Annotated in this window: 77 protein-coding genes, 3 tRNA genes and 7 pseudogenes (1 of these 87 running past the window's edge); 39 read left to right on the top strand and 48 right to left on the bottom strand. The window is 72.1% G+C overall.

Annotated features, from left to right (window positions below; all coding sequences use genetic code 11):
* A pseudogene (gene rpsA, locus N4G66_RS45960) lies at window positions 1–219 on the top strand (30S ribosomal protein S1); the annotation flags it as partial.
* Between the two features lie 510 nt (window positions 220–729).
* On the opposite strand, the gene N4G66_RS23420 reads toward rpsA, so the two are convergent.
* The 3 genes from N4G66_RS23420 to N4G66_RS23430 all read right to left on the bottom strand — a co-directional run bounded on the left by N4G66_RS23420 (window position 730) and on the right by N4G66_RS23430 (window position 7232).
* Complete coding sequence (locus N4G66_RS23420) at window positions 730–2703, bottom strand: discoidin domain-containing protein (RefSeq protein WP_261706135.1); 1974 nt, start codon at window positions 2701–2703, stop codon at window positions 730–732.
* 70 nt (window positions 2704–2773) lie between these two features.
* A complete protein-coding gene (locus N4G66_RS23425) occupies window positions 2774–6334 on the bottom strand; it encodes a choice-of-anchor D domain-containing protein (RefSeq protein ID WP_261706136.1) in 3561 nt (1186 codons plus the stop codon).
* Between the two features lie 295 nt (window positions 6335–6629).
* A complete protein-coding gene (locus tag N4G66_RS23430) occupies window positions 6630–7232 on the bottom strand; it encodes a carbohydrate-binding protein (RefSeq protein ID WP_261706137.1) in 603 nt (200 codons plus the stop codon).
* Between the two features lie 201 nt (window positions 7233–7433).
* Here N4G66_RS23430 and N4G66_RS23435 point away from each other — a divergent pair, with 201 nt between their 5' ends.
* Window positions 7434–7751, top strand: coding sequence for a hypothetical protein (locus N4G66_RS23435; protein ID WP_261706138.1), 318 nt, complete (start codon window positions 7434–7436; stop codon window positions 7749–7751).
* Window positions 7752–7906: 155 nt separating this feature from the next.
* On the opposite strand, the gene N4G66_RS23445 is transcribed toward N4G66_RS23435, so the two are convergent.
* Window positions 7907–8962: a hypothetical protein gene (locus tag N4G66_RS23445; protein WP_261706139.1), complete on the bottom strand. Its 1056-nt coding sequence runs from the start codon at window positions 8960–8962 to the stop codon at window positions 7907–7909.
* A 353-nt stretch (window positions 8963–9315) separates the two neighbouring features.
* On the opposite strand from N4G66_RS23445, the gene N4G66_RS23450 reads away from it, so the two are divergent.
* Window positions 9316–12534 (top strand): alpha-L-rhamnosidase, encoded by a 3219-nt coding sequence (locus tag N4G66_RS23450; RefSeq protein ID WP_261706140.1) that lies wholly within the window; start codon window positions 9316–9318, stop codon window positions 12532–12534.
* A gap of 129 nt (window positions 12535–12663) precedes the next feature.
* Here N4G66_RS23450 and N4G66_RS23455 read toward each other — a convergent pair whose 3' ends face one another.
* Entirely contained in the window at window positions 12664–14565 is a 1902-nt protein-coding gene (locus N4G66_RS23455) for an ABC transporter ATP-binding protein (RefSeq protein ID WP_261706233.1), read from the bottom strand.
* A gap of 240 nt (window positions 14566–14805) precedes the next feature.
* On the opposite strand from N4G66_RS23455, the gene N4G66_RS23460 reads away from it, so the two are divergent.
* From N4G66_RS23460 to N4G66_RS23470, 3 genes are all read left to right on the top strand, one after another.
* The gene (locus tag N4G66_RS23460; RefSeq protein WP_261706234.1) at window positions 14806–15780 is read left to right on the top strand and encodes a lysylphosphatidylglycerol synthase transmembrane domain-containing protein; all 975 of its coding nucleotides are present in this window, start codon (window positions 14806–14808) and stop codon (window positions 15778–15780) included.
* A 312-nt stretch (window positions 15781–16092) separates the two neighbouring features.
* A complete protein-coding gene (locus tag N4G66_RS23465; RefSeq protein WP_261706141.1) occupies window positions 16093–16857 on the top strand; it encodes a crotonase/enoyl-CoA hydratase family protein in 765 nt (254 codons plus the stop codon).
* A 298-nt stretch (window positions 16858–17155) separates the two neighbouring features.
* Window positions 17156–18241, top strand: coding sequence for a mechanosensitive ion channel family protein (locus N4G66_RS23470; RefSeq protein WP_261706142.1), 1086 nt, complete (start codon window positions 17156–17158; stop codon window positions 18239–18241).
* Window positions 18242–18365: 124 nt separating this feature from the next.
* Here N4G66_RS23470 and N4G66_RS23475 read toward each other — a convergent pair whose 3' ends face one another.
* A complete protein-coding gene (locus N4G66_RS23475) occupies window positions 18366–19919 on the bottom strand; it encodes a M1 family metallopeptidase (protein ID WP_261706143.1) in 1554 nt (517 codons plus the stop codon).
* Between the two features lie 312 nt (window positions 19920–20231).
* On the opposite strand from N4G66_RS23475, the gene N4G66_RS23480 reads away from it, so the two are divergent.
* The 3 genes from N4G66_RS23480 to N4G66_RS23490 all read left to right on the top strand — a co-directional run bounded on the left by N4G66_RS23480 (window position 20232) and on the right by N4G66_RS23490 (window position 24868).
* Complete coding sequence (locus tag N4G66_RS23480; RefSeq protein ID WP_261706144.1) at window positions 20232–22451, top strand: NADP-dependent isocitrate dehydrogenase; 2220 nt, start codon at window positions 20232–20234, stop codon at window positions 22449–22451.
* A 180-nt stretch (window positions 22452–22631) separates the two neighbouring features.
* Window positions 22632–23690 (top strand): right-handed parallel beta-helix repeat-containing protein, encoded by a 1059-nt coding sequence (locus tag N4G66_RS23485; protein ID WP_261706145.1) that lies wholly within the window; start codon window positions 22632–22634, stop codon window positions 23688–23690.
* A 149-nt stretch (window positions 23691–23839) separates the two neighbouring features.
* Window positions 23840–24868 (top strand): acetylserotonin O-methyltransferase, encoded by a 1029-nt coding sequence (locus N4G66_RS23490; protein WP_261706146.1) that lies wholly within the window; start codon window positions 23840–23842, stop codon window positions 24866–24868.
* Between the two features lie 85 nt (window positions 24869–24953).
* Here the strand turns inward: N4G66_RS23490 and N4G66_RS23495 are convergent, their stop codons facing one another.
* The 7 genes from N4G66_RS23495 to N4G66_RS23525 all read right to left on the bottom strand — a co-directional run bounded on the left by N4G66_RS23495 (window position 24954) and on the right by N4G66_RS23525 (window position 30269).
* Complete coding sequence (locus tag N4G66_RS23495; RefSeq protein WP_261706147.1) at window positions 24954–25286, bottom strand: TcmI family type II polyketide cyclase; 333 nt, start codon at window positions 25284–25286, stop codon at window positions 24954–24956.
* A 30-nt stretch (window positions 25287–25316) separates the two neighbouring features.
* Window positions 25317–25796: an SRPBCC family protein gene (locus tag N4G66_RS23500; protein ID WP_261706148.1), complete on the bottom strand. Its 480-nt coding sequence runs from the start codon at window positions 25794–25796 to the stop codon at window positions 25317–25319.
* A gap of 1 nt (window position 25797) precedes the next feature.
* A complete protein-coding gene (locus N4G66_RS23505) occupies window positions 25798–26058 on the bottom strand; it encodes an acyl carrier protein (RefSeq protein ID WP_261706149.1) in 261 nt (86 codons plus the stop codon).
* 29 nt (window positions 26059–26087) lie between these two features.
* Window positions 26088–27335, bottom strand: coding sequence for a ketosynthase chain-length factor (locus tag N4G66_RS23510; RefSeq protein WP_261706150.1), 1248 nt, complete (start codon window positions 27333–27335; stop codon window positions 26088–26090).
* Window positions 27332–28600 (bottom strand): beta-ketoacyl-[acyl-carrier-protein] synthase family protein, encoded by a 1269-nt coding sequence (locus N4G66_RS23515; RefSeq protein ID WP_261706151.1) that lies wholly within the window; start codon window positions 28598–28600, stop codon window positions 27332–27334. The genes N4G66_RS23510 and N4G66_RS23515 overlap by 4 nt, the downstream gene beginning before the upstream one ends.
* Entirely contained in the window at window positions 28597–29076 is a 480-nt protein-coding gene (locus tag N4G66_RS23520) for a cupin domain-containing protein (RefSeq protein ID WP_261706152.1), read from the bottom strand. Before N4G66_RS23520 ends, N4G66_RS23515 begins: the two co-directional genes overlap by 4 nt.
* 68 nt (window positions 29077–29144) lie before the next feature.
* Window positions 29145–30269 carry a SchA/CurD-like domain-containing protein gene (locus N4G66_RS23525; protein WP_261706153.1) on the bottom strand — a complete coding sequence of 375 codons (1125 nt, stop codon included), beginning with the start codon at window positions 30267–30269 and terminating at the stop codon, window positions 29145–29147.
* 243 nt (window positions 30270–30512) lie between these two features.
* Here N4G66_RS23525 and N4G66_RS23530 point away from each other — a divergent pair, with 243 nt between their 5' ends.
* Window positions 30513–32189 carry an FAD-dependent oxidoreductase gene (locus N4G66_RS23530; protein ID WP_261706154.1) on the top strand — a complete coding sequence of 559 codons (1677 nt, stop codon included), beginning with the start codon at window positions 30513–30515 and terminating at the stop codon, window positions 32187–32189.
* A 450-nt stretch (window positions 32190–32639) separates the two neighbouring features.
* On the opposite strand, the pseudogene N4G66_RS23535 reads toward N4G66_RS23530, so the two are convergent.
* Window positions 32640–33041: pseudogene (locus N4G66_RS23535) on the bottom strand (transposase); the annotation flags it as partial.
* 825 nt (window positions 33042–33866) lie between these two features.
* On the opposite strand from N4G66_RS23535, the gene N4G66_RS23540 reads away from it, so the two are divergent.
* Window positions 33867–41123, top strand: coding sequence for a type I polyketide synthase (locus N4G66_RS23540; protein WP_261706155.1), 7257 nt, complete (start codon window positions 33867–33869; stop codon window positions 41121–41123).
* A gap of 140 nt (window positions 41124–41263) precedes the next feature.
* Window positions 41264–45889 (top strand): beta-ketoacyl synthase N-terminal-like domain-containing protein, encoded by a 4626-nt coding sequence (locus tag N4G66_RS23545; protein ID WP_391858870.1) that lies wholly within the window; start codon window positions 41264–41266, stop codon window positions 45887–45889.
* 30 nt (window positions 45890–45919) lie between these two features.
* Here the strand turns inward: N4G66_RS23545 and N4G66_RS23550 are convergent, their stop codons facing one another.
* Window positions 45920–47110, bottom strand: a complete 1191-nt coding sequence (locus N4G66_RS23550; protein WP_261706157.1) for an RNA-guided endonuclease InsQ/TnpB family protein — start codon at window positions 47108–47110, stop codon at window positions 45920–45922.
* A gap of 156 nt (window positions 47111–47266) precedes the next feature.
* Between N4G66_RS23550 and N4G66_RS23555 the strand changes: the two genes are divergently transcribed.
* From N4G66_RS23555 to N4G66_RS23575, 5 genes and pseudogenes are all read left to right on the top strand, one after another.
* Complete coding sequence (locus tag N4G66_RS23555) at window positions 47267–47602, top strand: acyl carrier protein (protein ID WP_261706158.1); 336 nt, start codon at window positions 47267–47269, stop codon at window positions 47600–47602.
* 3 nt (window positions 47603–47605) lie between these two features.
* Window positions 47606–48427 (top strand): alpha/beta fold hydrolase, encoded by an 822-nt coding sequence (locus N4G66_RS23560; protein WP_261706159.1) that lies wholly within the window; start codon window positions 47606–47608, stop codon window positions 48425–48427.
* Complete coding sequence (locus N4G66_RS23565; protein WP_261706160.1) at window positions 48424–49698, top strand: glycosyltransferase; 1275 nt, start codon at window positions 48424–48426, stop codon at window positions 49696–49698. The genes N4G66_RS23560 and N4G66_RS23565 overlap by 4 nt, the downstream gene beginning before the upstream one ends.
* On the top strand, window positions 49695–50891 hold the full coding sequence (locus N4G66_RS23570; protein WP_261706161.1) for a class I SAM-dependent methyltransferase: 1197 nt from the start codon (window positions 49695–49697) through the stop codon (window positions 50889–50891). Before N4G66_RS23565 ends, N4G66_RS23570 begins: the two co-directional genes overlap by 4 nt.
* Before the next feature lie 77 nt (window positions 50892–50968).
* A pseudogene (locus tag N4G66_RS23575) lies at window positions 50969–51561 on the top strand (tyrosine-type recombinase/integrase); the annotation flags it as partial.
* A gap of 99 nt (window positions 51562–51660) precedes the next feature.
* Here N4G66_RS23575 and N4G66_RS23580 read toward each other — a convergent pair.
* Window positions 51661–51734, bottom strand: a tRNA-Pro gene (locus tag N4G66_RS23580).
* Between the two features lie 171 nt (window positions 51735–51905).
* A complete protein-coding gene (locus N4G66_RS23585; protein ID WP_261706163.1) occupies window positions 51906–52829 on the bottom strand; it encodes a LysR family transcriptional regulator in 924 nt (307 codons plus the stop codon).
* A gap of 71 nt (window positions 52830–52900) precedes the next feature.
* Here N4G66_RS23585 and N4G66_RS23590 point away from each other — a divergent pair, with 71 nt between their 5' ends.
* Window positions 52901–53797 (top strand): SDR family NAD(P)-dependent oxidoreductase, encoded by an 897-nt coding sequence (locus tag N4G66_RS23590; RefSeq protein ID WP_261706164.1) that lies wholly within the window; start codon window positions 52901–52903, stop codon window positions 53795–53797.
* Between the two features lie 58 nt (window positions 53798–53855).
* On the opposite strand, the gene N4G66_RS23595 is transcribed toward N4G66_RS23590, so the two are convergent.
* From N4G66_RS23595 to N4G66_RS23610, 4 genes are all read right to left on the bottom strand, one after another.
* A complete protein-coding gene (locus tag N4G66_RS23595; protein WP_261706165.1) occupies window positions 53856–54623 on the bottom strand; it encodes an NPP1 family protein in 768 nt (255 codons plus the stop codon).
* Between the two features lie 367 nt (window positions 54624–54990).
* Window positions 54991–56073, bottom strand: a complete 1083-nt coding sequence (locus N4G66_RS23600) for a maleylacetate reductase (RefSeq protein ID WP_261706166.1) — start codon at window positions 56071–56073, stop codon at window positions 54991–54993.
* A complete protein-coding gene (locus tag N4G66_RS23605) occupies window positions 56070–56933 on the bottom strand; it encodes an intradiol ring-cleavage dioxygenase (RefSeq protein WP_261706167.1) in 864 nt (287 codons plus the stop codon). The genes N4G66_RS23600 and N4G66_RS23605 overlap by 4 nt, the downstream gene beginning before the upstream one ends.
* A 147-nt stretch (window positions 56934–57080) precedes the next feature.
* Window positions 57081–57425 carry a CHAT domain-containing protein gene (locus tag N4G66_RS23610; RefSeq protein ID WP_261706168.1) on the bottom strand — a complete coding sequence of 115 codons (345 nt, stop codon included), beginning with the start codon at window positions 57423–57425 and terminating at the stop codon, window positions 57081–57083.
* Between the two features lie 107 nt (window positions 57426–57532).
* On the opposite strand from N4G66_RS23610, the gene N4G66_RS23615 reads away from it, so the two are divergent.
* Window positions 57533–57655 carry a hypothetical protein gene (locus tag N4G66_RS23615; RefSeq protein WP_261706169.1) on the top strand — a complete coding sequence of 41 codons (123 nt, stop codon included), beginning with the start codon at window positions 57533–57535 and terminating at the stop codon, window positions 57653–57655.
* A 224-nt stretch (window positions 57656–57879) separates the two neighbouring features.
* Here N4G66_RS23615 and N4G66_RS23620 read toward each other — a convergent pair whose 3' ends face one another.
* Together N4G66_RS23620 and N4G66_RS23625 are read right to left on the bottom strand one after the other, a co-directional pair.
* Window positions 57880–60207 (bottom strand): molybdopterin-dependent oxidoreductase, encoded by a 2328-nt coding sequence (locus N4G66_RS23620; protein WP_261706170.1) that lies wholly within the window; start codon window positions 60205–60207, stop codon window positions 57880–57882.
* Between the two features lie 233 nt (window positions 60208–60440).
* Window positions 60441–61446 (bottom strand): annotated as a pseudogene (locus N4G66_RS23625) (SDR family oxidoreductase).
* 160 nt (window positions 61447–61606) lie between these two features.
* Between N4G66_RS23625 and N4G66_RS23630 the strand changes: the two are divergent.
* A pseudogene (locus tag N4G66_RS23630) lies at window positions 61607–62492 on the top strand (helix-turn-helix transcriptional regulator).
* Window positions 62493–62575: 83 nt separating this feature from the next.
* Here N4G66_RS23630 and N4G66_RS23635 read toward each other — a convergent pair.
* Complete coding sequence (locus N4G66_RS23635) at window positions 62576–62935, bottom strand: excisionase (RefSeq protein ID WP_261706171.1); 360 nt, start codon at window positions 62933–62935, stop codon at window positions 62576–62578.
* Between the two features lie 68 nt (window positions 62936–63003).
* Here N4G66_RS23635 and N4G66_RS23640 point away from each other — a divergent pair, with 68 nt between their 5' ends.
* A complete protein-coding gene (locus tag N4G66_RS23640; protein ID WP_261706172.1) occupies window positions 63004–63975 on the top strand; it encodes a Clp protease N-terminal domain-containing protein in 972 nt (323 codons plus the stop codon).
* Window positions 63976–64389: 414 nt separating this feature from the next.
* Window positions 64390–64926, top strand: a complete 537-nt coding sequence (locus N4G66_RS23645) for an NUDIX hydrolase family protein (protein ID WP_261706173.1) — start codon at window positions 64390–64392, stop codon at window positions 64924–64926.
* A 144-nt stretch (window positions 64927–65070) separates the two neighbouring features.
* Here N4G66_RS23645 and N4G66_RS23650 read toward each other — a convergent pair whose 3' ends face one another.
* Together N4G66_RS23650 and N4G66_RS23655 are read right to left on the bottom strand one after the other, a co-directional pair.
* Entirely contained in the window at window positions 65071–65289 is a 219-nt protein-coding gene (locus N4G66_RS23650) for a hypothetical protein (RefSeq protein ID WP_261706174.1), read from the bottom strand.
* 305 nt (window positions 65290–65594) lie between these two features.
* On the bottom strand, window positions 65595–66413 hold the full coding sequence (locus tag N4G66_RS23655; RefSeq protein WP_261706175.1) for a helix-turn-helix transcriptional regulator: 819 nt from the start codon (window positions 66411–66413) through the stop codon (window positions 65595–65597).
* 450 nt (window positions 66414–66863) lie between these two features.
* Here N4G66_RS23655 and N4G66_RS23660 point away from each other — a divergent pair, with 450 nt between their 5' ends.
* Window positions 66864–69833: a helix-turn-helix transcriptional regulator gene (locus tag N4G66_RS23660; protein ID WP_261706176.1), complete on the top strand. Its 2970-nt coding sequence runs from the start codon at window positions 66864–66866 to the stop codon at window positions 69831–69833.
* Window positions 69834–69842: 9 nt separating this feature from the next.
* On the opposite strand, the gene N4G66_RS23665 is transcribed toward N4G66_RS23660, so the two are convergent.
* Genes N4G66_RS23665 through N4G66_RS23700 form a run of 8 tightly spaced genes read right to left on the bottom strand, consistent with a single transcriptional unit; the run spans window position 69843 to window position 80855 of the window.
* Complete coding sequence (locus tag N4G66_RS23665; protein WP_261706177.1) at window positions 69843–71357, bottom strand: hypothetical protein; 1515 nt, start codon at window positions 71355–71357, stop codon at window positions 69843–69845.
* A complete protein-coding gene (locus N4G66_RS23670; RefSeq protein WP_261706178.1) occupies window positions 71354–73051 on the bottom strand; it encodes a hypothetical protein in 1698 nt (565 codons plus the stop codon). Before N4G66_RS23670 ends, N4G66_RS23665 begins: the two co-directional genes overlap by 4 nt.
* Window positions 73048–75351 carry a lantibiotic dehydratase family protein gene (locus N4G66_RS23675; protein WP_261706179.1) on the bottom strand — a complete coding sequence of 768 codons (2304 nt, stop codon included), beginning with the start codon at window positions 75349–75351 and terminating at the stop codon, window positions 73048–73050. Before N4G66_RS23675 ends, N4G66_RS23670 begins: the two co-directional genes overlap by 4 nt.
* Complete coding sequence (locus N4G66_RS23680) at window positions 75348–76427, bottom strand: LLM class flavin-dependent oxidoreductase (RefSeq protein WP_261706180.1); 1080 nt, start codon at window positions 76425–76427, stop codon at window positions 75348–75350. Before N4G66_RS23680 ends, N4G66_RS23675 begins: the two co-directional genes overlap by 4 nt.
* Window positions 76428–76448: 21 nt before the next feature.
* Complete coding sequence (locus N4G66_RS23685; RefSeq protein WP_261706181.1) at window positions 76449–77762, bottom strand: M16 family metallopeptidase; 1314 nt, start codon at window positions 77760–77762, stop codon at window positions 76449–76451.
* Window positions 77759–79060: a M16 family metallopeptidase gene (locus N4G66_RS23690; RefSeq protein ID WP_261706182.1), complete on the bottom strand. Its 1302-nt coding sequence runs from the start codon at window positions 79058–79060 to the stop codon at window positions 77759–77761. Before N4G66_RS23690 ends, N4G66_RS23685 begins: the two co-directional genes overlap by 4 nt.
* Window positions 79057–79815, bottom strand: coding sequence for an ABC transporter permease (locus tag N4G66_RS23695; protein WP_261706183.1), 759 nt, complete (start codon window positions 79813–79815; stop codon window positions 79057–79059). The genes N4G66_RS23690 and N4G66_RS23695 overlap by 4 nt, the downstream gene beginning before the upstream one ends.
* Entirely contained in the window at window positions 79812–80855 is a 1044-nt protein-coding gene (locus tag N4G66_RS23700; RefSeq protein WP_261706184.1) for an ATP-binding cassette domain-containing protein, read from the bottom strand. Before N4G66_RS23700 ends, N4G66_RS23695 begins: the two co-directional genes overlap by 4 nt.
* Before the next feature lie 382 nt (window positions 80856–81237).
* Here N4G66_RS23700 and N4G66_RS23705 point away from each other — a divergent pair, with 382 nt between their 5' ends.
* The 9 genes from N4G66_RS23705 to N4G66_RS23745 all read left to right on the top strand — a co-directional run bounded on the left by N4G66_RS23705 (window position 81238) and on the right by N4G66_RS23745 (window position 93102).
* On the top strand, window positions 81238–81441 hold the full coding sequence (locus N4G66_RS23705) for a hypothetical protein (RefSeq protein ID WP_261706185.1): 204 nt from the start codon (window positions 81238–81240) through the stop codon (window positions 81439–81441).
* Between the two features lie 136 nt (window positions 81442–81577).
* On the top strand, window positions 81578–82630 hold the full coding sequence (locus N4G66_RS23710) for a hypothetical protein (RefSeq protein WP_261706186.1): 1053 nt from the start codon (window positions 81578–81580) through the stop codon (window positions 82628–82630).
* The gene (locus N4G66_RS23715) at window positions 82627–85206 is read left to right on the top strand and encodes a lantibiotic dehydratase family protein (RefSeq protein ID WP_261706187.1); all 2580 of its coding nucleotides are present in this window, start codon (window positions 82627–82629) and stop codon (window positions 85204–85206) included. Before N4G66_RS23710 ends, N4G66_RS23715 begins: the two co-directional genes overlap by 4 nt.
* Window positions 85203–86936, top strand: coding sequence for a hypothetical protein (locus N4G66_RS23720; protein ID WP_261706188.1), 1734 nt, complete (start codon window positions 85203–85205; stop codon window positions 86934–86936). The genes N4G66_RS23715 and N4G66_RS23720 overlap by 4 nt, the downstream gene beginning before the upstream one ends.
* Window positions 86933–88900: a YcaO-like family protein gene (locus N4G66_RS23725; RefSeq protein WP_261706189.1), complete on the top strand. Its 1968-nt coding sequence runs from the start codon at window positions 86933–86935 to the stop codon at window positions 88898–88900. The genes N4G66_RS23720 and N4G66_RS23725 overlap by 4 nt, the downstream gene beginning before the upstream one ends.
* Entirely contained in the window at window positions 88897–90441 is a 1545-nt protein-coding gene (locus N4G66_RS23730; protein ID WP_261706190.1) for a hypothetical protein, read from the top strand. Before N4G66_RS23725 ends, N4G66_RS23730 begins: the two co-directional genes overlap by 4 nt.
* Window positions 90438–91388 carry a thiopeptide-type bacteriocin biosynthesis protein gene (locus N4G66_RS23735; RefSeq protein WP_261706191.1) on the top strand — a complete coding sequence of 317 codons (951 nt, stop codon included), beginning with the start codon at window positions 90438–90440 and terminating at the stop codon, window positions 91386–91388. The genes N4G66_RS23730 and N4G66_RS23735 overlap by 4 nt, the downstream gene beginning before the upstream one ends.
* A gap of 26 nt (window positions 91389–91414) precedes the next feature.
* On the top strand, window positions 91415–92329 hold the full coding sequence (locus N4G66_RS23740; RefSeq protein WP_261706192.1) for an ABC transporter ATP-binding protein: 915 nt from the start codon (window positions 91415–91417) through the stop codon (window positions 92327–92329).
* The gene (locus N4G66_RS23745; RefSeq protein WP_261706193.1) at window positions 92326–93102 is read left to right on the top strand and encodes an ABC transporter permease; all 777 of its coding nucleotides are present in this window, start codon (window positions 92326–92328) and stop codon (window positions 93100–93102) included. The genes N4G66_RS23740 and N4G66_RS23745 overlap by 4 nt, the downstream gene beginning before the upstream one ends.
* A gap of 255 nt (window positions 93103–93357) precedes the next feature.
* Here the strand turns inward: N4G66_RS23745 and N4G66_RS23750 are convergent, their stop codons facing one another.
* Window positions 93358–93804 carry a MarR family winged helix-turn-helix transcriptional regulator gene (locus N4G66_RS23750; protein WP_261706194.1) on the bottom strand — a complete coding sequence of 149 codons (447 nt, stop codon included), beginning with the start codon at window positions 93802–93804 and terminating at the stop codon, window positions 93358–93360.
* Between the two features lie 114 nt (window positions 93805–93918).
* On the opposite strand from N4G66_RS23750, the gene N4G66_RS23755 reads away from it, so the two are divergent.
* Window positions 93919–94848, top strand: coding sequence for an alpha/beta hydrolase (locus tag N4G66_RS23755; RefSeq protein WP_261706195.1), 930 nt, complete (start codon window positions 93919–93921; stop codon window positions 94846–94848).
* A gap of 477 nt (window positions 94849–95325) precedes the next feature.
* On the opposite strand, the gene N4G66_RS23760 is transcribed toward N4G66_RS23755, so the two are convergent.
* Window positions 95326–95399: transfer RNA gene (locus N4G66_RS23760), tRNA-Pro, on the bottom strand.
* Window positions 95400–95500: 101 nt separating this feature from the next.
* Here N4G66_RS23760 and N4G66_RS23765 point away from each other — a divergent pair.
* The 3 genes and pseudogenes from N4G66_RS23765 (at window position 95501) to N4G66_RS23775 (ending at window position 99168) form a co-directional block, all read left to right on the top strand.
* Window positions 95501–96025, top strand: coding sequence for a DUF309 domain-containing protein (locus tag N4G66_RS23765; RefSeq protein ID WP_261706196.1), 525 nt, complete (start codon window positions 95501–95503; stop codon window positions 96023–96025).
* Window positions 96026–96176: 151 nt separating this feature from the next.
* Window positions 96177–96947 carry a precorrin-6A synthase (deacetylating) gene (gene cobF / locus N4G66_RS23770; RefSeq protein WP_261706197.1) on the top strand — a complete coding sequence of 257 codons (771 nt, stop codon included), beginning with the start codon at window positions 96177–96179 and terminating at the stop codon, window positions 96945–96947.
* A gap of 100 nt (window positions 96948–97047) precedes the next feature.
* Window positions 97048–99168 (top strand): annotated as a pseudogene (locus N4G66_RS23775) (MDR family MFS transporter).
* Window positions 99169–99270: 102 nt separating this feature from the next.
* Here the strand turns inward: N4G66_RS23775 and N4G66_RS23780 are convergent.
* The 3 genes from N4G66_RS23780 to N4G66_RS23790 all read right to left on the bottom strand — a co-directional run bounded on the left by N4G66_RS23780 (window position 99271) and on the right by N4G66_RS23790 (window position 102408).
* The gene (locus tag N4G66_RS23780) at window positions 99271–100035 is read right to left on the bottom strand and encodes a cobalt-precorrin-6A reductase (protein WP_261706198.1); all 765 of its coding nucleotides are present in this window, start codon (window positions 100033–100035) and stop codon (window positions 99271–99273) included.
* Between the two features lie 121 nt (window positions 100036–100156).
* Complete coding sequence (locus N4G66_RS23785; RefSeq protein WP_261706199.1) at window positions 100157–100933, bottom strand: sulfite exporter TauE/SafE family protein; 777 nt, start codon at window positions 100931–100933, stop codon at window positions 100157–100159.
* 287 nt (window positions 100934–101220) lie between these two features.
* Window positions 101221–102408 carry a thiolase family protein gene (locus N4G66_RS23790; protein WP_261706200.1) on the bottom strand — a complete coding sequence of 396 codons (1188 nt, stop codon included), beginning with the start codon at window positions 102406–102408 and terminating at the stop codon, window positions 101221–101223.
* Window positions 102409–102802: 394 nt separating this feature from the next.
* On the opposite strand from N4G66_RS23790, the gene N4G66_RS23795 reads away from it, so the two are divergent.
* From N4G66_RS23795 to N4G66_RS23805, 3 genes are all read left to right on the top strand, one after another.
* The gene (locus N4G66_RS23795) at window positions 102803–103615 is read left to right on the top strand and encodes an SAM-dependent methyltransferase (RefSeq protein WP_261706201.1); all 813 of its coding nucleotides are present in this window, start codon (window positions 102803–102805) and stop codon (window positions 103613–103615) included.
* Between the two features lie 190 nt (window positions 103616–103805).
* Window positions 103806–104564, top strand: coding sequence for a CBS domain-containing protein (locus N4G66_RS23800; protein ID WP_261706202.1), 759 nt, complete (start codon window positions 103806–103808; stop codon window positions 104562–104564).
* Window positions 104565–104867: 303 nt separating this feature from the next.
* Window positions 104868–106601 (top strand): GAF domain-containing sensor histidine kinase, encoded by a 1734-nt coding sequence (locus N4G66_RS23805; protein WP_261706203.1) that lies wholly within the window; start codon window positions 104868–104870, stop codon window positions 106599–106601.
* Window positions 106602–106786: 185 nt separating this feature from the next.
* Here N4G66_RS23805 and N4G66_RS23810 read toward each other — a convergent pair whose 3' ends face one another.
* From N4G66_RS23810 to tdh, 9 genes and pseudogenes are all read right to left on the bottom strand, one after another.
* Window positions 106787–108613: an ABC transporter ATP-binding protein gene (locus N4G66_RS23810; RefSeq protein ID WP_261706204.1), complete on the bottom strand. Its 1827-nt coding sequence runs from the start codon at window positions 108611–108613 to the stop codon at window positions 106787–106789.
* Between the two features lie 272 nt (window positions 108614–108885).
* Window positions 108886–108959: transfer RNA gene (locus N4G66_RS23815), tRNA-Pro, on the bottom strand.
* Between the two features lie 428 nt (window positions 108960–109387).
* On the bottom strand, window positions 109388–110992 hold the full coding sequence (locus tag N4G66_RS23820) for an MFS transporter (RefSeq protein ID WP_261706205.1): 1605 nt from the start codon (window positions 110990–110992) through the stop codon (window positions 109388–109390).
* 146 nt (window positions 110993–111138) lie between these two features.
* On the bottom strand, window positions 111139–111498 hold the full coding sequence (locus N4G66_RS23825) for an MmcQ/YjbR family DNA-binding protein (protein ID WP_261706206.1): 360 nt from the start codon (window positions 111496–111498) through the stop codon (window positions 111139–111141).
* A gap of 124 nt (window positions 111499–111622) precedes the next feature.
* Window positions 111623–112156 (bottom strand): GNAT family N-acetyltransferase, encoded by a 534-nt coding sequence (locus N4G66_RS23830; protein WP_261706235.1) that lies wholly within the window; start codon window positions 112154–112156, stop codon window positions 111623–111625.
* Window positions 112156–112347 (bottom strand): annotated as a pseudogene (locus tag N4G66_RS23835) (cupin domain-containing protein); the annotation flags it as partial. The pseudogene N4G66_RS23835 and the gene N4G66_RS23830, both read right to left, overlap by 1 nt.
* An 84-nt stretch (window positions 112348–112431) precedes the next feature.
* Complete coding sequence (locus N4G66_RS23840; protein WP_261706207.1) at window positions 112432–113337, bottom strand: LysR family transcriptional regulator; 906 nt, start codon at window positions 113335–113337, stop codon at window positions 112432–112434.
* A 79-nt stretch (window positions 113338–113416) separates the two neighbouring features.
* A complete protein-coding gene (locus N4G66_RS23845; protein ID WP_261706208.1) occupies window positions 113417–114610 on the bottom strand; it encodes a glycine C-acetyltransferase in 1194 nt (397 codons plus the stop codon).
* A gap of 19 nt (window positions 114611–114629) precedes the next feature.
* Window positions 114630–115343: the 3' portion of an L-threonine 3-dehydrogenase gene (tdh, locus tag N4G66_RS23850; protein WP_261706209.1), read on the bottom strand. Its footprint extends 315 nt past the window's final position; 714 of the gene's 1029 nt are visible here — the last part of the coding sequence; the start codon falls outside the window, past its right edge — the gene reads right to left on this strand; its stop codon occupies window positions 114630–114632.

Here is a 115343-nt window from a genome sequence, read left to right on the forward strand (position 1 = left end):
ATTCCGAGTTCGACCCCACCTTGTACGGCATGACCGCGTCGTACGACGACCAGGGCAACTACATCTACCCCGAGGGCTTCGACCCGGATGCCGGCGAATGGCTGCCGGGCTTCGAGTCCCAGCGTGAGGTGTGGGAGACGCAGTACGCCGAGGCGCAGCAGCGCTTCGAGCGGCACAAGGCTCAGGTCATCAAGTCCCGCAAGGCCGACGCCGCGACGGAACTGGACGAGGCGGACGTCGCCGCCTCGGACGAGGACGACGGCCCCACGACTCCGGGCGTGACCGGCGGCCCGTACGACTACCAGATCTTCGACAACTCCGGCGCGCTGGCCACGGACGAGGCGCTCGCCGCGCTGCGCGAGAGGCCGGCGGGTGGCCAGAACTGAGGCGCCGGCGCTGAGACTCGGTCCGTGGACCGAGGGGCCGCACCGTTCGAGGTGCGGCCCCCCGGCGTCCTGCAGCCAGGCCACCCGGCCGGGGCGTGGCGAATGCACCGACCGGGCGAAGGGCGACAATCCGGCCCGCGCGAAAGGCCGCTCGGGCTTCGGCGCCTGTCCGACCTCGCGGACATGAGCCGGTAGGCGTCTTGTGGGTCAGTGCGGGACAATCGTGTCGCTTCGCGCAGCGTGACAACAGCGACCGCGTGGACTCCGCACTGCCGCCGCCGCCGCTCGCGCACCCTGCGGCCGACGTGCGGGCCGCGACCGTAAGGTCGAGGCCCTTTGTTCATCAGACGCCGAAGACCTGGAAATCCGAGACCTGCCCGGCCGGCCAGCCGTTGTTGGCGGTGAAGGTGAGGCGTACGTAGCGGGTGGTGACGGTGGAGGGGACCGTGAGGGTCGCGGTGTTGCCGGTTGCCGGGTCGAAGGTGTAGCCCGCCGGGGCGAGAAGCTGGGCGAAGGTGCCGCCGTCCGTGCTGCCCTGGACGGAAAAGGTCTGGGTACGGGTGGCCCAGGCGGTCGCCGGGGGAAGGTGGAGGACGATCCGTCTGACGCCGGTCGTCGCGCCCAGATCGACCTGGACCCACTGCGGGAAGGCGTTGTTGGCGGACTCCCAGTAGGTGTTGGTGTCGCCGTCGGTCGTGTTGCCCGAGGCGTAGGTCTGGGTGTGGCTGCTCTCCGAGGTGGGGCGGTGGAGGGCGAGGTCGGTGGTACTGGAAGGAGGGTCGGTGGTGACGGTGACCTGGTTGGAGGGCCCCGACACGTTTCCCGCCGCGTCGAGGGCGACGACGTCGAAGGTGTACGCGGTGGACGCGGCGAGTCCGGTGACGGTGAACGAGGTGGCGCCGGTGGTGCCGACCTGGGTGCTGGTCGTTCCGGACACCCGCAGGACGCGGTAGCCGGTCACGCCGACGTTGTCGGTCGACGTGTTCCAGGCCAGCGAGACGGCGTCGCTGGTGTGCCCGGTGACGGTCAGGCCGCCCGGCGCAGCGGGCGGTGTGGTGTCGCCGCCGGTGGGGACGACCGGCTGGGTGGGGCGGGTGGCGGTCAGCGCGATCTGGCCCTTGAGCATGCGGCCGCCGTCGCCGGTCAGGCGCAGGTAGTAGTCGGCGGAGCAGGCCGTGCCGTCCTCGTCGAGGGCGAGGAACCCGGAGTCGGTGGGCACCCATGCCTGTGTCTCGGCGGTCTTGGCGATCTGGTTACCCTCGTTGTACTCGTCGAACATCGAGATGTAGATGCCCTGCACCCCGGCCCGCACCATGTTGTAGAACTGCCGCCACATGAAGTCGCCGTGCGCGCGTTGCCGGCCGGAGACGTCGCCGGGCAGCACGCAGGGCTGGTAGTCGATGCCGTTGGCGTTGCAGTCGGCCTGGTCGCCGAGGGTGTAGGTGTTGTAGGCGTTGTCGGCTTCCGTCACGTTGCCGATGGCGCCGACCATCCACGGCGAGATCATGTTGAAGGCGTGGTAGACGCCCAGGAAGCCGGGCTGCGAGCCCCCGGTCCCCGTCCGCCATTCGCGCGGGACGCCACCGATGACGTAACACCCCTGGCCCTTGAACCAGTTGACGACGTCGAGGCAGGCGTCGGCGGTGAAGGGGTGGTTGGGGTCGTTGAAGCCGAAGCCCCAGATACAGACGACCGGCTTGCCGTTCTGCTTCGCGTACGCCGAGGACGCGGTGTGTGCGGACATCTTGTTCGTCCAGTCCGTCTTGATCTCGGACTGCATGTTCGTCCAGTTGGAGACGTCGTACATGATGTAGAACTTCCGGCCGTACGACTCGGCGGCGCTGCGCACCTTGGTCGCCATGGCGTCGCGGGTGGGGCCCTCGCCGCCGGTGGGGTTGAAGCGTTGCAGGGCGGCGGTGTCGATGTTGTTCTGCTGCATCCACAGGAAGTGGGTGTTCACCGTCTGCTGGTCGTACGAGGAGAACAGCGTGGCCGGCCGGCCGTTGCCGAGGCTCGCGTACGAGGTCTGGTACGTCTTGGTGAAGTCACGTACGTCGGGCCAGCATTTGATGTTGGTGTTGGTCGGGGACGGCGATCGGCCCCAGTCCTGGCTCCAGTGCCACCAGCCGTTGATGGGCGCGCCGTCGCCGACGCAGGCGAACCAGCCCTGGTAGCCGACGCTGATCTTGCCGACGACGTCGCCCGGCTGGCCGGCCGCCGACACGGTCGGGGCGAGTACGGTCTCGGCGGCACCCACCGTTCCCACCGCGGTGGCCGTGATCGCGGCCCGTAAGAAGACTCTGCGTGTGACACCCATCTGGACTCCTTCCGGTGGTCGGTGCCGCCGAGCGCGCCTGCGCTCGGCGGCACCGTCAAGGCAGGTCGGGTCAGGTGTTCCAGACCTGGAACTCGGAGAGCTGACCGGCCGGCCAGCCGTTGTTCGCCGTGATGTTCACCCGGACGTATCGCTGGGTGGTCGCGGTGAACGTGATGGTGACCGTGTTGTTGGTGGCGGGGTCGAAGGTGTAGGTGGCCGACGACTTGATGCTGGAGAAGGAGGAGCCGTCGGTGCTGCCCGACAGGGACAGCGTCTGGTTGCGGGCCCCCCAGCCGGCCGGGAGCTGGAGGACGACGCGGCCGGCGCTCTGCGCGGAGCCGAGGTCGACCTGGACCCACTGTGGGAAAGCGTTGTTGGCGCTCTCCCAGTAGGAGCCCTGGTTGCCGTCCGTCACGTTCGAGGACGCGTACACGTCGGTGTGGCTGGACTCGGTGGTGGCCGCGCCGGCTGCCAGGTTCCTGCTCACCGTGCCGGCGCCGGTGCCGGTCAGCGCGACCGTGGTCGTGCCGTTCGACGCGTTGCTGGCGATGCTGAGATCACCGGTGCGGGTGCCGGACGCGGTGGGCCTGAAGATGACGTTCACCGTGCAGGAGGTGTTCGCCGCGATCGACGTTCCGCAGTTGTCGGTCTGCGAGAAGTCTCCCGTGACGGTGATGCCGGAAACGGTCGCGGCGGCGGTTCCGATGTTGGTCACCGTGACCGTCTGCGCACTGCTGGCGGTGTTGAGCGCCTGGGTGGGATACGACAGGGACGTCGGGCTGGTCGACAAGGTCGCGTTCGAGGAGCCGCCGTCGCTGGGGAACACCTCGAAGTCCGACAACTGGGCGGCGTTCCACCCTGTGTTGGCGGTGATGTTCACCCGCACGTATCTCGCCGTGGCGGCGCTGAACGTGATGGTCACCGTGTTGCTGTTGGCGTTCGGGTCGAAGGTGTACCCGGCCGATGCCTTGATCGTGGAGAAGTTCGAACCGTCCGTGGATCCCTGCACCGACAGCGTCTGCGTGCGAGCCGACCACGCCATCGCCGGCGGGAGCTTGAGCACGACCTTGCCGACGCCGTAGTTCTGGCCGAGGTCGACCTGGGCCCATTGCGGGAACGAACCGTTCGTGCCCTCCCAGTACGTCGACGCGTCCGGGTCGGTGAGGTTCGAGGCGACGTACGGACTGTTGCCCGAACTCGCCGTCGCCGGCCGCCCGACGGCGACATTGGTGGTGCTGTCGATGCCGCTGCCGGTCAGGGAGACGACGGTCGGGCTGTTGTTGGCGTTGCTGGTGACGGTCAGCCTGCCGGTACGGGATCCGCCCGCGGTGGGCTTGAACCCGACGTTCACCGTGCAGGACGCCCCGACCGCGAGGGTGGAGCAGTTGTTGGTCTGACTGAAGTCACCGGTCGCCGCGACGGCCGAGACGGTCGCCGACGCGGTGCCCGAGTTCGTCACCTTCACCGCTTGCGCGGTGGCCGACGAGCCGACCACCGTGGCATCGAAGGTCAGGCTCGCCGGGTCGGTGTTCAGGACCGGGCCGGGCGCGGTGCCGGTCCCGGAGAGGCTGACGGTGTTGGTGATCCCGCCCGCGTTGACCGTCAGAGATCCGCTACGAGTGCCGGTCGCCGTCGGCGCGAACTTCACACTGACGGTGCACGAGCCGTTCGCCGCGATCGACGAGCCGCACGTGTTGGTCTGGGAGTAGTCGCCGCTGGTGGAGATGGACGAGACGGACGCGGCGGTGTCGGTCGGGTTGGAGACCGTCACGGTCTGTCCGTCGCTCGTCGAACCGGTCGGGACCGAACCGAAGTTCAGCGCGCCGGGGGTGGCCGTCACGCCTTCGGACGGGTAGGGCGGGTAGACCGGCGCCGGCCAACCGCCGCAGTACGGCGTGCCGCTGATGCCGGAGTTGCCGCCGCCGTCGGTGACGACGAAGTTGCCGCCCGAGCAGTTGTACACCGGGGACGAGTAACCGACGCCGGTCGCCGTGACATTGGTGAACTTCGCCGCGCCGCCGGTCTGCTCCTGCAGGGCGAAGGTTCCGGTGCCGGCGATGGTCACGTTGTTGAGGTTGACACCGCTGATGGTGCCCTCGACCCACTGGACGGCCTCGTACGGACTCTGCTGGATCAGCGCGTTGGTCACGTTGACCGGGCCGGTGATCGCGCCCTGGCTGCCGTCGAACCACAGGGCGCCGACGCCGAACTGCCAGTTCGGGTCGAGGCTGCCGGCCCGGATCATGGTGTTGTCGGAGATCGTGGTGGTGCCGACCGGCGTCGAGGTGAAGCGCTGCCCCACGTGGATGCCGCCGCCCTGGGCGAGGCCGGTGTCCACCACCCGGTTGCCGCTGACGGTGTTGTCGTGGCCGCCGTAGATCGCGATGGCGTTGGCGAGGATCTGCAGCGACACGGTGTTGTTGGAGATCGTGTCGTTGGCGTCGGCACCGATACCGGAGTCCGCCCAGGTGGCGATGCCGTCGTCACCGGTGTTGCGGATGTCGCTGTTGGTCACCTTCGAGTTGGTGACGGCGCCGTGGAAGTTGATGCCGTCCGCGGTGGTGTCGCGGATGCGCATGCCGCTGAACGTCAGCCCGTCCATCGGCCCGTCCATCCAGGCGCCGACCTTCATGTGGTCGATCCACAGGTTGGAGACGGTCGAGTTGCTCATCGCGCCGCCGATGCCGTTGACCTGGGCGCTGTCGTCGCGCTCCTGCACATTGCCGAAGATCGCGAAGTTCTGGAGGTGCACGCCGGTGCTGGCCGAGGGTGCGGAGCTGCCGTAGAAGCCGGGGGCCGTACCGGTGACGGTCGAGTACCACATGCCGGCGCCGGCGATCGTGACGTTGTTGACGCTGATGTGGCCGGGGATGTTGTAGGTGCCCGGCGGGATCCACACGGTGCCGCCGGGGCCGGCCGCGCCGATCGCGGCGTTGAACGCGCTGGTCGCGTCGCTCACACCGGTGGAGTCGGCGCCCTTGCTGGTCACCGACACCGCCCCCGAGGGTGCGGTCAGGGCGGCGCCGACCTGCTCGAAGTCGGCGAAGTCGACCGTGTACGAGGAGGCGGTGTCCCCCGAATCGACCTGCAGCTTGAAGGTCGTTCCCGCCGGATAGGTGGTGGAGAACAGGCGGTGGGCCTCGTCGAAGAAGTGGTGCGGGTTGCTGCCCGGCGTGTTGGTGAAGGGGTAGCTGCCGTAGTACCAGCTGTAGGCGTTCGTCAGGGTGAAGTCGGGCTGCTTGACGCCGTTGATGTACAGAGACAGCGCGGCGGTGTAGACCGAGCCGCCCGAGGTGTCGGGGATGCTGTACCGGAAGTTGATCGAGTTGGTCGCCACCGGCGTGGTGAACGTGACGTACTTGCCGGTGCCCTGGAGCGTCGTCGCCTTGCGGTACGACGCCTCGTCGGCCAACTGGCCCTGGGTGTAACTCGGGCCTATGGGTGTGCCGTTGGTGGCGGAATTCTCGGCCTGCACCTCGACGTACGGCAGGCTCGCGCCGCTGCCGCCAGTGGCAGCGGTCGCCGCCCAAGCAGGTGGGACGGCCAGAGCGAAGACGCCGAGGGCGGCCAGCATCGCGGCGCTGACCGCCCAGACGAGGGCTCGTCTCAGATCTCGGATGGAATGGAACACGTGACACTCCTTTCATCACGAAATGCCGGAACTGTGCCGCTAACACCGCCAGAGAGGGAAGAGCGGGGCTCAAAGGGAGACGGGAGACAGGGGGGAAGACAGGGGGGTGCTGACGACGCGAGGGGGACCGTAATATCCTCGACATAGACACGCAAGAACTAGACAGAACATTGCAACAATAAAAATTTGACCCGCAAGATCTAATGTCACACCTTGAAGCCGCGTCCAGCACCGGATCCCGCACATGGCGGTGCCACCGGACGGGGTGTCCGGTGGCACCGTGGGGGGGGCGGGGTCAGGAGGTCCAGATCTGGAACTCGGACACCTGGCCCGCGGGCCAGCCGCTGTCGGCGGTGATGGTGACGCGGAAGTAGCGCCGGCTGCCGGTGGGGAAGGTGAGCGTGACGGTGTCCTTGGTGCTCGGGTCGAAGGTGTGGGCGGCCGAGGACTTCAGGGTGGTGAAGGTGGTGCCGTCGGTGCTGCCGCCGAGGGGCAGGGTCTGGGTGCGGGCGCCCCAGGTGGCGGGCAGTTTCAGGACCACGCGGGAGGCGCTCCGGGCCGAGCCCAGGTCGACCCAGGTCTGCCAGTCGCCCGTGGCGGGCAGGTCGACGGCCCCGGCGAGATCGGTGCCGGAGGCGTCCGGCAGGTGCGGCACACCCGCCACCGCGACGCGGAGGTCGAGGGTGTACGTGCCGGCCGCGGCGACGTCCACGGTGCAGCGGAACCACTGTCCGCCGCTGGTCCAGCCCACGTTGTGACCGCCGCCGGTGTCCGAGGTGTTGTCCAGGTCCACGCCGTCGGCGCGGTAGTAGTTGGCGTTGCCGTTGACGGAGGTGACGTTGTAGGCCACTCCCTGGCCGCCGGTGTCGCAGCCCTCCGCCTGCACCGTGCCGCGCATGCCAGTGCAAGTTTCTTACTGAAGTCCGCAAATATCCGATGGAACCGGCCCTGCTCCACCGCCTCCCGAAGGACAGGCTCCGGCACCTCCTGCCACCGGCACGCCCCGACAGGCTCTTGTGGTCGCACTTCGCGGTCATCGAGCTTTCAGCGAGGTGTATCCGGATCCTCGGCACCACCGCACCCGACCGCGGAATGGCTCGTGCAGCTCGGGCGCCAGCTGGAACCCACGCTGGCGTTCGCCCGCCGCCTGGCCGGGCCGGGCAAGGAGATCTGGGTCCGCTTCGTCCTGGTCCCGGGCCTGACCGACGCCACGGAGAACGTGGCGGGGGTCGCCTCGTTCGCGGCGTCCCTGGGCAACGTCACCCGCGTCGACGTCCTGCCCTTCCACAAACTCGGCGCCGCCAAGTGGGAGGAACCGGGTAAGGAGTTCACCCTCGCCGAGACCCCCGTCCCGACCGCCGCCCAGGTCGCCAAGGCCCGCTCCGTGTTCACCGCGCGCGGCCTGAAGGCGGTGTGAATTCAGGGAGACACACCTCCGCCCATACGGTCTTGCCAGGGGCAGCCGGGCGCGGGGTGACTCCCCAGTCGTCGGCCAGGGCGTCGACGAGGAGCAGTCCGCGATCGGTTCCGGGGCGCGAAGAGGCAGTGCGGGGCCTTCGATCCACCTCCCCCTCAGTGAGACGCGACCACTCGGAGCTCCAGCTCGTGTCTCGCCTCACTCCGCAGGGTCGCCTCCAGGTGGTACAACTCCGTGACGAGCCGGTCCTCGTGGCCGAGTACGCGGCCGGCCAGGCCGATCAGCGAGTCGTCCTCATCAGGGGAAGACCACTCGAACAGAAGGTCGCAAAGGGCGTCACTGCTCTCGTCCGGATCCGGCGCCGCACGCAGGCCGACCCATCTGCGGTCCGCCCAATGGCCCAGAAGGGCGGTGAACGTCTCGACGCAGTGCCGTTTGTCGTCGGTGCCCTCATCGGAATTCAATCGCGCGACCAACTCGGCGTAGAGCTCCGGCATACCGAGCCCCAGCACGCGTGCGCCCGCGTACGCCCAGCGGTCCGATCCCGTCCCGCCGCCGTATGCCTGCCAGCGCGGATTCCACAACAGCCGGGTGAAATCGGCGCGTGCGGCATCACCATGAGCGGCGATGCCCAGGATCAGTCCGCCGTTGCAGTCCGTGGACGCATCCCCCTCGCCCCACTCGACGAGCCTTCCCAACCATGACGGGTCACCGGTCTTCGTGGCGAGGATCGGCAAGAACTCAGGGAACAGGTTGGAGCCGACGTGCCGTTCGAGGGCCTCCGCGATCTCGGTCCGCAGGCCTTGACACGACAGGTGCAGCAAGCCCAGGCACGCGTCCATGGCCTCGTGGTGATCGTAGTCGGGACGCTCTACGTGCTCCCACAACATCCGCTCGGCCGATTCGCATCCCAGGTAGCCGACAGCGTGCAGTACACCGGTCGGCACGCCGTCGCGCAGCCTGCCCGCCTCGACGCTCGCTTCCAGCAGTCGTTCGGCCACACCGATGTCTCCATGCCGGACGAATATCGGAACCAGCCTCTCGCGCGCTGCGGGATCGTCGAGGAACACCGGGAGAAGCGCCTCCGCGTCGGATCGGGACCCGTACCGCAGCACGACGTCCACGACCATCGACTCCCACCGCCAAGTCACCGTCTTCGGATCACTGACGTACCTGTCGAGCAACTGCCGCGTCGCCCACGAAATCACCACCCTGATTACCATCCCTGCCTAGACAACGCCGTTCATCATGGCCGAGGGCCCGGCTCAAGGCCACGGAGATTCGGCACACCTCCCCGGCTCCTCGCTGCCGGGCGTGGGCCTGGGTGGTCATGACTGCGGCCGTCAGGCGCGCGGCAGCCTGCTGGGAACCGTCCTGGGATCCCTCCGCCGATGAATTGAAACCGTTCAATCGACAGGCGACGGAACCAGCCACATCCCCGCGATAACACGGATCAACAGCGCCGAATCCCGGAAATTACCTGCACACTCATTGACCCCCACCTCTCACGCCCCTACCTTCACCGCTGTGAATCGATTCACAACTCCTAGGTGAGGGGCCGCAGTTGATCAGCAGGAGGAACATTCTCGCGGGCGCGGCGGGCGCCGTTGCCGCGACGGCCGCCGGAGCGGGACCGGCCGTGGCCGCGCCCACGTCCGCGTCGGCGTCCGCGTCGGCCGGGCCGCGTGCACAGCGCGGGGCTCCGCGCATCACCGCTCCGACCGTCGAGTACGTGCAGCATCCCTTGGGTCTCGACGCACAACACCCCCGGCTGAGCTGGCCGATGGTCTCGGACAAGCCCGGAACGCTCCAGAGCGCCTACCGGATCCGCGTCGCCTCCAGCGCCGCGGGCCTGTCCCGTCCGGACGTCTGGGACAGCGGGAAAGTGGCGTCCGACCAGTCCGTCCTCGTCCCGTACACCGGCCCTCGACTCGCCCCACGGACGCGCTACTTCTGGTCCGTTCAGGTCTGGGACACCGACGGCGCGGCCTCCGGCTGGAGCGCGCCGTCCTGGTGGGAGACCGGACTCATGGACGCGCGGTGGTCGGCGGACTGGGTCTCCGCTCCTGCCGTCCTCACGGACGCGCCCTCCCTCGAAGGCAGCTCCTGGATCTGGTTCCCCGAAGGGGATCCGGCGAGCAGCGCTCCGGCGGCCACGCGATGGTTCCGGCGGGTCGTCGACCTCCCCGACGGTGTCACGGCGGCGAAAATCGCCATCAGCGCTGACAACGTTTTCTCCCTCTCCGTGAACGGCGCCGAAGCGGCCCGGACCGACCTGGCGACGGACAACGAGGATTGGCGCCATCCGGCCGTCGTCGACGTCCTCGGACGGCTGCGCCCCGGCCGGAACGTCCTCGCGGTCGCGGCGACCAACGCGACGGTGGGACCCGCCGGCCTGGTCGCCGTCCTCACCCTGAGCACGGCGTCCGGCGAGCAGCGGATCGTCACCGACGCCTCCTGGAGGACGACGGACGCGGAGCCCCCGGGCGACTGGCGCGGGGACGGCTTCGACGACAGCGGCTGGTCGGCGGCGAAGCCGGCCGCCGCATGGGGGTCGGGCCCCTGGGGCAGGGTCGTCCCGGCGTCGTTCGCCGCCAACCAGCTGCGGCACGAGTTCACGCTTCCCCGCAAGAAGGTGGCCCGCGCCCGCCTGTACGCCACGGCTCTCGGCCTGTACGAGGCGCACCTCAACGGCCGCCGGGTGGGCCGCGACCAGCTCGCCCCCGGCTGGACCGACTACCGCGAACGCGTCCAGTACCAGACGTACGACGTCACCTCGCTGCTGCGGCCCGGCGCCAACGCCATCGGCGCCTATGTGGCGCCGGGCTGGTACGCGGGCAACGTCGGCATGTTCGGGCCCCACCAGTACGGTGAACGCCCCGCGCTGCTGGCGCAGTTGGACATCGACTACGCCGACGGGACGAGCGAACGCGTCACCTCGGGCACGGACTGGCTGGCCGCGGCCGGGCCGATCGTCGCCGCCGACCTGCTGGGCGGCGAGACGTACGACGCGCGCATGGAGACCCCCGGCTGGACCTCACCCGGTTTCGACGACCGGACCTGGCTCGCGGTGCGTGCCGCGGGCGATGGAGCGCCCCCTCAGATCGTCGCGCAGGTCGACGGCCCGGTGCGCGTGGCGGGTGAAAGGCCGGCCGAGAAGGTGACCGAACCCGCGCCGGGCGTCTTCGTCTTCGACCTGGGCCAGAACATGGTCGGCTCGGTGCGGCTGCGCGTCTCGGGCGACGCCGGGACGACCGTGCGGCTGCGTCACGCCGAGGTCCTCAACCCGGACGGCACCCTCTACACCGCGAATCTGCGCTCGGCCGCGGCGACCGACACGTACACCCTCAGGGGTGGCGATGAGGAGACGTACGAACCGCGCTTCACCTTCCACGGATTCCGCTACGTCGAACTCACCGGGTTCCCCGGCACTCCCTCCGCGCGGGCCGTGACCGGCCGCGTCATGCATACGTCGGCGCCCTTCACCCTTGAGTTCGAGACCGACGTCCCGATGCTCAACCAGCTGCACAGCAACATCACTTGGGGGCAGCGCGGCAACTTCCTCTCCGTCCCGACGGACACCCCCGCGCGCGACGAGCGGCTGGGCTGGACCGGCGACATCAACGTCTTCGCGCCCACGGCCGCCTACACGATGGAGTCGGCCCGCTTCCTCGCCAAGTGGCTCGTGGACCTGCGTGACGGACAGACCGCTGAGGGCGCTTTCACGGACGTGGCGCCCATGGTCGGGACGGTCGGCAACGGCGTCGCCGGCTGGGGCGACGCGGGGGTCACGGTCCCCTGGTCGCTGTACCAGGCCTACGGGGACCGGCAGGTCCTGGCCGATGCCTGGTCGTCCGTCCAGGCCTGGCTGGCCTATCTGGAGCGCCACAGCGACGGTCTGCTGCGGCCTGCGGGCGGATACGGGGACTGGCTGAACGTCTCGGACGAGACACCGAAGGACGTCGTCGCCACCGCGTACTTCGCGCACAGCGCCGACCTCGCGGCCCGGATGGCCACGGCGCTCGGCAAGGATCCCGCCCCCTACGCCGGTCTCTTCGAACGCATCCGAGAGGCGTTCCGGGACGCCTATGTCGGCGCCGACGGGAAAGTGAAGGGCGACACACAGACGGCGTACGTTCTGGCCCTGTCGATGAACCTGCTGCCGGACGCCCTGCGCACGGCGGCGGCCGGCCGTCTCGTCGACCTGATCCGCGCGAAGGACTGGCACCTGTCGACGGGCTTCCTCGGCACGCCCCGGCTGCTGCCCGTCCTCACCGACACCGGGCACACCGACGTCGCCTACCGGCTGCTCCAGCAGCGCTCCTTCCCGAGCTGGGGCTACCAGATCGACAAGGGCTCCACCACGATGTGGGAACGCTGGGACTCCATCCGGCCCGACGGCAGCTTCCAGACCCCGGACATGAACTCCTTCAACCACTACGCGTACGGCTCGGTGGGCGAGTGGATGTACGCCAACATCGCCGGCATCTCGCCGGGCCGGCCCGGTTACCGGGAGATCGTCGTGCGTCCCAGGCCGGGCGGCGACGTCACCTCCGCGCGCGCCACGTTCACCTCCGTGTACGGACCGGTCTCCACGCAGTGGCACCTGCGCTCCGGCGGCTTCGACCTCAGCTGCGCCGTGCCCGCCAACACCACGGCCGAAGTGTGGATCCCCGCGACCGGACCGGACGCGGTCTCCCACACCCGCGCGACCTTCCTGCGTACGGAGGACGGCTGCGCGGTGTACCGGGTCGGCTCCGGCAGCCACCGGTTCACCGCCTGACCGAAGGCCCGAAGGGGAACCAGGACCGAATGTCCCGAAGGGAACATGAGCGGACGCCCGCCGGTGTACGGCGGGCGTCCGCGTGGTCGCCCCGGCCTCCATCTGTGCGGCTACGGCGCCGGCCGGTGCCTACGGCGCCGCGTCCACCGTGACCGGGATCTCCGCCGCGCCCTCCCGTCCGGTCCTGAACTGCGTCCGGTACAGCTCCGCGTAGCGCCCGTCCGCCGCCAGCAGATCCTCATGGGTGCCCCGCTCGACGATCCGGCCCGCCTCGACGACGAGGATCAGGTCGGCGGCCCGAACGGTCGACAGCCGGTGCGCGATCACGACGGCGGTGCGGCCCTCCAGCGCCTCGGTGAGCGCCTCCTGGACGGCCGCCTCCGAGGTGTTGTCGAGGTGGGCGGTGGCCTCGTCGAGGATGACGACCCGCTGGCGGGCGAGCAGCAGCCGGGCGATGGTCATGCGCTGGCGCTCGCCGCCGGAGAGCCGGTAGCCGCGCTCGCCGACCACGGTGTCGAGGCCGTCGGGCAGGGAGAGTACGAGCGCGTCGAGGCGGGCGCGGCGCAGCACGTCCCACAGTTCGTCCTCGGTCGCGCCGGGCCGGGCGAGGAGCAGGTTCTCGCGGACCGATTCATGGAAGAGGTGCCCGTCCTGCGTGACCATGCCGAGGGTCGCGCGCATCGAGTCGGCGCTGAGCTCGCGGACATCGACCCCGCCGATGCGCACCGCGCCCCCGTCGGTGTCGTACAGGCGCGGCAGCAGTTGGGCGATGGTCGACTTGCCGGCGCCGGAGGAGCCGACGAGCGCGACGGTCTGGCCGGGTTCGGCGCGGAAGGAGATGCCGTGCAGGACCTCGGCGCCGCCCCGGGTGTCGAGGGCGGCGACCTCCTCCAGGGAGGCGAGGGAGACCTTGTCGGCGGAGGGGTAGGCGAAGCGGACGTCGTCGAACTCGACGGCGGCGGGCCCGTCCGGGACCGAGCGGGCGTCCGGCTTCTCCTCGATGAGCGGCTTCAGGTCGAGCACCTCGAAGACGCGCTCGAAGCTGACCAGGGCGCTCATCACCTCGACACGCGCCCCGGCGAGCGAGGTGAGCGGCGCGTACAGGCGGGTGAGCAGCAGCGCCAGTGAGACGACGGCGCCCGGTTGCAGCGTGCCCTCCAGTGCGAACCAGCCGCCGAGCCCGTAGACGAGGGCGAGCGCCAGGGCCGAAACCAGAGTCAGGGCGGTGATGAAGGCGGACTGCGCCATCGCCGTACGCACCCCGATGTCCCGCACCCGCGACGCGCGCGCCGCGAACTCGGCGGACTCCTGCCCGGGCCGCCCGAAGAGCTTCACGAGGGTGGCGCCGGGCGCGGAGAACCGCTCGGTCATCCGGGTGCCCATGGAGGCGTTGAGGTCGGCCGCCTCGCGCTGGAGCTTGGCCATCCGGCTGCCCATCCGCCGGGCAGGGAGCACGAACACCGGGAGCAGGGCCAGCGCGAGCAGGGTGATCTGCCAGGACAGGGTGAGCATCACGACCAGGGTGAGCAGCAGCGTCACGACGTTGCTGACCACTCCGGACAGGGTGTTGCTGAAGGCGCGCTGGGCGCCGATGACGTCGTTGTTGAGTCGGCTGACGAGCGCGCCCGTACGTGTACGTGTGAAGAACGCGACCGGCATGCGCTGCACATGATCGAAGACAGCCGTCCGCAGATCGAGGATGAGTCCCTCGCCGAGCGTCGACGAAAGCCAGCGGCCGAGTATCCCCAGCGCCGCCTCGGCGAGCGCGATGACGGCGATGAGCACGGCAAGACGGATGACGGTGCTCTCGTTCCCGTGGGTCACGATGGCGTCCACGACGCGCCCCGCGAGCACCGGCGTCGCGACGGCCAGCAGCGCGGTCAGCACACTGAGGAGGACGAACTGCGCGATACGACGGCGGTGCGGGCGGGCGAAGGCGGCGATGCGGCGAAGCGTCGCAGGGTCGAAGGGACGACGCTCCTGTTGGGCGTTCATGACACTGTGGAGCTGTGTCCAGGCTGTGGTCTCCATGCTCATGAGAGAGACAGTAGGACCTCAAGCTTTGTTGAGGTCAACAGATCCGGGCGGGAGCACCCCCGCGGGCGGTCCCTCGTCACCACCGGGGGCACCACCGCGGTCGACATCGAGGTGAACACCGGGGTCAACACCGCGCCCCCGGGCGCCACCCCTCCCGCGGCTTGCCCGGCGTGTCAGCCGCCGTCTCCGCGCCCGCAACCTCACGTTGGTGCGGTGTGGAAAACCTCTCCCGATGTGACAGCCGTACGACTTCCCCGGCCCCCCCGCCGCCTCGCCCTACGGCCTGCCGCCCGGCCGGTCCTGTGTCTCCTCCCGCTCGCGCTGGTCCTGGTGGTCGCCGTGCGCCACCGGTCCGTGCTCATCGAGGGCTTCGGCCATCTGAAGTCGGCCGAGTGGCCCTGGCTCGTGGCCGCGGCCACCGCTACCTGCCTGACCTGGGTCGCCGCGGCCGTGACCCGCCAGGGCGCGGTCGTGCAACGGCTGCCGGCGCGCCGGCTGCTCGCCACGCAGTTCGCCGCGGGCGCGGCGAACCATCTGCTGCCGACGGGGCTCGGCGCCGGAGCGGTCAACCTGCGGTTCATGACGGTGTGCGGAGTGCCGCTGGCCCGCTCGTCGGCCGCGCTCGCGCTGTATCTGCTCGCCGAGTCGGTCGCCCGGCTGACCCTGCTCTCCGGCCTGCTGATCGCGTTCCCCGGAGCACTCCAGCTCGGCGGTCTGCTTCCGGAAGGGGCGGTGGGACCGCTGCTGCTGCTCGGCATCGGCGCGGTCCTGTGCGCCGCGGTGGCCGTGCTCGCTCTCGTACGACGGCTGCGCGCGGCCGTCTTCTCCTTCCTGCGCACCGCGTTCGGCGAGGCCCGCTCGGTGCACACCCGTCCGTCCCGGGCCCTGGCCCTGTGGGGCGGCTCGCTCGCCTTCCCGCTGCTCCAGGCGGCCGGACTGGCCGCGGTGGGGCGGGCACTGGGTCTCCCGGTGTCGCCCACGCACATGATGATCGCCTATCTGGCGGCGACGGTCGCGGTCGCGATGGTGCCGACGCCCGGCGGACTCGGTTCGGTGGAGGCGGCGCTGATCGTGGCGCTGGTCGCCGCGGGCGGCCCGGTGGCCGTGGCGACCGCGGTGGTACTTGCGTACCGGATCATCACGGTCTGGCTACCGCTCCTCCCGGGGGCGCTGACGCTGGGCGCGCTGGTCCGCTGGAAGGTGATCTGAGCCGAGGGTGATCCCAGCGGCCGTCCGAGCCGCCGCCCGGCCGTTCCCGGGCCTGCGGGCTGCTCGCCCCCGGGATCCGGGTGTCCGAGGCCGAGCCCATCGGCTCCCGGTCGCACGGTCTGCTCAGTCCGGGACCCGGACGTCAGAGGCTGGGCCCATCGGCTCCGGGCCGCGCGGCGGGTCAGCCCCGGGACCCGGAGGCAGGGGGCCAAGCCCTTCCGCCCCAGGCCGTGCGTTCCGTCGCATGCTGTGATACCGAGGAGTAACCACGGCGTGCGGTGTGGCGCGCCGGCCGGAGAAAGGGACAGCGCGATGCCGGTCCGGATCGAACGTCAGGGTCACGTCACCACCGTCGTCCTCTCCAGGCCCACGGCCCGCAACGCGGTGGACGGGCCGACCGCCGCCGAACTCGCGGACGCCTTCCGGAAGTTCGAGGCCGACGAGACGGCGCGCGTCGCCGTGCTCTGGGGCGAGGGCGGCACCTTCTGCGCGGGTGCGGACCTCAAGGCCATCGGCACCGAGCGCGGCAACGAGGTCACCGAGGACGGTGACGGCCCGATGGGTCCCACCCGGCTGCGCCTGACCAAGCCGGTGATCGCGGCGGTCGCGGGACACGCCGTGGCCGGTGGCCTGGAGCTGGCGCTCTGGTGCGATCTGCGGGTCGCCGAGGAGGACGCCGTCTTCGGGGTGTTCTGCCGCCGGTGGGGGGTGCCGCTGATCGACGGGGGCACGGTACGGCTCCCCCGGCTCATCGGGACGAGCCGCGCGATGGACATGATCCTCACTGGTCGTCCGGTCACCGCCGCGGAGGCGTACGGAATGGGGCTCGCGAACCGTGTCGTCCCGGTGGGCCGGGCCCGCGCCGAGGCCGAGCGGCTGGCCGCCGAGATCGCCGACTTCCCGCAGTCCTGTCTGCGCAGCGACCGTGCCTCGGTCCTCGACCAGGAGGGCCTGATCGAGAAGGAGGCCATGCGCGCCGAACTCCGTTACGGCATGGGCGTGCTGGACGAGAGCATGGAGGGCGCGGCCCGCTTCGCCTCCGGCGCGGGGCGGCACGGTTCGTTCGGCGGGCTCTGACACCGGGCCGCTGCCGGCAAGGGCGTGGCGGTGACGCCGGAACCCACGCGATGGCCACCCGCACCTGCACCCCGTCGGCAACGGCAGTTGGCCCGGGCAGGCCGTCAAGAGGGGCCGCACGCAAGGTTGGTGATGGAGGGGCACGCGGATGCGGCAGGATGAGCGGTCCCCCGGACGATGACGAACAAACGTCCGGGCATGATCGTGCGTTCCCGGATTCGAGCAGGTGGCAAGTGACGACACAGCACATTCGGCCCGCGGGCCCTCACCCCGGTCCCGGCTTCCGAGGAGGTCATCGATGAAGCGCTCCGTCACCGTGGACGACCTGATGATCGCCGGAATAGCCGTGGCAGCCGGGCTGCTGGCGGCGTTCCTGCTGCGGATGCTGCTGCGCTGGCTGGGCAAGCACGCCGAGCGCACCCGCTGGAGCGGCGACGACATCATGGTGGACGCGCTGCGCACCGTGGTGCCGTGGTCGGCCGTCGCCGGGGGCATCGCCGCGGCGGCCGCGGTGCTTCCGCTGACCGCACCGATCGGCCGTACCGTCAACCGGTCACTGACCGTTCTGCTCATCCTGGTCACGACGGTCACCGCGGCCCGGCTGATCACCGGCCTGGTGCGGTCGGTGACCCAGTCCCGTTCGGGCGTCGCCGGTTCGGCGACCATCTTCGTCAACATCACCCGCGTCGTGGTGCTGGCGATCGGCTTCCTGATCGTCCTGCAGACCCTCGGGATCTCGATCGCGCCCCTGCTGACGGCCTTGGGTGTGGGCGGTCTGGCCGTCGCCCTCGCCCTCCAGGACACCCTCGCCAACCTCTTCGCGGGCGTGCACATCCTCGCGTCGAAGACGATCCAGCCGGGCGACTACATCCAGCTGAGCAGCGGCGAGGAGGGCTACGTCGTCGACATCAACTGGCGCAACACCACCGTCCGTCAGCTGTCCAACAACCTGGTCATCATCCCCAACGCCCAGCTCTCGGGCACCAACATGACCAACTTCACCCGGCCCGAGCAGCGGATGACGCTCACCGTGCAGGTCGGCGTCGGCTACGACAGCGACCTGGACCACGTCGAGCGGGTCACCAACGAGGTCGTCGCCCAGGTGATGACCGGGATCGACGGCGCCGTCCCGGAACACGAACCCGCGGTGCGTTTCCACACCTTCGGCGACTCCCGCATCGGTCTCACCGTGATCCTCGGCGTGGGCGAGTTCAGCGACCAGTACCGGATCAAGCACGAGTTCATCAAGCGCCTGCACAAGCGCTACCGGGACGAGGGCATCCGGATCCCGTCGCCCGCCCGGACGGTCGCGCTCCAGCCCGGCGGCGCGGGGTTCCTGGAGACCGCCGTACCCCATCAGCGTGAGGCCGCGAAGCGGCCCTGAGGACGGGCCCCGAGAGCGGGTCCTGAGAACGGGGCCTGAGAACGGGCGGGGGGCCGGGCGGAACACTCCGCCCGGCCCCCCGCCGGTCACCCCCGCCGGATTGCCCCGCCGGTCGCCGGTGCGATCAGAGCGTGGCGGTCGAGTCCGGGTAGTGGCCGGGCACGCGGTTGCGCGGTGCGACCAGGCTCGACACCACCGGGGTGACCGTCCAGTCCGGGTGGTTGGGCATGCGCGGGGTCTTCGTCCCGTACAGCCAGTCGTTCAGGAAGCCGGACTGGTCCTGCCCCGAGATCTCGGAGGCGACCGCGATGTAGTCGGCGGTGGTCGCCGCGGAGTTGCGGTAGCGCTCCAGGAAGGTGCGCTCGATGCGGTTGAAGGCGTCCTCGCCCAGGGCCTCGCGCAGCGCGTAGAGGACCAGGACACCGCCCAGGTAGCGCTGGTTGTCGAAGAGGTTGGCCTCGTTCGGCGCGGCGACGGGCCCGGAGTCGTTGCGCCACTGGTCGCCCCTGGCGTACGTGTCCTTCATCCGGGCTTCCATGGTCGTCATGCCGAGCGAGTCGGCCCAGCCGCGCTCGTAGCGGTACAGCAGCCCGTAGAAGTCCGCGTGGCCCTCGTTGAGCCACAGATCGGCCCAGTTGGCCGGGCTGACGCTGTTGCCGAACCAGGAGTGGACCAGCTCGTGCATCATGTGCGAGCCGATCTTCTTCTCCTCCTGGAGCAGGAAGTTCGGCTTGTAGAGCGTCAGGGTCTGGGTCTCCAGGCCCGTGAAGTCGAAGGCGTTCCCGTCGTCCGAGTTGCAGGGCAGCAGCCCGTACGTCTCGAACGGGTAGGCACCGAGGCGCTGCTCCAGCCAGTCGAGAAGGCCGGGGGTGAGCGCGAGCGCCGGCTCCAGCGCGGCGGCGCGCGCCGCCGGGACGACGTCACGCAGCCCCAGCCCGTTCGGCCCCTGCCGCTCCTTGACGACGTAGTCGCCGACCGTGATCTGCACCAGCTCGGTGGCCATCGGGGAACCCGAGCGGTACGTGTACGCGGTCCGGTCGCCGTCCAGGCTCTCCGTGCAGACCAGCGTGCCGTTCGCGACACCGCGCAACGCGCTCGGCACGGTGATGCGGAAGCTGAAGTCCGCCTTGTCCACCGGGTGGTCGTTGCACGGGAAGACCGTGTGCGCGGAATTCGGCTGAGGACATATCGCGAAGCCGTCGGGGGTGGGAACCCAGGCGGTGTGCGCGAGGGCCTTGGCCGGGTCGGCGCCGTACTCGACACAGACCGCGACGGCGCGGGACTTCGGCAGGGTCCGCACCGGGGTGACCCGCAGCTTCTCGTCCGCCTGCTCGAAGCCGGCCACGACACCGCCGACCCGCACCGCGCGCACGTCCAGGCCGAGCGCGTCGAGCGAGAAGCGGGAGAGGTCCTGGGTCGCCCTGATCATCAGGGTCGCCTTGGCGTCGACCAGCCGGGTCGTGGCGTCGTACGCGAAGTCGAGGTGGTAGGCCTCGACGCGGTAGCCGTCGTTGCCGAGGGCCGGGAAGACGGAATCACCGAGGGTCTCCGCGCCCGGGGTCCCCTCGTCCGGCCTTAAGGCCAGGGGCCGCGCCGAGGCCGTGGGTGCGGCGACGAGCGCGGCGGCCGTGCCGAGCAGCGCGGCCGCGGGGGCCGTCACTCTGGTGCGATATCTCATGGTTCGCTTTCGTTCGGGCGACGGGAAGCCAGGAGGCCCGCCGCAAGATCAAGTGGGTGATCACCTGGAATACGCACGGGCGGGGCACGCGGTTGCCTCGATTCGGCGATCCCGCGTTCACTCCGGCCCGCGTTTTCACTTCCGCCCGGCCCGGCGCCCTGCGGGCGGTGTCCGCTCGGGCCCGCCCCGCCCGACGCGGAAGGCGGTTTGCCGCGCCCCCGGCCCGACCCGGGACGGACCGCTGTCGAGCCGGGGCCGCTCACGAGATATCTTGATGTCGAGCAATGTTGCAGACGTGGAGCGGAGCACCCGGTGACTGACTCGACCATCATTTACACGCACACTGACGAGGCCCCGGCCCTGGCGACGTATTCGTTCCTGCCGGTGGTCCAGGCGTACGCCTCGCAGGCGGGTGTCACTGTGGAGACCCGTGACATCTCGCTGGCCGGGCGCATCATCGCCCTCTTCCCGGAGTTCCTCCAGGAGGACCAGCGCATCGCGGACGCCCTGTCCGAGCTCGGAGAGCTGGCCAAGACGCCCGGCGCGAACATCATCAAGCTGCCGAACGTCTCGGCCTCGATCCCCCAGCTGAAGGCGGCGGTCGCCGAGCTGCAGGCGCAGGGCTACGCGCTGCCGGACTACCCGGACGACCCGAAGTCGGACGAGGAGCGCGACATCCGCGCCCGTTACGACAAGGTCAAGGGCAGCGCCGTGAACCCGGTGCTGCGCGAGGGCAACTCCGACCGCCGCGCCCCCGCGTCGGTCAAGAACTACGCCAAGACCCACCCGCACCGCATGGGCAAGTGGACGTCCGACTCGAAGACGAACGTCGCCACCATGGGCGTCGACGACTTCCGGTCCACCGAGAAGTCCGCGGTGATCTCCGAGGCCGGCGCGCTGCGGATCGAGCTGGTCGGCGACGACGGCTCCACCACCGTGCTGCGCGAGTCCGTACCCGTCCTCGCGGACGAGGTCGTGGACGCGTCCGTCCTGCACGTCGCTCCGCTGCGCGAGTTCCTCACCGAGCAGATCGCCCGTGCCAAGGCCGAGGACGTGCTGTTCTCGGTGCACCTCAAGGCCACGATGATGAAGGTCTCCGACCCGATCGTCTTCGGTCACGTGGTGCGCGCCTTCTTCCCGAAGACGTTCGCGGCGCACGGCGCGACGCTCGCCGCCGCCGGTCTGACCCCGAACGACGGTCTCGGCGGCATCTACAAGGGCCTGGAGGCCCTGCCCGAGGGTGCCGAGATCAAGGCGTCCTTCGACGCCGAGCTCGCCGAGGGCCCGGCCCTCGCGATGGTCGACTCCGACAAGGGCATCACCAACCTGCACGTGCCGTCCGACGTCATCGTCGACGCCTCGATGCCGGCCATGATCCGCACCTCCGGCCACATGTGGGGCCCGGACGGCCAGGAGGCCGACACCCTCGCGGTCCTGCCGGACAGCAGCTACTCCGGCGTGTACCAGGTCGTCCTCGACGACTGCCGCGCCAACGGCGCCTTCGACCCGTCGACGATGGGCACCGTCCCGAACGTCGGTCTGATGGCGCAGAAGGCCGAGGAGTACGGCAGCCACGACAAGACCTTCGAGATCGCGACCACCGGCACGGTCCGCCTGGTCGACCAGGCCGGCAACGTCGTCCTGGAGCAGTCCGTCTCCGCCGGCGACATCTTCCGCGCCTGCCAGACCAAGGACGCGCCGATCCGGGACTGGGTGAAGCTGGCCGTCACCCGCGCCCGCGCCACCGGCGAGCCGACCGTGTTCTGGCTGGACGAGGAGCGCGCGCACGACGCCGTGCTCATCGAGAAGATCAAGCGGTACCTGCCGGAGCACGACACCGAGGGCCTGGACATCCGCGTCCTGTCCCCGGTCGAGGCGACCAAGCTGTCCGTGGAGCGCATCCGCCGCGGCGAGAACACCATCTCGGTCACCGGCAACGTGCTGCGCGACTACCTGACCGACCTGTTCCCGATCCTGGAGCTGGGCACCAGCGCCAAGATGCTGTCGATCGTCCCGCTGATGGCGGGCGGCGGCCTCTTCGAGACCGGCGCCGGCGGCTCCGCCCCGAAGCACGTGCAGCAGCTGGTCAAGGAGAACTACCTGCGCTGGGACAGCCTCGGTGAGTTCCTCGCGCTGGCCTCCAGCTTCGAGCACCTCGCGACCACCACGGGCAACGCGCGTGCCCAGGTGCTCGCCGACACCCTCGACCGCGCGACGGCGACCTTCCTCAACGAGGACAAGTCGCCGACCCGTCGCGTCGGCGGCATCGACAACCGCGGCAGCCACTTCTTCCTGTCCCTGTACTGGGCCAACGAGCTGGCGCGGCAGACCGACGACGCGGACCTCGCCAAGGCGTTCGCCCAGCTCGCCGAGACGCTCACCGCGCAGGAGCGGACGATCGTCGACGAGCTGAACGCGGTCCAGGGCGACCCGGCCGACATCGGCGGCTACTACCAGCCCGACCCGGCCAAGGCCGCGACGGTCATGCGTCCGTCCGCCACCTGGAACGAGGCGCTGGCGATCCTCGCCTGACCCACGCATCACCCACGCACCACCCCCGCGGACACAGTTCTCCGCGCACGCCGCCCCGGCCGGATCCTCCGGCCGGGGCGGCGTCGTCGTGAGGGCCTCCCGGCGCGTCACGGTGACAGCTGCGGCCCACCTGGGGGATCACCGGTGGCGGGCCGGAACACCCGTTCATAACTTCGGCCTATGACCAAACAACAGATGGCCTACCTCGCGTGCACCGCGGTGGTCGTGGCCTCGGGCGTGGGCGCAGCCCTGCCGACCGACCACCCGTCAGTGCACCTGGTACGCCCGGGTGAATCCATCCAGAAGGCCGTGAACTCGGCGCGGGCGGGCGACACCGTGGTCGTCGCCCCCGGCACTTATCACGAGAGCGTCACCATCACGGTGGCGAACCTGACCCTGCGGGGCGCGAGCGCCCGTGCCACCGTCATCGTGCCGGGTACGGCCACCACCGACGCGTGCGCCAAGGCGGGCAACGGCATTTGTGTGACCGGGACGGACAAGAGTCCCGTCCGCGGCGTCACCGTCGCCTCACTGACCCTCAGGGGCTTCTCCAAACAGGGTCTGTGGGCGTCGGGGACCGACGGGCTGACGGTCCGCGGGGTGACCGCAGAGAAGAACGGCCAGTGGGGCCTCGCCGAGGAGCGGTCCGTTCGCACGAAGTTCGTCCGCAACGTCGCGAAGGACAACGGCGACGCCGGTGTGTTCCTTTCCAACACGGTCGCCACCGAGGAGGGAGCCCGCGACACCCAGGGAACGGTGGTCGCCCACAACCAATTGAGCGGCAACCGGATCGGCATCACGGTGCGGCGGCTGCGGAACCTGACCGTCGCCCGCAACGAGGCCACCGGCAACTGCACCGCGGTGTTCATCGTGGGTGACGAGAACAAGCCCCGGGTCGGGGACCTGTCCGTGCGCCGGAACTACATCCACGCCAACAACAAGTCCTGCCCCAAGACCGCCCGCCTGCCTGCCCTCCAGGGCTCGGGGATCGTCCTCACCGGTGCGGAGGACGTGCGCGTGACGCACAACAGGGTCGAGGACAACGTGGGCACGTCCCCGCTGTCGGGCGGCATCGTGCTGTTCAAGAGCTTCGTGGGCGCGCTCAGCGAGCGCAACGTGGTGCGCGACAACGTGGTCCTGCGCAACGGCCCGTCCGATCTCGCCAACCGCGACACCGGCAAGGGCAACACGTTCCCGGGCAACACCTGCAAGGTCTCCGAGCCCGCCGGCATGTGCTGAGGTCCCGGCCCGCCCACAGACCCGGGTCCGCGCCCCCGTACAACCCGGTCCTCCCCCCGTACAGCGCGGTCCTCTCCCGTACAGCCCGGTCCGTCCCCCATTCGGACCGGTCCGGGCTGTACGGCACGACTTCAGAAACGAGGCATTGAATGACGACTGTCGATCAGAGTCCCCCGCCGTCCATGCGGCTGAGGGAACTCGTCTTCGGGGCGGCCTGCGCCGCCGCCGTGAGGGCCGCGGCCCGCCTGGGTGTGGCGGACGCCCTGGACGACACGCCCATGAGCGCCGACGACCTGGCGGCGGCGGTGAAGACCCAGCCGAAGACCCTGCGCCGGCTGCTGCGCGCCCTGTCCAGCCAGGGTGTCTTCGTGGAGCGCCCCGACGGCACGTTCGCGCACACGGAGATGTCCCGGCTGCTGCGCGAGGACGACCCGCACAGCCTGCGGTACATCGCCCTGTGGTGCACCGAGCCCTGGACGTGGAACGTCTGGCCGAAGCTCGACGAGGCGGTCCGCTCCGGCCGCAACGTCTTCGAGGACGTGTACGACAAGGAGTTCTTCGAGTACCTCAACGAAGACGCCCCCGAGTCCGCGCACGTCTTCAACCGGGCCATGACGACGTCCAGTTCGCAGTCGGCGCGGGACGTCGCGGACCTGCTCGACCTGCGGGGCGTGAAGACGGTCGCCGACATCGGTGGCGGTCAGGGACAGGTCGTGGCCAGTCTTCTGGAGAAGCACCCCGGCATGCACGGCACGCTGCTCGACCTGCCGGGCGTGGTGGAGAACGCCGATCCGCGGCTGCGGAGCGGCGGGGCGCTGGCCGACCGGGTACGGATCGTGGCCGGGGACTGCCGTGAGGACATCCCGGTCCAGGCGGACGTGTACATCATCAAGAACATCCTGGAGTGGGACGACGAGAGCACCCGCAGGGCGCTCGCGAACGTCCGCAAGGCCGCACGGCCCGGTGCCCGGGTCGTCGTCATCGAGAACCTCGTGGACGACACCCCGTCGATGAGGTTCACGACGGCCATGGACCTGCTGCTGCTCCTCAACGTCGGCGGTGCCAAGCACACCCGGCAGAGCATGGTCGACCGGCTCACGGCCGCGGGCCTGGTCATCGGCGAGATCCGCTCGGTGAACGCCTATCTGCACGCCTTCGAGTGCACCGTCCCCGGCTGATCGGGAGGCGTCCGGACACAACCCGAGGCCGCCGGCTCCGCGACGAAGCGGAGCCGGCGGCCTCGGGTTGTGTCCGGACGGCCGCTCAGCCGGCGGCGTCCCGCTCCCAGCGGTAGAAGCAGTGCGCCATGGCGTCCTTGGGGCTCCGCCATGTCTGCGGGTCGTACGCGCTGACGTACGCCGACAGTTCCTCGCTGACGCTCCGGAACTCGGGGTGTCCGGCGATCTTCGCGATGGCCGGTGCCGGGTCCCGCTCGGATTCGATGAGGTGCAGATACACGTCACCGAACTGGAAGAGACTGCGCCGGTCGACCCCGATGAGGTGCGGGAGTTCACCCCGGTCGGAGGCGGCGAACACGTCGGAGATCGCCGGCGCCGAGTCGGGCGCCATGCGGGCGACGATCAGGGCGTGGTGCATCGGATGTCCTTCCTGTGCCGGTGGCGGTGGTCAGCGGGGCATGGCGGCGGGGCTGCGGCGTTCCCGGGCGGCCTGCTCGATCCGGTCGCGGATGAGGGCCATCTGCGTGACGGAGTTGCGGTTGATGTTGTCCGTCATCCAGGCGTCGTCGACCGGGGCGTCGGGCTTCATCGCGAAGTCCTGCACCCAGCGCATGTGGGTGCCGACCGGTGTCTCCTCGTACTCCCACCGGATGTTCATGTGCGCGAACGGTCCCGTCTCGACACGGCGCGCCCGGACGGTCCGCCCCGCCCGGTCGACGGTTCTCTGGGAGACCCAGCTCCACACCTTGCCGTTCTCGTCCGGGTGCATGGTGAGGCGGAAGGTCGTCGTGTCGCCGTCCCGGGAGAGGACTTCGAGGGACTCGTACTCGCTGAAGAGCCGCGGCCAGTTCTCGATGTCGTTGGTGATGTCCCACACGAGGTCGAGCGGGGCGTCGATGACGATGCTGTTCTCGGTGTGTCCAGCCACTTCAGGCTCCAGCCTTGAGGGTGTCGTTGACGAGATCGAGGAACTCACGGGGCGTCTTGCAGCGCTCCGCGTCGGGCGGCAGTGGCCGGCTGTACCGGTTCTCCAGTTCGCCGACGATGCCGAGCAGGGCGAGCGAGTCGAGTCCGAGGGTGCCGAACGGCGCGTCCAGGGACTGGGCGAGTTCCTTGGGGTCGACGGTTATCCCGGCCGCCTTCTTCATCAGCGCGGCCAGTTCGTCGACGGTGACTTCGGTGGTGATCATGCGGGTGTTCTCCTCACGTGCGGCCCGGACTACCGGGCGAGGTCGCCGCCGCGGCGCACGACCAGGGCCGCGTTGGAACCCATGAGCCCCCTGCTGAGGATCAGGGCCGTGCGCAGTTCGGCGGGGCGGGCGTTCGACGTCACGACATCGAGGTCGTGGCAGATGTCGAACACGTTGGGGGTGGGGGGGATCTGGCCGTGCTCCATCGCGAGCACCGCGGCCGCGGTGTCCAGCAGGGGTGCCCCGCAGTAGGCCCGTCCGATTCCCGTCTTGGGTGCCGTGACGGGTACCCGGGTTCCGTGCGCCCCGAGGGCGTCGGCGATGGCCAGGGCCTCGGCGCGGTCCGCCGCCGGGACGCCCAGGGCGTCGGCGAAGACGACGTCGATCTCCTCCGGGGCGCAGTCCGCCTCGGCGAGGGCGCCCCGGATCGCGTGCGCGAGCCCCTCCCGGGACCGCTCCCACTGCGAGGCGCCGGTGAAGGTGGCCGCGTGTCCGGCCACGACGGCCCGGACGGCCGCGCCCCGGTCGCGCGCACGCCGCTCGTCCTCGACGACGAGCATGGCGCCGCCTTCCGCGGGTACGAAGCCGCAGGCTCCCTTGGTGAAGGGGCGGTAGGCGCGGTCGGGGTCCTCGACGGTACTGAGCTCGGGGTAGGCGAGCTGGCAGACCATCGAGTACGGGGCCAGGGGCGCCTCCGCGGCGCCGACGACCATCGCGGCGGTGCCGCGCCGTACACCTCTGGCGGCGTGCGCGATGGCGTCCAGTCCCCCGGCCTCGTCGCTCGCGACGACTCCGCACGGCCCCTTGAAGCCGCCGCGGATGGAGATCTGGCCGGTGCTGGCGGCGTAGAACCAGGCGATGGACTGGTACGGGCCGACGAACCGGGAACCCTGGCCCCACAGTTTCTGCAGTTCCCGCTGGCCGAACTCGCCGCCGCCCGATCCGGCGGCGGTGACCACGCCGATGTCGTACGCCTCCTCGGGGTCGACCGCTCCGAGGCCCGCGTCGTCGAGGGCGAGAACGGTCGCGGCCATCGCGAAATGACTGAACCGGTCGGTCTGGACGAGGAACCGCTCCTCGATGAGGTCCGCGGCGTCGAAGGCCCGGACCTCACCGGCGACGCGCAGCGGCAGGTGCTCGCAGCCCTCGCGGGTGATCCGGTCCAGAACGCCGAGGCCTTCCCTGACGGATTTCCAGTAGGCGTCGGCGCGCAATCCGTTGGGCGCGATCACACCGATACCGGTGACTACCGCGCGCCGGGGGCGCTGAGTGCTCATCGTGTCCTCCCACCCGGCCCGGTCAGGAGCACCGCGGACTGGAATCCGCCGAACCCGCTGCCCACGGAGAGCACATTCCTGAGCTTCCGGGGGCGTGCGGTGCGCGGCACGTAGTCCAGGTCGCATTCGGGGTCGGGGGTTTCGTAGTTCGCCGTGGGGGGCACCGCCTGGTGCTTCAGGGCGAGGACGCAGGCGACGACCTCTATCGCGCCGATCGCGCCCAGCGAGTGGCCCACCATGGATTTGATGGAGCTCATGGGCGTCTTGTAGGCGTGCTCGCCCAGGGACTGCTTGACCGCGGCGGTCTCGTGCCGGTCGTTCTGCCGGGTGCCCGAGCCGTGCGCGTTGACGTAGTCGATCAGTGTGGGGTCGAGCCGGGCCTGGTCGAGCGTGCCGTCGATGGCCCGGGACATCTCCAGGCCCTCGCTGGTCAGACCGGTCATGTGATAGGCGTTGCCGTAGGTGGCGTAGCCGCCGATCTCGCAGTAGATGTGCGCGCCGCGGGCCCGGGCGTGCTCGTACTCCTCCAGGACCAGCACGGCCGCGCCCTCGCCCATGACGAAGCCGTTGCGGTTGGCGTCGAAGGGCCGGGAGGCGTGCTCGGGATCGTCGTTGTTGGGCGACGTGGCCTTGATGGCGTCGAAGCAGGCCATCGTGATCGGGGATATCGGCGAGTCGGACGCCCCGGTGATGCAGACGTCGGCCCGGCCCTCCTCGATGGTGTGGAAGGCGTATCCGACCGCGTCGAGTCCGGAGGTGCAGCCGGTGGAGACGGTCTGCACCGGTCCCTGCGCCCCGAACTGCGCGGCGACGACCGAGGCGAGCGTGCTGGGCGAGAACGCCAGGTGCAGCTGCGGATCGGCCGTGCGGTGGTCCACGTCCCACCGCCTGCCGCCTTCGCTGACCAGGACGTAGTCGTGCTCCAGGCGGGTGGTGCCGCCGACGGCGCTGCCCAGGCAGACTCCGACGCGCCAGGGGTTCTCCTGACCGACGTCGAATCCTGAGTCACGGACGGCTTCCCCGGCGGCGACCACCGCGAACTGTATGTAGCGGTCGGCGTGGCGGCTCAGTTCCGGGTCGAGTCCGTGCTCGAGCGGGTCGAAGTCGCATTCGGCGGCTATGCGCGAGCGCAGGCCCTCCGGATCGAACAGCGTGATGCCACGGGTCGCGGTGCGGCCTGCCGCGAGGAGGTCCCAGAACGCCTTCGCCCCGGTTCCGCCCGGAGCGACCACACCGATACCGGTGACGGCCACCCGCCGGGTCACTGTATGGCCCCACTTCGCTCGGACTGCTGTCCGTGGTCCGGCGCGGTCAGGTCCGGGCCCCCGATGACGACCTCTTGGCCGGGCGCGGCGTCGGTGTCTTCCGTGTCGACGTGGCCGAGGCTCGGACGCGGGGCGAGCGGGCCCAGGTGGAAGACCATGCGGGCCTCCTCGTCGCCGACGTTGCGGAAGCGGTGCCGCATGTCGATCGGGATCAACAGGCCCTGGTCGGGCCGGAGCGCGAACGCCTCACCGTCCAGGTCCACTTCGAGGGCACCGCTGACCACGTACACGAACTCCTCGGAGTACGGGTGGTAGTGCTCTCCGATGCGCTCTCCGGGCTGGATGATGGCCAGGCCCATGAAGCCGCTGGTGGACCCCGCCGTGGCGGGCGTGAGCAGGGCCCGGATGTCTCCTCCGCGCCTGCGGTTGGGTTCCGTCTCGCTCAGGTCCACGATGCGTGGATGGTGCTTGATCATGCTTGATACCTCCGGGTGTGGCGAGGACGTCGGGTGGGACGTCCGGGGACGCGGGCTGCGGCGGTCCGTCAGGAGCCCGCCGAGCTTCGGTCGGTGATCGGCAGCATGTCGGCGTGCGACAGGAGGCGGTTGATGTTGCGTTCCGTCCCCAGGGAGCCTTCGACGCCGATCGCGGCACCGTCGAGGAGGCGCTCCAGCTCCGCGGCCTTCTTGGCGCCCTTGAGGCCGAGGGAGGCGACGGGGTCGACGTCGAGCTCGCCGACGATGTCGATGAGCCGCACCACGATGTCGTCGCGCTGGAACACGGTGCTGCTGTACACCGGGCTGTCCTTGTCGGCGGCCGCGGCCTGGTCCTGGTGGGCGAGCAGCCGGGCCAGTTCCATTCCGCAGCCTTGCCGGGCCGGGTAGTACAGCGCGTGCCGGCGCAGCTTCGCGGGTTCCTTGCGGCCGGAGACCACGTGGTGCACCGCCGGGAGCGCCGCACGGGTGAAGAAGACCCGCGCCGAGTCGGCGTCGCTCAGGTCCCGGTCCTGCTCCAGATAGGGGTTGATGGCCTCCTCGACCGCCCTCACCTCCGGCTGGCGCGATACGTGGCGCAGTGCCGCGAGGAGGTCGCCCTCCACCTCCACGGCCCGCACGACGCGGTTGCCGTGCATGAACAGCGAGGTGCGGCGCAGCCGGGTCTTGTCGTCGACCTGGGCCTGCGGCGACTGGTACCCGGCCAGGATCTCCGCGACCTTCGACTCGGATCCGGGTTTGACGGTGAAGGTGAGGGCGTGGCGCGCCACACCGTCGCCGACGCGGGCCTCGACCTGCCGGGCCGTCCTGGCCGACTCCGGGGTGAGCGGCTCGGTGGGGCTGGTCTCGCGGAGGATGCTGTAGCGCATCGACCGGGTGTCCCGGACGCAGCTGTGCATCGGCCTGACGGTTTCGACGTGCTCCTCGCTGTTCACCCAGGCGAGGAAGGGCGGGGCGCTCTCCCACTCGCTGGTGATGAGCCACTGCGAGGGGTTCTCGATCGACTGGCAGAGCTGGTCACTGAGGTGACCGGGGACCGAGGCGACCTGGTTGCGCATGAGTTCGTACGCGTCGAGGAACTGCTGCTGAGCGCCTTCGTACAGGTCGAGCAGCAGGATCACCCGAAGCCTTGAGCCGTCGAACGCCGACTGCGAGATACGTCCCGAGACTGTCATTGCGGCACACCTCTCCTCTTCGTCACGGAAGTCGGGAACGACCGCGGTGTCCGAAACGCCGGGGCCGCCATGAACTGATCGTTGACGCGAGGCGGGAACTCCGCGAGTCCCACGGGTCGGACGAGTGAACCGCGCGCCATCCGGGTGCCCCTGCCGTGCGAACCGGTCCGCAAAGGGCATGGAATCTCCATCCCCATTCCTCACTCACGCCGCCGGCGTCGCCGGCGACGCTGGAGGCAGTCAATGAACCGATTCGAAGACGCCGGAGACATCGGTCACCACACGCCCGTCCTGATCGTCGGCGGCTCTCTGGTGGGCCTGTCCACCTCGCTGTTCCTGGGACGCCTCGGAGTGCCGCACATCCTGGTCGAGCGCCACGCGGGTACCTCGATCCACCCGCGCGGACGTGGCAACAATGTGCGCACCATGGAGATCTTCCGGGTCGCCGGGGTGCAGCGGCGCATCGAGGAGGCCGCCTCGGTCCTCGCGGACAACCACGGCATCCTCCAGACGCCGACCCTGGTGGGCGACGCCGGGGAGTGGCTGTTCAAGGAGATCGACCCCGGCGGCGGCCTGGCCCGCTTCAGCCCGGGCGCGTGGTGCCTGTGCAGCCAGAACGACCTCGAGCCGGTGCTGCTGGAGAGCGCCCGGGAGCTGGGTGCGGACCTGCGGTTCTCCACGGAGCTGATGTCGTTCGAGCAGGACTCCGAAGGAGTGACGGCGAAGGTCAAGAGCCGGGAGACCGGCGAGCACACCACGATCCGCGCGGACTACCTCGTCGCGGCGGACGGTCCGCGCAGCCCCGTCCGCGACACGCTCCGCATCGGGCGGACGGGTCCGGGCGACCTGTTCCACAACGTGAGCCTCACGTTCACCTCCCGCGGCCTCGCGGACGTCGTCGGTGACCGGAGGTTCATCGTCTGCTATCTGACCGATCCGGAGGCCGACGGGGCTCTGCTGCCCGTGGACAACAAGGAGCACTGGGTCTTCCACGCGCCCTGGCACCCCGAACACGGGGAAACCCTGGAGGAGTTCACCGACGAGCGCTGCGTGGAGCACATCCGGCGGGCCATCGGTGTGCCGGATCTCGATGTGGAGATCACCGGCCGGGCGGCGTGGCACGCGGCCGAGCGGGTCGCCGAACGGTACGCGCAGGGACGGGTGTTCCTGGCCGGCGACTCGGCCCACGAGATGTCCCCCACGGGGGCGTTCGGCTCCAACACCGGTATCCAGGACGCGCACAACCTCGCCTGGAAGCTGTCCGCGGTGCTGGGCGGCTGGGCCGGCCCGGGCCTGCTGAAGTCGTACGACGCCGAGCGCCGACCGGTGGCGGAGGCGACGAGCGCACGCGCCTCGTCGCGTTCGGTCGAGCACAGCCACCCGGGGTACACCCCGGAGCCCGGAGCCGGTGGCCGGGGCGGGCAGGGAGGCCCCGGCGGCAGGAAGGGCGGGATCCTCAACGTGGCGCTCGCCTACCGCTACCCGAGGGGCGCGGTCCTCGGCGCCGATCCGGCCGCTCCGGTCGTGCCCGAGGGCGTGCGGCTGACGGGCGAACCGGGAAGCCGGGCGCCGCACCTGTGGCTGACCCGCGCCGGTGCCCGGATCTCCAGCCTCGATCTGTACGAGCGTTCCATGGTGCTGCTGAGCTCGGCGGACGGCGCCGGTGCGTGGCACGCGGCGGCGAAGGACACGGCCCGGCAGCTGTCCGTCCCGCTCGACTCGTACCGGATCGGCGGCGGACCCGAGGCGGACCTGGTCCCCGCGGGCGACACGGACTGGGCGGAGGTCCACGGTGTCTCCGCGGACGGTGCGGTGCTGGTCCGCCCCGACGGCTTCGTCGCCTGGCGGTCCGAGGGGTCGTCCAAGGACCCCCGGACGGCACTGCGGAAGGCCCTGGTCGCCCTCCTGGACCAGGCCTGACCTGCCATTTCCGGCCGGTCCCGGGACATCGCCCGGCCGCACGGCCGACCGCTGTCCCCGGAGGGACACATGAAACAGCCGGAGGCCGTATCGGAATTCCGATACGGCCTCCGGCCACGACTTCAACAGTCGGGACGACAGGATTTGAACCTGCGACCCCTTGACCCCCAGGAGTACGGGTTACCCCTTTTATCCATACATGCAACACGAAGTCGGAGTGCATGACGTGCGTTGATGTGCGCGCCGTTCAAGTGCGCGGACACCGTGCGGTCCCCAACTGGTCCCCACAGCGCAGGCGCCAAGGCGGCGACGTGGACGTCCCGGGGCCTCCGCCCGGCCGGAAGGCCGGCACATCAGGGAGCGTCGCGGCATGGGACCTTGCCGGCCTTGCGCATAAAAGAGCGTTTTGTCCCGGCAGGGTTGTTTGGTTCGAGGTTCAGGTGTCGCGCCGGCATCGATGCCCTGGCTGATCGCGGGGACGTTCGCGGAGGTCTTCACACTCTGCGCGTCCAGCACGCAGGCGGTTGGCTCGCCGTCGCGGCCTTCGGCTTCCCGGACCAGGCGACACAGAAGGCCGTTGAGTTGGTCGAAGACGCCTTCCTTCTGCCAGGCGGCGAAGTAGCCGTAGACCGTCTCCCACGGCGGGAAGTCGTGAGGCAGGTAACGCCAGGCAATGCCGGTGCGGTCGACGTAGGGGATGGCGTCCATGAGGCGGCGCAGGTCATGCTCAGGCGGGCGACCGATGTCGAGACCCTTGCCTCTGCGCTCGGCCCGCCTGGTGGTGAGCGTGGGCCCGATCAGTTCCCAGCGTGCATCGGAGAGGTCGCCGGGATACGGGCGATGTCGCGTCATGTTCCGGTAGTACCGTCGAGCAGGCCGCCTCCCCAGTGCGCAAACGAGGTCAACCGGGGGCGCGCTGGAATCAGACAGGAGCGAACGCAACGAAACGGGTCGCCGAACGACGACACGAATCCCTTGCCCGCGTCAGGCACGTCTGCCCCGAGAGCCCCATACCGACTCGGTCTGCGAATCGACGCCAAACAACCTCGGCGGAACAAAACGCTCCTTTAGGGCGAGGGGCTGCTTGTCGAGTTCCCTGGAGTCGATCAGGCGGGCGGCACAGCGCGTGAGCGGCGAGGCCCGCGGAAACACCCGGCAGCCGGTGCGCGCCGCCAGGCCGGGACCCCGCCGTACGCCCGACCTCCGCGCGTACGGCGTCCGCAAGAGGCCGTGCGACACCCGTACGACGCTCGCGAAACCCTGCACGCATCCTTCCCGGCCACTTCAAGATCGACACATGGAATTTCCTGTGTCCGCCGCCCGAAGGGAAAGTGCGCCCGGATTCGGACATGCCGCACCAGAGAAAGTTCCTCATTCACCTATTGGCGTTTCGATGATGTGCGAGGGGAGTGAACGAGACCCCACCATCAAGGAATTGATCCGAATCCCGGCACCTCTTCCGGCGTCCACGGTTGACCGAATCAATGCGCCCGCACACCGTCCCACTGGTTCAACATTGACCAGCCAGTAACAACAGGGCTACCTTTCAACGCGTTTCGAGCAGGCTCAATAGACCGATGTTCCCGGGTTTCCGCAGGTCCCGCTGGAATCCGACGCGCCGCCATCGTTGTCGTACCGCATCCCCCACCATGCAGTCTCAGCTTGATTCGGAGAATCATGACGTCTGCTGTGCGTTCCGAGGACATGATCATCGGCATCACCCCGTTCGGCGAACCCGACGCCCGGCTCGCCGCGGCGGTGTGCCGGGCCGGCGGGCTCGGCGTTCTCGACCTGGGCGACGGGGACCGAAGATCCCGTGACGCGCTGGAACGCCTGCACCGCCTGGCACCGGGCCCGTTCGGGGTGCGGATCGGCGCCCGCTGCCGGCTGGACCCCGCCGACCTCGTGCCGGGGACCGGTGACGCCGGTCGGCCGGACACGGTGGTCCTCGCGGTCGACGCGCCCTGGCAGGCCGGCCACCTGACCGCCGACCACCGTGTGCTGGTCGAGGTCACGGACCTCGACGGGGCGCGAGACGCGGTGCTCGCCGGGGCGTACGGGCTGATCGCCCGCGGCAGCGAATGCGGCGGCCGGGTCGGGGAGTTGAGCACCTTCGTCCTGCTCCAGCGGCTGCTCGCCGCGCCCGACGTGCCGCTCCCGGTCTGGGCCTGTGGCGGAATCGGCCCCCGGACGGCGGCGGCAGCGATGGCCGGCGGGGCGGCCGGGGTGGTGCTGGACAGCCAGCTCGCGCTGCTGGCCGAGTCCTCCCTGCCGGAGGCGGCCGCGGCGCAACTGCGGCCCCTGGACGGTTCGGAGACCACGGTGCTGGCGGGTCACCGGGTGCTGCTCCGGCGGGGCCCGGACGCGCCGCGCATCGCCGGGACCGACCCGGAGACGGTGGCGGCGGCACTGGGCGCACAGGATCCGCGTACCCAGTTGCTGCCGGTGGGTCAGGACGGCTTCCTCGCCGCCCGGTTCGCGCGGCGCTGGGGGGATGTGCGTCGGACGGTGCGCGCTCTGACGGACGCGGTGCGCGACGTCGTACGCGACGACACGGCCGCCGGAGCACTGGGCACGGGCTCCCCGATGAGCCGGGCACTCGGCACCCGGCTGCCCGTCGCGCAGGGACCGATGACCCGGGTCAGCGACCGCGCCGAGTTCGCGGCGGCGGTCGCCGAGGACGGCGCGCTGCCGTTTCTCGCGCTGGCGCTGGCGGACGGCGCGCGCACCCGGGCGATGCTGACCGAGACCCGGGCCGCCATGGCCGGGCGGCCCTGGGGCGTCGGCGTGCTCGGCTTCGCGCCGGAGGAGGTGCGTGCCGCCCAGTTGGAGGCGGTACGGGAGCTGCGGCCGACGCACGCCGTCATCGCGGGCGGGCGGCCTTCCCAGGCACAGGCGCTGGAGCGGGACGGGATCCGCACCTTCCTGCACGTGCCCTCGCCGGGGCTGTTACGGCAGTTCCTGGAGGCCGGGGCCCGCCGGTTCGTGTTCGAGGGTTCCGAGTGCGGCGGGCACGTCGGTCCGCGCGGCAGTTTCCCGCTCTGGGAGGCGCAACTCGCGGTCCTGGAGGACTTCCTGGACGACGCGGCCGACAAGAGCGGCAAGGGCGGCAAGGGCGGCAAGGGCGGCAAGGGCGGCAAGGGCGGCAACGAGGATGCGGGCGACGGGTACGGCGGGAACACGGCGGAGGCGCTGGAGGTGTTCTTCGCGGGCGGTGTCCACGACGAGCGCTCGGCGGCGATGGTCGCCGCGCTCGCGGCCCCGCTGACCTCGCACGGGGCCGCCGTCGGGGTCCTCATGGGCACCGCGTACCTGTTCACCGAGGAGGCGGTCGCGCGCGGCGCGATCCAGCCGCTCTTCCAGCGCCAGGTGCGGGCCGCCGAGCGGACCACGCTCCTGGAGACCGCCCCCGGCCACGCCACCCGCTGCCTGCCGAGCTCGTTCACCGAGGGGTACCGCGAGCACGAGGGTCGGCTGCGGTCCGCGGGCGTGGCCGACCGGCGGATCTGGGAGGAACTGGAGCAGCTCAACATCGGGCGGCTGCGCCTCGCGAGCAAGGGCGTGGAACGGGACGGCGGCGGGGCGCTCAGGCCGGTCGGCGAGGCGCGCCAGCTCACCGACGGCATGTTCATGGCCGGGGAGGTGGCCGTGCTGCGCTCGGCCACCACCACCGTCGCGGCGCTGCACGAGTCGGTGACCTCCGGGGCCGCCGGCTTCCTCACGCGGCGGGCGGTGGGGCTGCGCGACCGGCTGGGCGAGCGGCCGGGCGGGGCCGGGACCCGGGAACCTGTGGTGCCCCCTCCGTTGGACATCGCGGTCGTCGGGATGGCCTGTATGTTCCCGCAGGCGCCCGACCTTCCCGCCTTCTGGGCGAACGTCGTCGGCGGCCGGGACGCGGTCGGTGAGGTCCCGCCCGAGCGCTGGGACCCGGCCGTGCACTACGGGCGGGGCGACGACGGGGCCGCCCCCTCCGGCGGTGCCGTCCCCTCCAAGTGGGGCGGCTTCCTGCCCCGTATCCCCTTCGACCCGCTGCGCTACGGCATCCCGCCGACGTCGCTCGGCAGCATCGAGCCGGTCCAGTTATTGTCCCTGGAGGCCGCCCGGCGCGCCCTGGACGACGCCGGATACGGCGACGGGGGACGGGAGTTCGACCGTTCCCGGACCTCGGTGGTGTTCGGTGCGGAGGCGGGCAGCGACCTGTCCAACGCGGCCACGCTGCGCGCCGTGCTCCCGTCGTACCACGGGCGCGTCCCCGAGGGCCTCGACGGCCAGTTGCCCCGGCTGACCGAGGACTCCTTCCCCGGCATGCTCGCCAATGTGATCTCCGGCCGGATCGCCAACCGGCTGGACCTCGGCGGCGCCAACTTCACCGTCGACGCCGCCTGCGCCTCCTCCCTGGCCGCGGTGGACGTCGCGTGCAAGGAACTCGTCGGCGGCACCAGCGATGTGGTGCTGTGCGGTGGCGCCGACCTGCACAACGGCATCAACGACTACGTCCTGTTCTCCTCGGTGCACGCGCTCTCCCCCACCGGGCGCTCCCGCTCCTTCGACGGCTCGGCGGACGGCATCGCGCTCGGCGAGGGCGTCGCCTGCGTCGTCCTGAAGCGGCTCGCGGACGCCGAGCGGGACGGCGACCGGATCTACGGCGTGATCAAGGGCCTCGGCAGTTCCAGCGACGGCCGCTCCCTGGGCCTGACCGCGCCCCGCCCCGAGGGGCAGCGCTCGGCGCTGGAGCGGGCCTACCGCAACGCGGGGGTGTCACCGGCCGCCGTCGGTCTCGTCGAGGCGCACGGAACCGGGACCGTGGTCGGCGACCGGACCGAACTGACCGTCCTGGGCGAGGTGTTCGGCAAGGCCGGGGCCAAGCCGGGGAGCTGTGTGCTCGGTTCGGTCAAGTCGCAGATCGGGCACACCAAGTGTGCCGCCGGGCTGGCCGGGTTGATCAAGGCGACCCTGGCGCTGTACACCGGCGTCCGGCCGCCCACCTTGCATCTGGAGCACCCCAACGCCGCCTGGGACGAGGAGAGCAGCCCGTTCGCCTTCCACGCCCGGGCCCGGCCCTGGGCGGCTCCTGCCCCGCAACGGCTCGCCGGTGTCAGCGCGTTCGGCTTCGGCGGCACCAACTTCCATGTGGTGCTCGGCGCGTACGCGGACGGCGCGGCACCGGCGCAGGCGCTGGACGAATGGCCCGCCGAACTGTTCGTGTTCCGGGGCCGGGACACGGCGGCGGCACACCGGGCCGTCGAGGAGTTACTCGGGGCCGCCGAGGCCGACGGTCGGCCGTGGCGGCTGCGCGACCTGGCGCTGAGCGCGGCCCGCCGGGCCGATGTCTGTCCGGATCCGGCGCGGGTGGCGGTCGTGGCCGCGCATGTGGACGAACTGACCGGGCGGCTGCGGCAGGCGCTGGCCGGGGAGCACGATCCGGCGCACGGCGTCCATCTCGCCCAGGGCCCGGCCGAGGGCAAGGTCGCCTTCCTCTTTCCCGGTCAGGGCAGCCAGCGCCCCGGAATGCTCGCCGACCTGTTCGTCGCCTTCCCCGAGCTGCGCCACTACCTCGAACTCGGCGCCGACCACGCCGGCCGGCTGTACCCGCCCGCCGCCTTCGACGACGGCGCACGCGACCGGCAGCGGGCGGCGCTCACCGACACCCGGGCCGCACAGCCCGCGCTCGGCATCACCGGACTCGCCGCCCACGCCCTGCTCACCACGGCCGGGGTGCGGCCCGACATGGCCGCCGGGCACAGTTACGGCGAACTGGTCGCCCTGAGCGCGGCGGGCGCCCTGAGCCCCGAGACGCTGCTCGCGCTCAGCTCCGAACGGGCGGCGGCCATCCTCGCGGCCGCCGGGGCGGACCGCGGAGCGGACCCGGGGACCATGGCCGCGGTCACGGCCGGCGCGGCGGAGGTCGTGGGGGCCCTCCGAGCTGTGGAGGCCCCGGCCGCCGTGGTCGTCGCCAACCGCAACGCGCCCCGCCAGACGGTGATATCCGGCCCGTCCGACGACGTCACGGACGCCGTGCGTCTGCTCCGCGAGGCCGGGTACGACGCCCGGCGCATCCCCGTGGCCTGCGCCTTCCACAGCCCTCTGGTGGCCGGTGCGGGCGCCCGGTTCGCCGAGGCGCTCGCGGCCCGTCCGGTGCGCGCGCCGGAGTTCCCGGTGTGGGCCAACCGCACCGCGACGCCGTACGCCGCCGACCCGGACGCGGTACGAGCCGAGCTCGCCGCGCAGATCGGCGCCCCGGTCGGGTTCGTCGAGCAGATCGAGGCGATGTACGAGGCGGGCGCGCGGATCTTCGTCGAGGCCGGCCCCGGATCCGTGCTGACCGGGCTGGTCGGACAGATCCTCGGCGACCGGCCGCACCGGACGGCCGCCTGTGAGCCGCGCCCGGACAGCGGCCTGCGCGGCTGGCTGGACGCCCTGGCCCGACTGGCCGTCGCCGGGCTGCCGGTGCGCACCGGCTGGCTGCTGCGGGGCCGCGACGCCGTCGACGCGGTGCGCACGCCGGTGCCGAAGCGGCCCGGCTGGACGGTCGACGGACAGTTGGTACGCACCGCCGCCGGAGACCTCCTTCCCGGTGCGCTCGCACCGGCCCGACGAGTCGTGGAGACGACTGTGCCGACGAACCCCCCGCACGCGGTCCCGTCCGACCAGGACGGCCGCCACGGCAGCAACGGCAGCAACGGCATGTACTACCAGGACCGCCAAGACGCCCAGGACGCGCTGATCACCGAATTCCTGCGCACCAGCCGCGAGATGGTCGCCGCCCAGCGTGACGTGCTGATGACCTACCTCGGAGCGGTGGCCGGGGAACGGACGGCCGCGCCACCCGCGCCCGTCGCCCCGCCGTCACCGCGGGACGCGACGGCCGCCGCGCCCCAGGCGGAGCCGACGATGTCACCACTATTCCGGGCCACGGGGCCGTCGGCCGACCAGGCACCCGCCACCGGGTCGGCATCGGTTCGGGACGTCGACGTCCAGCAGGTGGTCCTGGAGATCATCAGCGAGCGGACCGGCTATCCCCTCGACATGATCGAGCCCGATCTCGACCTGGAGGCCGACCTCAGCATCGACTCCATCAAGCGGGCCGAGATAGCCGGTGAACTGGCCCGGCGCCTCGGCGCCGGGGACGGCGCCGACCTCACCGGTCTCGACGACGCCGAGTTGGAGGATCTCGCGAAGGCACGGACGGCCGCCGCGGTGACCGACTGGCTGACCGCGCGGCTCTCCGGCCCCGCCGAGCCGACCACGCTTCCCGCCGAGGACGCCGGGACGATCCCGGCGGCCGACACGGCCGAGGCCTCTGCGGCTACCGAGCCGGCTGAGGCGTTCGAGGTGTTCGAGGCATCGGAGGCGTCCGGGACGGTCGAGACCGTGCGCGCGGCGAACAGCGAAGCTGTGAACGGCCAAGCGGTGAACGGCGATGCGGTGAACGCCGCGACGGTGGGCGGCGAGGCGCCCAAGCGGTACCTGCTGCGGTCGGTGCCCCTCGGGCAGGAGGGCGGCGCCGCGGATCCGGCGGCCGTACTGTCCGGGACGCGGTGGGCCGTCCTCGGCGACGCCCCCGAGATCGGCGCCCGGCTCGCCTCGTACGGCGCCGACGTCGTCGTACGCGACCGGGAGCATCTGCTCACCCGGGAGGACGGCCGGATGGACGGGGTCCTTTACCTCGTCACGGGTGGCGCGCCGGTGCTTCCGGACGCGTTCCCCGTCCTGAAGGCCGCCCTCGCCCTGGGACCGCACCGGCTGCTGGCCCTGCGGGCCGTGGGCGGGGACACGCCGGACACGGCGGCCGCGGGGCTGCGCGGCTTCTTCCGCACCGTGGCACGCGAGTACCCGTCGACGGTCGCGCGGACGGTGGAGGTGGTGACCACGTCGGCCGTCGCGGACACGCTGACCGCCGCGGATGCACTGCTGCTCGCGGACGCGCTGGTCGACGAGCTGTGCGCGCCCGGCCTCGCCCCGGTCGTCCTGCGCCGGCCGGAGGGCCGGTTCGGCCTGGAGCTCGTCGAGTCACCGCTGGGGATCCTCGGCGGCACCGGCGCGGGCCCGGCCGGTGCCGGTGCGGCCGAAGCCGCCGCGCTCGGCCTGGACCGGGACGCGGTGGTCCTGCTGGCCGGCGGGGCACGCGGCATCACCGCGCAGTGCGCCGCGGCCATCGCCGCCGCCGGCCGGTGCCGGCTCGAACTGCTCGGCAGGACGCCCGCGCCGGACGGCCCGGAGGACCCGGACACGGCCGCCGCCCGCACCCCGGCCGAACTGCGCACGGCGCTCGCCGCCCGCGGCGGGACGAGACCGGCGGCGATCAACCAGGCCGCCGAACTCCTCCTCTCCCAGCGGGAGATCACCACGACGCTGACGGAGCTCAGGGCGCTCGGAAGCGAAGTCCGCTACCGCTGCGTCGACTTCCGGGAGCCGGAGGCGGTGCTCCAGGCGGTGAAGGACATCCACGCCGAGCACGGCCGCCTCGACGGTGTCGTCTACGCGGCCGGGGTGATCGAGGACCGGATCATCGCCGAGAAGACCCCCGAGTCCTTCCAGCGGGTCTACGGCACGAAGGCGACCGGCGCCGACGCCCTGCTCACCGCGCTGGAGGAACTGCCCGACGGACCGGCGTTCAGTGTGCTGTTCGGCAGCATCTCCGGCGTCCTCGGCAACCGGGGCCAGGCGGACTACGCGGCGGCCAACGACGCGCTCCAGACCCTCGGCTCGGCCTGGGCCGCCCGCACCGGGCACCGGGCACTGACCGTGCACTGGGGACCCTGGGCGCCCGCCGCCCGGCACGGCGGCATGGTCGGGCCGGAGCTGGCCCGCGCCTACGGCCGCCGGGGCATCGGCCTGATCGACCCCGAGGAAGGCACCGCGGCCCTGCTGCGTGAACTCGCCTGGGGCGACCCGTCGACCACGGCCGTCGTCTACACCGCTTCGGGCTGGTGAGGGGTTCGGTGACGGATCCCGCGGCGGGTCCGGTGACACACCGGGCGAAAGTCTCCGGGACGGGCCAGGAGCGGGATCGGACGGCGGGTGCGGCGGAAGAGCCGGTGACGCGGCGGCAGGTTCCGGTCGCCATCGTCGGCATGGCGGTGCTGATGCCGGGGGCCCGGGATCTGGAGGCGTACTGGCAGAACCTGCGGGACGGCGTGGACGCGATCGGAGAGGTGCCGCAGGGGCGTTGGGACGCCGGGTACTACCGCCCCGGCACCGCGTCCGCGCCGGCCGTCGCCGACCAGGTGTACTGCCGCAGGGGCGGGTTCGTGGACGCACTGGCCGAGGTGGAGGTGACCCGGTTCGGGATCATGCCGAACTCGGTGGCCGGTACCGAGCCCGACCAGCTCATCGCGCTGCACGTGGCCGCCGCGGCCCTCGCGGACGCGGGCGGCCCGGACCGGCTTCCCGACCGGCGGCGCGTCGGTGTCGTTCTCGGCCGGGGCGGCTACCTCACCCCGGGCCTGGTCCGGCTCGACCAGCGGGTGCGCACGGCCGGGCAACTGGTGCGCACCCTGGGCGAGCTGTTACCGGAGTTGACGGACAGTCAACTACAGCGCGTGCGAACGGCGTTCACCGACCGGCTCGGCCCCGACAGCCCCGAGTCGGCGATCGGCCTGGTGCCCAACCTGGCCGCCTCCCGGGTGGCCAACCGGCTCGACCTGCGCGGCCCCGCCTACACCGTGGACGCCGCCTGCGCCTCGTCACTGGTCGCGGTCGACCAGGCGGTGGGCGAACTCTCCTCGGAGCGCTGCGACCTGATGCTCGCCGGAGGCGTCCACCACTGCCACGACATCACCCTGTGGAGCGTCTTCTCCCAACTGCGCGCCCTCTCCCCCAGCGAGCGCATCCGCCCGTTCCACCGGGACGCCGACGGCCTCCTCGTCGGCGAGGGCACCGGGGTCGTCGTACTGAAGCGGCTGGCCGACGCCCGGCGCGACGGCGACCGGATCTACGCGGTGATCCGGGGCACCGGGGTGGCGAGCGACGGCCGGGCCGCCGGCCTGGTCAACCCCGATCCCGGCGGTCAGGCGAGTGCCGTGCGGCAGGCATGGCTCGCCGCCGGACTCGACCCGGCCGCGCCCGGCTCGGTCGGCCTGCTGGAGGCACACGGCACCGCGACCCCGGCCGGCGACGCGGCCGAACTGGCCACGCTCGGCGCGGTGTTCGGCCCGGCCGGAAGATCCGGCGGAGAGCGCGCGGTGATCGGCTCGGTGAAGTCGATGATCGGGCACACCATGCCCGCCGCCGGGGTGGCCGGACTGGTCAAGGCCGCCCTCGCGGTGCACCACGCGACGCTGCTGCCGACCCTGCACTGCGACGACCCGCATCCGGCGCTGGCCGCGACCCGCTTCCGTACGCTGGAGAAGGCCGTCCCCTGGGAGGTCTCGCCCGGTCACCCGGTGCGCCGGGCCGCCGTGAACGCCTTCGGTTTCGGCGGGATCAACGCGCACGTGGTGCTGGAGGAGGCACCGGCGCCCGTCACGACGGCGCCCGCTCCGGCAACCGGGCGCCCGGCCGTGCGGGTCGCCGAGCCCGAGCGGGTCCTGCTGCTCGCCGCGGACGGTCCGGAACCGCTCGCCGCCCTGCTGGACACCGACGACGCCGCGGTACGCGCCGCCGGACTCGACCCCGCGCTTCCCCATCCGGCCGCGGGCCGGGCCCGGCTCGGCATCGTCGACCCGACCGCGAAACGGCTGGCCCTGGCCCGCCGGGCGGTCGGCCGGGGCCGCGCCTGGCACGGCCGGGGCGACGTCTGGTTCCGGCCCGGCCCCCTGCTCGGTCCCGGACACGGCAAGCTCGTCTTCGTCTTCCCCGGTCTGGAGAGCGAGTTCTCCGCGCGCGTCGACGACGTGGCCGCGCACTTCGGACTGCCCCGGGCGACGCCCGGGGGCGACCCCGTCGGCGACGTGGGCCGGCACGGCCTCGGCGTGGTGGCCGTCGGACGCCTTCTCGACGCGGCGCTGCGTCGCCTGGGTGTCGTGCCGGACGCGGTCGCCGGGCACAGCGTCGGCGAGTGGACCGCGATGACGGTGGCCGGGCTGTACTCCGGGGACGAGGTCGACGCCTTCATGGCGGGCTTCGATCCGGACACGGTGACGGTGCCGGGTCTCGCGTTCGGTGCCGTCGGCGCGCCCGCGGAGCGTGTACTGGCCGCCCTGGAACAGGAGTTCACGGGCGCCGGCCTGGTGCTCTCCCACGACAACGCGCCGAGCCAGTCGATGGTGTGCGGGCCGGACGGCGCGGTCGAGGACTTCGTCCGGTCGTTCCGGGCCCGCGGTGTGCTCGGCCAGGTGCTGCCGTTCCGGTCCGGCTTCCACACACCGATGCTGGCGCCCTACCTCGGGCCGATCAGACAGGCGGCGCAGCGGTTCCGGCTGCATCCGGCGACCGTCCCGGTGTGGTCGGGGACGACCGCGGCGCCGTTCCCCGAACGGGAGGCGGAGGTACGCGATCTGTTCGTCCGGCACCTGCTGGAACCCGTGCGCTTCCGGCAGTTGACCGAGGCCCTGTACGCGGCGGGGCACCGGGCCTTCGTCCAGGTGGGCCCCGGGCAGCTCGGGTCGCTCGTGGGCGACACCCTCGGCGACCGCGACCATCTGACCGTGGCCGCCAACTCCCCCCGCCGCACCGGCCTCGCCCAGTTGCGCCGGGTGGCGGCCGCGCTGTGGACGGCGGGGGCGGCCGTCGCCCCCGCCCTGCCCACCGGGCCCCGTACGGACACCACTTCAGGAGCCGGATCCGGATCCGGCGACGGCGGCGCGCTGTCGGCGCGGCCCCCCGTACGACTCGACCTGGACGGCGCTCTGATCTCACTCGACGGCCCGGAACTGGCGAACCTGCGCGCCGAGTTGAGGGCGGCCGCCCCAGCACCTGGCGCCGCCGCCCCGTACGCGCCGGGTGCGCTGCGTGGGCTCACCGACCGGTTCCCCGGCGCCGCCGAACTGGACGCCCTGCTGCGGGACACCGCGGACACGGCGGCAGCGCTCATCACCGCGCGGCCCGCCCGCCGGCCGGCCGCCACGCCCCCTCCCCCCGTTCCCGTGCCTGTCTCCGTCCCCGTGCCGGCTTCCAGACCCGTCGCCGAGACACAGGCGGCGGTCGGCGACGCGGTGACGGGCACCCTCGTACGAACCTCCGTCGTCCGCGTCTCTCCGGAGACCATGCCGTACCTGCTCGACCACTGCTTCTTCCCCCAGCGGGCCGGCTGGCCGGACGTGGCCGACCGCTGGCCGGTCGTCCCGGCGACCACGATCGTGCACCACCTGATGGACGCGGCCCGGTGGGCGGCGCCGGGCAAGGTGCCGGTCGCCGTGCACGGCGCCCGGTTCGAGGAGTGGCTGACGGCCACCCCCGCCGTCGACGTACAGGTCGCGGCGGAGCCCGTGGCACCGGACCGCCTGGCCGTGTCCTTCGGTCCCCGGGCCCGCGCCACCGTCGAACTCGCCACCGGCTACCCGGCCCCGCCGCCCGCCCGTTGGCGGACCGACCCCGCGAGCGAACGCGCGCCCCTCCACACCGCGGCGCAACTGTACGGCGAGCGCTGGATGTTCCACGGCCCGGCGTTCCAGGGAGTCACCGAACTCACCGCGCTCGGCGAGCGGCACATCCGCGGGATCATCACCACCCCGGCGGCGCCCGGCGCCCTGCTGGACAACGTCGGCCAGATCCTCGGCTACTGGATCATGGCGACCCGCTCCGAGCGGACGGTCGTGTTCCCGGTCGGGATGCGGGAGATGCGCTTCCACGGCCCGCACCCTGCCCCGGGGACGAAGGTGGCGTGTCTGGTGCGGATCACCTCGCTCACCGACACCGTGCTGGAGGCCGACGTACAGCTCTCGGTGGCGGGCGCGGTGTGGGCGGAGTTGCGCGGCTGGCAGGACCGCCGGTTCGACAACGATCCGCACACCCGCCCGGTGGAGCGCTTCCCCGGGCGCAACACCCTGTCCGAGGCCCGTCCGGGCGGCTGGTCACTGGTGCACGAACGGTGGCCGGATCTGGCGTCGCGCGACCTGATCATGCGCAACTCGCTGGGCGGACAGGAGCGTCCGGAGTACGCCGGGCACGCGCCGCGCGGCCGGCGGCAGTGGTTGCTGGGCCGGATCGCGGTCAAGGACGCCGTACGGCAATGGCTGTGGGACCACGGCGAGGGCCCGGTGTTTCCCGCGGAGCTGCGGGTGCGCAACGACAGCATGGGCCGCCCGTACGTCACCGGGGTGCACGGCCGGGAACTGCCCCCGCTGGACATCTCCCTCGCCCACCGCGCCGAGGCGGGCGTGGCGATCGTACGGCCGCACGTGCCCGCTCCCGGTCCTGGCATCGACATCGAGGAGGTCACGGCCCGCGACCCGCAGGCGATGGCGACGGCGCTCGGCGCGGACGAACAGCGGCTGCTGCGCACGCTGTGCGCCACCGGTGGCGGTACCGGCACCGGTACCGAGGCGCTGTGGTTCACCCGGTTCTGGGCCGCCAAGGAGGCGGTCGCCAAGGCGGAGGGCACCGGCTTCGGCGGCCGGCCGCGCGACTTCGCCGTGCTGGAGGCGGCACCGGCCGGGGACGAGCTGATCGTCTCGGGGCGCCTGGAACGCGCCTACGCGGTGCGGTGCGCGCCCGCCGACAACCCGCCCGGACTGACCGAACGGGCCTATGTCGTGGCCTGGACCACGGGACCGATCGGACCGACGGGACACCCCCACGAGGAGGAGTACGCCCCTTGACTTCCTCCCCCTCCTGAAGGAGGGGGATTCCTACGGCTCGCGCCGTGGGGTTTCCTGCTTCGTCGCCGACTGCCCGCCCGGAGTGCTCCGTTGAGGTCTTACACCGGCTCCACAGGCTGTCACCGCCAGTCCGGCGGCCAGCAGGTTCTTCGCCGCGTTCACGTCCCGGTCATGGCTCGCACCGCAGTCACACGTCCAGGTACGGACATGCAACGGCATCCGCTCCCGGAGGGCGCCGCAGGCGGAGCACAGCTTGGAGGAGGGGAACCACCGGTCGACGGCGATCACCTCACGTCCGTACCACTGGGCTTTGTACTCCAGCAGGCTCCGGAAGTCCGCCCATGCCGCGTCCGAGACGGCTCGGGCCAGGCTCCGGTTCCTGACCAGGTTGCGGACACTCAGGTCCTCGATCACGAGCGTTTGGTTCTCACGCACGAGACGAGTGGTCAGCTTGTGCAAGGTGTCACGGCGACGGTCGGCGATCCGGGCATGGATCCTGGCGACCTTGCGGCGGGCCTTGGCCCGGTTCGCCGAGCCTTTCTCCTTCTTCGCCAGTCGGCGCTGTGCCTTGGCGAGGGCCACGCGGTCGCGGCGCTCGTGCCTCGGATTGCTGATCTTCTCGCCGGTCGACAAGGTCAGCAGGTGGTTCAGGCCGACGTCGATACCGACGGCCGTGTCCATGGCGGACAGGGGCTGCACGGACAGGTCGTCGCACAGCATCGAGACGAACCAGCGCCCAGCCGGATCCTGGGAGACGGTCACCGTCGACGGGCTCACGCCCTCCGGAAGGGGCCGGGACCACACGATCGCCAGGGGCTCGCGCATCTTCGCGAGCGTCAGCCGGCCGTCCCGGAAACGGAACGCACTGGTGGTGTACTCGGCGGACTTGCGCGACTTCTTCCGGGACTTGAACCTCGGATACTTCGCCCGCTTGCCGAAGAAGTTGGCGAACGCCACCTGCAGGTGCCGCAGCGCCTGCTGCAACGGAACCGACGACACCTCGTTCAGGTAGGCCAGTTCCTCGGTCTTCTTCCAGACCGTCAGCATCGCCGAGGTCTGGTTGTAGTTCACCCGCTCCTGCCGCGCCCACGCCTCCGTACGGGCCGCGAGTGCCAGGTTGTAGACCTTGCGCACGCTTCCGAACGTGCGCGACAGCTCGGCTGCCTGCGCATCGGTGGGACGGAAGCGGTACTTGAACGCCCGCTTCACACGAGTAGCCACGACCCACAAGCTAGCGCCACTGGTGGTGAGGCATCAAACCTGCCGGTCAGGGCACAGGGATCCGTCCTGGCGGCGAATCCCGGCCTACTGCCCTGCTCCGCAGGGGTCTCGTTTCCTCCCCCGGCTGAAGCCGGGGGTATCCACGAAAGGACTCTGATGAAAGCCACCCCCCACCCCGCGGACGCCACCCCCCGCCCCGCCGACGCGGACCTGGTCCTCGCCGACATCGCCGGACTGCTCGCCCGGCTCCTGGAGGACGAGTACGGCCTCGACGACGTCGAGATCGGCATGGCGACCACGTTCAACCGCGATCTGGAGCTGGAGAGCATCGACCTGGTGACGCTGTCGGGGCTGCTGGAGGAGCGGTACGGCGGACGGGTCAACTTCGCCGAGTTCCTGGCCGGGATGGAGTTCGACGAGATCATCGGGCTCACCGTGGGGCAGCTCGTCGCCTACGTCGTGACCAGCCTGAAGGCGGCGGAGGCGAGCTGACGCATGGCGATGGTCGACACCGGTGGACTCCGGTTGCACGTACAGCGGATCGGCCCCCGGGACGGCCGGGCGGCCACCGCGACCGCGGTACTGGTCCACGGTCTGCTCACCGACAGCCTGGCCAGCTACTACTTCACCGTGGCGCCCGCCTTCGCGGCGGCCGGCCTCGACGTCGTCATGTACGACCTGCGGGGCCACGGCCGCAGCGAACGCCCGTCCGACGGCTACACTCTGGACCACAACATCGACGACCTCCGGGCGCTGCTGGACCGGCTGGCGGTGACCGGACCGGTGCACCTGGTCGGCAACTCCTACGGCGGGACGATCGCCTTCGGCTTCGCGGCCCGCCACCCGGAGCGTGTGGCCAGCGTGTCCCTGATCGAGTCCGAACCGGCCACCGCCGCCTGGGCGTCGAAGCTCGGCGGCATCCTCGACCGGGTGGTGGCCCAACTGGCGCACAACGAGCCCGAAGCCCTCGCGTGGATCACGGCGAACCGTGGCCACAACACGGCCCGGCTGGCCCGGGGCGCGGCCCGGCTCGCCCGGGACACCACTCTCGGACAGGACATCCCGGCCAGCGGCGTCCTGACGAACGATCAGATCGCCGCGATGCGCCGTCCCGTGCTCGGCGTGTACGGGGGTGACTCCGACCTCGCCGAACTCGCGCCCTGGTTGGGGTCGTTGCTGCCGGACTGCCGGACGGTGGTGATACCGGGACACGAGCACTCGGTTCTGGTGGAGGCGGCCGGGACCGTGGGCGGTCACATCCTGGCGCTGATCCAGGGGACTTCGGCGGCCCGGAGCGTGGGGGCCGAGGCCCGGTGAGCGGATTCCTGTTCGTGGTACCGCCATTGGTCGGGCACATCAACCCGGCCGTCGGGGTCGCCGACCTGCTGCTCGCGCGCGGGCACCGGGTGGCGTGGGCCTGCGCCGACCCCGGTCTCGTGGGACGCCTCGCGGGTGACCGGGCCCCGGTGTTTCCGTGCGCCGGGCCGGTACCGGGGGTGGGCGAGGCGCGGCGGCCTCCCGGCCTGCGGGGGCCGGAGGCGCTGAAGTTCCTGTGGGAGTGGTATCTGCTGCCGCTGGCCGAGGCCATGGCGCCGGGGGTGCGGGCGGCGGTCGGGACGTTCCGTCCGGACGTGGTCGTCGCCGACCAGCAGGCGTTCTCGGGTGGACTGGTCGCCGAGCGGGCGGGGCTGCCGTGGGCCACCTCGGCGACCACCTCGGCCGAGTTCGCCGACCCGCTGGCCGGGCTGCCGAGGGTCGCGGAGTGGCTGGCGGAGCGCCTGGCGGGCCTGCGCGGGTCCGTCGGGGATCCGGCGGGCGACACCGATCCGCGGTTCTCGCCGCATCTGGTGCTGGCGTTCAGCACGGTGGAGCTGGCCGGTCCGCCGGCCGCCGCGCGGGGCGGCCCGATCCGCTGGGTCGGCCCCTCGATCACGGCCAGACCGGCCGCGGCCGGCTTCCCCTGGGACTGGCTCGACCCCGGTCGGGCCACGGTGCTGGTGACCCTCGGCACCGCGAACGCGGACGCCGGCGGGCGCTTCCTCGCCGTCTGCCGGGAAGCCCTGCGCGCACGGGCCGACCGGGTGCAGGGGGTTGTCGTCGACCCGGGGAACACCCTGGGCGCGGACGCCGTCTCGTCACGGGGCGACATCCCGTCCCCGGACGGCACCGGTGCTCCGTACGGCACCAGGGCTCCGTACGGCGCTCAGCCCTCGCCCGACCACGACAAGGACCTGCTGGTCCTGCCCGCTGTACCCCAACTCGCCCTCCTCGAAAGGGTCGACGCCGTGGTCTGCCATGCCGGTCACAACACCGTGTGCGAGGCGCTGTGGCACGGGGTTCCGCTCGTGGTGGCGCCCATCCGCGACGACCAGCCGGTGGTGGCCGGGCAGGTGGTGGACGCGGGGGCGGGCGTCCGGGTCAGGTTCGGCCGGGTGACCGCCGCCAAGCTGGGCGCCGCGCTCGACGCCGTGCTGCACGAACCCGGGCACCGCGCGGCCGCCGAGCGGATCGGTACGGCGTTCCGCGCCGCCGGCGGTGCAACGGCGGCGGCTGACAGCCTCGAACAACTCGCCTGGGAGTACCGATGAGTGAGCAGACGGATCGACCGACCGGGCAAGCCGCCGAGCAGCCGCCCTGGCAGGACGCTGGCGAACCGGCGGGACAGGACCCCAGGGAACCCCCCGAGCAGCCGGCCGGGCAGGACGTCGAGGAACCGGTCAGGGAGCCCAGCCGTGCCGAGCGGGTGGCCGGGCTGCGCCCCGGCTACCTGGCCGATCTGGCCGAGGGCGCGGGCCGCTTCTTCGAGCCGCCGCGCACCACCTGCCCCTGGTGCGGCTCCGGTCGGCTGACCACCCGTCTGCGCACGACCGACCTGCTCCAGCACAAGCCGGGCCGGTTCGTCCTCGACCGGTGCGACGCCTGCGGGCACGTCTTCCAGAACCCCCGGCTGAGCGAGGCCGGGCTGGAGTTCTACTACCGCGACTTCTACGACGGGCTCGGCGAGAAGAGACTCGGCGACACCTTCGGCGGCCGCGCCGGGATGTACCGCGACCGTGCCGAGTCGATGCTGCCGTACGACTCCGTCCCGAAGACCTGGCTCGACGTCGGCACCGGGCACGGCCACTTCTGCGCGACCGCCCGCGAGGTGCTGCCCGGCACGGCGTTCGACGGTCTCGACTTCACGGACGGCGTCGAACTCGCCGCCCGCGAGGGCCGGGTGGAGCACGGCTACCGCGGCGCCTTCCCCGACCTGGCACCGGAACTCGCCGCCCGCTACGACGTGGTGAGCATGTTCCACTACCTGGAGCACAGCACCGACCCCGACCGTGAGCTGAGGGCCGCGTGGCAGGCGGTGCGGCCCGGCGGCCATCTGCTCATCGAGGTCCCGGACCCCGAGAGCCGCTACGCCCGGCTGTTGGGCCGCTGGTGGCTGCCCTGGCTCCAGCCGCAGCACCTGCACTTCGTGCCGGTCGCCAATCTGCGCCACCGACTGGCGGAGCTGGGGTTCACGGTGGTGGCGCAGCAGCATGCCGAGGCGCACGATCCGGTGGACCTGCTCGCGGCCGTCTGGCTGGCGCTGGACCACGCCGCTCCGCGCGAGGACGCGCCCTGGCTGCCGAGGCCGCCGGGCGCGCTGCGGCGGGCCGGGCGTACGGCCCTGCTGGTCGCGGGGATCCCGGCCCTGGTCCTGGCCACGCTGCTGGACCGGTTCGCGGTCCGCCCGCTCGCGCACCGGCTCGGCGTGTCCAACGCCTACCGCCTGGTGGCCCGCCGGGACTGACCCGTGCACGGCTCCGAAAGCCGTGGGCGGACAGGCGGGAGGGTCGGTCATCACGCGCCCGGAGCCCGGCGTGGACCCGCTGTTCCCACGACCGGTACCGCGGCTGGGGCGACGTGGTCATCTTCGCCGCGTGCACCGCCGCACGGATCGGCGAGGTCTCAGGCTGCCGCGTCGGAGACATCGACACCACCCAGTGGATCCGGACCGTGCGGCGTCAGACCACACCCGCGCCCGGCGGGCTGACCGACAAGGGCTCCAAGGGCAAGCGGGCCCGCAAAGTCCCCATCGTCGAGGAGATCCGCCCCCTCGTCGCCCAGCGCATCCTGTCCGCCGGCCCCAATTCCGACGCCCGCCTGTTCACCGGCCCACGCGGCGGACGCATCTCCACCGCCGTCCTGCGCGACGCCACACACTGGGACGACGTGGTCGCCGAGCTCGGCTACGAGCACCTGCGCCGCCATGACCTCCGGCACACCGGACCGACCTGGTTCGCCGACGCCGGAGTCCAAGTACACGTCCTCCGCAGGATCGCCGGCCACGGGCCACTGACCACCGCCACCTGCACCCGGACATGCACAAGATCACGGCCGCCGGACCAGCGCTCTCCGTACACCTCAGCGTGCTGCGCGCACCGCGCTCGCTGCCGAGCCCGATCGTCCTGACCCGCTGACCTCGGTCAAGCACGCCGGTCCCCAACCGGTCCCCAAAAATGATCAAGGGCCGGTTTCGGATAACTCCGAAACCGGCCCCGACCTGCGACTGTCTCCAGTCGGGACGACAGGATTTGAACCTGCGACCCCTTGACCCCCAGTCAAGTGCGCTACCAAGCTGCGCCACGTCCCGATGCGTCTCACTCGCGGTGCCCCGCGTGTTCACGCATCCGAACCCTACCGCACGTCGGTGGATGACCGCGCACGCATTGTCATCGTCCCAGCGCAGGCGGGGTCGCCGTACGCGGGCGGGCTCGCCGTACGGGCGGAAGGGTTCGCCGTACGAGGCGGGAAGGGGGCGCCGTCAGGCTGGTTCGTCCAAGTCGGCCGCGGCCGACCGGAGTGCGTCGGCCAGCCGGGCGGCCGGTTCCGGCAAGGGGTGCGGAAGGCGGGCGAGGACGAGCCGGCGCCGCTCCTCGGGACCGCCCTTCACCGACAGGATCCGTACGCCGGCCGGCGCGGCGGGGGCCAGCGAGGCGGGAACGGTGGTCAGACCGCAGCCCGCGGCCACCAGATGCAGTTTGGCCAGCCAGTCACGGGCGGTGTGGGCGATCACAGGACGCTCGTCCAGTCCCGGCCAGACGCCCATCAGCCGCTCGTCGCCGACGGACGAACCGGCGATCCAGCGCTGTCCCCGCAGGTCGGCGACGTCGACGGAGTCAGCGGCGGCGAGCGGATGGGTCACCGGCACCGCGAGCCGCAGACTGCGTTCGGCGAGCGTCCGCACGGTCAGCGGGGGCGACTCGCCGTCCAAGGGCCGGAACGGCGGCGCCGAGGCGAGCAGGGCCAGGTCCAGGGTGCCGGCCCGCAGCGCGCGGACCAGCGCGGGGGTACTGCCCTCGCGGGTGCTGACGGTGATCGACGGGTGGCTGCGGCGCAGTGCGGCGACGGCGCGGGGCAGCAGGACGGCGCCCGCGCTGGCGAACCAGCCGAGGCGGACGGTCCCGGCCTCGGCGGGCAGCCCGGCGAGTTCCCGTGCCGTCGCGTCGATCTCGTCGAGAACCGTCACGGCCCGGCGCAGTACGACGTGTCCGGCCGCGGTCAGCCGCACGCCGTCCCTGCGCCGCTCCAACAGCGGTGCCCGTGCGGCCCGTTCGAGCGAGGCGATCTGCCGGGACACGGCGGACTGGGTGTAGCCGAGCGCCCCGGCCGCCGCGGTGAGCGTGCCCCGCTCGGCCACCTCACGGAAGACCCGCAGGGCGACCAGTGAGACGTCGGTGAAGTCCATGACGATTACGCATACCAGACCTGAGCAGGTTTCGTTGGACGCATGGCCGAGGTGTTCCTAGCGTGGTGGGCATGACCAACTCACGCATCGCTCTTGTCACCGGAGCCAATCAGGGGCTCGGCTTCGCGCTCGCCGAAGGGCTCGCCGCCCGGATGGGCCGCGGTGACCTGGTCCTGCTCACCGGGCGCGACGCCCACCGGGTCGCCGACGCCGCCGCGCGGGTCAACGCGTCCGCGGCCACCGTGAGCCGGGTCGAGGGCCGCGTCCTCGACGTCACCGACGCGCGGGCTGTTGGGGAGCTGGCGGCCGAACTCGGTACGCGCCACGGCGGGGTGGACATCGTGGTGTCCAACGCGAGCGCCATGCTGACGCCTGAGCGGTCGCAGTCCGAGCAGGCCGACGCCTTCATCGATGTCGCCAACGGGGGCGCGCACGCGGTGCTGCGCTCCTTCGGCCCCGTACTGCGCCCCGGTGGGCGGCTGATCGTCGTGGCCAGTTCGCTGGGCACGCTGGGCCATCTCGACGCCCGGCTGCATCCGCTCTTCGACGGCGCGTCGCTCGACGAGGTGGAGGCGGCGGTCGAGTCCTGGCGGGCCGCCGTGCACGCGGGCACCGAGCGGGAACTCGGCTGGCCCCAGTGGATCAACGTGCCGTCCAAGGTGGCCCAGGTCGCCGCCGTGCGGGCGGTCGCGGCCGGGCGCCGGGACGCCGACCTGGCCCTCGGCACCCTGGTCGCGGCGGTCTGCCCGGGACTCGTGGACACACCGTTGTCGCGCCCGTGGTTCACGGACTTCAGCCAGGCGCAGACCCCGGCGCAGGCCGCCGTCGCGATCCTCGATCTGCTGCTGCGCGAGAAGGCCGATCCGGCGCAGTACGGCGAACTGGTGCGGTTCGGTGAGGTCCTGCCGTGGCACGCGGGGAGGCCGCCGCGTCACCAGGAGCGGCTTCTCAACTCGTACGGGCCGTAACGGCATCGGCCGGTGGTGGGTGACGCCGGGCGCGCTTCACCCACCACCGGACCACCGGTCAGGCGTTGGGGTCGAACGCGATGCCGGCCGGCTTGGCCTTCGTCAGGTGGGAGTTGAAGTTGCCGTCCTTGAGGCCGAACACGGCGCTGCCGAAGTCGTACGCGCTCAACTTGTCACGCAGTCCGGCGGGGTAGCCGTTCCAGCCGACCAGCGTCGGGAACTGCCAGGTGTGGTAACTGTTCTCCGGCGGCTCGTCGTTGGTGTTCGCGGGCCGGAAGCAGTGCGTGCCGATGCCGTCCTTGTGGTAGACGACCTTGGGGTGCGTCCCGTCCCAGCGGATCTGGTCCCGCGTGTAGATGTTGAAGTTGCCGTGGGCCGACGTGGACACGTACTTGGCCTCGTTGTCCTGGACCCACACCACGACGTGCTCCCAGTCGTTGCGGTGCCCGCCGAGGCCGCTGCCGACGACGGCCTGGTCCTTCTCCATGTAGAGGCCGTAGATGATGGCGCACCAGCCGTTGTTGCACTTCTCGCGGGAGTACCCGTTGGTGTTGTCGAGGTCCCAGGAGTCGTGACAGTGGCCGTTCAGGGCCCCGGAGGGGTTCAGGCCGGGATTGACGGTGCCGTCGGGGCCGATGGCGGGCGTCGGGTAGCAGCCGTCGGTGTCGTAGTCGAAGGCCGGCTGGAACGTCGACTCCAGTCCGTCCGCGTTCCCGGGCAAGGCGGTGGGCGGGTCGGCGAGGGCGCTGCCCGGAAAGGCGACGACCAGCGCGACGGCGCTGCCGAGGACGAGCGAGACCTTGCGGGTCCGCGAGCTTCTTGTCACTGCTTCCTCCAGATCGACCGCGGCGTGGGGGCGGGGCAGACCAGGCGGTCGTCTTGGCATGCCCAGATCAGCCTTCCGGGCGGGCGCGGAAAACACCAGAGGTCGCGGGTGTCAGAGCGATGAAGGATCTACCAATGGGGAGGGTGAGGCGGCCCGTTGGGGGCCGCCGGATCCCTTTTGACCCCAACTCTCCTTCTATGCAGTCCAGTTGCCACCGGGAGCAGGGGCCGAGGGGTGCCTCGTGGGTCGCCGGCGATCTTCCGCGTCCCGCGCGGCGGACCAACGGCCGGGGCAGGCGTGCCGCTTCGCGAACGGCGCCCGGACGGGGCCGGGTCGACGGGACCCGGCGGAAATCGTCGGACAGGCCCTACGCGTCCTCGCTCCGCGGCTCCCATCCTTCGTACGCGGCCGTCAGCAGCCCCAGGACGCCGTTCGCGGTGACCTCGCGGGGGTTGGGGTAGGACTCCGCGGCGACCTGCGTCGCCGCACGGGCCAAGTCGGCTTCCTTCAGGCCGAGTTCGGCGAGGGTACGGGGAGCGCCGAGACCTCCCGCGAGCTCCCGCAGGGCGCGGGGGACGTCGTCGGTGTCCATGGCCCGCGACAGGACGGCGATCGCCTGCGGCGCGGCGGCCGCGTTGTAGGCGAGGGCGTACGGGAGGACCACGGTGTGGGTCTCGGCGTGCGGCAGTCCGAAGGTGCCGCCGAGGACATGGCACAGCTTGTGGTGCAGGCCCATGGTGGTCGCACCGAGGCAGGTCCCGCAGAGCCAGGCGGCGTAGAGGGCCCGGCCGCGCGCCTCCGGATCGCCGGGGGCCGCCGCCACCGCGGGAAGGGCGCCAGTCATCGCCCGTACGCCCTCCTCGGCCATCAGGGAGACGATCGGGGAGGCGTCGGGGGCGTACAGCGCCTCGACCGCGTGCGCGAGGGCGTTGACGCCGCTGGTCACCGAGAGCGGGACCGGGAGGCCGAGGGTGAGCTCGGGGTCGTAGACGACACAGCGGGGCTGTACGGAGGAGTCGCGACCGGTGCGCTTGACCCCGTGCTCGGTCAGGCCCCACACCGACGTCATCTCGGAGCCGGAGTAGGTGGAGGGCACGGCGATCAGCGGGAGGCCGGTGCGCAGCGCGATGGCCTTGCCGAGGCCGATCGCGGAGCCGCCGCCGACGGCGACACAGCCGTCGGCGCCCGCCGCGCGCGCCACCTCGGCCGCCTCGTCGGCGACCTCCACGGGTACGTGCATCCGGGCGCCGGTGTGCACCCCCACGCAGCTGTCGCCGAGCGCGTCCGCCACCGACCGTGCGGCCTCCGCGCCCCGGCTGCCGCACACCACGAGCACCCGGTGCAGTCCGAGCCGCGCGGCCTCCCCCGGTGTCGCGGTCACCGAGGCACCGGGCCGGAAGACGACCCGGGCCGGCCGGGTCTCGTAGGAGAAGTCCAGCGGGGTGGTCATACCGGCTCCAGTACGAGTTCGAAGTGGGCGTGCCGGAAGGGGTTCGCGACGCCGAACTCCCTTGCCAGCGAAGGATCGTCGGTCTCGGCGAAGTCCTGGACGAGGCTCTGCTTGACCGCGAAGACGGCGTCGGAGTCCAGATAGGGGCTGCCCGCCACGAAGATGTGCGTGGTGACGGGGGCGTGGCCCTCGGCCGAGGCGATGAAATGGATGTGGGCGGGGCGCCAGGGGTGGCGGCCGGTGGCCCCGAGCAGGGTGCCGACCGGGCCGTCGGTGGGGATCGGGTACGGGCTCGGAACACAGGTACGGAAGCGGAAGCGGCCCTCGGCGTCCGTCGTGAAGAGCCCGCGTCCGTTGCCGGGCGGCTGGACGTCCGGCCGCTGGACGTCGTAGAAGCCCTCGCCGTCCGCCTGCCACACATCCAGGACCGCGCCGGGCAGCGGGGTACCGTCCCGGGACAGCACCCGGCCGCTGACCACGCACGGCTCGCCGGTGCCCACCAGGTCGACGGTCGCGCCGAGTTCCCGCACGGGCGACTCGGTCATGTGGAACGGGCCGAGGACCGTCGACTCCGTCGCGCCCGGGTCGCGGTCGCCGTTCAGGGTCTCCACCAGCATGGAGACGCCGAGCACGTCCGACAGGAGGATGAACTCCTGCCGGGTGTCCGTGCACATCCGCCCGGTCTCCGTCAGGAAGCCTATGGCGCTCTCCCACTCCCCCGTCGTCGGCCGCGTCTCCCGGACGAAGGCGTGCAGGTGACGGGTGAGCGCGCCGAGCAGCTCACGCAGCCTCGGGTCGGCCGTGCCCGCGAAGCTGTCGACGACAGCGTCGGTGATGTCCGTGGTGAATTCCGTGGCCATGCCGCTCCTGTGGTCCCGCCGGTCGTCCTGCCGGGCGGTATCAGGGTCTCTGACTGTTGAGGGTTTCGCTCAAGGATCCTTGGACCGGGGATCCCCGTGAGTATCGCCGGTGCGGTACCCGTTGGACGGTGATCGGCCCTCGCTCGGTCAAGGCCCCATGTGCGCGTAAGGGGCCCACAACCATGGGCTGAGCGGACAGCGCTCGCGCGGGGCGCGGGTCACGCGGTGCATCGCCTCGGCGGGCGGAACGTCCTCCGCCAGGAGGCCGTACAAGGTCGTGGTGAACTCGGTGGCGTCGCCGTCGGCGACCTCCCACAGGGTGGCGATCACATGGGTGAAGCCCGCGAACTGGAACGACGAGGCGACGCGGTGGGCTTCGTCGGCGAGCTCGAAGGACCCGGAGGCGGATCCGCACGAGGCGAGGAAGACCAGCCCGGCGTCGAGGGACAGCGTCGAGATGTCCGGCAACGAGACTGAACCGTCCCGCAGCACAAGCTCGTTGGCGGACCTCCCGAAACTGTCCCGGGCGCCTCCGGGCCGGCGACCACCAGCAGGCGTGGATCGCGGCCGGTGCGGGAGCGGCTGGATCTGTCGATCCGATGCCGTGGCTGATCTGGCAGATCGGCCAGATCAGGCAAACGATCGTCGGCCGCGTCACCGAACTCGCACTCTTCGGCGCCTTCGTATGCAGGTTCGCCGACTGCTGGAGCAGGCGCAGCTGAAACACGTGACGCTGTACAGCCTTCAGCGCAGTCGGTGTGCGCTGAAGGGAGAGCGAGCGGCGGGTATGACGCGACAGCGTCCAAAGCTCGCCCGAACTCGTGTCCTCGTCGGTGGGGTACCACCGTGACAGCAGCGCAGAGCGCAGCATGCACGGAAGTGCGCGACAGACGGCAGCGGCGGACAAGCCGTGTGGTCCGTTTGCCGTGCAGACGGCGCGCAGTGTCTACAGCAGTTTGTCGAGGGTGATGGGGAGGTCGTGTACCCGGATTCCGGTGGCGTTGTAGATGGCGTTGCCGACTGCGGCGGCGGAGCCGACGGTGCCGAGTTCCCCGCAGCCGCGAGCGCCGAATGCGCTGATGACGGGGTCGGGCTTGCCGACCAAGTGCACGTCGATGTGGGGGATGTCGGCGTTGACGGGGACCATGTAGTCGGCCATGTTGCTGCCGGCCAGTCGCCCGGTGTCGAGTTCCAGAGGGTTGTCCTCGAGCAGGGCGTGACCGATGCCGAAGATGATGCCGCCGACGATTTGGCTGCGGGTGGCCTGGGCGTTCACGACGCGGCCGACGTCCACGACGGTGGTGAAGCGGGTGACGCGGGGCTCGCCGGTGAACCGGTTGACCTTGACCTCGCAGAAGTGGGCGCCGAAGCTGCTGAATTCGTACTGGGTGGCTTCCGGGCCGGGTGCGGCCGCCGCGGTGGCCTCGACGTCGGGGACACCGACGGTGGCGAGCAGGCGGCCGAAGGTCATCGAGCGGTCCGCGCCGTGCAGTCGGCCGTCCTCGTAGGTCAGGTCGCGGGTGTTCGTACCGTGCCACGGTGAGCGGGGATTGGTCACCGCAAGCTGGATGAGGGCCTTCTTCGTGGCGTCCGCGGCGTCCGCGACCGCCGGGACGGTACTGGACGTGGCGGCCGACCGCGCGGCCGGTGCGCCCGGCGGCAGCGCGGTGTCACCGATTTCGGGTTTCACCCGGTGCAGCGGGATGCCCAGGGCGTCGGCGCCGGTGATCGCCAGCACGGTCCACGCGCCGGTGCCCAGATCGGCGGTTGCGGAGGACACGATGGCGGTGTCGTCGTCGAGCAGTCGGACACGGACGTGGACGGGGTCGTGCTGGCGGTCCCCCGGATAGATGGCGGTGGCCATTCCCATGCCGATCAGCCATTGCCCGTCGACCCGGGCGCGGGGCGTGGCTCTGCGGGCCGACCAGCCGAAGCGTCGGGCACCGATGCGGTAGCAGTCGTGGAGGTGCTTGCTCGACCACGCCCGGTCCGTGCCGGGCACGACAGTGGCGTAGTTGCGCAAGCGCAGTTCGAGCGGGTCGATCCGGGCGGCAACGGCCAGTTCGTCCATCGCGGTTTCCAGCGCGAACGCTCCGGGGGCTTCGCTGGGTGCCCGCATCACGGAGGTCGGGGGCATGTCGAGGATGACCCGCTGCTGGTCGACGTGCAGGTTCGGGGTCTTGTACAGCTTGGCCGAGGTGCCTTCGGCAGGAACGGAGCTCCACCAGCCGACGGCCGGCATCTCGGCGACGCTCTCGTGGCTGATGACGGTGAGCACTCCGTCGCGGGAGGCGCCCAGCTTGATGGTCTGGTCGACCTGATCCCGGTGGCCGGCGATGGTGAACACCTGTTCCCGGGTCAGGGCGAGCTTGACCGGACGGTTCAGCCTGCCGGCCGCGGCGGCGGTCATGGCGGCTTCGCTCCACGGCAGGGTCCGGCCGCCGAAACCGCCACCGACGTACTCGGTGATCACCTGCACCGCGGGCGGCGGCTGTGTGCCGAGCCGAGCGGCTACCGCCATGGCGTGGGCGTGGGGCAACTGCGCGCCGCTGTGGATGGTCAGCTTGGTGTTGTTCTCGCTCCACTCGGCGAGGATGGCGTGGGGTTCCATCGCGACGTGATGGTGCACCGGCTGGTGGAAGCCGGCCTGCACGACGATGTCGCCGGCAGCCAGTGCCGCGTCGATCGAGGCGACGCCGGGAGCGAGGATCGTGCGCTTGGGCTCAGGCGCCGTGGGCCCTACGGACGGTTCGCGGGGCCCGTCGGCCAGTGAGGTGCGGGCCGTCTGTTCGTCGTAGGTTGTGGTGATCAGCCCTGCGGCGTCGCGTGCCTGCTCGAAGCTCTCGGCGACGACCATGGCGATGATCTGGCCGTGGTAGTGGATCTGGAAGTCCTCCAGGGGTGCGTATGTGTCCCCGAGGTCTGGCACCGCCCGCAGGCCCAGCTTGTTGAACGGGCTGTATACGTCGAGGACACCGGGTGCGTTCCGCGCGGTGGTGGTGTCCATGCGGCGGATCACGCCCCGTGCGATCGTGCTGGTCACCACATAGGCGTAGGCCTTGTTCGAGGCTGTGTGGTCGGCCGCGTACCGGGCGGCGCCGGTCACTTTCAGCCGACCGTCGACGTGCACCGTGCACGCCCCGCACTGACCACGGTCGCAGCCCTTCTTCGTCCCGACGAGCTCCAGCCGTTCGCGGAGCGTGTCGAGCAGGGTGGCCCGCGGGTCGACCTCTAACCTTTGCGAACTGCCGTTGACCTTGACCTGTACCGTCACGAGATCCACGCCCTCTGCGGCGAGGGCCGGCCCGGCGTTTGCGGTCCTTGCGAGCAGCGGCGTCGCTACCGCAACGACGGCAGTGGCGCCCAGAACGGTTCGCCGGGACACGTCCGACCGCTCTTGGCCTGCATCATCACTGGGACTCACCGATTTCTCCCCTGGTTTGCGCTTGATGGGACACGCCGGAACCGTCGGCGCAGCCGACCGGCTCCAGGTGCTGCCCGCTCCGGTCACTGAGGTCGACGACTGCCAGGACCCGTCGATCCCAGGCTGGGGCGGGCACCCTCGTCGGCCGGGAAGGGGGTGTGGGTGAGGTTCTCGGAGATCTGCCAGATGCGTTCGGCGTCGTCCTCGCCGCGAAGCCGGGAGTAGACGGTCTGTTCGGCGGGCGCGCCCGACAGATGTCCGAGACCGCTGGGACCGTACAGGCGGGCGCCGTGTGCGTCCGGCGAGGTGGCGGCCAACAGGGCCGGAAGCAGCGCGGTCTCGACCGTCCCGGCGAGGATGCCGCGGCGGGACAGAACGCGGATGAGGCGCACGCCGACGGTGTCCTTTGCCCGGCCGACCTCGGGGCGCGCGGCCAGGAGACTGGTGGGGGCGATGCCGGGGTGGGAGAGGTTGCTGGTGATACCCCAGCCTCCGGCCTGGCTGCGCCGGTCCAGTTCGAGTCCGAACAGGCCGAGCGCGATCCGCGATCTTGGACTGGCTGTACGCGCGGCGGCCGTGGTAGGACCGGTCCCAGCTCAGGTCGTCCCAGTTGATGGCGTTCTCGTTCGCGCTGATGCTGAGCTGTGAAGTCACGCGTGCGCGGCCGGCGCGGAGCAGGGGCAGCAGGTGGGCGACGAGAGCGAAGTGCCCGAGGTGGTTGCTGCCGAACTGCAGCTCGAACCCGTCGACGGTGGTCTGCCGGTCCGGCGGAGTCATCACGCCGGCGTTGTTGATGAGGATGTGAATCGGACGGTCCTCGTCGCGCAGCGTGGCTCCCAGCGCGGCGACCGAGCCCAGCGACGACAGGTCGAGGTCCCTCAGGGACAGGGCCGCTTCCGGGTGCTGCTGCTTGATCCTGGCGATCGCCGCTTCGCCCTTGCGAGGGTTGCGGACGGGCATGACGACCTCGGCACCGGCGGCGGCGAGGCGACCCGCCAGGCCCAGTCCGACACCGTCGCTGGCACCGGTGACGACGGCGAGTTTCCCGGAGAGGTCGGCAACGGTGATGTCCGGTCGTGTGCGTGCCATGTGCTGCTCCTGGTTTCTCCGGAGAGTGGATGTGGTCTCAGGCTGCGCCTGGCCACAGGGATATCCACGGCCTCTCGATCCCAGGCTGGCCGGACCCGGCCGGCCGCGGTCCGAAGGGGGGATCAACAGGCCGAGGCAGCCGTCCGGCACCGGTGGCACGATGAAAAGCACTGGAACCAGGAAGGAGGCAGTCGTGATCGATCGAGCTGGACTCGCCGAGTTCCTGCGCCGCCATCGGGAGTCACTTCAGCCTGAAGACGTGGGTCTCCCGCGTGGGCAGCGGCGCAGAACCGCCGGCCTGCGCCGCGAAGAAGTCGCCACGCTCTGCCACATCTCCACCGACTACTACAGCCGGCTCGAGCGGGAACGCGGACCGCACCCGTCCGAGCAGATGATCGCCTCGATCGCGCAGGGTCTGCATCTGTCCCTCAACGAACGCGACCACCTGTTCCGCCTCGCCGGGCACAACCCACCCGCGAGAGGCCCGATCAGCGAGCACATCAGTCCCGGCCTGCTCCGCATCTTCGACCGGCTCACCGACACCCCCGCCGAGATCGTCACCGAACTCGGCGAGACACTCCGGCAGACCCCGCTCGGCGTCGCACTCACCGGCGACACCACCCGGTACACCGGCCCGGCCCGCAGCATCATCTTCCGGTGGTTCACCGACCCGGGCCCTCTACCACCCCGACGACCACGCGCTGCACTCCCGCGTCGTCGCCGCCGGGCTGCGCAAGATGGTCACACTCCGCGGGCCCAAATCAAGGGCCGCTCACCTCATGGACCTGCTGCTCGCCCACAGCGAAGAATTCCGCACCGTCTGGAACGAACACGAAATCGGCATCCACTACAACGGCGTCAAACGCTACACGCACCCCGAGGTCGGCGCCCTGGAACTGACCTGCCAGACACTTCTCGACCCCGAGCAGTCACACATCCTTCTCGTCTACACCGCCGTCCCCGGCAGCGAGAGCCACGAAAAACTACAGCTCCTCTCGGTCATCGGACCCCAGCACATCGTCCCGCAGACACTCCCGAACGCGTGACTGCATTGCACAGGTTCCGATAGCTCGGCTTACCGATACGGTGGCACCGTTCCGGGCCGATGGCACGGGGCCGCTCGCGCCGGTCACTTCCGCTCCAGCGCGGCCAGCCGCAGCTCAAGCTGGTCAACCCGGTGCCGAAGCAGGGTGACCTGGGCTTCCAGGCTGACTTCCCGTTCCGCCTTGCGCTGAATGCGCGGTGATGCGGCGGCGCGCTCGATCACCGCGTCCAGCTGGACCAGGCGCTGCGGCCCGTTCGGGCCGTCCACCAGCCGGGACCGGATCTCGCCATTGCGGTACCAGGACCGCAGGGCCGAGCGGGAAACACCGGTCTCGGCTTCCGCCTTGGCCAGCGTGACCCAGGGTGTCTCGTCCAGCTGCTCGAACAGCTCCAGCTCATTCTGCCAGCGCGCGAGCCGGTCCTCCCAGTCCGACGGTGTCTCCATCACACCCTCCCTTCACCATGGTGACCATATCAATAACAGTGTATTGACATGGTTGCGACCATCGAGACATGTCATTTGAAAGGTTCACGGTGGAAGCCCGCAAGGTGGTCGTCACGGCTCAGGAGGAGGCGAGGCTGCTCAAGCACAACCACATCGGCACGGAGCACATCCTGTTGGGGCTGCTCGACGCGCCGGACAGCACGGCGGCGAAAGTTCTGCACCAGCTCGGGTACGACAAGGAGACGGCGCAGGTCGACATCGCCGCGGTGGTCAAGCCCGGCACGCAGGAGCTGAGCGGCCATATCCCGTTCGCGCCGCGCGCGAAGAAGACGCTGGAACTCGCCCTGCGCGAGGCGCAGCAGCTGCACCACACCTGCATCGGTACGGAACACATCCTGCTCGCCCTGGTCAGGGAAGGCGAGGGCGTCGGCGCGCAGGTACTTGCCGAGCGGATCAGTCCGATCAGCAAGATCCGTGCCGCGGTGCTGGCATCAGCGGAAGGATCGCAGGACGTCGCGGCCGGCCCATGGCCGGCCGGCACATCTGCCACCGAGGACACCGTGTCCGCCGCCAGCGCGCTGGCCGGTGGCGCACCGGTCGGCAGTCATCACCTGCTTGAGGCGATGCTGCGGGCGGAGAACAGCATGGCGGCCAAGGTGCTGCGCGAACTCGGGGTCGACCCGGACGCGGTCGCCGCCAAGATCGACGAACTGGATCCGGAGACGACCACGGACGCGAACCCGGAGGAGGCCGCCGCGCGCAAGATGGAAATCCGGCTGGTCGACGATGAGGTGCACCTGATCCTGCGGGACCCGGCAACGGTCACGGCCGCCAAGAAGGTCACCGAGTTGTCCAACGGCCCGATCCAGGGCGTCGGGCCGGTGGCCGGCATGTTCGTCCCGCTCTGGCGGTCGACCAACCAGCTGCTGCTGCAGATCCAGCGTGTGCTGGAACCGGAACCCGGAGAGGAGGACGGATCCGCCGCGAGCAACGTGGCCAAGGTCGTACGCACGGTCCTCGCGCCCCGGCTCCGCCGGTGAACCGGCTGATCAGCGGGCCGGAACCTGTCGGTGGGACAAGCGAGGACGGGGGCGTGGTGAGCGACGATGCGCCGGCACCGTTCTCGCCGGCGACCAGGGCGTGTTCACAGGCGCGTTCGCGGCGCCCATCGAGGCGCAGCGCGGCGCCTGACAGGCCGTCGCCGCCGGCCGGCACGCGCTGGTAGTCGCGCCTCACCGAGCCGGCCGAGGCCGGCCGACTGACCACGGGGGGGGGCTTCCCCCGAGCCCGGTGATGCGCGGGCGACGCGCGCCACCGGGACCGGATTCCCCCGACGCCCGCTGGGCCGACACCCTGTGGCCGACGCCGGATGATGCGCGATGGCCCTTTCTGTGGGGCATCGTTGACCTGGAGCATCACGCCCGCACCGGACGTACGGAAAGTATGATCAAGCAATGTCTGACTTGACCGAAACCACGCCCGGCTGGCTGTCCCGCGACGAACTGGAATCGGCCCGCGCCCGCATGCCGATCCTGTACGTCGAGGCCGTACCGGTGCGCGTCGCCGACAACGGCGAAGTCACCCACATCGGGCTCCTGCTCCGCATCGGTCCGGACGGGACGGTCAGTCGCACCCTCGTCTCCGGCCGGGTGCTGCACCACGAGCGGGTCCGCGACGCCCTGCTGCGCCACCTGGAGAAGGACCTCGGCCCGGTGGCGCTCCCCCGGATCCCGGCCTCCCTGCAGCCCTTCACCGTCGCCGAGTACTTCCCGACGCTGGGCGTCACGCCGTTCCACGACCCGCGCCAGCACGCCGTGTCCCTGGCGTACATCGTGCCGGTGACCGGCGACTGCCGCCCCCGGCAGGACGCCCTCGACCTGGTCTGGTTCAGTCCGGAAGAGGCCGCGTCACCTGTGGTCACGGACGACATGCCGGGCGGCCAAGGCGTTCTGCTGAGGCAGGCGCTGGCGTACATCGGGCGTATCGCCTGACGCGGAGAGCCGGCGAACACCCCGGACGTCAAGACCGGGTGACGCCCCGTCCGACGCGGCGGCCGGGCCATCACCCTGCCCGGCGCCGCCCGGCGGACCGGACGACGGTCCACGGGTGAAACCGACGGGCCGTCACCACCCGTCCTACCGGCCGCTCCACACCGGGCCGCGCTTCTCCGCGAACGCGGCGGCGCCCTCACGCGCGTCCTCGGAGACGAACACCGGCGCGATGATCCTCTCCTGCTCCTCCCAGCCTTCGGCGAGCGTCCAGTCCGCGCTGGAGCGGGCGATCCGCTTCGTCGCGGCGACCGCGAGCGGCCATGGCTCTGCCGCCAGACGCTCCGTGCGACATGTCGACGCCATGACCAATATCTCCCGGCTGGACAGCCCGGAGCACTGCCGCACAGGCACCGCTGGCCCAAGGGCGACATCTTTGCCCGGGGCGCACTTGTCGGCTACGACGCCACAGGCCGCCTGCCCTTCAGAACAGAAACGCCCCACGTGATCGCCTACCGCGTCATGCCGGATGATCCCGCTCTCCCCCGAAAAGCTGCGCACGCCTTTGACGAAGCCCCTCACGCCGGGGCGGAATGAGTTCACCGGCCGGGTGGTCATTCGAGGCCGGTGGTGACCCGGCTGCCGTCCTCCGGACCTGCCGACGGGGCGGGTCAGAGCTGCGGAGACGGGCCGATCAGGTCGAGGCGGAACGCGTTGGCCCCGGCCTGAAACCGGCTTTCGGCGTTGAGCGCGAGGAGGATCGCGGCGATGTGCCGTCGACAGGTGCGCAGTGAGACGCCGGTACGGCGGGCGATCGATTCGTCCTTGGCGCCGGCCGCCAGCAGTTGCAGGATCCGCAGCTTCAGCGGGTCGTCGGCCAGGTTGTCCTGGTCCGTCGAGGAGTCGTCGACGGATTCCTCGGCCCCGACGGCCCGCACGGGCGGCATGGACCGCTCAGCGGGCACCGCGGTGGACCAGGCGGCCTCGAAGAGGAGCCGGGCGAGCCGGACGGCGGCCGGTTCGCGGAGGACCGCGACTGCCGGTTCGCCTCCCGGTAAGGCCTGCGGCACCAGGGCGATCCGATCGTCGACCAGCAGGATCTCCTGCGGGAGACCGGGGCTGCTCCGCACCTCGGTCTCCCCCGTTCTCGGGTGGGTCTCCAGCAACTGCCCGGCACGGGCCGCGTCGGGCACCGAGTCCAGCAGGGCCCGCACCCGCACCCCGCCGGACAACCCGTCCAGCCCTCGGCCGAGCAGCGGCGCGAGCACGGACGGCCGTCCGCCGCCGGACCGCAGCCAGTCCACCCCGGACCGGCAGTCGGTGGCCAGTGAGCGGAGCAGCGCCGAGAGCGCTTCGGTGCCCACGGCGCGCTCGGTGACCGGTCCGTCGAAGGCGGCGGAGACCTGCTTCTGCATCGTGAGCAGGGAATCCAGCCGGCCCCCCGCCAGGTCGAGCACCGACCGCCAGTAGCTGCTCTCGCTGGCGAGCACGGCGTGGAGTCCCGAGGCTGCCGCTTCGGCCGCGGCCGGCCACCGGGCGGCCGCCCGAACGGCCGACGGGGTGACGGCGGGCGCGGATCCGAGCGGGGCGCATCCGAGAGATGCGTGGCCAAGAGGTGTGGGTCCGTGGGGCGTGGGGCATCGGCAGGTGCTGGGAGCGAACGCAGTTGCTGCCATGTCCGCCGCTGCCGCGCGGATACGCGTCAAGACTGCTCCTGGAGGAGGGATGAACGAGGCCCGCAGTCCCCGTTCTTGTGGTGGTGGGGGGCGACGTCGCCGAATCTATGGGCGAGGGGATTCGCCGGGCATCCGCAGAACTACCTAACTCATATACGTACTGATGATCAGTCACCTAAGGTGAGCCCTGGTCGGGCACGGTCCCGACGGCCGGGGGAGCTCTGCTGGACCGGCGCTGGTGCAAGGTGGGGCGGGGCGGGGCCTGTGGACGTACCGGACGTTCGCTCGGGGCGGCCGGCCGGGCTGGTCGGCCGGGATGTCGAAGTCGCACGACTGGAACGCGCGGTCGGGCAACTGCTGAGCGGCCTCGGGGGAATCCTGGAGATCACCGGTGAGCCGGGGATCGGCAAGACCCGGCTGCTCCGGGAACTGTCCGCCGACGCCCGTTCGCGTGGCGTCCAGGTCCTGGAGGGCCGGGCGACCGAAGCCGAGACCGGGCTCGGGTTCGGGATCTACCAGGACGCGCTGGGCGACCGGTTCCGTGCCGAGGCAGCAGGACTGCTGCTGCCACCCGGTCTGGCCGACTCGCTCCAGCCGCTGCTCGGCGACGGCCCCGCGAACGAGCTCTGGTCGGATCAGCCCGCACCCGTCGGCGCCGAGCGGGCGCGGACGCACCAGCGGGTGCGCTCGCTGCTCGGCCGGTGGGCCGAGCAGGCACCGACCCTGCTGATCCTGGACGACGCCCACTGGGCCGACCCGGGATCGATCGAGCTCACCGACCATCTGATCCACCATCGGGTGCGCGGGCCACTGCTGCTGGTGGTCACCCACCGTCCCCGGCAGACGCCGTTGCGGCTGCTCGACGTCCTCGGCCGGGCCGACCAGAGCGGCCCCGCCGAACGGGTCGAGGTCGGACCGCTGTCCGCCGCCGAGTCCGCCGCCCTCGCCCGCCTGGCAGGCGGCACCGGGCAGGCCGACGGCCGGTCGCACCGCTGGGACGAGATGCACCGGGACAGTGGTGGCAACCCACTCCTCCTGCTCGCCCTCGCCGACCTGGCGGGGGACGGCGGAGCGGTCGGCGTCCGCCCGCCGGGCACCGGCGGCCGGGCACTCGGCCAACCTGCGGCGGTGCTGCTCGGCGAGCTCGCCCTGGTGCCCGACGACGGCCGGTTACTCACCGCCGCCGCCGCCGTGCTCGGCGATCACTTCCTGGTCGAGGCGCTGGCGGAGGTCGCCGAACTCTCCACGGAGCGGGCCCACCACGCGGCCACCACGCTGACCCGGCGCGACATCCTGCGCCCGGTCCCCGGCACGCCCCAGCTGACGTTCCGCCACCCGGTCCTGCGCAGGCTGGTCTACCAGCACGCCGACCCGGTCTGGCGGGTCGGTGCACACCGCCGCGCGCTCGCCCGGCTGACCCGGGGCAGCGCCCCCGCGGTGGAGCGGGCCCGGCACGCCGAACGGTGCCTCGTCGACGCCGACCCGCAGGTCGTCCAGATCCTGGAGGAGGCCGCCGAGGCCGCGCTGCGGACCGCCCCGGGCGACGCCGCACGCTGGCTGGGCGTCGCTCTGCAGGCCATCCCCGACGCCCCCGCCGAACGCGACCGCCGGCTCCGGCTGGAGCTCGCGCGCACCCTCGCCCTGGCCACCTCGGGGCAGCTGTCGGAGAGCCGCGACCTGCTGCACGAGGTGCTGGCCCGGGTCCCGACCGACCCCCTGGACCGGCGGATCGAGACCGCGATGCTGTGCGCCCGCACGGAACGCATGCTCGGCCACTACTCCGAGGCCGAGGCCCTACTGCGCGACGAGCTGCCCAGGATCGAGGGCTGGTCCTCGCCCCAAGCGGTCGCGCTGATGACCGAGTACGGCACGGTGGCCCTGCTCACCGGAGGCTTCGCGGACGCCGACCCGTTCGTCGAACGGGCGGTGCGGATGGCCCGCGACCTCGGCGACCCGCCGGCCGAGGCGGCGGCCCTCGCCGTACGCGGACTCGGCAGCATCGGTCTCGGCCGGGTCGACCAGGCCCGCCGGGAGCTGGCCGCGGGCGCCGCACTGGCCGACCGGCTCTCCGACGCCGACCTCGCCCGGCAGCCGGAGGCACTCGGCCAGCTGGGCTGGGGCGAGCTGTTCGCCGAGCAGTACGCCGACGCGGCCCGCCACCACGACCGGGGTCTGCGCCTGACCCGCCGGAACGGCCAGGACCACGTGGTGCCGCACCTGCTGCTCGGCATCGGCTTCCGGCAGCTCTGGACAGGCGAGCTGCGCCAGGCCGAGCGGACCGCCGAGGGGGCCGAGGAGGTCGCCCGGCAACTCGGCATCCGTGAGCTCAGGGGCCTGGCGATGGCCCTCCGTGCGGCAGCGACGGGCTCGAACGCCCGACCCGCCGACGGAGCGGCCCTGGCACTCACCGAGGAGGCCGTCCGGTCCGCCCCGGGCGCGGGCTTGTGGAGCCGGAGCACGGTGGCCGTCCACGCACAGGCGCTGCTGGCGGCCGGTCAGGCCGCCCGCTGCGCCCGAGTCCTGCTGGACGCCGGGGGCGGCCCCGAGCTGCCGCTCACCCAGGTGATCTTCCGTCCGCTCTGGTATGCCCTGCTGTCGGCCGCCGCGCTGGCCACCGGCGACGTCGCGGAGGCCGACACCTGGGCAGTGCTCGCGGACACCGTGGCCAACAGCCTCGGACTCCGCGGCCAGCAGGGCTTCGCCCGGCGGGCCGGAGGTCTGGTGGCCGCCGCCCGAGGCGAGCCCACCCGGGCCGTGGAGGGCCTCGCGGCGGCGGCCGAGTGGTTCCAGGAAGCCGGGTTCGCCGTCCAGCGTGCGCTGACCCTGGCCATCGGCGCCCCGATCGCGGCCGCCGTCGGAGACCGCCACCGAGCCGACGCCTGGCTGGACGAGGCCGACCGGCTGGCCGCCGAGACCGGCGCCGGCTCGATCGCCGGACAGGCCGCCGCCGTCCGCCGGGGCCTGGCCGCACGGTCCGGGACGGCCGGGCAGGCCCCGCCGGACACCGCTCCCCGCCTGGCCCTGCTCACCACACGGGAACGGCAGATCACCGCGCTCGCGGTCGAGGGCACCCGGACCCGGGAGATCGCCGACCGCCTGTTCCTCAGCCCGCGCACCGTCGACGCCCACCTCGCGAAGATCTACCGCAAACTCGGCGTGACCTCCCGGACAGCGCTCGGCGCGCTGCTGGCCGCCGAGGGCGGTCGGCAGGCGCTCGGCCTTGACCGGCCCTAGCACGGCGGATCACGGGCGCAGGTCGAGCATGGGCTCGGCGTACCGGGTCGCGCCACAGACCGTCAGGAACACCGGGGACTCCGCCTCGGGCAGGCGCAGCAGGTCGGCGAGCCGGTGTTCGTCGAAGGACCGCGCCGGACGGGCGAACAGGCCGTGCGCCGCCGCGCCCAGGGTCAGCCCGTGCGAGACCCAGCCGCACCAGACCTGGAGCAGACCCCAGGCGGCCGGCCCGAGATCCTCGACCAGCGTCCGCAGATCGGCCGAGAAGATCCACAGTGCGGTGGCGTGCCGGACGCCGCAGTCGTTGGCCGGCGTGAGCGGGTAGCCGAAGAGCGCCTCCATCCGGCGCGGCAGCTCCGGGTCGGCCTCCGCCGGCCGCAGCCCGCCGTCGGTGAACCCGTACCGGCCGGTGGGCAGACCGGCCAGCCGCTGGGGTACCACGGTGAGCCTGACCCGGGCAGCCACCTCGCGCAGCGCGACGGGCGCCGGGGCCGCCGCCCAGGCCAGCAGGTCCCGCAGGCAGTCCTCGCCGCGAGTGACCGGCCGGGCGGAGAACCCGCTCAGCGGTCGTGGCACCCGGCCCGCCGACCGGTTCCACCACACCCGGGCCCAGTCCTGGTCCGCCTTCCGCGATCCGGGCCGGGGCAGCTCCGGGAGCGCGCGACCGGCGCCGGAAGGGGTCGCGGGGCCGGTCAGCCGAGGGGCCACGGCGGCGGCGGTCTCGGCGAGGCTGGGATGGCCGGTCTCCACCTCGAGCAGGGCGTCCAGCTCGGCGTCGAGTGCCCCGCCGCCGACCGGCTCCAGCGGTCCGGCCGACGGCAGTTCGCCCACCTCGTGCAGCGTGACCACCACCGGTGCCGACCAGCTCCCCGGACCGGTCGCGGCCACCAGCCGGGCGGCCCGGACCACCTCGGGTCCCGACACCCGGACCGAGGCCCGCAGGCCGAACAGCTCGGCCGTCGCCAGCAGGCTGCGCAGGTTGATACCGACCTCCAGGTCCGCCAGGGCGCAGCGCAGCACACCGTAGGGCGTCGGCAGATCGGTGTGGCGGCCGGCCAGCACGATGTTCAGGTCGTTCCGGGCGGGACGCGGAGCCGGGGCGTCGGCCGGGTCGAGGTCGACCACGGCGTGCCGGTACGGGTCGAGATATCCGGCCGGGCCCTCGGCCGGCACCGTGAAGACGTGCACCGGAAATTTGCTGCGGACGGAGGCCGTCACGCGGTGGTCGTTGGCGGGATTCGACGGCTCCCGGCGCAGCGGCCCGAAGGCCGCTGCCAGCACGGCACCCACCCGTTGGCCGCCGCCCTCCTCGGCGGCACCTACCCGGCCGGCCGGGTACGGGGTGGCGGCCAGCAGGTCGTGCGCACCGAGGGGCAACGGACGGCCCCGGTCGGCACGGGCCGACCGCGGCGGCAGGCAGGCGGTGGTCGGCACCCGCTCGTCCACGTTGATCGGATCGTGCAGCAGACCGCGCAGCGGCCCCTGACGCAGCGCGAAGCGGAGCACGTCGGCCGTGCCGGTCACGATTCCTCCGGGGCTCGGGTGTGGGCGGTGGGTGGGTCGGCCAGCCAGATCAGGCCGCAGGGAAGCGGCACGGGGCCGAGCACCGGGTCGGTGGTGAGCCTGCGGGCGTGGACCGCGCGGCCGCGCAGCACCTCCGGGGAGCGGAGCGCGGCATCGAGGGCGGTGAGCTCCGTCGGGCCGGCCCACTCCAGGGCCCGGGTGCCGACGGTGGCGGCCGCGAACGCGGCCCTGTCCTGCTGGAGTCCGGCCAGGGCACGGGCCAGTGCAGCCTGCGCGGCGGCCTGGGCGGAAGGTCCCCACTGGCGGGCGAGGCGTTCACCGGTGTCCGCGTGGGTGACGGTGACCAGGGTCCAGTCGGTGCCCGGAAGGGTGCGGCGGCTGAGCCCGGCGGGGCGGTCGAAGTAGTGGGTGAGGGCCCGGACGAGTGATCGGGCCAGCGGCGTGGCCAGTTCGGACCCCGGCAGCGGCGGACCGTCGTCGGTCTCCTCCGCGGACAGGACCCGGAGCAGACCGTCGAGCAGCCAACGCCGGGACGTCGTACCGGCGGCGGCCGTGCCCGGGTGGGCGGGATCCGGCCTCACGTCCTCGGCCGTCGCCCGGAGCAGCCGGAGCAGCGCGTCCCGCCGGGCGTCCTCGGGCTCCGTCCCCCAGCCGAGCAGCACCGGCTGTCCCGGCAGCACGATCGCTTCCAACGCAGCCAAGCGGAAGGGCAGTTGGGGCAGGTCGAGGTCGTCCCGCCACTGTCCGAGCCCGGACCACCGTGTGGTGAGCGGCTCGTCCGCAGTGCTGTCCGCCGGGGGGAGCGTGTCGTCGGCTTCCGCCGGTGCCTGGTGGGTGACGGGTGACCAACGGGGTCCGGCCGGGCGGACGGTGAACGGGTGGAGGGTGGTCCGGAGGGTGCGGCCGTGGATGAGGTGGAGGTCAGGGGTGTCGAGGGCGGTCGCGCCGAGGTGGTCGAGGATGCCGCGGGCGGCGAGCGAGCCCGCGAGGGTGGCGGCGTGCAGCGTGGGGGCGCGTCCGGCGGGGTGGCTGCGGGACCAGGCGGCGGCGCGTTCGGCTGCGGCCCGGAAGGCGCGGGCCTGCGGCACGCCGCGCAGCACGGGGCCGACGATCTGGTGGCCGTCCCCGGCCGGGACCGGGATGTACGGGGTGTCGGCCGGGAGGAGGGCGGCGAGCTCGGACAGCTCCACGGGTGCGGCGACGGCGAGGACGGCTGCCGCGGTGCGGGGGCCCGGCCGGTCGGTGACCGTGCCGACGCCCAGGTTCAGCAGCCCACGGGTGGCGCTCCTGGCAGCGGGACCTTCGCCCAGGACGGCCACCTCGGCCGCGCGCAGGACGGCGAAGGCGGCGTACGGCTCGGCGCAGTGCTCCTCGTAATGCGCCAGGGCGTCCCCGTACCGTTCGGCGGTCGCGAGGTCGGGAACGGGCCCGCCTGCCCGGTCGAGGTCGAACAGCACGCCCTGGTCGAGCAGCGCCGCCAGGACCTGGCGCAGGGCGACCCGCTCGGTCGGCTCGACGACCGAGCCGAGCAGGTCCGCCGCGTCGGCGCCGTCGGTGAGTTCGCCGAGCCGGTCGTCGAGGAGCCGCTGGAGGCGTGGCGGGGAGGCCAGCACGAACGTGTGGTCGCCCCGCGCGCAGTAGAGGCCGCGCGCCATCGGTACGAAGTGCGCGCCGGGGCGCAGTTTCACCCTCACGGCCTGGCCCCGTCGTGGAAGCGCCCGCCGGGCGCGCGGTCGTACTCGAGGACCCATTCCAGGGCGTACGCGCCGTCCTGCACGCCGACGGGAACCTCCTCCAGGCAGCCGCCCCCGGGGAGTTCGCGGACGGTCTCGGCCAGCAGCGCGCTGCCGAGGTCGACGTAGCGGGTGCGGTCGGGCGCCGTCGGCAGGAGGCCGTCGAGGTCGGTGTCGGCCGGGCGGGGTTCGACCAGCAGCAGTTCCTCCGGGACGTCGTGGGCGGCCCGCCAGTCGGCGAGCGCGCAGAGCAGTCCGGGCCCGGTGGCGGTGGCGGTGGGCAGGTCCTCCCCCGGGTACCAGCGGCGGCCCTGGAGGACCACCCGGCCCGCCGTCAGCCTGGGCAACGAGACCGTGCCGGTGGTGCGGTGCGGATCGGCGGCGGCCTCACCGAGCGGGTCGAGCCGGAGGCGGCCGGTGCCGTGCAGCCAGAGGGCGATCCGCATCGGCGGCGCGAGCCGGCCGGGCTTGGCCAGGGCCGGGGAGTGCACGGCGACCGGCGCGCCGTCCGGGTCGAGCAGCTCCAGGGTGTCGGTGCCGCGGTCGTGGGCCAGGGTGAGGCCGAGCCAGCCGACCGGGTCGATCCGGTCGGGGAGGAGCGGTGGGCGGTGGTTGACGTCGAGGCCGTGCAGGCCCCGGTCCTCCAGCGGGACGGCGGGGCCCGCGGCGCGTTTCAGCCGTTCGGCGATCCTGGTGTGGGCCTCGCCGCCGAACGTGCGATCGGTGCCGAGGTAGCGCAGTGCGGAACTCCCGCCGCCGGGGAGGTACCCCCGGACCGCGAGCCGGTCACCGATCGGCCGCACCAGCACTCCGTACGAGGCGTGGGGACGACGGAAGCGCTCGGGAAGTCCGTCGGCGAGAGCGGCCAGCTCCGCCGGGTCGATCCTGACCTCGGTGGGCCCGGTCGCGATCCGCTCGCCGAGCAGCGCCCGGGCGTCGGCGCGCAGCCGCAGCAGTTCGGTGAGGGAGCCGTCGGTGGGGCCGAAGTCCGTGCTGGTTACGGGGGTCAGCAACCGGGCCCGGCGGGCGACCACGGCGACCAGGTCGGCGGCGCAGTCGGCCAGCCTGACCCGGGCGCCGGGGCCGAACCGCTCGGTGAAGGCCGCGACCAGCAGCGCCCGGGCGTCGTGCACCCGGTCGGACAGGGCGGCGAACTCCAGCACCCGGGCCAGGTCGTCCAGGGCCTCCCGGTGCGGCGACGCGGCGATCCCGACCGGCGGCAGCACGTACTCCTCGGTGACCCGTAGTCCGATCGGGTGCGAGAGCAGGGCGTTGAGAGCCTGCTGGTCCTCGGCCAGCCCGGCCAGGGCGTCGGCCGGTGGCCGCTGGTGACCTGCGGCGGCGTCCAGTCGCTCCTGGACATCGACAAGCAGCTTGGCCGCTCCGGGGTGACGGTCGGTCAGGAGCTTGGCGGCGGCTGCCGCAGGGTGTTCGTCCTGACCGTCGAACCCTGCTGCGCCGACCAGGAGTTGGAGCTCGACCGCCTCGGCCGCGAGGGCGGCTGCGGCCTCCGGTCCCAGCGCGAGCCCGGCGGCCAGCTCCCGGACCAGCACCTCGGCGGGCAGCGGACCGAGCTCGACCAGGCCGAGCAGGGCCCGGACCTTCCCGGTCATCGCGGTGCCGACCAGCCGGAGCTGTTCGCCGTCGCGGCGGTAGAACTGGACCTGGGAGTGCCGGTGCCGCAGGGTCCAGTTGGCGCGCAGCAGCGGCGGGAGCGACCCGGCCGCCGGATCCGGGCCGGCCAGCAGGGCGTCGACCGCCATCACCAGCTGCGGCCGGTCCAGCGCGAGGACGGAGCGGCCGCGGGCCGGGTCGAGGCCGGGTCGGTCCAGCGAGGCGCCGTGCTCGTCCCAGCGGCCCAGGGCGACCGCGGTGTGCGCCGTCGGCGGCCCGAGCCGGACCATCGCCCGGGAGAACTGCTCCAGGACGGCGGGCTCCGAAGCCGTGGCGTCCTGCGCGGCAGGCGGCTGCTCCGGCGGGTCGGCGGCGAGGTAGCCGCTCACCGGGCCGCCGGGCCGTCCGGCGGCGAGCGTCGATCGGAAACCGTCCCCGAGCAGCGCCGAGCGCAGCGCGGCGCGCTCCTGCCGTAGCGCCTCGCCGTGGGCGGTCGCCACCTCGCGTTCGGCCGCCGCCCGGTCCAGGGCGGTGGCCAGCGCGGTCAGGGCGGCTCGCAGACCGGGCGAGGTGAGGCGGCGGCCGGGGACGCGGCCGAGCAGGAGGACCGGGGTGTCCGCCGGGCCGCCGGCGGCCGGGGCGGTCATACGGTGGCTCCGGCAGGTGCGGCGCTCTCGGTGGCGAGTTGGGGACGGACCTTGTCCGCGAAGAGTTCCACCGAGCGCATGGCGTCGGTCCCGCCGAAGCCGCCGAAGTCCGCCTGCCAGAGGATCCCGTCCATGGAGACCCGCTCCTGGAAGCGGCCGATCTGGTCGGCGACGTGCTCGGGCGAGCCGACGAACGCCGTCCCGGTGGCCCGCAGGTCCTTCGCGGTCAGCGTACGGACCACGTTGCCCAGACCGGTGTACTGCAGGTAGTCGGTGGAGACGGTCTCGTCCCAGGTGTCCAGGGCGGAGGCCCAGACCTTCAGGTACTCGTTCAGGTGCGGGTCGGCCAGCTCGCGGGCCTTCTGGTCGGTCTCGGCGACCAGCAGCGGCAGGCTGGCCATGACGCTCGGGGTGCCGTCCGGGTGGTGCGCGGCGAACGCCTCGCGGTAGCGGGCGGTGAGCGAGGTGTCGAACTCGCGGCCGGTCGGGGTGATCAGCAGACCGTGGCCGAACCGGCCGATCCGGTCGAAGCTCTCCGGGGTCTGCACCGCGGCGACCCAGAACGGCGGCCGCGGGTTCTGGGTCGGCCGGGGAAGCACGGTGGCGTTCTGGAACGAGAAGTACGGGGTGTCCTCGGTGACCTGCTCCTCGGTCAGCAGCCGGTGCACCGCGTTGATCGTCGCTTCGAAACGCTGCCGGCTGCCGTCCATCGGCACCTGGAAGGTCTGGAACTCGTGCGGCATGTAGGCACGGGCGAAGCCGACCTCCAGGCGCCCGTCGCTGATCGCGTCGACCATGGCGATGTAGGAGGCGAGTTTCACCGGGTGGTGGAAGACCGGCAGGGTGCAGCCGGTGATCAGCCGGATCTGCCGGGTCTGCGCGGCCACCGCGGCCAGGAAGGTCAGCGGGCTCGGGCAGTAGCCACCGTAGGCGTGCAGGTAGTGCTCGGTCATCTTGACGTAGTCCATCCCGGACTCGTCCGCCAGTCGGCAGAGGTCGAAGACCTCCCGGTAGTAGTCGGCCGGAGACTTGGTCTCCGGTGAGGAGTCGGGGAGGAAGGAGACGCCGAAGCGCATGGTGTTGCTCCTAACTGGGCGTCAGTCGGTGTCGGCCTGGGCGGGCGGGCCGAGCAGCACCGCGGTGTACGCCTCGGGGCGCAGGTGGGCGACGGCGGCCGCGCGGACCTCGTCGTCGGGGACGGCGCGCAGCCGGTCCGCGATCCGGTCGGCCCAGTCGGCGGGCAGCCCGGCCAGGACCGGCCCGTACAGGCTGTCGGCCAGACCCTTCTGGGTGGAGCGGACGAGCGCCTGGATTCCGAGTGCGTAACCCCGGGCGGCGGCGATCTCCTCGGCGGTCGGCGGTCGGTCGCCGGAGATCGCGGCCAGTTCTGCCAGGGTGCCGTCGACGGCCGCGGTCGCGTGCCGCGGCGCGCTGGCGAACTGGACGGTGCCGAGCGCCGAACCGGTCCGCTGCTCGATCACGGACTGCCCGGTGTAGATCCGGCCCTCCCGTTCGCGCAGCCGTTGGACCAGGCGCGACGAGAAGTAGCCGCCGAAGACCTGGTCCGCGAGCACCAGCGCGGGGTAGCCCGGATCCGTCCGGACCAGGGAGGGCGCGGCCAGCCGGGCCTCGCACTGCCGGGACCCGGCGACCGGGACGGCCTGGGCCGGCTCCCCCCGGTGGGCCGGGGCGGGCAGCGGGGCCATCCCCACCGCCCGGAGCCGGGCCGACCAGCCGCCCAGCGTGATCGCCGACTCCTCGACGACCCGGGTGGGATGGACGTCTCCGACCAGGATCAGCGCCGAGCCGCGCGGTACCAGCCGGGTCCGGTGCAGCTCGGCCACCTCGTCCCGGTCGACGGCTGCGACCCGGTCCGTGGTGGGCGTCTCCCGGGTCGCCGGGTGATCGCCGAAGCAGCGGCGGAGCAGCGCCGCTCGCGCGGTCCGGGCCGGCATCGACTCGGTGAGCCGGATCCGGTGCAGCAGCCGCTCGCGCTCGGCCTCCAGCGTGGCCGGCTCGTACCCGGCGCCGGTGAGGCAGTCCGCGAGCACGGCCAGCAGCCGGGGCAGGCCCTCGGCCAGTACCTGACCGGTGATCCGGAGTTCCTCGGGCCCGACCACGGCTTTCAGACTGCCGCCCACGGCGGCGAGTTCGTCGTCGACGGCGGTCCGGCCGCCCCCCGCGCCGCCGGTCAGCAGGGTGCAGGCGAGCAGCTCGGCGGCGGCCGTGTGCCGGGCGGTGGAGCCGCCGAAGGGCACGCCCAGGCGGAGTTGGACCACCGGGGCGGTGGCCCGGCGGGCCGCCACCACGCGCAGGCCGGTGGGCAGGACGGTGTCCACCACCTCCAGCGGTGGCGCGGGCCGCGGTGGGGCGAGCGGGGGCAGCATGGCCCCGGTGCTGCCGGGGTTCATCGGTCGGCCTTCCGCTCGGGTACCAGCCGGAGCACGGCCGGGTGGCGTCCGGCCAGGTCGGCCGTCACCCGCCGCACGTCCTCGGTGGTGACGGTGGCGAAGCGCCGCGGTGCGTCGAGGACCAGTTCTCCGTCGCCGTGCAGCAGTTCGTAGCCGGCCAGTCGTCGGGCGCGGACCCCGACCGGGTCGGTGTCGGAGTACCAGGCGGTCTGCAACCTCCGCACCGCGCGCAGGAGTTCGTCCTCGGCGGGGCCTTCGGCGGCCAGTTCGGCGAGTACCTCGTCGATGGCCTCCGCAGTGTGCCGGGCGGAGATGCCGGGCGGGCAGACGGCGTTCACCAGGAAGGCGTCCGGGTCCCGGGAGTCGAAGGGGCCGGAGAGGCCGGCCATCGCCATCACCTGGGTGGCCAGCCGGCGTTCGCGGATCAGCGAGCGGCGCAGCCGGCTCGACTCGCCGTCGCCGAGGACGGCGGCGGCGACCACGGTCGCCAGGTGGTCGGGCGAGTCCGGCGGCGGCATCCGTCGGCCGACGGCGATCGCGGGGAGGGGAGCGAGGCGGTCGGTGCGTTCGACCGTGCGAGGCCCGGCGAGCGGCGGTTCGGCGAGCTCGGGCGGCGCAGCGGCCGCACGGGGCGGGATCGTCCCGAAGTGCCGCTCGGCCAGCTTGACCACCTCGTCGGGATCGATGCCGCCGCAGATGGCGAGTACGGCGTTCGCCGGGGCGTAGTGGTGGTCGAAGAAGTCCACGCACTCCTCGACCGTCGCCGCGCCGAGCGACGCGTGATCGCCGTACCCGTCATGGGTGTTGGCGAAGGAGTCGAAGAGCACCCGCGGCAGCTGGAAGGTGGGGAAGCCGCCGTACGGCCGGTTGGTGACCGTGCGGCGGATCTCCTCGGCGATCACCGAGGCCTGGGTGGTGATCGCCTCCGGGGTGATCCGGGGTGCCCGCATCCGGTCGGCCTCCAGGAAGAGGCCGAGCTCCAGGGCCTCGGCCGGCATCGCCTGGAAGTAGCTGGTGTGGTCGCGGTGGGTGGTGCCGTTGAAGACGCCGCCGTTGGCCTGGATGTGCCGGGCGTGCTCCTGGGCCGTGAGGTTGGCGCTGCCCTGGAACATCAGGTGCTCGAAGAGGTGGGCGAAGCCGGACCGGGACTCGGAGCGATAGCCGACCCCGTAGGCGACGGCCAGGCCGACGGCCGGACTGCCCGGGTCCGGGATCACCACCAGCCGCAGACCGTTGGCCAGCCGGTGCCGGTGCACCTCGGCGACGGCGGGTGGGGCCGCCGCGGTGGGCACGGTCATGAGCCGCTGCGGATCGCGCGGGCGGCGAACCAGGTGGCAAGTGCCGCCAGGCCGGCCGCGACGGCCACTCCGACCAGGGTGTCGCTACCGCTGAACTCGCCTGCGAACAGGGCACGTTCGGCTGTCACGATGTGCGAGATCGGGTTGGCTTCGGCCAGTCCGGCGAGCCAGCCGGGTGCCAGCGCTAGCGGCAGCAGTACCCCGGAGAGCAGCATGGTGGGCAGCATCAGGGTGTTGAGCAGCTGGCCGTACGCCTCTTCGTTCTTCACCAGCAGCGCGAGCCCGTACGCGAGGCCCGACATCGCCAGGCCGACCACGGTGACCAGGGCGAACGCGGCCAGCACCCCGCCGACCGGCGCCCGCAGTCCGGCGACCAGCGCGCCCAGGGTGAGCAGCCCGGCCTGGAGGGTGAGTACCACGGCGTCCCGGAGCATCCGGCCCAGCAGCAGGCCGAGTTCGCCGGCCGAGGAGATCCTCATCCGGTCCAGCGCGCCGGACCGGACCTCCGAGATGATGCCGAAGCCGACGAACACGGCGGAGAAGACGCCCTGTTGGACGAGAAGCCCGGGGACGAAGACCCGCCAGGTGTTGCCCCCCTCGAAGCCCGGCGCCTGGCCGATCCGGCTCAGCAGTGGGCCGAACAGGGCCAGGTAGAGCAGCGGCTGCATCAGGCCGAAGATCACCCAGGCGGGCTTGCGGAGGGTGTAGCGCATCGAGCGCTGGAAGATGATCCAGCTGGTCGCGGCGGTGGTCACGTGGTCACCTCGGTGTTCGGCGTCTCGGTGGCCGACAGGATCTGGTCTCCGTCGGAGGGCACGGGCAGGACCGGGCGGCCCTCCTCGCGCAGGGAACGGCCGGTCAGGCGCAGGAAGACGTCGTCCAGGGTGGGGCGCTTGACGGAGACCGACTCCAGGGCGACGTCGGCGAGGTCGAGGGCCCGCAGCAGCTCGGGGAGCAGTCGCTGGGCGTGCGCCACGTGGAACTGCACGCCGTCCGGCGTGGTGTCCAGGTCGCAGCCGGGGACCAGCCGGGCGACCACGGTCGCGGCGTCGCTGATCCGGCTGGTCTCCAGGGTGACCACGTCGCCACCGATCCGGCCCTTCAGCGCCTCGGCGGTGTCGGAGGCGATCACCTGGCCGCCGTCGATCACGATGATCCGGTCGCAGAGCAGGTCGGCCTCTTCCAGGTAGTGCGTGGTGAGGAAGACCGTGGTGCCGTGCTCGGTGCGAAGTCTGCGCAGGTGGTCCCAGAGGTTGGCCCGGCTCTGCGGATCCAGGCCGGCGCTCGGCTCGTCCAGGAAGAGTACGGCGGGGCGGTGCACCAGCCCGAGCGCGACGTCCACCCGGCGGCGCTGGCCGCCGGAGAGCTTGGCGACCGGCCGTCCGCTGAAGCCGTCGAGCTCGAACTGGTCGATCAACTCGGCGGTACGAGCTGCCGACTGATGGGGCGTCATCCCCTGCAGCCGAGCCTGGGTGCGCAGCTCGTCAGCGACCAGGTGCTCGGAACCGCCGGAGGACTGGCCGACGTAACCGATCGCCCGCCGCACCGCGGCCCGCTCGCGGACCACGTCGTGGCCGGCCACCGAGGCGGTGCCGCCGGTGGGCGTCTGGAGGGTGGTGAGCATACGTACCGTGGTGGTCTTGCCGGCGCCGTTGGGGCCGAGGAAGCCCACCATCTCGCCCTCGGCCACCTCCAGGTCGATGCCCCGGACGGCGTCCACGGTCCCGTTCCGGACGGCTTCGACCGTGCCGAAGCGGGTCCGGTACGAGTAGCTGAGGCCTTGCGCGCTGATCACAGAGTTCCTCCGGTCCTGAACTGAAACAGGACGCCGCGGGATGAGATTGACGGACAACGGCCAAGCCTTGGGCGGTCCGTCGGCGTCGCCGCACCGGCAGCGGCCGGGCATTGCGCCACTCTTGCCAATTCCGCGTTGCGGAGTCCAGCTCCCGGACGGGTCGGAGATGTCGTCTGACAGCAACGTGCCAAAGGCGGCGGCATGGATCCGCCGGATTGTCCGGACTTGGCGACGGGGTGGCCCAGCCGGCATTCGCGTCCACGAAAAGAAATCTCGGCGGCGGCATTTTGCTGCCGTTCGAATTCCTTGCCGGGGTCTCCCGGCAGGCAGTTAGCTCATGCCCAGCCACCGGCAGCCCGCCGGTCGATCCGAAAGGAACCCCATGAGCACTGCTGTGGACTTCGCCGCGTTCGACGTCAACGAGCTGGCCGTCCTGGACGCCAACGACGCCGTCGCGCTGCCCGACATGGGCGCCTCGGTCATCATCATCATCTCCTACACCGAGGACGGCGAGGAGATCCTCACCGAGGACACGCTCAACGACGTCGGGAGTGGCTCGCTCAGCACCTCCTCCTCCTGCTGCTGATCTCCCGCGGCTGACCATCCCCGACTTCTCGTAGTCGGGTGCCGGCAGAGCCGGTGACACCGTACCGAACGGCCGTCAGCGATCGTGCCGCCGGTTTCACGCCGACCGACCGAATCGTGCATTTCCTGGAGTCGTCATGCGAACTATCGATCCGGGCCTGGCCATACGGGTTTTCGACTATTCGGATAATCCGCGGGAGCTGCTGCGAGAAATCAGCGAGCCCCTGCTGCACCTGAAAAGCTCGCAGCAGCTCCCCGTGGTCCATGTGCGCCGAGGCTGGCTGCACGGCTCACACCTCCTCCTGACCCTCCGCCCTTACGGCGAACGGACCGTCGACGCCGACGAGTTCGTCGCCACCGTGACCGCACTGGCCGCCGCCCGCGGCGCGAGCGCCCCGGACCAGCAGACCTACCTGCGCCGCGCGCAGGAACTCGCCCGCTGGGAGAACGTCCGGGACGAGTTGCTGCCCTGCCATCCGCAGGGCACCGTGATCGCCGAACCGCACCGGCCGCGCACCGATTCCCCGGCGCTCTCCCAGGCCGTCGACCAGATCATGGGACGCTTCCTCGAACCGGCGCTCGGCTCGCTGGCCGTCCCCGAGGCCGACCTGCTGCCGCACCTCGCCCAGGTCCTCGCGCTGCTCGCCCGCACCCACCCGCGCGGCATCAGCGCCGGCGCGCTGCCGTACCGCTCGCACGCCGAGGGCGTCGCCTCGGCGACCGGGAAGCACGCCGACCTCAGATCCGCCTTCGCCGCACGCTACTTGAGTGACCGTCAGGTCTTCCTCGACGCCCTTCAGGCACCGGTGCAGAGCGACACCCTGCGGTCCTGGGAACGGGCCATGCAGTACGCCTGGGGAGTAGCCGAGGCCCACACCGCCGGCCAGGCCGTCGACGACCGTGTCCTGCAGGGCGCGGCCGGCGGCGGGGACTGGGAGCACCCGCTCGGCACCCCGGTCCGCAGCGAGTTCATCGGCGCGGTCCTGGACGGCGGCATGCTGCGCAAGCCCTCCTACCGTCACATCGCGCACCGGATCGTGCTGAACGTCCTCTACGCCGGCCTGACCTGCTTCGGCATCACCCCGATGCAGCGGTACTACCTCTGCTACGGACTGGGCGAGGGGACCGACGAGTTGACCGGTGTGTCGTCCATCGAGCGGGTGCAAGCCTTCAGCAGGGAGCTGGCGTGACCACGTCCTGGAACCTGGCCGACACACCCATGTACCGGGTGAATCCCACCCCGGGTCTGCGCCTGGGCGGCGACCGGCTCGGTACCGTCATGCGGGCCCTGTTCACCGCACATCGGGACTGCCGGTCGCTGGCCGACGAGGTCTGCGAGGAGCTCTACCAACTCGCCGGGGTCGCCGTCGGCCGCGAACGCCACCGCCTGCTGCGGCTCAAGCGCGCCGTCTTCAACGACCGCTCCCCGGACGCCGCCGACCTGCGGGACAGCTGGCAGACGCCGCTCCCGCCGGCCGTCACCGCCTGGCTGGCCGCCAGCGAACGCGGCCAACTCGCCCGTACCGCACTGGAGGCGGGCCTGCCGGGCTTCCTCGCCGAGGAGCGTGAACGGCTCGCCCAGGCGGTCGGCTCCGAGCCCTTCCAGCTTTCGCTGGCCCTCAACTCCCCCCAGGTGCTCGACGCGGCCCAGCGCTACCGCGCCTCGCCGGGGGCGCTGACCGCCCGTCAGCGCAAGTCCGAGCGCGGACTGCTCCAGCACCTCGCGCGCGCCCTGCTGCGGGTCAGTCCGCTGTCCCGGCTCACCGCCGTCGGCTTCGCCGATTGGTCCGAGGACGGCCGCCGCCTCGACGAGGCCGCCTTCGACCGCCGACGGGCCCACTCCGTACTCACCCCCGACCGGGCGCTCTTCTCCAGCCTGGTCAACGGCATCGCGGCCCCACCCCGCCCGGGTGAACCCCCCGCCGTCGTCCAGCGCAACGCGATGCTCCGGCGGGAGGGCACCCACATCCGCTTCCAGCACGTCGCGGACGGCCGACGGCGCACCCTGGCGGCCGAGCTCAACGAGCAGCTGACCACCGTGCTGAAGCTCACCGTCCTCGGCCCGCTGCCGGTCGAGCTGCTGACCGCCGAACTCGCCCGCCGGTTCGCGGTGCCCGAGCCGTATGCCGCCCGACTGGTCACCGCCGCCGTCGACGCGCAGATCCTGGTGGCCGCCCCGGTCCTCGACGAGCAGGCCGCAGACCCGCTGCCGCCCGCCGAGAAGCTGCTCGCCGAGCACCACCCGGAGGCAGCCGCGACGGTCGCCGCGATCGCCGCCGACCTCGACCTGATGGCCCGGGACTCGGTCGGCGGACGCCGGGCCGCCCTCAGCAGGATCCGCACCGCCGAGACCGCGCTCAACGAGCTCAGCACCTGCCCCGCCAGGCTCCAGGTCAACGAGGACTACCTGCTGGAACCCGGCGCCGTCTCGCCCGAGGGCTACCGCGCCGCACTGGTCGACCTCGGCCGGGTGACCGCCTTCCAGAGCCTCTTCGACCGGCATCACGAGATCCGCGCCCTGCTCACCCGGGCCTTCACCGACCGCTTCGGCGTCGGTGCCCGGGTCGACCTGCTCGACCACGCCGACGAACTGGTCACCCTGGTCCGCGGCCGGGAACTCTCACTCACCCGGGCCGACGCCGAGCAGTGGGGCCCCGCCGACGGTTCGCTGTCCGAGCTGCGCCGCCGGCGCGCCGCCGCCCTCGCCGTCCTCGCCGCCCGGATCCGCGAGGCCGGCTACGACGCCGAGGTCTCGGTGGACCCCGGCCTGCTCGCCTCGCTCGCGGACGGCCTGCCCGACCGCTTCCGGCTCCCCACCGCGTCGTACGGCCTGCTGGTCCAGCCCGCCGACGGTCGGCTGGTGCTGAATGCCTGCTACACCGGGCACGGCCAGCTGGGCACCCGCTTCCTCGGCGCTCAGGCCGAGCTCGGCAGTGACGTCGCCTCCCGGATCGCCCGCCGGATCCAGCACCGGTTCGGCTCCGACGGCGTCCGGCTGGTCGAGGACCACGGACTGCACCGGGCCAACATCAACCACCGGATGCGGCTGCTGGACGAGACCTTCACTCCGGAGGACTGGCTCGGAGTCACGCTGGCCCACGACTCGGTCGCCGACCGGCTCGATCTGCTCGACCGGGACGGGCAGCCGGTCCGGGTGATGTCGCTGGGCATGAAGTGGGTCGAACTCCAGCCCACGCCGCTCACCCTGGCCGTCTGGCTGTACGACACAGGCCGGGTCGCCTTCGACCCGATCGGGCAGCTGCACACCCGGCGACGCGACCTCGACGGCGGCACCGTCCGCTACCCCCGGCTGGTCGCCGGGGACGTGGTGCTTCAGCGCCGCCGCTGGTACCCGGGGGACGACCTCCCGTCCATGACGGCCGGCGAGCCGGAGGACGAGGCCGCCCACCTGATCGCCATGACGCGCTGGCGCGCCACGCACGACATACCCGAGGAGATCGTCATGAAGACCCCGCTCGGCATGCCGGCCGGCCAGAGGCTGTCCGGCGACGCCGCCGCAGCGGCGCTCACCCGCTACCTCAAGACACGCAGCCGGGAGAAGCCCCAGTACCTGGACCTGGGCAGCGCGCTGATGGTGCGGGTGCTGCCGAAGTTCCTGGAGCGCCGGAGCGCCGGGTTCTTCGAGGAGGCCCTGCCCGGGGTGCGCGGCGGGGTCACGGCCGGCGAATGGCTGCTGGAGTACGACATGGTGCACGGCCCGGGCTCCGAGCAGCCGCAGGCCGCGTCCGCCGGGGAGGGCAAGTGAGGGTCAAACTGCGCCCCGGTACGCACTTCGCACCCGTCCGGCAGGGCGTGCACGTCGCCCGGGACGGCGAGTCCTTCGTCCTCGCGGGGCCGCCGACGCTGTACACCGTCCTGGACAGTCGGCTGGCGGAACTCAGCGACGGCACAGACGTCGACGCCCTCGTCGCGGCCTTCGGGAGCGAGTCCGCCCGCCCGGCCCTCGACCGGATCCTGCGCACCCTGGTGGACCGGGACGTCCTGCTCGACCTGGACGCGCTGACCACCCCGGCACCCGACGGGGCCACCGCGGCCCGCTACGCCGAGACGCTCGCCTACCTGGAAGCCCACAGCCCGGACCCCTACGGGGACTTCGCGCGGCTCCGGGGCGCGCGGGTGCGCGTGCTGGGGAGCGGACCCGCCGCCGAGACGGCGGCGCGGTCGCTGCGGCGCCACGGGGTGGCGGACACGGTCGCCTTCTCCGACGGCTTCGAACCGGTGGATCCGGGCTGGGCGGTGCTGATCACGGATCACGAGCACCCGTCCGGCCCGCCCGCGGCACTGCCGCCCGGCACCCGGGTGGTCGCCGTGCACGCCGGGGAGCACGTGGCCCTGGTGGCCGAGCTGGACGACGCCACCGGGACGGCCGCCTTCGAAGCGGCCGTCCACCGCGCGGCGGCCTGGGTGGCCGGGGACCCCGAGGCCGGTGCGCCGCGCCCGCTCAGCGCGGTCCTCGCCGGAGCGCTGGCGGCCCGCGCCGTCCTGGCCGGCCTCACCGATCTCGACCGATCCCCCCGGAGGGCCACGGTGATCCACGGCCGGCAGCTCCGGACCACCCGCATTCCCCTCCCGGACGGCCCTGCCGCGCAGGACGGGCCGGCCGGTGACCATGTCCCGGCTGCGGCCGGGCCCCCGTCGGCACCCGCAGGGTCACTCGGGACGTCCGGGGACGGCGAAGGACTCGGCGTCCCGGTGCTGCCGACGGAGAACGCCGATCCGCCGGGGACCGAGGAGTTGCTGACGGCCTGGACTCCGCTGACGACCCGTTGGACCGGGCTGGTGCGGCGCGGGCGTGACCTGGACCTGGACCAGCTGCCGCTCTGCCTGGAGACCGTCGAACTGCTCACCGGTCCGGCCCCCGCCCGGGCCGCCGGGTGGGGGCCGGACCGCGCTGCCGCCGGCGTCGGCGCGCTGCTGGCCGCGGCGCGCCGGCTTGCCGGGCCCGACGGCGCCGCCGGGACGACCGAGGGGCGCTGGCTGCTCGACGGTCTGCTGCGTCAGCTCGGCGCCGAACTCCTGCTCGGCCGTCCGGGCGACCGGATCGGATGGGACGGACTCGGCAGCACCGAAGGCCGGACGCTGTTCGGCCTCCTGGAGTCCTGGTTCGGCCGCACGGTGGATCTGACGCATCGTCAGTGTCCGGTGTCCGACTGGTCGTTGGTGACGGTCACGGAGCAGGACGGGACGGTGGCCGCGACCGAATGGGGCGAGACCCCGTCCACCGCGACCCGGTCGGCCCTCGCCGCCGCCGTCGCCCGTGCCCAGGCCGACCCCGAGGTGCGCGGGCTGCTCGCCGAACAGCCGGTCGGCACCAGCGTGTTGGAGACCTGCTCGGTGACCGCGGTGCGGCTGGCCCTGAACCGCCTCGGCACCGAACCGGCCGTCCGGGGCCGTACCGTCCGCGCCCGGCGACTGACCCACGACCCGGTCACCGGACAACTCCCGCTCCACTGCGGGCCGGTGCGGCTCTCATGACCGAGGACACCACGGTGGCGGAAACCCCCGGACAGCCGTCGGCGACCGGGCCCCGGATCGGCCCCGGTGCGCCGGGCTCCTGGGACTGGCGGACCTGGGCCGAGCGACTGGACGGCTGCGTGCTGACCGCCCATGGCGAGCTTGATCTGGACTGGGAACGCCGGGCGATGGCCGCCGCCCGTGCCACCGGCAAGGATCTGCTGTCCGTCCGGATCGGCGCCACCGAGATCCAGATCGGACCACGCTGGACCCCGGACGGCGCCCTGGCCTGCCCGGGCTGCGCCGCCGCCGCCGACACCTACCGCCGCTGGGACGCCGAGAAGCGCCCCGAGAGCGACCGGCGCGAACGCGAGCAGGCAGCCGCCCACCGGGGCGAACCCGACGCGCGCACCCCCGCCCCCGGTCGGGCGGTCCCCGTGCCGCCGTGGCTGGAGGAGGTGGTCGGTGCGGTGCTCACGGCGGAAGCCGCGCCCGGGCCCGGTGAGCTGGTGGTCGTCTCGCGGACCGGCGTGGTCGCCCGGCACCGGGTGATGCGGACCTTCCGGTGCCGCCTGTGCGGGGGCGGCCCGCCGCTGCTGGCCTCGGCCGCCGACGGGCCGCCGGCCCTGCCACGGCCGGTGCCGCGTCCGACCACGGCCGAGGTACCGACCCGGCAGAGTTCGGCGCCCTTCGGGATGGACCCGGACCGGATGCGGGCCGCGTTCGCGGATCCCCGCTTCGGCCCGGTGGTGCGGATCACCCGCTACGCGTCGGGCGGCTTCCCGGTGAGCGAGGTCGACGTACTGGCGGGGACACCGTCCGGTCTCGGCCGGGGGATGCGGTTCCGCGAGGCCGAGGCGGTCGGCATGTACGAGGCGATGGAGCGCCAGGCCGGCTACCCGCACGCGGCGACCGTCGTCCCCGACGTGCCCCACCGGGAGCTCGGTGCTCTCGCGCTCGACCCGGCGATCCTCGGCGGCTACACCGACCGCCAACTCGCCTCCCCGCTGAGCAAGGTGCGGCGGTACACCGAGGACACCCCGCTGGACTGGGTGTGGGCCCGGCCACTGACCGGCGGCGAACCCCGCCTGGTCCCGGCCGAGATCGGCTTCTACCGGTACGGCTACCGGATCAGGGCGGCGGAGGGGGAGATCCGGCGCGGCGCCTTCCTGGAATCCTCCAGCGGCTGCGCCCTCGGCGGCGGCTTCGAGGAGGCGGCCCTGCACTCGCTGCTCGAACTCGCCGAGCGGGACGCCTTCTTGCAGGCCTGGCACCTCGCCCGCCCGCTGCCCGCCGTCGATCCTGCCACCGTCCGCGACCGCCAGTCGCGGCTGCTGCTCAGGACGGCCGAGAAGCACGGCTACGACGTCCACCTGCTGGTCGCCACCGCCGACATCCCGGTGCCCGCGGTCTGGGCGCTGGCGGTGCGGCGCGACGGGGGTCTGCCGGCCACCTTCAGCACGGCCGGCTGCCACCCGGATCCCGAGCAGGCGGTGCGCTCGGCGCTGTGGGAGCTGGCCCAGTTGGTGACGGGCGGGCTGAACTGGGATCCGAAGCCGCTGGAGCCGCTGATCGACGACCCCTGGCAGGTGGAGGAGTTGGCGCAGCACTGGCGCCGCTACACGTTCCCCGAACTGCTGCCTCGGGTCGAACGGGTGCTCGGCGGCCCGGTGCTGCCGCTGGCGGACGCCTTCGGCGGCTGGCCGCGGCCGTTGATCCGCGCGGCGGGCGGTGACGTGACCGGCGCGCTGGAGTACGTGCTCGACCTCTACCGGGCGGCCGGGCTCGGCACCGTGCTGGCTGTCGAGCAGTCCACCCCCGATCACTCCGCGCTCGGCATGTCGGTGGTCAAGTGCGTGGTGCCCGGCATCCTGCCGATGTGCTTCGGGCAGGCACACCAACGCCTGTCCGGCCTCGACCGGTTGCTCTCGCGGCTCGACGCGGATCCGGCCGACCTGCCCCTCGACCCCCACCCCTTCCCATGACCGCATCCGCAGCCGCAGCCGCAGCCGCAGCCACCCGACCCGGTGCGCCGACCCTGGCCGACGTCCGCCGCTTCGCCTTCCGGCAGGGCCCCGGCAAGGGGCACCTCGGCGAACAGCACATGGTGGACGACGGGGCCCCCACCACCAGCGCCCTGCCGCCCCGGTGGGCCCGCTCGTCCACCGGCGTGCCACTGCCGCTCGGCACCCACGAGCTGCTGGCCGCCACCTCGTACCCCGGACCCCGCGAGCCCGGGACCGTCGCGGCGCCGACCCCGCGCGACCGGCTCGGGCACCTGCTGACCACCGCCTTCGGCCTGCAGCGCCGCGAGCCCTCGCACCGCTACGCCGACCACCGTTCGGTCGCCTCCGGGCGGGCGAAGTACCCGGTGCACGCCTTCCTCGCCCAGGGGTCGGCGGTCCGCTATCTCGACGTGTACCGGCACGCGCTGGTGGACGTGACGCCGCCCGAGGGAGCGGCCGCGATGACGGGGGACGGGACATCGGTGCTGCTGGCCGCCCGCTACAGCGACCTGCCCGCCGCCTACGGCCGGATGCGGTACGCCGTCACCGAGGTCGAACTCGGGGTCAACCTGCGGTCGTTGTGCGTGGCGGCGGACCTGCTCGGGGTGGAGGCCCGGCTCGCGCTGGACGGCGGGAGCACCACCGAGGCCGAGGCCGTGGTCCGCTCGGCCGGTCCCGGCACCTGGTCCGCCCCGCTGGCCGTCCGGCTCGGTGGCCTCGGCCCGGTCGGGCCGAGCACGGTGCTGCCCAGCCCGGCCGGCAGCGAGTCGGACCACCGCGACTCCCTGCTGGAGCCGGATGATCCGTCGGTCCGGGACATGGCCGCCGTCAGTGCCCTGCGTCACGGCCTGCCGCCAGGGCCGCCGCCACCGGCCCGTGGGCTGCCCGAGGACGGCCCGGCCTACGGCACCGACTGGGCGGAGGTGCTGTGGAACCGCACCTCCGGTCGGATGCCGGACCGGTTGTACGGCTTCGCGCTGCGGCCCGCCGAGGTCTCCGCCGACTGCCTCGCCGATCTGCTGGCGTGGGCCGACCGGCCCCCGCCGGACCGCCTGCTGACCGAGGTCGCCGACCGGGTCCGACTGAGCGTGGCCCTGCAACGGGTCGGCGGTCTGCCGACCGGCATCCACCGAGTCGAGGGCAGGGAACTGACGCCCGGTCCGGTCCGGCCCAGGATCATGGCCGCGCTCCAGCCCGGATTCGCCCAGCAGCCCTCGCCGAACACCGACTCCGGGATGCGCCACGCAGCGATGGTCTGGGTCCACTCCGTCGACGTCGACGCGCTGCTCGACGACTTCGGTCCGTCGGCCCTCGGCCTGCTCCAGCTCTGCCTGGGCTGGAGCGTGCACGGCCTCTGCCTGGCGGCGGCCGCGCACGGGCTGGTCGCCCGCCCGGCGCGCTCCTTCGTCGAGTACCACGTGCAGCCCCTGTTCGGCCTACGCCGCGAGGAGACCCCGGTGTTCATGACCGTCTGCGGGACGTCCCGCTTCACCGAACCGATGCTGGACCTGCGCACATGAGGACACCCGACGCCCGGGGCCGATGGCGCAGTTGGCACCTGCACGCGGGCTCGCTGCGACCCGCCGCGCTGGAGAACCTGCTGCTCCGAGCCGTGGTTCCGGTGGTCGAGGAGCACGTGGCCGGTCAGGGGCCGGGCGACCCGCCCCGGCCCTGGTTCTTCCTCCGCTACTGGCAGGGCGGTCCGCATCTGCGACTGCGGATCGCCGACCTCGGCGATCCGGCGGCCACCCGGATCACCGCAGAGCTGACCGCCCGGACGAACGCCGTCAACGCCGAGCTGCCGCCCGAGGACCGGATCACCGCCGCCTCGTACCGGCAGGCCGCACGGCCGCTCGCCGACCTCGGCGAGGGTGGCCACGCACTCGACCTCGGCGAGTTGCTGCCGCCGGGTGTCCACCCGGCGGTGTACGAGCCGGAGATCCGGCGCTACGGCGGGCCCGGACAGATGGCGCTCAGCGAGGAGTTGTTCCATGCCTCCAGCGTGGTGGCACTGCGCGCCTGCCGGGCCCGCCCGGGACACGGCCGCAGCGTCGCGGACGGGTTGGAGGCGATGGCCGCGACCCTGTCGGCCTGGCCCGGCGACCAGCCGGCACTGCTGCGCGCGGTGCGGGACGGCTGGGCGGAGTGGTCCGGCGGGCCGGGCCGGGGAGAAGCCGCCGAACGCTTCGCCCGCGGTGTCGCCGAGCAGGCCGACCGGCTGCGAGCGAGCGCGGGGGCGCTGGCCGCCCTGGCCGACGGCGCCCCGTCCCGCTGGAGTGCCTGGACGACCAGGCTCCGGCCGGCCGCCGAACTGTGGACCGAGTCCCACGGCACCCCCGGCGCCGGCCGGATCCTCGGCTCCCAACTCCACATGACCCAGAACCGGCTGGGTGTCGGCGCGGGCCGCGAGGGCATGATGGCCGCGATCCTGCTGGACCTCCTCCAGCAGCACGGCGGTGCATCTTGACGCAACGTCGACCGAGTGGGCGTGCGGTGATCGAACTCGTCGACGTGCACAAGCACTTCGGCGAGGTCACGGCGGTCGACGGCCTGAACCTGCGGGTCGAAGCCGGCGAGGTGGTCGCCTTCCTCGGACCGAACGGCGCGGGCAAGTCCACCACCATCGACCTGCTGCTGGGCCTGGCCAGGCCCGACTCGGGCACCGTCCGGGTCTGCGGCCGCCTCCCCGTGGACGCGGTCCGGCACGGCCTGGTGGCCGCCGCGCTGCAGAGCGGCGGCCTGCTGCGCGACTTCACGGTCGCCGAGACCGTCCGGTACGTCTCCTCCGTGTACCCGAAGGCCAGACCGGTCGACCAGGTGCTGGAAGTGGCCGGGCTGACGTCGATCGCCGGACGACGGGTCGGCAAGTGCTCCGGCGGCGAGCAGCAACGGCTCCGCTTCGCGCTGGCCTTGCTGCCGGAACCTCAGTTGCTGGTCCTCGACGAGCCGACCACCGGCATGGACGTCGAGGCCCGGCAGGACTTCTGGAAGGCGGTCCGCCGCGATGCGGAACGCGGCCGGGCCGTGCTGTTCGCCACCCACTACCTCGACGAGGCCGATGCACACGCCGACCGGATCGTGGTCGTACGGGAAGGCGTCGTGGTGGCCGACGGCCCGGCGGCGAAGATCAAGAACCTGGCGACCGGTCGCCGGATCCGGGTGCTCTGGCCCGGAGCCGAGCCGGCGACCGTCCAAGCCCTGCCCGGCGTGGACTCCGCGGAGGTGCACGGCGATTCGGTAATGCTGCGCACCCGCGACTCCGACCGGGTCGCCCGCCATCTGCTGAACCACACCGCCGCCCGGGACCTGGAGATCACCGCCACCCTGGAGTCGGCCTTCGTGGCACTGACCGGCCGCGGCTCCTCCCGGTCGCCCGCCGGCGCCCCCGACCCCGAGGAGCGCGGATGACCCCCGCCACGGCCGACCCCGAGGCCCCCGCCCGCCCGCCGTACGGCGGATTCAACACCGTGGCCCTGCGACTGGAGGCGCGACGGGTGCTGCGCAACCGGCGCACCCTGGTCTTCGCCCTGGGAATGCCCGCACTGTTCTTCCTCTCCTTCGGCCTGCCGCAGGCCGGCCGGGCCGCAGGAGAGACGGGGGTGCGCCAGCTCACCATGATCAACATGGCGGTCTACGGCTCGATGCTCGCCGCCACCTCCTGCGGCGCCGCCGTCGCGATCGAGCGAAGTCTCGGCTGGACCAGGCAACTGCGCATCACGCCGCTGCTCCCGCTCGCCCACCTCGCGATCAAGATGCTGACCGCGATGCTGCTCGGACTGCTGTCGGTGGCCGTGGAGTTCGCCCTCGGCGCGGCCTCCGGAGTGCGGGCCCCGCTGCGGGTCTGGCTGCTCTCCGGCCTGATCGCCTGGCTCGGCTCCTCGGTCTTCGCCGCCCTCGGCCTCTTCGCGGGATTCGTGCTGCCCTCCGAGAACGTCATGCAGTTCGTCGGCCCCGCACTGGCACTACTCGCCCTGCTCGGCGGCCTGTTCGTCCCGCTGCCCTTCCTGCCGGAGTCGGTCCGCTCCTTCGCCCCGTTCACCCCCGGCTACGGAGTCGGCCAACTCGCCCGCCTCCCCCTCACCGGCGGCCCGGTCGGCGTGGCACTGGCCAACCTCACGATCTGGGCGACGGTCTTCCTCGCGGGAGCCGCCTGGCTGTACCGCCGCGACCCGGCCCGGTAGCCGACCGGCGGCACGGTCGGACGCGGCCGGGCCGACCCGCCGACTGCCATCGGCCGCACGGTCGCCGGCTTGTCCGAGCTTGTCCCGGTCGGGACAAGCAGCCGTGGAGCGCTCCGCCCGTGGCGGGGAGTCGAACAACACCCGCGGGTCCACAGGCGCCGGGGTCGCGCCGGAGCCGAAGGCCGAGAAGTCGACAACCATGCGGATCTCCCGCAAGGTCCGTACCCGTGTGGCGCCCGACAGGGCCATGTCCTCTCAGCCCGGTCGGCCGTGGGAGCCCTCCTCGAGGGTCGCGCGAAGGGTGGTCAGGGTTGAGGCGATGCGGGTCAGGTCGTCAGGGGGAACCGCCGCGGTCAGCGAGATGAGCACGCTTTCGACAATGGGGCGGGAAACGGCCAACCGCTTCCCGCCCTCGGACGTGAGGCGCAGGACGGAAGAGCGGCGGTCCTGGGGGTGTGCGACCCGCAGGCACCAGCCCTCAGCCACCAGCCGGTCGACCGCCTTGCTGACGGCGCCGACGGTGATCGCCAGTTCGCCGGCGATGTCGAGCACGCGGCACCCCGGCACACGGTCGATGATCTCCAGAAGCTCGAACTGTCCCAGCCCCAGCCCTTGTTCGGCGCGCAGCCGGGCACTCACCGCGTTGTAGAGCCGGGTCTCGACGCGGACGAGGTCGGTGAAGATCGGGGTGACGTGGCTCACAGTATCTCTCCAGGTGGATTCCTGGGAATCATCTTCCTTGGAATCCGGTTGGGCTCAGACGGATGGATTCCCAGGAATGCATCCTCGCACCCCGCCCACTCCGTGGAGGCCCCCATGTCCCGACAGCAGCGCGACGTCCTGGATGCCATGCTCCGTTCCGCCCCTCGCGGCGAGACGCGGCCCACTCCCGGGAAGCAGCGCAGCGGTTTCGCCGGAGCTGTCACCCGCCCCGCGCCGGAGGGCGTGGTCACCCGCAGGACCGCCCTGGGCGGGCGGCCGGCCCTGGAGCTGGAGCCGGCCGGAGTCTCCGGCCGCGGCCGACTGCTCTACCTGCACGGCGGCGGCTACGTCGTCGGCTCACCGGACACCCATGCGGGACTGGTCGGTGAACTGGCCCGCCGCGCCGGACTGCGAGCGATATCGGTGGATTACCGGCTGGCGCCCGAGCACCCCTTCCCCGCGGCCGTCGACGACGGGCTGGCGGCCTATCGCGAACTGCTAACGATGGGCACAGACGCACAGGACCTCGTCATGGCCGGTGACTCCGCCGGTGGCGGCCTGAGCATCGCCACGCTGCTCGCGGCCCGGGAGGCCGGGCTGCCGCAACCGGCCGCCGTGGCCGTCTTCTCCCCGTGGGCCGACCTCACCCTCGCGGGCAAAAGCATCCGTTCCAAGGAGGGCGCCGACCCCATTTTCACCGAGGCGGACGTGCGCGCCTACGCCGATCTCTACGTCGGCGCGGGCGACCGGGCACATCCCCTGGCCAGCCCGGTGTTCGCCGACCTCACCGGGCTGCCCCCACTGCTCGTGCAGGTCGGGGCGAACGAGGTGCTGCTCGACGACGCGGTCCGGCTGGCCGGCCGCGCGGGCGCCGACGACATCGAGGTCACACTCGAAGTCGGGCCCGGCCTCCCCCACGTCTTCCAGCACCACTACGGCCGCCTCGACGAGGCCGACGCCGCACTCGACCGCGCCGCCCGCTTTCTCACCGCCCACCTGGGCGCCGGGCACCCGGGCGCCGACCGTCTCGAACGGGCCCACTGACGCCGGCCCCCGCCACCCCGATGAAGGACCTGTACGCAATCTTCGACTGAGAACCGTCAGCGAGAGCCCCGGCTGGGCGGGGTGCCGAGGCGGGTAAAGCGAGAACGCTGGTCGCACGCCGTCCGACCCCACACGGTCGTCACGGCTGCACTGCGCCACCTGGGACGGCCACGCCCCTCGACGGTGCTGTCCTGCCGCCACGACGGCACCGCGGCACCTGTCGTTGGTTCGAACCCGGAACATAAGCACGAGCACAGGCCGCTACCGACAGCGGCGTTGGATGGACACGGCCGTGCGGTCATCGGTCGGCAGAGGGCGGAAAGTGCGCGCATCAACAAACCGCACGGCGCACCTTGACCGGGTCAAGGTGCGCTTCACCCCAGCCAAGTGCGCTGGTCCCCAGCCGGTCCCCAAGAATGATCAAGGGGCCGTTTCAGATCTCCTCTGAAACGGCCCCTGACCTGCGACTTCGTAAAGTCGGGACGACAGGATTTGAACCTGCGACCCCTTGACCCCCAGTCAAGTGCGCTACCAAGCTGCGCCACGTCCCGGTGCCATCACCCGCGGTGACCCGCGTGATCGTGCGAACAGAACTTTACCCCACGCCCGGGGGCTGCTCCGCAGGGGGACGGAGGCGCGCGACAATCGGCGTATGACCGGGACATCTGAGACGCGGCAGGCCGGCGGACGCGATCGGGACACCGACGGGCGGGCACGGAACGCCCGGCCCCGGGACGGACTGGGGCGCCCCCTGCCGTACGGCGCGGACGGCGTGGAGCGGCAGCCGGAGGGGGTCGTGCGCGATCCCGAGGAGACGGTCGCCGAGGCGCAGGCACTGCTGGACGCGGGCAGGCCGTTCCACGCGCACGAGGTCTTCGAGGACGCCTGGAAGTCGGGTCCGCAGAACGAGCGCGGGCTCTGGCGGGGGCTGGCCCAGCTCGCCGTGGGGCTCACCCACGCGGCCCGGGGAAACACGACCGGCGGCGCACGGCTGCTGCGCCGCGGGGCCGGAGCGGTCGACGAGTGGACGTCGGGGACCGGCCGGCCGCGGCCGTACGACCTGGACCTCTTCGAACTCATCATCTGGGCGCGGAAGTTGGCCGACATTGTGGAGCGCGACGGCGGGCGGGTCGACGCGACGGCGTCGGCGCCACGGCTGCGCGGCCGGGGCGCCTGACGAGGGCACGCCTTCGGCGCCCGAGCTCGTACGTCCTCGGCACGCGTGCTCGTACGTGTTCGGTGCCCGTGCTCGTAGGCGTTCGGTGCCCGACCGGGGCACTGTCGGGTGCGGTGGGTCCACTGTCAGTGGCGTACGGCAGACTCTGGGTGTGCGAAAGATTCATGTCATCGGCATCGGAGCGGGCGACCCCGATCAGCTCACGCTGCAAGCGGTCAAGGCGCTGAGGAGCACGGACGTGTTCTTCATCCTGGACAAGGGCGAGGTGAAGTCGGACCTCGTCCAGCTGCGCCGCGACATCCTCGACGCGCACATACCGGAGGGGGCGTACCGCCTGGTCGAGGCCCGCGACCCGGACCGGGACCGGACCGCGGGCGGCTCGGCGTACTCGCCGGCCGTCGGGGACTGGCGCAGCGCCCGCGCCGCCATCTACGAGCGGCTGATCACCGAGGAGCTGGGCGAGGACGAGAGCGGCGCGTTCCTGGTGTGGGGCGATCCCGCTCTGTACGACAGCACGCTAGGCATCCTGGAGGAGATCCTGGACCGGGGCGCGGTGGAATTCTCGTACGACGTGGTGCCCGGCATCAGCAGTGTCTCGGCGCTCGTCGCCCGGCACCGCACGGGGCTGAACCGGGTGGCCCGGCCTGTCCAGATCACCACCGGGCGGCGCCTCGCGGAGGGCTTCCCCGACGGGGTGGACGACGTGGTCGTGATGCTCGACGCCCACCAGACGTTCCGGCAGTACGCGGACGAGGACATCGACATCTACTGGGGCGCCTACATCGGCACGCCCGACGAGATCCTCGCCTCCGGCCCGCTGGCCGAGGCGGCCCCCCGTATCGAGCGGTTGCGCGCCGAGGCCCGGGAGCGCAAGGGATGGATCATGGACACCTATCTGCTGCGCAGGAATCCGCGGGCGTAGTTCACCGGGCTCCGTATCGCGGGTGAAAGTCCGCGGGCGCAGGGCCGCGCGCCCCGATGAGGGTGGCCTCCCCGCCGGTACGCCGGGCGGGTCGCCCCGCATGCACGGGGAGCCCACCGGTGTGAGGGTGGCGCTTGTGACGATCACGGAGGATACGGCGCCACCCGCGGCGGGGGCGCCCGGACCGCCGGTGCTGGACAACCGCCGCCGCAACATCGTCTTCGCGACGATCGTGCTGGGCATGCTGCTCGCCGCGCTCGACCAGACGATCGTGGGCACCGCGCTGCCGACGATCGTGTCGGATCTGGGCGGCGCCGCGCACATGTCGTGGGTGGTGACCGCGTACCTGCTGGCCGAGACCGTGGCGACCGTACTGGTCGGCAAGTTCGGCGACCTGTTCGGCCGCAAGGTGGTCTTCCAGGTGTCGGCGATCATCTTCATCACGGGTTCCTTCCTGTGCGGGCTCGCCACGAACATGACGCTGCTGATCGCCTGGCGGGCGTTGCAGGGCATCGGCGCGGGTGGTCTGATGGTGACCTCCATGGCGCTGATCGCGGACGTCATCCCGCTGCGCGAGCGGGGCAAGTACCAGGGCGCGATCGGTGCCGTGTTCGGTGTGGCCACGGTCATCGGGCCGCTGCTCGGCTGACTGTTCACGGACCATCTGTCGTGGCGGTGGGCGTTCTACATCAACGTGCCCCTCGCGATCGTCGTGGTGATCGCGGCGGCCCGCACCATCCCGGTGGTGAAGTCGGTGACCCGGCCGGTCATCGACTATCTGGGCATCGCGCTCGTCGCGGTCGGGGCCAGCGCCCTGATCCTGGCGACGAGTTGGGGCGGCAACGAGTACGCCTGGGGATCACCGGCCATCATCGGCCTCTTCGTGGGCGGTCTGGTCGCGCTCGGCCTGTTCTGTGTGGTGGAGACGCGCGCGGCCGAACCGATGCTGCCGATGCGGCTGTTCTCCAACCCCGTCTTCACGGTCTGCTCGATCCTCAGCTTCATCGTGGGGTTCGCGATGCTCGGCGCGATGACGTTTCTGCCGACGTATCTGCAGTACGTCGACGGGGACTCGGCCACGATCTCCGGCGTGCGCACGCTGCCGATGGTCCTGGGGCTGCTCATCGCGTCCGTCTTCAGCGGCAACGTGGTCAGCAAGACCGGGCAGTACCGGATCTTCCCCATCGTCGGCTCCCTGGTGATGGCGGTCGGGCTGTATCTGATGTCGCGGATGGGACCGGAAACGGGGGCCTGGCTGGAGTCCCTGTACATGTTCGTGCTCGGCACCGGGATCGGGCTGTGCATGCAGGTGCTGACGATCGCCGTGCAGAACACCGTCGAGTACACCGACCTCGGCACCGCGACGTCCGGGGTCACCTTCTTCCGTACGCTGGGGAGTTCGTTCGGGACGGCCGTCTTCGGCACGATCTACACCAACGCGCTGAAGCCCAACCTGGCCGACGGGGTCAGGGCCGCCGCCGAGACCGGTGCGGCCGGGCCGGTCGTCATCGCCAAGGCTGCGCAGAGTCCGGAAGAGCTGCACAAGCTGCCGCCGGAGGCGGCCGCGCCCATCGTCGACGCGTACGCCGACACCATCCACACGGTGTTCCTGTGGACGGTCCCGGTCGCGCTCCTCGGCTTCGTCGTGGCGCTCTTCCTCAAGCAGGTGGAGCTGCGCGACAGCGCGCGCATGGGATCGACGGACATGGGCGAGGGTTTCGCGTCACCGTCCACCGCGGACTCCCAGCGGCTGCTGGAGTTCTCCGTCGCGAAAATCCTCGGCACCACGGAGATGGACACCGCGCGCCGGATCGTCTCCGAGTCCGACACCCGGCTGGACGTGGCGGGCGCCTGGGCCGTGATGCAGGTGGAGCTGTTCACCCGCATGGTCGGCCACGCCAACCTCGCGCTGATCGCGGCCCGGCGCCATCTGCCTCCCGAGGTGCTCGTCCCGGTGTTCAACCGCATGGTCGAGGAGGGCTATCTGACCCGGCACGGCTCGCTGTTCTCGCACACCGCGGCGGGCGAGCGGGAGGCACGGGTGATCAGCGAGGCGTGGGGGCGCTGGCTCGCCGGGCGCGTGGAGCAGGATGTCGGCCGCCCGTCCGGCACGGAACTGCGCGCCGCCGTCGACACCATCGCCAAGCGTCTGCTGGTCGAGGACCTGACCCAGGGCCTGCCCGACCGGACCCCGGAACTGACGTCGGCCACGACGGGTTGACCGGCACGGCGCCGGGCCGACCGAGAACAGCCGTACGCGGGTGCGCCGTTGAGGCCGTGAACCGGGATGTGACGGAACCCGCCGTGCGGCGGGTCCGGCCTGTCAGCTCCGGTCGGGATTCAGCAGGTCCAGCACGTCCAGCAGCTCCAGCGCCGATGCTGCGTCCGGTACCGCGCTCACGTCCTTCGGGAGGGGCGGACGCCGTACGACGACCACGGGGAGGCCGAGATCGCGGGCCGCGGTCAGTTTGGCCACCGTCGCGGCTCCGCCGCTGTCCTTGGTCACCAGGACATCGATGCGATGCCCGCGGAGCAGGCTCTTCTCGTCGTCCACCGTGAAGGGACCGCGCGCGAGCAGCACTTCGGTGCCCGGGGGCAGCGGCGGCTCGGGGGCCTCCACCGAACGTACGAGGAGGTGAATCCGGGCGAGATCCGCGAAGGCCGCGAGGCCGAGGCGGCCCGTGGTGAGGAAGGCGCGACGGCCCAACTCGGGCAGCAGCGCGGCGGCTTCGGCGAGGGAGTCCACCCGGTGCCAGCGGTCGCCGGGCCCGGGGCGCCAGCCGGGGCGGCGCAGCACCACGGCGGGAATCCCGGTCGCCGCCGCGGCCCGCGCCGCGTTCGCGGTGATGCCGGACGCGAAGGGGTGTGTCGCGTCGACCACAGCGTCGACACGGTGTTCGCGCAGCCAGCGCGCGAGTCCGTCCGCCCCGCCGAACCCCCCGGTCCGTACGTCCCCTTCGAGCGCTCCCGGCCGGGACACCCGGCCCGCCAGCGATGTCGTCACCCGCACACCGGGGCGCGCGGAAAGCTCGACGGCGAGTTCACGGGCCTCGGTCGTACCACCGAGGAGGAGGACGTGCGGGGACATGGGCCGAGCGTACGGGGTACGGCAACGGCAACGCGTATGCCCCTCTGTGGCCGCGGGTCGGATTCCGAGGACGTGGGGTGGAAGAGGCGACCGGGGGCTGGGGCGCCCCGGAAGTCCGGAGTCAGCGCAGCAGCAGCTGCACTCCGCCCACCACCGTAGCCGCGATCACCAGGCGCTCGAAGAGCAGCTGGTTGATGCGCTTCACCGCCCACTTCCCGATGAACGCCCCCGGCACGACGAAGACGGCCAGGGCCGCGTCCAGCAGCAGCGAACGGCCGTCGATCAGGCCGAGGCCCGCACTGAAGGGCAGCTTGGAGACGTTGACGATCAGGAAGAAGAAGGCGGAGGTGCCGAGGAAGCCGAGCTTGCGGAAGCCCGTCGACAGGAGATACATCGACATGACGGGGCCGCCCGCGTTGGCGACCATCGTGGTGAAGCCGCCGAGCACACCGTAGGAACGTGCCTTGATGCGGCCCGTGCGGGTCACGACCGAGTCGGGTTCCTCGTCCTGGACAGCGGCGGCCCGGCGGCGCCACAGGGTGATCCCTGTCATCAGCAGCAGGGTCGCGCCGATCGAGGTCCGTACGACCCCGTCGTCGGCCCACACCAGGAACACCGTGCCGAGGACGACACCGGCGGCGACCGCCGGGAACAGGCGCCACAGCGTGGGCCAGTGGGCGTGGCGCCGGTAGGTGGCGACGGCGAGCACGTCGCCGACGATCAGGAGCGGCAGCAGGACACCGGTCGAGGCGCGGGCGGGCAGTACGGCGGCGAAGACCGCCAGACTGACCGTGTTGGCGCCGCTGACGGCGGTCTTGGAGAAGCCGACGAGCAGAGCCGCGGCGGCGAGAGTGGCGAACTCCCCGATGGATATGTGCCAGAGCGTCATCATGTTCATGCGGGGGCCGATGTTATGCCCACGCAACTCGCCCGGGTGAAGAGGGTCCCGCCGGGTTTTCCGTGGGGCACACGGTGCACCGGGCCCGCAGCTCCCTCTTGAGGACCAGGTCACCGGTACGGAACCAGCCGTCGGCCACGGCCACCGCGGCCGCCTCGGGCCGGCCCGGACATCCGCACCCGGCAGGCACGAGCCGGGCAGGCACGCACCGGGCGCGAGCCGAGCAGGCGCCGCGTGATGGCGTACGGCGGCCGTGGGCCCCTCTCGTCCGACGGCGGGTCGGGGCGTCAGTGGCGCTCGACCAGGACGGCGCTGCCCTGCCCGACGCCCACGCACATCGTGGCCAGGCCGCGCGCGGCGCCCGTGCGGCGCATGCGGTGCAACAGGGTGGTGAGGATGCGGGCGCCCGAGGCGCCGAGCGGGTGGCCGAGGGCGATGGCACCGCCGGTCGGGTTGACGAGGTCCGGGTCGATGCCGAGGCGGTCCACACAGGCGAGGGCCTGGGCGGCGAACGCCTCGTTGAACTCGGCCTCCTGGATGTCGGCGACGGTCCAGCCGACGCGTCCGAGCGCCTTGCGGGTGGCGGGCACGGGGCCGATGCCCATCACGTCGGGGTCCACTCCGGCCGAGGCCCCGGCGACATACCGGCCGAGCGATTCAAGACCGAGTTCGTTCAGGGCTTCCTCGCTGACCAGCAGCACACCGGCGGCGCCGTCGTTCATCGGCGAGGCGTTGCCCGCGGTGACCGTACCGCCGGGGCGGAACACCGGCTTGAGGCGGGCCAGTTTGTCGAGCGAGGTGTCCTCCCTGACGCATTCGTCACTGTCGACGATCACACCGTCGGGACGCTCCACGGAGAGCAGTTCGGAGTCGAAGTACCCGTTCTTGCGGGCGTCCGCCGCGCGCTGGTGACTGCGGAGCGCGAACGCGTCCTGACGCTCGCGCGAGACGCCGTACCGCTCGGCGACCTCCTCCGCGGTCTCGCCCATCGACAGGACTCCGTGCAGCTCCTTCATCGCCGGGTTGACCAGCCGCCAGCCGAGCCGGGTGTCGACGGTCTCGATGCGGTGCGGCAGCGCCTCGTCCGGACGGGGCAGGACGAAGGGGGCCCGGCTCATCGACTCGGAGCCGCCGGCGAGCACGATGTCGGCCTCGCCGGAGGCGATGGCGCGGGCCGCGGTCGTGACGGCTTCGAGGCCGGAGGCGCAGAGCCGGTTGACGGTGGCGCCGGGCACGCTGTCGGGCAGTCCGGCGAGCAGCGCGGCCATCCGGGCGACATTGCGGTTGTCCTCGCCTGCCTGGTTGGCGGCACCCCAGTAGACGTCGTCGACGCGGGCCGGGTCGAGCGTGGGCACCTCGGCGACCAGAGCGCGGACGACGCTCGCGGCGAGGTCGTCGGGCCGCACGGAGGACAGGGCCCCGCGCAGCTTGCCGATGGGCGTGCGGCGGGCGGCCGCGAAGTGGACGGGACGCACGACAGGACTCCTGACGGACACCGGAATCGAATACCGGATCTTGATGAGCACGACCATTGATCAGCACTGCCGGTTTTCGTTAATTAGCACTGCTAGTTTTGGACTATAACCCCACTTCGGGCCCTTGGGAAGATCCCCCCTGCGGCCGGTATCCGCCCATCCGTCCCGGACACCCGGGACGGATGGCGCCGCGCCGCGTCCTGAAGCGGACCTGGGCCACGATCCGCCGCGGCCGTCCCGGCGGCAACCGCTCCGCGGCCGAGGCGACCGCCGGGTGGCCGAGGATCGACGGCGCCGCACGCCCCGCCCTCCGCCCGGATGACACACTGCTCGCGCGTCCCGCCGAACACGGGTTGACGGGGTGAACAGGCCCAGCGGAGCAGGGAGTTGTCGCATGACGGGGACGGAGTCCACCTCGGACCGGATCGACACCAGCAGGCCACATCCGGCGCGGGTGTACGACTGGTACCTGGGCGGCAAGGACAACTACCCGGTCGACGAGCGGCTCGGGCAGCAGATCACGGCGCGCGATCCCGGCGCCAAGCGGGCCGCGCGCAGCAACCGCTGGTTCATGCAGCGGGCCACCCGCCACCTGGTCCGCACGGCGGGAATCCGCCAGTTCCTCGACATCGGCACCGGCATTCCCACCGAGCCCAACCTCCACCAGATCGCCCAGAGCACCGCTCCGGACGCACGGGTGGTGTACGTCGACAACGACCCGATCGTCCTCGCCCACGCCGAGGCGCTGCTGCGCGGTACCCCGGAGGGCAGGACGGAGTACATCCAGGCCGATGTTCGCGAGCCGCGGAAGATCCTCGACGAGGCCGCGCGCGTGCTCGACCTCGACCGTCCCGTGGCTCTGTCGCTGATCGCACTGATGCATTTCATCGCCGACGACAGCGGAGCGTACGAGCTGGTGGAGACCCTGGTCGACGCGCTGGCGCCGGGCAGCTTCCTGTCGTTGTCCGCGATGACCGCCGACTTCGAGCCGGAGGACGTACAGCGGGGCATCGAGGCGTACGCGCGGGGCGGCGTCACCCTGGTGGGCCGCTCGCACGCCGGTGTGAGCCGCTTCTTCGAGGGACTGGACCTGGTCGAGCCGGGCGTCGTCTCCGTGAAGGACTGGCGTCCCGGGCTCGCGGAGGACGAGACGCCGATCGGCGACGAGCCGGTGTCCTTGTACGGCGGGGTCGCCTTGAAGGGCTAGGTCCTGTCGGTTTCGAGGGGCGCCTCCGGTCGGTTTCCCGCCCGCCGGCGCGGCCCTCACCGCGTCTCGCGGGTCTTCGGACCCTCCGGCCGGGGCGGTCCGGCCCCTGGCCGAGGACGGTCGGCCCCTGCCCTCGTGGGCGCCGGGAGGGAACGCTGGAAGCCATCCGAGAAGGAAGCGAGATGGCGAGATGACCCTCATCGTCGGACAGGTGATGACCAGCGAGGTCGTCGAGGCGCACCGGAAGATGTCCTTCAAGGACGTGGCACGGCTGCTGGACCGGTACCGGATCAGCGGACTGCCGGTGGTGGACGACGACGACAAGGTCGTGGGCGTGATCTCGGAGTCCGATCTGCTGCGCCGGCAGGCGGCCCGGTCCGACCCCGGCCAGGGACGGCGCCGGCGTCTGCCGTCCCCGCTCAGCGGGCTGCCGTGGTCGTCGCGTCCGGAGCGGATGGGCCGTCGTGCGGCGGATGCCGAGTCCGTCCGCGCCACGACCGCGGAGCGTCTGATGTCGACGCCCGCGATCACCGTGCATCCGCAACAGCGCGTCGCCGATGCCGCCAGGGTGATGGAACGCCATCGCATCGAACGGCTTCCCGTGGTGGACGAGGAGGACCGGCTGATCGGGATCGCCACCCGCCGCGACCTGCTGCGGGTCTTCCTGCGGACGGACGAGGAGATCCGCCGGGAGGTGACCGACGATGTGATGGGGCGCACGCTGTCGTTGCCGCCCCACACCGTGATCGTCTCGGTCGGCGACGGCGTGGTGACGCTGGAGGGACGGCTGGAGCACCGCAGCGAGATCCCGCAGGCCATCCGGCTGACGTGGCGGGTCGACGGTGTCGTCGGGGTCATGAACAGCCTGACCTTCCGCGTCGATGACACGCGCCCGCCGGAGCGGCACCCGTCACACCGGATCAGCCATCACTGGATGCCTGAACGCTGAGTGGTAGGGGCAGTTGACCGAACAGACGGCCGCGTCGTCGCACCGCCGGACCGTGCGACGGCCGGCCGTCGCACGCCCGGGCCGTCGAGTTCTCGATTCGCCGACCCTGCCGCGATCCCCGTGTGCCGGCCAGAGCCCTGGAAACCCTGCATGCCCGGTAGCGCCATCTCCCCCCGTCCGCCTTTCACATGGTTCCTCCCTTCCTCCCCGAAGCCGTCCGCCGCGTTCCGCACAGGTGCTCGACTGCGGGCGCGGTCGGTCGGGCATCATGGCTTCGTCGGGCGGCGATCGAGGGGAACACGAATGGACCAGAGCGCGAACCTTCCGGAGGAGCCCTCGGCACCGCAGTTCCGGCTGGACGCCCTGCTCGAGGACCTGCAGGAGCAGGTGCAGCGTGTGCGCGGCACCCAGAACCGGGTGCACACCCTTCTCGAAGCGGTTCTCGCGATCGGCAGCGACCTGGACCTGGACGTGGTCCTGCGGCAGATCGTGGAGTCCGCGGTACAGCTCGTCGACTGCCGCTACGGGGCGCTCGGCGTCCTCGGCGACGAGGGCGGCATCAAGCAGTTCATAACGGTCGGGATCGACGAGGAGACCATCGCGCGCATCGGGAACTACCCCCGGGGAGAAGGCATCCTCGGCCTGCTCATCCGGGAGCCGCACGCGCTGCGGCTCCCGGTCCTGAACGAACACCCGGACTCCGTCGGCTTCCCGCCCGGTCATCCCCCGATGACCACGTTCCTCGGCACCCCCGTACAGGTCCGCGACAAGATCTTCGGGAATCTGTACCTCACGGAGAAGCACGGCGGGGCCGAGTTCGACGCCGAGGACGAGGCGGTGCTGCGCACGCTCGGCGCGGCGGCCGGTGTGGCCATCGACAACGCCCGGCTGTACGACGACGCCCGGCGCCGTGAGCGCTGGCTGGCCGCGAGCAGCGACCTGACCCGCACCCTGCTGTCGGGCACCGATCCGGTCGAGGTCCTGCACACGTTCACCGCGACGGTCCGGGAGCTGTCCGACGCGGATCTGGTGACCCTGGCGGTGCCGGTGACCGGCACCACGGACCTGGTCATCGAGTCCGCCGAGGGGCCCGACGCCGAACTGGTACGGGGGTTGGCCCTGCCGGACGGGACGAGTCTGGCGGCCAAGGTGTTCACTTCCGGCGAGCGCATCGTCAGTGCGTCGCTCAGCGAGGACCCGCGCACCGGGACGGGCAGCGCGTCGGTTCTCGAACTCGGCCCGGCGTTCGTGATTCCGCTGGGCACCCCGGAGCGGGTGCGCGGCGTCCTCCAGGTCGCGAACCGGCAGGGCGGCACCGTGTTCCCGGACGCCACCGTCGAGATGATCGCCGGCTTCGCCGGGCACGCCGCGCTCGCCCTGGAGATCGCCGAACACCGCCGCGACGCGGAGCAGTTGCTCGTCCTCAACGACCGGGACCGCATCGCGCGCGACCTGCACGACCTGGCCATCCAGCGGCTCTTCGCCGGCGGGCTCAGCCTGCAGTCGGTGCTCAACCGGCTCTCCGACCGGCCCGAGGTGGCCGAACGCGTCCAGCGAGTGGTGGACGATCTCGACGACACGATCAAGGTCGTGCGCTCCACGATCTACGCCCTGCGGGAGAGCGACCGGTCGGGCGCCACCGGTCTGCGCGCCCGGCTCGTCACCGAGGTGGGCCGTGCGGCGGAGACACTCGGCTTCACCCCCTCCCTGCGCATGAGCGGCCTGCTGGATACCGACGTGTCCGATGAGCAGCGGGAACACGTGGTCGCGGTCCTGCGCGAGGCCCTGTCGAACGCGGCCCGGCACGCCCACGCCACCGCCGTGGAGGTCACGGCCGAGGCCACCGCCACCACACTGCGGCTGCGGGTGGCGGACAACGGCCGTGGCATCGGTCCCGACGTCACCCGCCGCAGCGGTCTCGGCAACATCAGCACCCGCGCCGAGCACCTCGGCGGCAGCTGCGCCCTGACGTCCAACCAGCCGAACGGCACCGTCCTGGAGTGGACGGTACCGCTGCACCACGACGACCCGGCCTGACCCACTGCACCGGGGTCTGACCCACGACACTCCGCCTGACCCACGACCCGGCCGACTCACGCCCCGGTCTGACCCATCACGCCCCGGCCTGACCCACGACGCCTCCCGGCGGCCGTGGCCGGACCGAACCGCTTGTGCCGGGCGCGCGCTCCTCGGCCGGCGGGCCCGGCCAGGTGGGCCCGCGTTCATCGCTGGTCGGCCGGGGCGGGACCGTCGTCGATGAAGCCGCCCGACTGGTGGCGCCACAGCTTCGCGTAGGCGCCGTCCGACGCGAGCAGCTCCTGGTGCGTGCCCTGTTCGACGATCTTTCCCTGGTCGAGGACGACCAGCCGGTCCATGGTGGCGACCGTGCTCAGCCGGTGCGCCACCACGAGCGCCGTGCGCCTCTCCATGAGCCGCCACAGCGCCTCCTGGACGAGGATCTCACTCTCGGAGTCGAGGGCACTGGTCGCCTCGTCGAGGAGCAGGATCGGCGCGTCGCGCAGGATCGCGCGGGCGAGGGCGACGCGCTGGCGCTGGCCGCCGGAGAGCTTGATGCCGCGCTCTCCGACCATGGTGGCGAAACCGTCCGGCAGCGCGTCGGCGAACTCCGTGACGTGCGCCGCCTCGGCGGCGCGGCGGATCTCCGCCTCGGTGGCGTCCGGACGGGCGAAGGCGATGTTGTCCCGCAGTGTGCGGTGGAACATCGCCGGGTCCTGCGGCACGTAGGCGATCAGGCTGCGCAGGTCGGCCTGGCGCAGCCTGCTGATGTCCTGGCCACCGATCAGGATGCAGCCGTCGTCGATGTCCGTCATCCGCAGCAGCAGCCGGGTGAGCGTGGTCTTGCCTCCGCCGGACCGGCCGACCAGACCGATCTTCGCTCCGCTGGGTACGGCCAGTTCGAGCCCGGTGAAGAGCGGCCTCGCCCCGCCGTGGGTGAAGGTCACCTGTTCGAAGCGGACGTCGGCTCCGCGGGACCGCAAGGGCTCCGGGGCGACCGGGTCGAGCACGGTCGGTGGCGTCATCAGCAGTTCGGTGAACTGGGCGGCCTCCGTCATCGAGCTTTCCAGACGGCGGTAGATCTGGTTGAACTCGAACATGATCCGGGTCGCGTTGGCGTAGTACGTGAAGGCGACCACGACCGCCTCCACGCCGTGCCCGCCCCCGCCGAGCGTGATCGCGAGCAGCAGGCCGAGCGCGTTGGTCAGGACGGACATCGGCGCGACGAACGTGTCGATGCGCAGGTTGCCGTAGTCCCACGACAGCAGGGTGAGCCGCCGCGATGCCGCGACACGGGACCGGTGCTCGGCCGCCTCGCGCTCCTCGGCGGCGAAGGCCCGGACGGTGTCCATGTTCATCAGGCTGTCGGCGACATGGCCCGAGACCCGGGCGATCGCCTCCTCCCGCCGGTCGACGAGCGCCTGGCGGCGCCGGATGAGCGGCACCACGCACAGCCCCGTCACGGCGATCATCACCAGGAGTCCGACCACGAGCAGCGGTTCGTAGCGCCACAGCACCACCGACCCGAACACGAGCGGCACCAGGCTGCCCACGACCTGGAACGTCATCGTGTCGACGAATTCCTCGAAACGGGAGGCGAAGCTCAGCACCCGCTTGGTCAGCGAGCCGGCGAAGTTGTCGTGGAAGAACGAGGCGTCCTTGGCGAACAGTTCGTCCATGCCGATCACGTACAACTGCTCGATACCGAGCGCGTCCAGGCGGTTCAGGCAGTGCAGACCGAGGCGCCAGAAGGCCTCTGCGAGCAGCAGGACGCCACCGAACGCGAGGACGTAGGGCAGCGCGGCACCGACGGAGACACCGCTGCCGTCGCCCGCGATACGGCCGACGAGCTTCGCGACGATGAGCGGCGCGATGTAGCTGATGCCGATGTTGCCGAGTGCCGGCATCAGCATGGCGGGCACCGTCAGCCGCCGGAGCCGACGCAACTCCCTTCCGTAGTAACGAAGTGCGAGGAGGACCGAGCCCCTGCCCGGTAAGGCCTTGCGCGATTCAGGCGATTCAGGAGAAGCCATCTCACCCCTGTGTCGTCGTACGGCTGCCCGTCACACCTCGCATGGTTCACGAATGCGCCGATGTACGTATATGGGGCAGTCCAGGAGTTGCAGTGTCCCGTGACGGCGGCCACGAGGTCCAAGCGTTTTTCTCGGCCATCGGGCCGTACCGGACAGCTGTACGACCTCGGCCGGCGTCGGTGGCGGACGACCACGGACGGCCGCGCGGGGGTACGACAAAGGCCGCTTTCTCAGTTGCTGAGAAAACGGCCTCTGAACCACGACTCAAAAAGTCGGGACGACAGGATTTGAACCTGCGACCCCTTGACCCCCAGTCAAGTGCGCTACCAAGCTGCGCCACGTCCCGATGCCCGTCTGACCTGGGGTTTCCCCTGGCTGGACGTGCACGGAAACAATACCGCACTCGTGCCGGTGGTCGCGCACCCGTTTTGCGCGGGCCGACGGTCGGCATCGCGCGGAATCGGACGGGCGGTACACGTCCGGCGGTGACCTCACCTTCGACCGAGGGCGCGTGCTCGCCCTCGGGACGATCACGGCGGAGCGCCCGCACACACCCCGACCTGCCCCGACCTGCCCGGACCTGCCCTGGCCCTGGCCCTGGCCTGGCCTGCCCTGGCCTGGCCTGGCCTGCTCGAAGGTGACCGGTTCCCGCTGTCCGAGGGGCGGAACCGTCGAGGACCGGCCGAGCGGACACGGCTCGGCGGGCGATCCCCTCAGGAGCGGATCGACGGGTGCCAGGCGGCACGGGTACGCGCGCGCCATGCACCGACCCGCTCACACGGCTCGGCTGTTGTCCCGTCCGACCGGTTCGAGCGATACGGCGGCGGTGGTCCGCGGCCGGGGCACGGGGCCATCGACGCGCACCAAGTTGCGTATCGCGGGGACCGAGAGCAGGGCCGTGGAGACGACGAGGGTCATGACGCCGGCTATGAGCAGGACGTTGTCGGCGCCGAGGGCCGCGGCGGCGGGTCCCGCGAGTGCCTGGCCGACAGGCATCATGGCCAGGGACCCGGCGACGTCGTAGGCGTGGATGCGGTTGAGGACGTCGGGCGCCACCTGCGTCTGCACGCTGGTCGCCCACATCACGCCCCAGAGCGACGTGCCCGCTCCGGCGATCATCGCTCCCGCCGACATGGCGGCCACGCCGAGTCCCGCCCCGACGGACGCGGGAAAGCAGGCGAAGGCGAAGAGGGCGAACGAACCGGCGCGCAGCATGCGTCGCGGACGCAGTCGCAGGGCGACGAGCCCGCCGATCACGGTGCCGGCGCCGAGAGCCGAGTTGATCAGGCCGTAGGCGCGGGGGCCGTGCTGCTGCACCACCTCGGTCGCCACCAGGGGGACGGTCGGGCCCCAGACGGAGATCATGTAGACGCACCAGATCACGATGACGGCCCACAACCACGTACGGGATCTGAACTCCCGCCACCCTTCGGCGAGATCGGCCTTGAAGCTGCCGCTGTGGACCCGGCTTCCGGGTGCGGCCGGAGGCAGGCGGAGCAGCAGCAGACACACGGCGCTCAGCGCGAAGGTGCCGGCGTGGGCCACGAAGACCCCTCCCGCGGAGGCGAACGCGACCAGCAGACCCGCCAGGGCGGGGCCGGCGAGCTGGGCCGCGGACTCGGCGATCCGAATGGCTCCGTTGGCTCCCTGTATGTCGGTGGCGAGGCGCGGCACGGTGCTGGCGACACCGGGCTGGAAGACCGCGCCCGCCACGCCGTTGACCGCGCCGATCACACAGATCTGCCAGAGGATCACGTGGTCGGTGAAGAAGAGGGTGGCGGCGATGGACTGGGCCACCAGCCGCACGAGGTCGGCGCCGATCATCAGTTTGCGGGTGCTGAAGCGGTCGGCGATCACTCCACCGAAGATCACCAGTCCGGCGAAGGGGGCGGCCGACGCGGCCATGGCGAGACCGACGGCGCCCACCCCGTACCCGTACTGCAGCAGTCCCGCGGCAAGGGCCACCGGCAGCATGGTGTCGCCGAGCCGGGCGAGGGCACGCGCGACGAAGAACAGGGCGAAGTCGCGCGACCAGACGGGCCTGGGCGGCCGGTCGGCAAGGATGCCGGGGCGGGTGCGACCCGGGCCCGGCACCGCGGACGCCTCGCTCCGCCGCCCCGCCGAGCCGCCTCCGATCGAGCCGCCCTCTGCAGAGCCGTCGTACGCCGAGCCGCCTCCCCCGCGACCGCCGTCCCCCGCGCGACCGCCTTCGAAGGCGTCGTACGCCGAACGACCCCCTGCAGAGCCGTCGTACGCCGAGCCGCGACCGCCGTCCACCGCACGGCCCCCTACGGAGTCGTCGTACGCCGAACGGCGCGCTGCCGCGCGATCCGACGGCTCTGCGTGCAGTGGCTCCTCGCCCGATGACTTCGTGGTCATCCCGCTCGCGCCCCTCCCCCCTGCCCCCACGGCTCCCCCACGAAGCCGCCCGTCCCGCTCTTCAGCCGCACTTCCGGATCACTCCCGCTTCCGGATCACTCCCGCTTCGGATCATGCCACGGGGCACCGACAACGCAGCAGCCGTTTCAGCCGGCGGACGGGAGCCCCAACTCGGGGTGGGCGTCGACCAGTCGGGGCGGGGCCGCCTGGCGCCAGGAGTCGGCGAGGATGTCGCGGAGTTCGTCGTCGTCCTCCAGGGCGGCGAGCCGGGCCCGGACCCAGGCGAAACCGGCCTCGTGATCGGCGATCCAGAACTTCCCCGGCTCGGCCAGGACCAGTTCGTCGCGCTCCTCCTTCGGGCAGCGCACGGCGATGGAGGTCTCCGCCTCGGGCAGCGTGGCGAACATCTTTCCCGCGACCCGGAAGGTGGGCATGCTCCAGGCGATCTTCTCCGACGTGTCCGGCAGGGAGAGGGCGATACGGCGTACGTCTTCGGCATCCGGCATGAGACGCACGCTAGCCAATGGCACTGACATCGACGCGGCGAAGCGCGACGTCAACGCACGACGTCAGCGGCGGGTCGGGGCGTGCCGCCCGCCGGGCCGGGTACCCCACCGGGGCCGCGCCCTGTCACGCGTCGCCGGCGGACGCTCCCAGTTGCTTGTAGAAGATCGTCGTCGGACGCGGTTCACCCGACGGCGTCGCCGCGTAGTCCGGTATCGCCCCGAGCCGGGTCCAGCCCGCGGAGAGGTAGAGGGACTCGGCGGGGCTGTCGGTCTCGGTGTCCAGGTGGAGGAGGGTGACTCCCGCGGCGGCCGCCTCCGTCTCCGCGGTCGCGAGGAGCGTACGGCCGCGGCCCTGCCCGCGGCCGTCCCGGTGGACCATCAACTCGACGAGTTCGGCGCGGTGGCGGCTGTTGGGTTTGTCCGGGAAGGCGAGGGCGACCGTGCCGAGCAGCCGGTCGTCGCTGTGGGCGACCCAGACCGTGAGGTGCCCGGCCGAGACCGCGTCCGCGCGCTCCCGCCACCAGGCGACGGCCGCCGTGCGGTCGAGCGGGGCGAGGAATCCGATCGAGGCGCCGCCGTCCACGGTGTCGGTGAGCAGGTCCGCCAACTCATCGACCACACGATGGAGTTCAGCTGGAGTGAGGCGGACGACGGCGATCACGGCAGCACCACCGCCAGCGCGTACCGCCCGTCCTCGGGTCCGGGGCAGCGAAAACGCGTCGGGCCCCGTACCCGCAACCGGAGGCAGTCGCCCGCGCCGAGGCGGTGTTCGACGTCCCGCGCGGTCACGTCGAGCGTTCCGTCGAGAACCCAGATGTACTGCTCCGGGCCGGGTACGGGAGGCCAGTCGCGCCCCGAGCCGGGCGTCGACCGCAGCATCGTCCTCACTTCTCGCATCCGGGACGCTATCCCGGGTATGAGAAGTGATCGGAGTCAGTCGACCGTCGCCGCTTGGGCCAAGGCCTCCAGTACGGGCCGGATCAGCGGGTGGTCCTCCGCGCCACGGCGTACGGCGGCGAAGACGCGGCGGGTGGGCGCGATGCCGTCGACGGGGCGCACGACCACACCCGTGAGTTCCATGCCGCGCAGCGCCGAGCGGGGAACCAGGGCGACGCCCGCGTCGGCGGAGGCGAGGGCGACGACGGCGCGGAAGTCGTCCGAGGAGTGTTCGAGGCGCGGCTGGAATCCGGCGTTCTCGCAGGCCAGGACGACCACGTCATGGCAGGGGTTGCCCGGGTACGGGCCGATCCACGGGTCCTTGGCCAGCTCCGCGAGCGGCACCTCCTCGGCGTCGGCCAGGCGGTGGGTGACGGGGACGACCGCGTCGAAGGGCTCGGCGTAGAGCGGGACGTGCGTCAGCCGCGGGTCGTCCGCGTCCGGGGCACCCCGGTACTCGACGGCCACCGCGATGTCGACCTGCCGGTCGAGCACCATCGGCAGGCTGGCGTCGCCCTCGGCGTCCTGGACGCGGACGAGGATGCCCGGCGCCGTGACGGCGAGGCGGGCCAGGGCGGGGGCCACGACCAGGCCGATGCCGGTCGCGAAGGAGGCCACCGTGACCGTACCGGCGGAGCCCGAGCTGTACGCGGCCAACTCGGCCTCCGCACGCTCAAGTTGAGCCAGGACGGCGTTCGTGTGGCCGAGCAGGATCTCGCCCGCGGGCGTCAGCCGTACGCCCTTGGCGCCGCGCTCGACGAGCCGGTGGCCCGTCTCCTGCTCCAGGGCGGTCAGCTGCTGCGAGACCGCCGAGGGCGTGAGATAGAGCGCGGCGGCCGCCGCCGTCACCGTGCGGTGGTCGGCCACCGCACGAAGGATGTGGAGCCGCCGCGCTTCGATCATGCGACCGATTCTCTCAGGTCACACGCCTTTTCCGGCCATCAGGCCGGTGTGCGCCCCCGGACGTGAGGGCGCACCCGCGTCAGGCGTCGAGTTCCGCGCGCGCCGCCACGAAGGCGTCCACGGCCCGGTTCACGTCCTCGGTGGAGTGTCCCGCGGACAGCTGTACGCGGATACGGGCCTTGTCCTGCGGGACGACCGGGTACGAGAAGCCGATCACGTACACGCCGCGCTCCAGGAGCAGCTCCGCCATGCGGCCGGCGACGGACGCGTCACCGATCATGACGGGGGCGATCGCGTGGTCGCCGGGGAGGATGTCGAAGCCCTCCGCGGTCATCCGGGAGCGGAACAGCGCGGTGTTCTCCGCGAGCCGGACGCGCAGGTCGTCGGCGGACTCCAGCAGGTCGAGGACCTTCAGGGAGGCCGCGGCGATCACCGGGGCGAGCGTGTTCGAGAAGAGGTACGGGCGGGACCGCTGGCGCAGCAGGGCGACGATCTCGGCGCGGGCCGCGACATAGCCGCCGGAGGCGCCGCCGAGGGCCTTGCCGAGGGTGCCGGTGATGATGTCGACGCGGTCCATGACCCCGTGCAGCTCGGGGGTGCCGCGGCCGCCGGGGCCGACGAAGCCGACGGCGTGCGAGTCGTCGACCATGACCATCGCGTCGTAGCGGTCGGCGAGGTCGCAGATCTCCTTCAGGGGGGCGACATAGCCGTCCATCGAGAAGACGCCGTCGGTGACGATCAGGCGGCGGCGCGCGTCGGAGGCCTCCTTGAGCTGGGCCTCCAGGTCGGCCATGTCGCGGTTGGCGTACCGGAAGCGGCGCGCCTTGGACAGCCGGATGCCGTCGATGATCGAGGCGTGGTTGAGGGCGTCGGAGATGACCGCGTCCTCGGCGCCGAGGAGGGTCTCGAAGACTCCGCCGTTGGCGTCGAAGCAGGAGGAGTAGAGGATCGTGTCCTCCTGGCCGAGGAACGCGGACAGCCGCGCCTCCAGTTCCTTGTGCACCTCCTGCGTACCGCAGATGAAGCGCACGGAGGCCATGCCGTAACCCCAGCGGTCGAGCGCCGCGTGGGCGGCGGCGACGACCTCGGGGTGGTCGGCGAGGCCGAGGTAGTTGTTCGCGCAGAAGTTGAGGACCTCACCGGGGCGGCCGCCCGCGGTGACGCTCACGGTCGCGGACTGCGGGGTGCCGATGACCCGCTCGGGCTTGTGCAGCCCGGCGGCGCGGATCTCGTCGAGGGTGGTGCGGAGGTCGTCGCGCACGGAGTCGAACATCATCAGTTCCTTAGAGTCCTCAGAGGGTCCAGTCGAGAATGACCTTGCCGCCACGGCCGCCGGCCGCGTCGTCGAACGCTTCCTCGTAGTCCCGGAATCCGTAACGGCCGGTGATCACGGGCGAGAGGTCGAGGCCGCTCTCCAGGAGGACCGACATCGAGTACCACGTCTCGAACATCTCGCGGCCGTAGATGCCCTTGATCGTGATCATGGAGGTGACGATCCGGGACCAGTCGACCGGGAACTCCTGGGCGGGCAGGCCCAGCATCGCGATCCGCCCGCCGTGGGTCATGTTGGCGATCATCTCGCGCATGGCCTCGGGGCGGCCGGACATCTCCAGGCCGATGTCGAAGCCCTCGCGCAGGCCGAGCGTGCGCTGCCCGTCGGCGATCGTGGAGCCCGCGACGTTCAGGGCGAGGCTGACGCCGATCTTGCGGGCCAGCTCAAGGCGCTCCTCGCTGACGTCGGTGATGACGACGTTGCGGGCACCCGCGTGGCGTGCCACGGCCGCGGCCATCAGGCCGATCGGGCCGGCGCCGGTGATCAGGACGTCCTCGCCGACGAGCGGGAAGGACAGCGCGGTGTGCACGGCGTTGCCGAACGGGTCGAAGATCGCGGCGACATCGAGGTCGACCGGGACGCGGTGCACCCACACGTTCTGCGCGGGCAGCACGACGTACTCGGCGAACGCGCCGTCGCGGCCGACTCCGAGACCGACGGTGGCACGGCAGAG

The organism is Streptomyces rhizosphaerihabitans, from assembly GCF_025399795.1.
Classification (GTDB): Bacteria; Actinomycetota; Actinomycetes; order Streptomycetales; family Streptomycetaceae; genus Streptomyces; species Streptomyces rhizosphaerihabitans.

Coding starts and splice junctions, on each gene's coding strand:
- N4G66_RS23420 (WP_261706135.1), bottom strand. CDS start 2,703: ATGGGTGTCACACGCAGAGTCTTCTTACGGGCCGCGATCACGGCCACC.
- N4G66_RS23430 (WP_261706137.1), bottom strand. CDS start 7,232: ATGCGCGGCACGGTGCAGGCGGAGGGCTGCGACACCGGCGGCCAGGGA.
- N4G66_RS23455 (WP_261706233.1), bottom strand. CDS start 14,565: ATGGAGACCACAGCCTGGACACAGCTCCACAGTGTCATGAACGCCCAA.
- N4G66_RS23465 (WP_261706141.1), top strand. CDS start 16,093: ATGCCGGTCCGGATCGAACGTCAGGGTCACGTCACCACCGTCGTCCTC.
- N4G66_RS23470 (WP_261706142.1), top strand. CDS start 17,156: ATGAAGCGCTCCGTCACCGTGGACGACCTGATGATCGCCGGAATAGCC.
- N4G66_RS23475 (WP_261706143.1), bottom strand. CDS start 19,919: ATGAGATATCGCACCAGAGTGACGGCCCCCGCGGCCGCGCTGCTCGGC.
- N4G66_RS23485 (WP_261706145.1), top strand. CDS start 22,632: ATGACCAAACAACAGATGGCCTACCTCGCGTGCACCGCGGTGGTCGTG.
- N4G66_RS23490 (WP_261706146.1), top strand. CDS start 23,840: ATGACGACTGTCGATCAGAGTCCCCCGCCGTCCATGCGGCTGAGGGAA.
- N4G66_RS23495 (WP_261706147.1), bottom strand. CDS start 25,286: ATGCACCACGCCCTGATCGTCGCCCGCATGGCGCCCGACTCGGCGCCG.
- N4G66_RS23505 (WP_261706149.1), bottom strand. CDS start 26,058: ATGATCACCACCGAAGTCACCGTCGACGAACTGGCCGCGCTGATGAAG.
- N4G66_RS23510 (WP_261706150.1), bottom strand. CDS start 27,335: ATGAGCACTCAGCGCCCCCGGCGCGCGGTAGTCACCGGTATCGGTGTG.
- N4G66_RS23520 (WP_261706152.1), bottom strand. CDS start 29,076: ATGATCAAGCACCATCCACGCATCGTGGACCTGAGCGAGACGGAACCC.
- N4G66_RS23525 (WP_261706153.1), bottom strand. CDS start 30,269: ATGACAGTCTCGGGACGTATCTCGCAGTCGGCGTTCGACGGCTCAAGG.
- N4G66_RS23530 (WP_261706154.1), top strand. CDS start 30,513: ATGAACCGATTCGAAGACGCCGGAGACATCGGTCACCACACGCCCGTC.
- N4G66_RS23540 (WP_261706155.1), top strand. CDS start 33,867: ATGACGTCTGCTGTGCGTTCCGAGGACATGATCATCGGCATCACCCCG.
- N4G66_RS23545 (WP_391858870.1), top strand. CDS start 41,264: ATGGCGGTGCTGATGCCGGGGGCCCGGGATCTGGAGGCGTACTGGCAG.
- N4G66_RS23555 (WP_261706158.1), top strand. CDS start 47,267: ATGAAAGCCACCCCCCACCCCGCGGACGCCACCCCCCGCCCCGCCGAC.
- N4G66_RS23560 (WP_261706159.1), top strand. CDS start 47,606: ATGGCGATGGTCGACACCGGTGGACTCCGGTTGCACGTACAGCGGATC.
- N4G66_RS23570 (WP_261706161.1), top strand. CDS start 49,695: ATGAGTGAGCAGACGGATCGACCGACCGGGCAAGCCGCCGAGCAGCCG.
- N4G66_RS23585 (WP_261706163.1), bottom strand. CDS start 52,829: ATGGACTTCACCGACGTCTCACTGGTCGCCCTGCGGGTCTTCCGTGAG.
- N4G66_RS23590 (WP_261706164.1), top strand. CDS start 52,901: ATGACCAACTCACGCATCGCTCTTGTCACCGGAGCCAATCAGGGGCTC.
- N4G66_RS23600 (WP_261706166.1), bottom strand. CDS start 56,073: ATGACCACCCCGCTGGACTTCTCCTACGAGACCCGGCCGGCCCGGGTC.
- N4G66_RS23605 (WP_261706167.1), bottom strand. CDS start 56,933: ATGGCCACGGAATTCACCACGGACATCACCGACGCTGTCGTCGACAGC.
- N4G66_RS23615 (WP_261706169.1), top strand. CDS start 57,533: ATGCCGTGGCTGATCTGGCAGATCGGCCAGATCAGGCAAACGATCGTC.
- N4G66_RS23635 (WP_261706171.1), bottom strand. CDS start 62,935: ATGGAGACACCGTCGGACTGGGAGGACCGGCTCGCGCGCTGGCAGAAT.
- N4G66_RS23640 (WP_261706172.1), top strand. CDS start 63,004: ATGTCATTTGAAAGGTTCACGGTGGAAGCCCGCAAGGTGGTCGTCACG.
- N4G66_RS23645 (WP_261706173.1), top strand. CDS start 64,390: ATGTCTGACTTGACCGAAACCACGCCCGGCTGGCTGTCCCGCGACGAA.
- N4G66_RS23650 (WP_261706174.1), bottom strand. CDS start 65,289: ATGGCGTCGACATGTCGCACGGAGCGTCTGGCGGCAGAGCCATGGCCG.
- N4G66_RS23675 (WP_261706179.1), bottom strand. CDS start 75,351: ATGACCGCCCCGGCCGCCGGCGGCCCGGCGGACACCCCGGTCCTCCTG.
- N4G66_RS23680 (WP_261706180.1), bottom strand. CDS start 76,427: ATGCGCTTCGGCGTCTCCTTCCTCCCCGACTCCTCACCGGAGACCAAG.
- N4G66_RS23685 (WP_261706181.1), bottom strand. CDS start 77,762: ATGAACCCCGGCAGCACCGGGGCCATGCTGCCCCCGCTCGCCCCACCG.
- N4G66_RS23690 (WP_261706182.1), bottom strand. CDS start 79,060: ATGACCGTGCCCACCGCGGCGGCCCCACCCGCCGTCGCCGAGGTGCAC.
- N4G66_RS23705 (WP_261706185.1), top strand. CDS start 81,238: ATGAGCACTGCTGTGGACTTCGCCGCGTTCGACGTCAACGAGCTGGCC.
- N4G66_RS23710 (WP_261706186.1), top strand. CDS start 81,578: ATGCGAACTATCGATCCGGGCCTGGCCATACGGGTTTTCGACTATTCG.
- N4G66_RS23725 (WP_261706189.1), top strand. CDS start 86,933: ATGACCGAGGACACCACGGTGGCGGAAACCCCCGGACAGCCGTCGGCG.
- N4G66_RS23730 (WP_261706190.1), top strand. CDS start 88,897: ATGACCGCATCCGCAGCCGCAGCCGCAGCCGCAGCCACCCGACCCGGT.
- N4G66_RS23735 (WP_261706191.1), top strand. CDS start 90,438: ATGAGGACACCCGACGCCCGGGGCCGATGGCGCAGTTGGCACCTGCAC.
- N4G66_RS23745 (WP_261706193.1), top strand. CDS start 92,326: ATGACCCCCGCCACGGCCGACCCCGAGGCCCCCGCCCGCCCGCCGTAC.
- N4G66_RS23755 (WP_261706195.1), top strand. CDS start 93,919: ATGTCCCGACAGCAGCGCGACGTCCTGGATGCCATGCTCCGTTCCGCC.
- N4G66_RS23765 (WP_261706196.1), top strand. CDS start 95,501: ATGACCGGGACATCTGAGACGCGGCAGGCCGGCGGACGCGATCGGGAC.
- N4G66_RS23780 (WP_261706198.1), bottom strand. CDS start 100,035: ATGTCCCCGCACGTCCTCCTCCTCGGTGGTACGACCGAGGCCCGTGAA.
- N4G66_RS23785 (WP_261706199.1), bottom strand. CDS start 100,933: ATGAACATGATGACGCTCTGGCACATATCCATCGGGGAGTTCGCCACT.
- N4G66_RS23795 (WP_261706201.1), top strand. CDS start 102,803: ATGACGGGGACGGAGTCCACCTCGGACCGGATCGACACCAGCAGGCCA.
- N4G66_RS23800 (WP_261706202.1), top strand. CDS start 103,806: ATGACCCTCATCGTCGGACAGGTGATGACCAGCGAGGTCGTCGAGGCG.
- N4G66_RS23805 (WP_261706203.1), top strand. CDS start 104,868: ATGGACCAGAGCGCGAACCTTCCGGAGGAGCCCTCGGCACCGCAGTTC.
- N4G66_RS23810 (WP_261706204.1), bottom strand. CDS start 108,613: ATGGCTTCTCCTGAATCGCCTGAATCGCGCAAGGCCTTACCGGGCAGG.
- N4G66_RS23820 (WP_261706205.1), bottom strand. CDS start 110,992: ATGACCACGAAGTCATCGGGCGAGGAGCCACTGCACGCAGAGCCGTCG.
- N4G66_RS23825 (WP_261706206.1), bottom strand. CDS start 111,498: ATGCCGGATGCCGAAGACGTACGCCGTATCGCCCTCTCCCTGCCGGAC.
- N4G66_RS23840 (WP_261706207.1), bottom strand. CDS start 113,337: ATGATCGAAGCGCGGCGGCTCCACATCCTTCGTGCGGTGGCCGACCAC.
- N4G66_RS23845 (WP_261706208.1), bottom strand. CDS start 114,610: ATGTTCGACTCCGTGCGCGACGACCTCCGCACCACCCTCGACGAGATC.